The sequence below is a fragment of the Vibrio sp. 1078-1 genome (assembly GCF_033340475.1).
In genome coordinates this window covers 114,297-229,639 of the sequence record NZ_JAWOWM010000001.1, presented here as the reverse complement: position 1 = coordinate 229,639, position 115,343 = coordinate 114,297, and the positions used below count along the sequence as shown (strand labels likewise).

Annotated in this window: 95 protein-coding genes and 2 pseudogenes (2 of these 97 cut by a window edge); 58 read left to right on the top strand and 39 right to left on the bottom strand. The window is 46.5% G+C overall.

What is annotated here, in order from left to right; all coding sequences use genetic code 11:
* Positions 1-569: the 5' portion of an L-serine ammonia-lyase gene (locus tag R7190_RS01050; protein ID WP_186585593.1), read on the bottom strand. The gene continues 802 nt to the left of window position 1, outside the view; the window shows 569 of its 1,371 coding nt (coding positions 1-569); it begins with the start codon at positions 567-569; the stop codon falls past the left edge of the window.
* Positions 570-580: 11 nt separating this feature from the next.
* Entirely contained in the window at positions 581-2,122 is a 1,542-nt protein-coding gene (locus R7190_RS01045; RefSeq protein ID WP_017634478.1) for a sodium:solute symporter, read from the bottom strand.
* Between the two features lie 339 nt (positions 2,123-2,461).
* On the opposite strand from R7190_RS01045, the gene R7190_RS01040 reads away from it, so the two are divergent.
* The 3 genes from R7190_RS01040 (at position 2,462) to R7190_RS01030 (ending at position 6,138) form a co-directional block, all read left to right on the top strand.
* Complete coding sequence (locus R7190_RS01040; RefSeq protein ID WP_017634479.1) at positions 2,462-3,757, top strand: MFS transporter; 1,296 nt, start codon at positions 2,462-2,464, stop codon at positions 3,755-3,757.
* 101 nt (positions 3,758-3,858) lie between these two features.
* Positions 3,859-4,875: a nuclear transport factor 2 family protein gene (locus tag R7190_RS01035; RefSeq protein WP_005374772.1), complete on the top strand. Its 1,017-nt coding sequence runs from the start codon at positions 3,859-3,861 to the stop codon at positions 4,873-4,875.
* Between the two features lie 177 nt (positions 4,876-5,052).
* Positions 5,053-6,138, top strand: coding sequence for a porin (locus tag R7190_RS01030; RefSeq protein ID WP_017634480.1), 1,086 nt, complete (start codon positions 5,053-5,055; stop codon positions 6,136-6,138).
* A gap of 69 nt (positions 6,139-6,207) precedes the next feature.
* Here the strand turns inward: R7190_RS01030 and R7190_RS01025 are convergent, their stop codons facing one another.
* From R7190_RS01025 to hisD, 4 genes are read right to left on the bottom strand one after another with little or no spacing between them, the layout of a single operon-like run.
* A complete protein-coding gene (locus R7190_RS01025) occupies positions 6,208-6,921 on the bottom strand; it encodes an alpha/beta fold hydrolase (protein ID WP_186585591.1) in 714 nt (237 codons plus the stop codon).
* 1 nt (position 6,922) lies between these two features.
* On the bottom strand, positions 6,923-7,927 hold the full coding sequence (locus R7190_RS01020; RefSeq protein WP_186585589.1) for a cupin domain-containing protein: 1,005 nt from the start codon (positions 7,925-7,927) through the stop codon (positions 6,923-6,925).
* A gap of 47 nt (positions 7,928-7,974) precedes the next feature.
* Positions 7,975-8,709, bottom strand: a complete 735-nt coding sequence (locus R7190_RS01015; RefSeq protein ID WP_025768659.1) for an SDR family NAD(P)-dependent oxidoreductase — start codon at positions 8,707-8,709, stop codon at positions 7,975-7,977.
* Position 8,710: 1 nt separating this feature from the next.
* The gene (gene hisD, locus R7190_RS01010; protein ID WP_186585588.1) at positions 8,711-10,003 is read right to left on the bottom strand and encodes a histidinol dehydrogenase; all 1,293 of its coding nucleotides are present in this window, start codon (positions 10,001-10,003) and stop codon (positions 8,711-8,713) included.
* 289 nt (positions 10,004-10,292) lie between these two features.
* Between hisD and R7190_RS01005 the strand changes: the two genes are divergently transcribed.
* The 12 genes from R7190_RS01005 (at position 10,293) to R7190_RS00950 (ending at position 23,498) form a co-directional block, all read left to right on the top strand.
* The gene (locus tag R7190_RS01005) at positions 10,293-11,042 is read left to right on the top strand and encodes an HpcH/HpaI aldolase family protein (RefSeq protein ID WP_053307977.1); all 750 of its coding nucleotides are present in this window, start codon (positions 10,293-10,295) and stop codon (positions 11,040-11,042) included.
* A gap of 150 nt (positions 11,043-11,192) precedes the next feature.
* Complete coding sequence (locus R7190_RS01000) at positions 11,193-12,149, top strand: LacI family DNA-binding transcriptional regulator (RefSeq protein ID WP_104976388.1); 957 nt, start codon at positions 11,193-11,195, stop codon at positions 12,147-12,149.
* 267 nt (positions 12,150-12,416) lie between these two features.
* Positions 12,417-13,412 (top strand): TRAP transporter substrate-binding protein, encoded by a 996-nt coding sequence (locus R7190_RS00995; RefSeq protein ID WP_025768662.1) that lies wholly within the window; start codon positions 12,417-12,419, stop codon positions 13,410-13,412.
* A gap of 58 nt (positions 13,413-13,470) precedes the next feature.
* The gene (locus R7190_RS00990; RefSeq protein ID WP_025768663.1) at positions 13,471-14,034 is read left to right on the top strand and encodes a TRAP transporter small permease; all 564 of its coding nucleotides are present in this window, start codon (positions 13,471-13,473) and stop codon (positions 14,032-14,034) included.
* The gene (locus tag R7190_RS00985; RefSeq protein ID WP_005383432.1) at positions 14,031-15,311 is read left to right on the top strand and encodes a TRAP transporter large permease; all 1,281 of its coding nucleotides are present in this window, start codon (positions 14,031-14,033) and stop codon (positions 15,309-15,311) included. Before R7190_RS00990 ends, R7190_RS00985 begins: the two co-directional genes overlap by 4 nt.
* Positions 15,312-15,834: 523 nt before the next feature.
* Entirely contained in the window at positions 15,835-16,809 is a 975-nt protein-coding gene (locus R7190_RS00980) for an ester cyclase (protein ID WP_186585587.1), read from the top strand.
* A gap of 49 nt (positions 16,810-16,858) precedes the next feature.
* Positions 16,859-17,854 (top strand): ester cyclase, encoded by a 996-nt coding sequence (locus R7190_RS00975; protein WP_017634491.1) that lies wholly within the window; start codon positions 16,859-16,861, stop codon positions 17,852-17,854.
* Positions 17,847-19,580 carry a sodium:solute symporter family transporter gene (locus R7190_RS00970; RefSeq protein ID WP_064354985.1) on the top strand — a complete coding sequence of 578 codons (1,734 nt, stop codon included), beginning with the start codon at positions 17,847-17,849 and terminating at the stop codon, positions 19,578-19,580. Before R7190_RS00975 ends, R7190_RS00970 begins: the two co-directional genes overlap by 8 nt.
* A gap of 216 nt (positions 19,581-19,796) precedes the next feature.
* Positions 19,797-20,804 (top strand): LacI family DNA-binding transcriptional regulator, encoded by a 1,008-nt coding sequence (locus R7190_RS00965; protein WP_017820101.1) that lies wholly within the window; start codon positions 19,797-19,799, stop codon positions 20,802-20,804.
* Between the two features lie 146 nt (positions 20,805-20,950).
* Positions 20,951-21,595 carry a recombinase family protein gene (locus R7190_RS00960; protein ID WP_186585586.1) on the top strand — a complete coding sequence of 215 codons (645 nt, stop codon included), beginning with the start codon at positions 20,951-20,953 and terminating at the stop codon, positions 21,593-21,595.
* Positions 21,592-22,776, top strand: coding sequence for a multidrug effflux MFS transporter (locus R7190_RS00955; RefSeq protein WP_017820099.1), 1,185 nt, complete (start codon positions 21,592-21,594; stop codon positions 22,774-22,776). The genes R7190_RS00960 and R7190_RS00955 overlap by 4 nt, the downstream gene beginning before the upstream one ends.
* 77 nt (positions 22,777-22,853) lie before the next feature.
* Positions 22,854-23,498: an START domain-containing protein gene (locus R7190_RS00950; RefSeq protein WP_017820098.1), complete on the top strand. Its 645-nt coding sequence runs from the start codon at positions 22,854-22,856 to the stop codon at positions 23,496-23,498.
* Between the two features lie 81 nt (positions 23,499-23,579).
* Here R7190_RS00950 and R7190_RS00945 read toward each other — a convergent pair whose 3' ends face one another.
* Positions 23,580-25,334: a hypothetical protein gene (locus R7190_RS00945; protein ID WP_081248215.1), complete on the bottom strand. Its 1,755-nt coding sequence runs from the start codon at positions 25,332-25,334 to the stop codon at positions 23,580-23,582.
* 427 nt (positions 25,335-25,761) lie between these two features.
* Here R7190_RS00945 and R7190_RS00940 point away from each other — a divergent pair, with 427 nt between their 5' ends.
* Together R7190_RS00940 and R7190_RS00935 are read left to right on the top strand one after the other, a co-directional pair.
* The gene (locus R7190_RS00940) at positions 25,762-26,715 is read left to right on the top strand and encodes a M23 family metallopeptidase (protein ID WP_005374721.1); all 954 of its coding nucleotides are present in this window, start codon (positions 25,762-25,764) and stop codon (positions 26,713-26,715) included.
* Complete coding sequence (locus R7190_RS00935; RefSeq protein ID WP_080276973.1) at positions 26,619-27,071, top strand: bactofilin family protein; 453 nt, start codon at positions 26,619-26,621, stop codon at positions 27,069-27,071. The genes R7190_RS00940 and R7190_RS00935 overlap by 97 nt, the downstream gene beginning before the upstream one ends.
* An 87-nt stretch (positions 27,072-27,158) precedes the next feature.
* Here R7190_RS00935 and R7190_RS00930 read toward each other — a convergent pair whose 3' ends face one another.
* The gene (locus tag R7190_RS00930) at positions 27,159-29,909 is read right to left on the bottom strand and encodes a M16 family metallopeptidase (protein ID WP_033906636.1); all 2,751 of its coding nucleotides are present in this window, start codon (positions 29,907-29,909) and stop codon (positions 27,159-27,161) included.
* 364 nt (positions 29,910-30,273) lie between these two features.
* Here R7190_RS00930 and R7190_RS00925 point away from each other — a divergent pair, with 364 nt between their 5' ends.
* Positions 30,274-32,160, top strand: a complete 1,887-nt coding sequence (locus tag R7190_RS00925) for a methyl-accepting chemotaxis protein (protein WP_025768674.1) — start codon at positions 30,274-30,276, stop codon at positions 32,158-32,160.
* Between the two features lie 117 nt (positions 32,161-32,277).
* Here R7190_RS00925 and fecE read toward each other — a convergent pair whose 3' ends face one another.
* The 6 genes from fecE to R7190_RS00895 form a co-directional block, all read right to left on the bottom strand.
* Positions 32,278-33,042 (bottom strand): Fe(3+) dicitrate ABC transporter ATP-binding protein FecE, encoded by a 765-nt coding sequence (fecE, locus tag R7190_RS00920; RefSeq protein ID WP_017634499.1) that lies wholly within the window; start codon positions 33,040-33,042, stop codon positions 32,278-32,280.
* Between the two features lie 2 nt (positions 33,043-33,044).
* Complete coding sequence (locus tag R7190_RS00915) at positions 33,045-34,016, bottom strand: FecCD family ABC transporter permease (protein WP_047102431.1); 972 nt, start codon at positions 34,014-34,016, stop codon at positions 33,045-33,047.
* The gene (locus R7190_RS00910; RefSeq protein WP_250654690.1) at positions 34,013-34,972 is read right to left on the bottom strand and encodes a FecCD family ABC transporter permease; all 960 of its coding nucleotides are present in this window, start codon (positions 34,970-34,972) and stop codon (positions 34,013-34,015) included. Before R7190_RS00910 ends, R7190_RS00915 begins: the two co-directional genes overlap by 4 nt.
* 74 nt (positions 34,973-35,046) lie before the next feature.
* On the bottom strand, positions 35,047-35,970 hold the full coding sequence (locus R7190_RS00905) for a Fe(3+) dicitrate ABC transporter substrate-binding protein FecB (RefSeq protein ID WP_025768676.1): 924 nt from the start codon (positions 35,968-35,970) through the stop codon (positions 35,047-35,049).
* A gap of 101 nt (positions 35,971-36,071) precedes the next feature.
* Positions 36,072-38,210 carry a TonB-dependent siderophore vibrioferrin receptor PvuA gene (pvuA, locus tag R7190_RS00900; RefSeq protein WP_161440630.1) on the bottom strand — a complete coding sequence of 713 codons (2,139 nt, stop codon included), beginning with the start codon at positions 38,208-38,210 and terminating at the stop codon, positions 36,072-36,074.
* A 120-nt stretch (positions 38,211-38,330) separates the two neighbouring features.
* Positions 38,331-40,367: a TonB-dependent receptor gene (locus tag R7190_RS00895; RefSeq protein ID WP_005383467.1), complete on the bottom strand. Its 2,037-nt coding sequence runs from the start codon at positions 40,365-40,367 to the stop codon at positions 38,331-38,333.
* A 250-nt stretch (positions 40,368-40,617) separates the two neighbouring features.
* On the opposite strand from R7190_RS00895, the gene R7190_RS00890 reads away from it, so the two are divergent.
* From R7190_RS00890 to R7190_RS00870, 5 genes are read left to right on the top strand one after another with little or no spacing between them, the layout of a single operon-like run.
* Positions 40,618-41,829, top strand: coding sequence for an ATP-grasp domain-containing protein (locus R7190_RS00890; protein WP_053307985.1), 1,212 nt, complete (start codon positions 40,618-40,620; stop codon positions 41,827-41,829).
* Positions 41,826-43,658, top strand: coding sequence for an IucA/IucC family protein (locus R7190_RS00885; RefSeq protein ID WP_064369566.1), 1,833 nt, complete (start codon positions 41,826-41,828; stop codon positions 43,656-43,658). Before R7190_RS00890 ends, R7190_RS00885 begins: the two co-directional genes overlap by 4 nt.
* Positions 43,659-43,663: 5 nt before the next feature.
* Entirely contained in the window at positions 43,664-44,869 is a 1,206-nt protein-coding gene (locus tag R7190_RS00880; RefSeq protein WP_064369565.1) for an MFS transporter, read from the top strand.
* Entirely contained in the window at positions 44,841-46,670 is a 1,830-nt protein-coding gene (locus R7190_RS00875; protein ID WP_104976381.1) for an IucA/IucC family protein, read from the top strand. Before R7190_RS00880 ends, R7190_RS00875 begins: the two co-directional genes overlap by 29 nt.
* Complete coding sequence (locus R7190_RS00870; protein ID WP_104976380.1) at positions 46,663-47,865, top strand: type III PLP-dependent enzyme; 1,203 nt, start codon at positions 46,663-46,665, stop codon at positions 47,863-47,865. Before R7190_RS00875 ends, R7190_RS00870 begins: the two co-directional genes overlap by 8 nt.
* Positions 47,866-47,938: 73 nt before the next feature.
* Here the strand turns inward: R7190_RS00870 and R7190_RS00865 are convergent, their stop codons facing one another.
* Genes R7190_RS00865 through R7190_RS00855 form a run of 3 tightly spaced genes read right to left on the bottom strand, consistent with a single transcriptional unit; the run spans position 47,939 to position 51,313 of the window.
* Positions 47,939-49,183, bottom strand: coding sequence for an ABC transporter substrate-binding protein (locus R7190_RS00865; protein ID WP_176311369.1), 1,245 nt, complete (start codon positions 49,181-49,183; stop codon positions 47,939-47,941).
* A 2-nt stretch (positions 49,184-49,185) separates the two neighbouring features.
* A complete protein-coding gene (locus R7190_RS00860; RefSeq protein WP_176311370.1) occupies positions 49,186-50,616 on the bottom strand; it encodes an ATP-binding protein in 1,431 nt (476 codons plus the stop codon).
* Positions 50,606-51,313 (bottom strand): response regulator, encoded by a 708-nt coding sequence (locus R7190_RS00855; protein ID WP_005383484.1) that lies wholly within the window; start codon positions 51,311-51,313, stop codon positions 50,606-50,608. The genes R7190_RS00860 and R7190_RS00855 overlap by 11 nt, the downstream gene beginning before the upstream one ends.
* A gap of 265 nt (positions 51,314-51,578) precedes the next feature.
* On the opposite strand from R7190_RS00855, the gene ptsG reads away from it, so the two are divergent.
* Positions 51,579-53,021, top strand: coding sequence for a glucose-specific PTS transporter subunit IIBC (ptsG, locus tag R7190_RS00850; protein WP_140096864.1), 1,443 nt, complete (start codon positions 51,579-51,581; stop codon positions 53,019-53,021).
* Positions 53,022-53,116: 95 nt separating this feature from the next.
* Here ptsG and R7190_RS00845 read toward each other — a convergent pair whose 3' ends face one another.
* Positions 53,117-53,563 (bottom strand): DUF302 domain-containing protein, encoded by a 447-nt coding sequence (locus tag R7190_RS00845; RefSeq protein WP_025551121.1) that lies wholly within the window; start codon positions 53,561-53,563, stop codon positions 53,117-53,119.
* Positions 53,564-53,790: 227 nt separating this feature from the next.
* Between R7190_RS00845 and R7190_RS00840 the strand changes: the two genes are divergently transcribed.
* The 6 genes from R7190_RS00840 (at position 53,791) to R7190_RS00815 (ending at position 61,021) form a co-directional block, all read left to right on the top strand.
* Positions 53,791-55,782: a U32 family peptidase gene (locus tag R7190_RS00840; protein WP_186585585.1), complete on the top strand. Its 1,992-nt coding sequence runs from the start codon at positions 53,791-53,793 to the stop codon at positions 55,780-55,782.
* 104 nt (positions 55,783-55,886) lie between these two features.
* Positions 55,887-56,132, top strand: coding sequence for a DUF3297 family protein (locus R7190_RS00835; RefSeq protein ID WP_005374689.1), 246 nt, complete (start codon positions 55,887-55,889; stop codon positions 56,130-56,132).
* Positions 56,133-56,358: 226 nt separating this feature from the next.
* On the top strand, positions 56,359-57,069 hold the full coding sequence (locus R7190_RS00830) for an ABC transporter ATP-binding protein (RefSeq protein WP_158155559.1): 711 nt from the start codon (positions 56,359-56,361) through the stop codon (positions 57,067-57,069).
* On the top strand, positions 57,056-59,566 hold the full coding sequence (locus tag R7190_RS00825; protein WP_213986385.1) for an ABC transporter permease: 2,511 nt from the start codon (positions 57,056-57,058) through the stop codon (positions 59,564-59,566). The genes R7190_RS00830 and R7190_RS00825 overlap by 14 nt, the downstream gene beginning before the upstream one ends.
* Entirely contained in the window at positions 59,566-60,675 is a 1,110-nt protein-coding gene (locus R7190_RS00820; RefSeq protein WP_186585583.1) for a lipocalin-like domain-containing protein, read from the top strand. The genes R7190_RS00825 and R7190_RS00820 overlap by 1 nt, the downstream gene beginning before the upstream one ends.
* A 79-nt stretch (positions 60,676-60,754) precedes the next feature.
* The gene (locus tag R7190_RS00815; RefSeq protein WP_004746427.1) at positions 60,755-61,021 is read left to right on the top strand and encodes a DUF2999 family protein; all 267 of its coding nucleotides are present in this window, start codon (positions 60,755-60,757) and stop codon (positions 61,019-61,021) included.
* A 110-nt stretch (positions 61,022-61,131) separates the two neighbouring features.
* Here the strand turns inward: R7190_RS00815 and R7190_RS00810 are convergent, their stop codons facing one another.
* Both R7190_RS00810 and R7190_RS00805 read right to left on the bottom strand, forming a co-directional pair.
* Entirely contained in the window at positions 61,132-61,719 is a 588-nt protein-coding gene (locus R7190_RS00810; RefSeq protein WP_186585582.1) for a GNAT family N-acetyltransferase, read from the bottom strand.
* Positions 61,720-61,810: 91 nt separating this feature from the next.
* Entirely contained in the window at positions 61,811-62,671 is an 861-nt protein-coding gene (locus R7190_RS00805) for a helix-turn-helix domain-containing protein (RefSeq protein ID WP_186585581.1), read from the bottom strand.
* Between the two features lie 184 nt (positions 62,672-62,855).
* On the opposite strand from R7190_RS00805, the gene R7190_RS00800 reads away from it, so the two are divergent.
* Together R7190_RS00800 and R7190_RS00795 are read left to right on the top strand one after the other, a co-directional pair.
* The gene (locus tag R7190_RS00800; protein ID WP_042522251.1) at positions 62,856-63,755 is read left to right on the top strand and encodes an AraC family transcriptional regulator; all 900 of its coding nucleotides are present in this window, start codon (positions 62,856-62,858) and stop codon (positions 63,753-63,755) included.
* 298 nt (positions 63,756-64,053) lie between these two features.
* Positions 64,054-65,148, top strand: a pseudogene (locus tag R7190_RS00795) (ElyC/SanA/YdcF family protein); the annotation flags it as partial.
* Positions 65,149-65,228: 80 nt separating this feature from the next.
* On the opposite strand, the gene R7190_RS00790 reads toward R7190_RS00795, so the two are convergent.
* Positions 65,229-65,651, bottom strand: a complete 423-nt coding sequence (locus R7190_RS00790; protein ID WP_186585580.1) for an organic hydroperoxide resistance protein — start codon at positions 65,649-65,651, stop codon at positions 65,229-65,231.
* Between the two features lie 137 nt (positions 65,652-65,788).
* On the opposite strand from R7190_RS00790, the gene R7190_RS00785 reads away from it, so the two are divergent.
* From R7190_RS00785 to R7190_RS00770, 4 genes are all read left to right on the top strand, one after another.
* On the top strand, positions 65,789-66,247 hold the full coding sequence (locus tag R7190_RS00785) for a MarR family winged helix-turn-helix transcriptional regulator (protein ID WP_005383518.1): 459 nt from the start codon (positions 65,789-65,791) through the stop codon (positions 66,245-66,247).
* Between the two features lie 305 nt (positions 66,248-66,552).
* Complete coding sequence (gene ahpC, locus R7190_RS00780; RefSeq protein WP_005374632.1) at positions 66,553-67,110, top strand: alkyl hydroperoxide reductase subunit C; 558 nt, start codon at positions 66,553-66,555, stop codon at positions 67,108-67,110.
* A gap of 335 nt (positions 67,111-67,445) precedes the next feature.
* Complete coding sequence (ahpF, locus tag R7190_RS00775; RefSeq protein WP_186585578.1) at positions 67,446-69,014, top strand: alkyl hydroperoxide reductase subunit F; 1,569 nt, start codon at positions 67,446-67,448, stop codon at positions 69,012-69,014.
* 602 nt (positions 69,015-69,616) lie between these two features.
* Entirely contained in the window at positions 69,617-70,036 is a 420-nt protein-coding gene (locus R7190_RS00770; protein ID WP_186585576.1) for a VOC family protein, read from the top strand.
* Positions 70,037-70,113: 77 nt separating this feature from the next.
* On the opposite strand, the gene R7190_RS00765 is transcribed toward R7190_RS00770, so the two are convergent.
* Together R7190_RS00765 and R7190_RS00760 are read right to left on the bottom strand one after the other, a co-directional pair.
* A complete protein-coding gene (locus R7190_RS00765) occupies positions 70,114-70,653 on the bottom strand; it encodes a CAP domain-containing protein (protein ID WP_186585575.1) in 540 nt (179 codons plus the stop codon).
* Positions 70,654-70,780: 127 nt separating this feature from the next.
* Positions 70,781-71,737, bottom strand: a complete 957-nt coding sequence (locus R7190_RS00760) for a LysR family transcriptional regulator (protein WP_186585573.1) — start codon at positions 71,735-71,737, stop codon at positions 70,781-70,783.
* Between the two features lie 126 nt (positions 71,738-71,863).
* Between R7190_RS00760 and R7190_RS00755 the strand changes: the two genes are divergently transcribed.
* The 3 genes from R7190_RS00755 (at position 71,864) to R7190_RS00745 (ending at position 74,063) form a co-directional block, all read left to right on the top strand.
* Entirely contained in the window at positions 71,864-72,550 is a 687-nt protein-coding gene (locus R7190_RS00755; protein WP_005383525.1) for a DJ-1/PfpI family protein, read from the top strand.
* Positions 72,551-72,670: 120 nt separating this feature from the next.
* A complete protein-coding gene (locus R7190_RS00750; protein WP_255209459.1) occupies positions 72,671-73,201 on the top strand; it encodes a sigma-70 family RNA polymerase sigma factor in 531 nt (176 codons plus the stop codon).
* 166 nt (positions 73,202-73,367) lie between these two features.
* Entirely contained in the window at positions 73,368-74,063 is a 696-nt protein-coding gene (locus R7190_RS00745; protein WP_017820075.1) for a VC0807 family protein, read from the top strand.
* A 73-nt stretch (positions 74,064-74,136) separates the two neighbouring features.
* Here R7190_RS00745 and R7190_RS00740 read toward each other — a convergent pair whose 3' ends face one another.
* Both R7190_RS00740 and R7190_RS00735 read right to left on the bottom strand, forming a co-directional pair.
* Complete coding sequence (locus R7190_RS00740; protein WP_017820074.1) at positions 74,137-75,129, bottom strand: zinc-dependent alcohol dehydrogenase family protein; 993 nt, start codon at positions 75,127-75,129, stop codon at positions 74,137-74,139.
* An 88-nt stretch (positions 75,130-75,217) separates the two neighbouring features.
* The gene (locus R7190_RS00735) at positions 75,218-76,033 is read right to left on the bottom strand and encodes an AraC family transcriptional regulator (protein WP_033906852.1); all 816 of its coding nucleotides are present in this window, start codon (positions 76,031-76,033) and stop codon (positions 75,218-75,220) included.
* Positions 76,034-76,144: 111 nt separating this feature from the next.
* Between R7190_RS00735 and R7190_RS00730 the strand changes: the two genes are divergently transcribed.
* Positions 76,145-76,837, top strand: coding sequence for an MOSC domain-containing protein (locus R7190_RS00730; RefSeq protein ID WP_033906612.1), 693 nt, complete (start codon positions 76,145-76,147; stop codon positions 76,835-76,837).
* A gap of 66 nt (positions 76,838-76,903) precedes the next feature.
* Here the strand turns inward: R7190_RS00730 and R7190_RS00725 are convergent, their stop codons facing one another.
* On the bottom strand, positions 76,904-78,142 hold the full coding sequence (locus R7190_RS00725) for a DEAD/DEAH box helicase (protein WP_186585571.1): 1,239 nt from the start codon (positions 78,140-78,142) through the stop codon (positions 76,904-76,906).
* Positions 78,143-78,407: 265 nt separating this feature from the next.
* A complete protein-coding gene (locus tag R7190_RS00720; protein WP_053350139.1) occupies positions 78,408-79,409 on the bottom strand; it encodes an arginine deiminase-related protein in 1,002 nt (333 codons plus the stop codon).
* A 404-nt stretch (positions 79,410-79,813) separates the two neighbouring features.
* On the opposite strand from R7190_RS00720, the gene R7190_RS00715 reads away from it, so the two are divergent.
* Both R7190_RS00715 and R7190_RS00710 read left to right on the top strand, forming a co-directional pair.
* Positions 79,814-81,664, top strand: a complete 1,851-nt coding sequence (locus tag R7190_RS00715) for an ABC transporter ATP-binding protein (RefSeq protein ID WP_005374597.1) — start codon at positions 79,814-79,816, stop codon at positions 81,662-81,664.
* Positions 81,665-82,256: 592 nt separating this feature from the next.
* On the top strand, positions 82,257-82,964 hold the full coding sequence (locus tag R7190_RS00710; RefSeq protein WP_005374596.1) for a DUF445 domain-containing protein: 708 nt from the start codon (positions 82,257-82,259) through the stop codon (positions 82,962-82,964).
* A gap of 103 nt (positions 82,965-83,067) precedes the next feature.
* Here R7190_RS00710 and R7190_RS00705 read toward each other — a convergent pair whose 3' ends face one another.
* Positions 83,068-83,544 (bottom strand): Lrp/AsnC family transcriptional regulator, encoded by a 477-nt coding sequence (locus tag R7190_RS00705; protein ID WP_005374595.1) that lies wholly within the window; start codon positions 83,542-83,544, stop codon positions 83,068-83,070.
* Positions 83,545-83,836: 292 nt separating this feature from the next.
* Entirely contained in the window at positions 83,837-84,085 is a 249-nt protein-coding gene (locus R7190_RS00700; protein WP_005374593.1) for a hypothetical protein, read from the bottom strand.
* A gap of 358 nt (positions 84,086-84,443) precedes the next feature.
* On the opposite strand from R7190_RS00700, the gene R7190_RS00695 reads away from it, so the two are divergent.
* Both R7190_RS00695 and R7190_RS00690 read left to right on the top strand, forming a co-directional pair.
* Positions 84,444-84,977: a GNAT family N-acetyltransferase gene (locus tag R7190_RS00695; RefSeq protein WP_085569453.1), complete on the top strand. Its 534-nt coding sequence runs from the start codon at positions 84,444-84,446 to the stop codon at positions 84,975-84,977.
* Between the two features lie 18 nt (positions 84,978-84,995).
* Positions 84,996-85,430 carry a hypothetical protein gene (locus R7190_RS00690; RefSeq protein WP_186585570.1) on the top strand — a complete coding sequence of 145 codons (435 nt, stop codon included), beginning with the start codon at positions 84,996-84,998 and terminating at the stop codon, positions 85,428-85,430.
* Between the two features lie 91 nt (positions 85,431-85,521).
* Here R7190_RS00690 and R7190_RS00685 read toward each other — a convergent pair whose 3' ends face one another.
* Complete coding sequence (locus tag R7190_RS00685) at positions 85,522-85,761, bottom strand: RNA recognition motif domain-containing protein (protein WP_005374587.1); 240 nt, start codon at positions 85,759-85,761, stop codon at positions 85,522-85,524.
* Positions 85,762-85,909: 148 nt separating this feature from the next.
* On the opposite strand from R7190_RS00685, the pseudogene R7190_RS00680 reads away from it, so the two are divergent.
* Positions 85,910-86,444, top strand: a pseudogene (locus R7190_RS00680) (GNAT family N-acetyltransferase).
* A 124-nt stretch (positions 86,445-86,568) separates the two neighbouring features.
* Here the strand turns inward: R7190_RS00680 and putP are convergent.
* The 4 genes from putP to R7190_RS00660 form a co-directional block, all read right to left on the bottom strand.
* Positions 86,569-88,062 carry a sodium/proline symporter PutP gene (gene putP / locus R7190_RS00675; RefSeq protein WP_005374582.1) on the bottom strand — a complete coding sequence of 498 codons (1,494 nt, stop codon included), beginning with the start codon at positions 88,060-88,062 and terminating at the stop codon, positions 86,569-86,571.
* A gap of 136 nt (positions 88,063-88,198) precedes the next feature.
* Positions 88,199-88,906 (bottom strand): 1-pyrroline-5-carboxylate dehydrogenase, encoded by a 708-nt coding sequence (locus R7190_RS00670; protein ID WP_186585569.1) that lies wholly within the window; start codon positions 88,904-88,906, stop codon positions 88,199-88,201.
* Positions 88,907-88,917: 11 nt separating this feature from the next.
* Complete coding sequence (gene putA / locus R7190_RS00665) at positions 88,918-92,049, bottom strand: bifunctional proline dehydrogenase/L-glutamate gamma-semialdehyde dehydrogenase PutA (RefSeq protein ID WP_158173300.1); 3,132 nt, start codon at positions 92,047-92,049, stop codon at positions 88,918-88,920.
* A 406-nt stretch (positions 92,050-92,455) separates the two neighbouring features.
* Positions 92,456-93,268 (bottom strand): AraC family transcriptional regulator, encoded by an 813-nt coding sequence (locus tag R7190_RS00660; protein WP_025768702.1) that lies wholly within the window; start codon positions 93,266-93,268, stop codon positions 92,456-92,458.
* A 972-nt stretch (positions 93,269-94,240) separates the two neighbouring features.
* Between R7190_RS00660 and R7190_RS00655 the strand changes: the two genes are divergently transcribed.
* Positions 94,241-94,960, top strand: coding sequence for a PAS domain-containing protein (locus tag R7190_RS00655; protein WP_017820063.1), 720 nt, complete (start codon positions 94,241-94,243; stop codon positions 94,958-94,960).
* Positions 94,961-95,033: 73 nt separating this feature from the next.
* On the opposite strand, the gene pdxH is transcribed toward R7190_RS00655, so the two are convergent.
* Entirely contained in the window at positions 95,034-95,669 is a 636-nt protein-coding gene (gene pdxH / locus R7190_RS00650; protein WP_005374570.1) for a pyridoxamine 5'-phosphate oxidase, read from the bottom strand.
* A gap of 115 nt (positions 95,670-95,784) precedes the next feature.
* Here pdxH and R7190_RS00645 point away from each other — a divergent pair, with 115 nt between their 5' ends.
* From R7190_RS00645 to R7190_RS00615, 7 genes are all read left to right on the top strand, one after another.
* Entirely contained in the window at positions 95,785-97,659 is a 1,875-nt protein-coding gene (locus R7190_RS00645) for a sensor histidine kinase (RefSeq protein WP_017634535.1), read from the top strand.
* Entirely contained in the window at positions 97,652-98,875 is a 1,224-nt protein-coding gene (locus R7190_RS00640; protein ID WP_005383565.1) for a sigma-54-dependent transcriptional regulator, read from the top strand. The genes R7190_RS00645 and R7190_RS00640 overlap by 8 nt, the downstream gene beginning before the upstream one ends.
* Before the next feature lie 173 nt (positions 98,876-99,048).
* The gene (locus tag R7190_RS00635) at positions 99,049-100,440 is read left to right on the top strand and encodes an HlyD family type I secretion periplasmic adaptor subunit (RefSeq protein ID WP_005374562.1); all 1,392 of its coding nucleotides are present in this window, start codon (positions 99,049-99,051) and stop codon (positions 100,438-100,440) included.
* Positions 100,441-100,554: 114 nt separating this feature from the next.
* A complete protein-coding gene (locus R7190_RS00630) occupies positions 100,555-101,238 on the top strand; it encodes a transglutaminase-like cysteine peptidase (RefSeq protein WP_005374561.1) in 684 nt (227 codons plus the stop codon).
* A gap of 5 nt (positions 101,239-101,243) precedes the next feature.
* A complete protein-coding gene (locus tag R7190_RS00625; RefSeq protein ID WP_005374560.1) occupies positions 101,244-103,157 on the top strand; it encodes an EAL domain-containing protein in 1,914 nt (637 codons plus the stop codon).
* Positions 103,158-103,172: 15 nt separating this feature from the next.
* Entirely contained in the window at positions 103,173-105,287 is a 2,115-nt protein-coding gene (locus tag R7190_RS00620; RefSeq protein ID WP_005374556.1) for a type I secretion system permease/ATPase, read from the top strand.
* A 493-nt stretch (positions 105,288-105,780) separates the two neighbouring features.
* Positions 105,781-106,374 (top strand): mechanosensitive ion channel family protein, encoded by a 594-nt coding sequence (locus R7190_RS00615; RefSeq protein WP_017820061.1) that lies wholly within the window; start codon positions 105,781-105,783, stop codon positions 106,372-106,374.
* 300 nt (positions 106,375-106,674) lie between these two features.
* Here R7190_RS00615 and R7190_RS00610 read toward each other — a convergent pair whose 3' ends face one another.
* Positions 106,675-107,013: a hypothetical protein gene (locus tag R7190_RS00610; protein ID WP_025500824.1), complete on the bottom strand. Its 339-nt coding sequence runs from the start codon at positions 107,011-107,013 to the stop codon at positions 106,675-106,677.
* 231 nt (positions 107,014-107,244) lie between these two features.
* Between R7190_RS00610 and R7190_RS00605 the strand changes: the two genes are divergently transcribed.
* Positions 107,245-107,829, top strand: coding sequence for a flavodoxin family protein (locus R7190_RS00605; RefSeq protein ID WP_186585568.1), 585 nt, complete (start codon positions 107,245-107,247; stop codon positions 107,827-107,829).
* A gap of 63 nt (positions 107,830-107,892) precedes the next feature.
* Here R7190_RS00605 and R7190_RS00600 read toward each other — a convergent pair whose 3' ends face one another.
* On the bottom strand, positions 107,893-109,518 hold the full coding sequence (locus tag R7190_RS00600) for an ABC transporter substrate-binding protein (protein ID WP_186585567.1): 1,626 nt from the start codon (positions 109,516-109,518) through the stop codon (positions 107,893-107,895).
* A 141-nt stretch (positions 109,519-109,659) separates the two neighbouring features.
* Here R7190_RS00600 and mpaA point away from each other — a divergent pair, with 141 nt between their 5' ends.
* On the top strand, positions 109,660-110,370 hold the full coding sequence (mpaA, locus tag R7190_RS00595) for a murein tripeptide amidase MpaA (protein ID WP_186585566.1): 711 nt from the start codon (positions 109,660-109,662) through the stop codon (positions 110,368-110,370).
* A 19-nt stretch (positions 110,371-110,389) separates the two neighbouring features.
* Here the strand turns inward: mpaA and R7190_RS00590 are convergent, their stop codons facing one another.
* On the bottom strand, positions 110,390-111,241 hold the full coding sequence (locus tag R7190_RS00590; protein WP_033907250.1) for a MurR/RpiR family transcriptional regulator: 852 nt from the start codon (positions 111,239-111,241) through the stop codon (positions 110,390-110,392).
* A 242-nt stretch (positions 111,242-111,483) separates the two neighbouring features.
* Here R7190_RS00590 and murQ point away from each other — a divergent pair, with 242 nt between their 5' ends.
* The 3 genes from murQ to R7190_RS00575 all read left to right on the top strand — a co-directional run bounded on the left by murQ (position 111,484) and on the right by R7190_RS00575 (position 115,073).
* Positions 111,484-112,386, top strand: coding sequence for an N-acetylmuramic acid 6-phosphate etherase (gene murQ, locus R7190_RS00585; RefSeq protein WP_186585565.1), 903 nt, complete (start codon positions 111,484-111,486; stop codon positions 112,384-112,386).
* Between the two features lie 28 nt (positions 112,387-112,414).
* Entirely contained in the window at positions 112,415-113,869 is a 1,455-nt protein-coding gene (gene murP, locus R7190_RS00580; RefSeq protein WP_054578581.1) for a PTS N-acetylmuramic acid transporter subunit IIBC, read from the top strand.
* A 148-nt stretch (positions 113,870-114,017) separates the two neighbouring features.
* Positions 114,018-115,073 carry a porin gene (locus tag R7190_RS00575; protein ID WP_186585564.1) on the top strand — a complete coding sequence of 352 codons (1,056 nt, stop codon included), beginning with the start codon at positions 114,018-114,020 and terminating at the stop codon, positions 115,071-115,073.
* Positions 115,074-115,281: 208 nt separating this feature from the next.
* Here R7190_RS00575 and R7190_RS00570 read toward each other — a convergent pair whose 3' ends face one another.
* A protein-coding gene (locus R7190_RS00570; RefSeq protein ID WP_054700560.1) for a LysR family transcriptional regulator crosses the window boundary here: on the bottom strand, positions 115,282-115,343 show its 3' portion. Its footprint extends 850 nt past the window's final position; only the last 62 of its 912 coding nucleotides appear in the window; its start codon lies beyond the right edge, outside the window; the stop codon is at positions 115,282-115,284.

Here is a 115,343-nt window from a genome sequence, read left to right as displayed (position 1 = left end):
ATGCCGCCAAGGCTCATGCCATTCTTCTCTGCCTGTGCCAACATTTCGTCTGCACTGGAGAATGGAAGCTCAACTTCTACGGGAGCAGTCGCACTGCCATTTTGCAGTTCATCCGCCGTTGCGATGAAACCACCACCGATAGAGTAGTAAGTTTCAAACCCAACCTGATTGCCGTGCGCATCTAACGCAGTAATCGTCATTCCATTCTCATGCAGAGGAAGGTTCTCTTCATGGAACAACATGTCCGTTTTGTAGTTGAATTCGATTTCATGACGGCCATCGACAGACATCATGCCCTCTTCAATCGCCTTGCGCATCGCTTTGTTCGCAGAAGCGATTTTGATGGTATCTGGTTTGTTACCCAACAGACCCAAAATGGTCGCACGGTCTGTATGGTGACCAATCCCCGTTAACGAAAGTGAACCGTATAAATCAACTTGAATACGAACCACTTTTGCCAAGTTAGATTCAATCAAACGAGTGAAGTGGTAACCCGCGATCATTGGACCATTGGTGTGAGAGCTAGAAGGACCCACACCAATCTTGTAAATATCAAAGATGGACAGCATAAACTTACCTATTACGACAATGCAGCATAAAGCCAATCAGGGAGAACCATACAAGCAGCGATGGTCGCCACGGCGAACACCAACAGCCCGTAATGGCTTGCGGTTGGCTTTGCAAAAAGATGTTTTTGATTATTGATAAAAATTTGTTGCTCGGCAGTCACAGCGCCCCAACGACGGCTCACTAACACACCAAACAAAAGGAAGACAAACGTACCAATTGGCGCGAACCACGGCCAAGCCACGTCGAGATACATGGCAGTAAACACCGCAATCACACTCATGATACTGCCAACGATCACGCCTTTCTCATTGGCTTTTGCCCAGAATAAGCCAAGCACGAATGACCCAAGACGGATACCAACAAAGATGGAAGTCAGGCTAGCGATGGTTTTGAGTACCGATTCATTCGATACCGCCAGAAGAGCTGGCACTACCACCATAGCCGCAGCGAGCAAACTCATCTTTCTTGCGACTTTTTCGTAGTGCTCATCATCGGCACTCTTGCGAACGAAACGCTTGTAGATATCGAACGTTGCGACGGTCGCCATTGAGTTGTAGGTAGAATCCAAGGTCGACATTGCGGCCGCCGCCAATGCGGAAATGATCAAACCAACGACGATTGGGTTAGTGTGGTTGAAGACGAAATCCAAAATCACTTCGTTGCTGTTTTCAAACGATTGATCTTGATAGAAAACACTCAAAAGAACACCGAGTACCGCGAAGAATAAGTACACAAAAAATGCACCGTAACCACACAACAGCATCGACTTCTGCGCCGTCTTTTCACATCTCGTCGCTAACGTGCGTTGGATGATCAATTGGTTGGTGCCGTACACACTCAAATGCAAAAAGCTCACGGCAACCACGCCAGCCCAGAGTGTGGTATCTACGCCTAAATCAAAGTCTAAGTTGATGATATTCAGGTGATTACGAGAAAGGTAATCTGCCGCATTAATCTCTGTCATTAGAATGGCAAAGATAGCGATGCTGCCTGCTACCAATACTGCAGATTGCAACATATCGGTCCAGATAACCGTGGAAATTCCGCCCGCATAGGTATAGCAAGCGGTGAAAATACTAATGTAGATAATGGCTTCAGAAATACTGATAGGCAGAACTTGCACTAAGATCAGCGCCACGGCATACAAAATCACACCCGCAGAGATACATTGAACCACAATGAACACAATCGAGTTGATGGTTCTTGCATACACCCCAAAGCGGTGCTCAAGGTATTCATAAATCGAAGTCAAGCCCAGCTTATAGAAGACAGGCACAAAGAAAATGACGGTGAAAAAGATAACGATGGGATAGTTAAGGTGAATACTCATCGCTTCCATGCCAGAGCTATAAACCCAACCAGGCATCCCTACAAACGTCATCGCACTAATGTAAGTCGCAAGTATCGAAACACCCGCCGTAAACCAGCCAAATTGCTTTCCACCCGTAGAAAAGTCGCCACCATTGCTGTAGCGCTTGTTCACTAAATAGCTGATTAATATGGTGATTAACACGTATAACGCAATCACCACAAAACTTGAGTACGTAACCATTTCAGGGTTTCCATAATTCTGGGTGCTAATTATTTGTGCTTGGATATTACTTTAAAAAAGCATATCTAAACGATAATCCCGCCATAACTGTGACTATAATCACCAATATAGACGGTTATATATTCAAAAATGCCAAAAAGACCGATTTAATGAGACTCCCATCACTAAAAATCACAAATTGGGTACGCATTCATTTTAAAATTGATATTGATCACGGATCTAATGACCTTAAAAAAACTATGATTCACCACGACACGAAATCGAAGATGATCCCAATAAGATCGTGTTCTTTAAGTTTGAATAGCAACAAATCCTAAGTGAAATAGAGGTTTATCGGTCATGAATGCCAAAAGACACATGAGCGAAGTTCCTATGATTCAAAGGGTAGCTGCCTATCTAGCGATACTGGTTGGTTACTTTTTCTATTGTTATAACTTTGTAATTATTGACTACGTACGCCCATACATCGTTGAAGCGTATGATGGTATTAGCCTGTCAGACACTGCCCAGTTCTATACATGGCAGTCGGTTGGTGCACTTATCGGTGCATTGAGCTGTGCTTGGTTCGCAACAAAATTTGGTAAGAAATCCACTCTTATTACCATCACAGCCCTAAACGGTGGCGCAACGATCATCAATATGATGTTCACCGACTACACAACATGGGCAGCAATGCGTTTCATCATTGGTTTGTCACTGGGTGGTTACTTCACCGTGGCAGTAAGCTTGATGATCGGCCTATTTACGCCAACGGTACGTGGTAAGTTGACGGCATTCGCGTCTTCTATGTTCTCTGTAGCACTGATGGTAATGGGTGCGTATGCAGCATTTATTGCAAGCATCGATGCACCATGGGAAAGCCTAATGCTTGTTGGTGGTATCCCACCATTGGCAGCCGCTGTGGTCATGATCTTTGTACTACCTAGCGACAGCAAAGTGATCGCTTACGGTGAAGAAGAGCAAGCAAAAGCAGAAGAATCAAATGCACCAGCGAAAAAAGGCTCTTGGGGCGAAATGCTAAGCAAGCCTTACCGTAAGATCACACTAACGTGTCTATTACTGGCTGGCCTTAACTTCTACGGTTTCCAATTCTTTGGTGGCTTCGTAACCACATACCTACGTGATGTACGTATGTTCGACGGTGCAACCATCGGTCTCATCTTCTCTATCTCAGCGTTTGGTTCACTGTTTGGTGCGTGGTTCTGGGGTTGGGTAGCTGACAAATTCGGTCGTAAGGTGAACGCATTTGGCTTCATCCTAGCGGGCATCATGGTTTCAATCTTCTTTGTTGCACCTGGCGACATGGTGATTGGCGGCCTAAACATGCTGGCTCTACTTGGTCTGATTTACAACTTCGGCCTGTCTTCTTCAGCGGTATGGGGTGGTTACTTCTCAGAACTGTTCCCAGCACACCTACGTAGCTACGGCGCGGCGCTATTCCACGGTGGTCGTATCCTCGGTATGTGGGCACCAATGGTACTTATCTTCATCCAAGAGCGTACCGACCTACAAACCGCAATGTGGGGTTCACCAATCGTATGGATCCTTGCTGGTCTTCTATGGCTATCACTGCCAGAGACACTAAAAGGCGGCGTGTTCGATAAGAGCAAAAAAGCCGAAGCAGCAAAAGCGTAACTGAATTTCAAAAACTCCGGCTGGCTCCCCGGCCGGATGAAAAAACTTAATTTCGAGTCCTGTTCCCAAAGCCGACTCGACAGCAAATAAGAGAGTTTATTATGTCTAAATATCAAGAAGCGAAACGCGTTGTACGTGAATACTTCAGCGCAATGGAAAACGCAACTCACGAGAACGTGGCAGAAGTACTAAAAGCACACACTTCAGAAGATTACCTATGGCGTGGTGTTTACCCATTCCGTGAACAACAAGGCGCTCAAGCAGCGGCTGACGTTTTCTGGGCTCCTTTGATGAAATCAATGACTCGCATGCAGCGTCGTCAAGACATCTTCATCGGTGGTGAGAACGAAGTAACATCAGGTGAAATCTGGGTAATGAGCATGGGTCACTTCATGGGTCTATTCGACGCTGAATACCTAGGCATGCGCCCAACTGGCAAAATCATGAACATCCGCTACGCAGAATTTAACTGTGTTGAAAACGGCAAGATCACTAAGACTGGCCTATTCCTAGACCTTCTAGGCGCGATGGACCAAGCGGGTTGTTACCCACTACCACCATCAACAGGTAAGCACTTCGTATACCCTGGTCCTCGTAACCACGACGGTCTACTGTTCGAAGACGCAGCACCAGAAGAAGGCGTAGCAACACTAGCACTAGTGAACAAGATGGTTGATGACCTATCTGCACTAAACGACAGTGGCGCTATGGGTTGCCCACCAGAAGTTCTTGAGAAGAGCTGGTCTAAAGACATGATCTGGTACGGTCCATGTGGTATCGGTGCGTCTTACACAATCCCTCGTTACCAACAGCAGCACCAATTGCCGTTCCGTAACAACCTGAAAGACAAGAAGTTTAACGGCCACGTATGTCGTTTCGCAGAAGGTAACTTCTCTTGTTTCTTCGGCTGGCCAAACCTATCTAACACGCCAATCGGTGGTTTCCTAGGTATGACAGGCGGTGAAGTACGTGCAGACATGCAAGTGGTTGACGTTTACTACCGTGACGGCGACAAGCTATCTGAGAACTGGGTACTGATCGACCTTCCTTACTGGCTAAAACAGCAAGGTCTAGACGTGTTCGAGCGTACTCAACAGATCCTAAACCCTTCTCTATAAGAAGTCCTAGGGGCGGATTGTCAACCCGCCTTTATGTTGCCTGAATCCCCTCTCGGTTCAGGCGACATGCTCCCAACTCGTGCCTCAAGGATGGGGCACAACCTCAAGATAGAACCCTTATTCAAAACGGGCATGAACGCACGGTGGCTTTCTGCGCCCTGAATAATGAGATTGATGATGAAAAAGTCGACCCTTTCTGCAGTGATTTTAGCAGCGCTTACTTCTAGCTCAGCCTTTGCTGCACACACTTTTGTTAATGACGCTGGCGACAGCCTAACCATCGATGGCCGTTTCGATCTTCGCTACCAAGACCGTGGCGGTGATGACAACGGCGAATGGAACAGCGGCAGCTCACGTTTCGGTTTGAAAGGCCAAATGGGTCTGGATAACGGCTGGACTGGTTTCGGTCACGCGGAATGGGGCTACAACTCTGGCGCGAACGGCGACAACATTTACGACCGCTTGCTATACGCAGGTGTTGATCACGAAAAATACGGCAAGATTGCTGCGGGTACTAAGCAGTGGTCTACCTTCTACGACGTAGCATGGTACACCGATTTAGGTCGTGTATTCGGTACTCGTGGCTCAGGTGTTTACAACCTAGCTGACTGGGGTATCGCATCCGGTGCTGGTCGTGCGGAAAACTCAATTACGTACCGTAATTCAATTAATGAAAAAGTGAGCTACGGCTTTACTTACCAAACCACGCGTGAAGATGTTGCTCTAGCAAGCAATGCGACAGCCTCACTGAAAAACGGCATGGGTGCGTCTATCACTTACAAACCCGTTGATGGCGTAACACTTGGTGCGGCTTACCATCAAAATGAAGTTGCGGATCTAGACGCAAGCGTGGTTGGCGTAGAAAACGGCGACAACATGCGCATCATGCTATTGGGCGCAAACTACAGCAACGGTGGCTTCTACGCAGGTGCGACTTTCCACGTTGGTGAAAACTGGGAAGCAGTGAGCCAAGGCGGTACGGACGTAATGTTCGATACCCTAGGTGGCGAAATCTACACTTACTACCACTTCGATAACGGCCTACGCCCAACGTTGAACTACAACTACATGGAAGATCGCGGTGACGAGACACAAGGCTACGAGCGTAACTTGCTGATTCCTGGTCTTGAATACCACTTCCAGAAGAACAAATTCCTAGTTTGGACTGAATACCAGTTCGACCTAGGTAAAGATCAGTACGATGGCAGCAAATTCGAAAACCGTGATGATCAATTCGCGGCAGGTATTCGCTACTACTTCTGATAATACTCATCGCTCACCACCTATACCCAAGTAACCTTAAGGTGGTGAGTGATGAAGTTCTTATCAACACTAAGCAAAGTTATCTTGAAGCCAAGTAGTCATCACTTCACTAATAATTAAAGGCTGCTCAAGCGTAGATAGATGCCCACACTCAGGGATAACATGAAGCGTGACGTTTGGGATGCATCTCTCCATGAGCAGATGATTGTCTAGCGGACAAAGCTTATCTTCTTTACCTGTTATCACCAACGTAGGAGCTTGAATGTCCGCCAATAAAGGTCGAGCATCCGGGCGAGTTGCTAACGCTTTAGCATGTGCTTCAAATGCCTCCAAACCTACATTGACCGCCATGCCTTCTATACGCTCAGTTAACGCTTTGTCTTGCAAACGGCTTGGATGAATCAGCACAGGCATCAGAGTGTCAGGCGTAATGCGTTCAAACTCACCATTTAATGCCTGATTAACCAGTGCATCACGCTTTTGTGTCACCTCTGGCTTTTCATCTGCTGCATTGGTATCCATGAGGATCAAGCCTTTGACTCTGTTTGGCGCTTGACGGTACACCTCAAAGGCAAGAATCCCACCCATTGATAAGCCACCCAAGACAAACTCCTGCGGTGCGTCTTGCAACACTCTCTGCGCCAGCTGTTCCATTGACGGCAATGAAGCCAGCGTCGGGCATGAAGGCTCAACCCAACTTGGCAACGCTCGGTTGATATCCTCAAACAATGTGCCATCACAAAGTAGTCCGGGTAGCCAAACTAACGAGGTGGGTTGCGTCATTTTATTCTCCTGCAAGCGGCTTTGGTTGATCAGAGCCAAGAATGCAATACGTCAAACTATTACCACGCAAGTTCGTCAGTGAGTATGACGCACCTTCTGGAACATTCAGCACATCACCGCGCGTTAAAACAACACTCGCTTGTTCGCCTTGATGCGTGAGGACCACTTCAGTATCGCCATCAAAGTTGATAAGCACTTGTTTTTCTTCTCGCCAGTGTTGAGGAATCGAGCCACCTTCAGAAAGCTCATAAGCCATGATGCTCACTTCATCTTCACTCTTTACTTGGAAGTCATAACTCGCCAAAGGATGACCCGTTAAGGCGTATTGTTTCACGTTGCTTCCGCTGAAATCGCCTTTGATTTCACGATAATCTTTTTGCAGAGCGACAAATGGCATCATCTCTTCTGCGGTGTAGGTATCGAAGGTCGCGAGCTCTTCTTCGGTAAGCAGCGGCATCAATTCTGATTCTTGTGGCACCGGGTCGCCATTAATGGTGTCCACGAGTGTGCCATCGGCTTTGAGGTATAAACCATAACCTTGACTGTCTTTAATAACGTTTGGATGCCAAATAACGCCGCCACCTGAATCGTCGCCGCCAAGTACCGAGAACATAAAGCCGTAATCGCGGCCAACCACTTCAAATCCACGGAAGAGATTGGTTGGAATCGAGATGACGTCACCGTGAGACAACACCGCCTCATGCTCTCCATCGTTCCCCCAATAAAAACGGAACTGACCTTTGAACACCAAGAAAAGCTCGGCGGTACGATGAGAGTGCAACGAATTTTTGATGCCCGGCGGTTGGCCTGCGGCACCAATGTTAAAGCCCGCCGTATCGCGAATATGAACATGCTGACGACTGCTCTCTGCCACCCCTGCACCGATAATGCAAAAGTTATCTTTGAGATCACTGCCTGGCGTGCGCGCATCAATAAACGCACTCGTACCCGGAATCAGTTCCATGTAGCGGACCAGGTTATTATTCATTTTAGATTGTAGAGTCATTGTAAATCCTTGTTGTCCTTGTTTGGACCTAGCCTTTGAATTGTTAGTTACAGACCTAAAGGTCGCCCACCATCAACCGCGATGGTATTGCCTGTCGAGAAGGTAAGAAGATCTGCCGCGGCGTACACGGCTTGAGCGACTTCTTCATCATTGGCTAAACGCTTAAGCGGTGTGGATTGTTCTTGTTGATTACGCCATGCGTCATCCAAGCCTTTGACAAACTCAGTGTCGACAAGCCCTGGAGCAACAGCCAGAACTCGAACCTCGGGAGACAGAGCGCGAGCTAAAGAACGGGTCATGTTCTCCGCGGCAGATTTACTTGCACAGTAAGCAATGTTGCTCCCCATCGCAGTCTGTGCCGCGATAGAAGTAATGTTCACCACACAACCATTGGCTTGCTTAAGCCAAGGCTCAAACGCTCGAACCATGGCAAAAGGCGCACGGACGTTCACTTGGAAAATTTGGTCAAACAGCTGGTCATCTAAACTTTGCAAATCAGAGTGCGCGACGAATTTCGTCATCCCCGCACAGTTGACCAACAAATCCAGCTTGTCGCTTATTTCACTGACTTGATGTTTAAGCTGTTCAATCGCACTAGAATCTGCCACGTTCAATTTGAATGCTAGATGCTCGTTACGTGGCAGCGAGGAAAGCACATCCTCGGCCGCTTTCTGATTACTGTTGTAAGTCAGAATTACGCGATATCCCGATTCAGCTAGCTTGCGACAAATGGCGGCACCCAGTCCGCCACTGCCGCCTGTGACTAAGGCAAGTTTCGACATATTACGCCTCTTCCACTTTGCCTTTGTAACGGCGCACACGAATATCCGCTTGCTCTTTGTGGCCAGCAAAACCTTCGAGTGCACACAAGCGAGAGCAGTACTCGCCGACTTTTAAGGATGCCGCTTCCGTCACACGCTGGTAAGTACAAGTCTTGATGAACTTCCCTACCCAAAGACCACCGGTATATCGTGCCGCTTTCTTCGTTGGCAGTGTATGGTTGGTACCAATACATTTGTCGCCGTAAGAAACGTTGGTTTCACGACCTAGGAATAAGGCACCGTAGTTGGTCATGTTATCTAGGAAGTATTTAGGATCTTCCGTCATCACTTGAACGTGTTCAGAAGCGATATCGTCTGCCACTTCCACCATTTCTTCGTAGCTATCGCATACGATCACTTGTCCGTAATCTGCCCACGCTTTACCCGCAACTTCCGCCGTTGGAAGAATAGTTAGCTGACGTTCAATCTCTTTGATAGTTTCTTTTGCAAATGTCTCGCTGTTGGTCAACAAGACAGCTGGGGAGTTGTAACCGTGCTCGGCCTGACCAAGCAAGTCCGCCGCTGCCAATTCAGGGTCACAGCCTTTCTCATCAGCAATGACTAAGGTTTCAGTTGGGCCTGCAAACAAATCGATACCGACGCGACCAAACAACTGACGTTTTGCCTCTGCTACAAATGCGTTACCCGGCCCTACAATCATATCGACCGGTGCAATAGTCTCCGTCCCCAGAGCCATTGCACCTACCGCCTGAACACCACCGAAGCAATAGATTTCATCCGCACCCGCCATTGCCATCGCAGCGACAATCGCCACATTCGGCTGGCCATTAAACGGTGGCGCACAAGCAATAACACGTTTTACGCCCGCGACTTTCGCCGTCAGTACACTCATGTGAGCGGATGCAACCAATGGGTATTTACCGCCAGGGATGTAACAACCCACGCTGTTGACTGGAATATTTTTATGCCCCAGTACCACACCAGGCATGGTTTCTACTTCGACGTCTTTCATTGAGTCACGTTGAATTTGAGCAAAGTTTCGAACTTGTTGCTGAGCGAACTCGATATCATGACGAGTCGATTCATCAAGCGCATCCACACAGGCTTGGATTTGCTCTTCTGACAGGCGGAATTGCTCCGGCGACCAGTTATCAAACTTTTCAGACAACTCACGTACAGCGCTATCACCTTTCGATTCAATATCAGCAAGAATGTTTTCAACAATCTGACGCACTTTTGCGTCGTTTGATGCTGATACTTCTTCAGTGATTCCGTTTTTTAAAATGCGTGCCATTGGGTTTCTCCTTGAACATTGAGGCTGACGAACGGTTATTTTTATGCTTTTGGATACGAATGCAAAATAAGATTAAACACTTAATTAACATTTGACAAGTTAAGTCAACAAACCACAAAAACAATCCTTAAGCCTTTGCATTTATTAGTTTAAACAAATAAAAGCAAGTAATAAGGACCTTAATTGAGTTTAATTTTTAATCAAAAATGAGTTTTAGATCACATCATTTTTACTCATCATTTACATTTCTACATGTTAGTTTTTGCATACCTTTGCAAAGGAGAGAATCATGAGCAATTTTAAACAACGTCTGAATCAAGAAACGATATTAGGTACATTTGTTAAAACCCCTCACCCTCACATTATCGAAGTATTGGCACTGGCAGAGTTGCCTTTTGTGGTACTGGATGCAGAGCACGCACCTTTCGATCGCTCCTCGCTTGATCTGTGCATCATGGCGGCCAGAGCGAATGACCTCGCGTGCGTGGTACGAGTACAAGACAGCGCCCCTTCAACCATTTTGAACGCGCTTGACTGTGGCGCGGCGGGTGTACAAATTCCCCATGTTTGTACTGCTGAGCAAGCGACGCAACTGGCGAAAATCTGCCATTACGGAGAAGGTGGCCGAGGGTATGCTGGTTCCAGTCGAGCAGCGCAATACGCCACTAAGCCCATGGTTGAACACTTAAAAGACAGCCGTGCGAATACGATTGTCATTGCACAAATTGAAGACCCTCAAGGGGTTGAAAATGTTGAAGCGATTGCCAATGTTGAAGGAATTGATGCGCTCTTCATTGGCCAAGTTGATCTCACTGTCGCTTATGGTGCTGATAGCGTTCATGATGAGAAAGTCGCACAAGCAAGTATGCGAGTAATCGAAGCGGCCAGAGCCGCCAATAAACCTGTTGGCATGTTTGTCGCGACGGCTCAACAAGCTCGGGAATGGCGTGAACTCGGCGTTAGCTTCTTTTGTGTTGGGTCTGAACACAAAATGATCATTGATGGCTTCAAACAAGAGAGAAATGTGATGAATTCTTGAGTTTTCTCTGATATTTACGCCTTATCAATGTAATGCTCTAGACACAGAAATCCCCTAGCCCATACACTCAGCACGTATGAGAAGGTTCAATGGCCTTAAATAAGGAGTATCACCATTAAAGCGAAAGTAACTTCGATCGACGTCGCGAAGATGCTCGGCGTCTCTCAATCGACGGTATCTAGAGCATTCAGCCCGACTGCGAGTATTAGCGAGAAGAAACGCAAAATGGTGATGGATGCCGCAGCTAAGCTCGGATACACACCGAATGCCATCGCCCGAGGTCTGATTTCGAATCGTTCAGGCTTAGTGGCGATTGCGTTAGATAGCGAATCAAACCCAATGTATGACATGCAATCTCGTGCTTTGGCTGTCGAAATTCAAAAGCGAGGCGGACAAGTTGTGCTTTGCCCTATCGACAAGGACGACCTCGATCTCGCCATTTCACGCGCCATTGAATACCAAGTGGACGGACTCGTTATCGCCACCAGCCGTTTAACCTCACGCGCGTTTGCCCAATGCGAAAAGTTTGGCGTTCATTTAAGCTTGATTAACCGCTACGCCGAGGGTATTAATGCCAATAGCTCTGGTATTGATAACCGATTGGCGGGCCAACAAGCAGCCGAGTATTTAACGCAGAAAGGCGCAAAACAGTGTGCTTATATCAGTGGCGATGCTGGCTCCATGACCAGTGAAGAGCGTTGGCTGGGTTTCTCTTCAAAATTGCAAGAACTCGGCTCCCCGTCACCAACCTTTATCCAAGCCAAGTACAGCTTTGAAGCAGGCTTAGAAGCGGCGAAAGCGATCTTGTCGCACACTAGCAAACCCGATGCAATTTTTTGTGCAAACGACATCCTCGCCATGGGTGTGATGGATGGCTTGCGACAAGCCGGAGCAAAGATCCCCCAAGACTTCTCTGTGATGGGTGTAGATAACATTCCGATGTCTGCATGGCCGAGCTATGATTTGACCACCATTGCTCAACCAGTCGACAAAATTGTTAAACGAGCGGTTGAAGACTTGATGAATCGAATCAACGGCAACCTGGATGCAACTGGCGAATACCTTTTCGAGCAAGGCACCTTGATCGAACGTAGTAGCACCACTTAATAAATCCATTTTTATTCATTCTTCATAAACAAAATGTCTTGCTTTCGAGTAAGGCATTTTCTGTGATCACGATTAAATTTTCACCAATCGTTATTTAATTCCTCATCAATTCATCAATCTTGTTATTGACTTGTTACTTTAATGTTTTATTTTGGATTCGTATGCAAAATGGATATGAATTGCTCAACTAATTTATAAAAACATAAAAAGTTGTGTGACTTGCCGACGAATGCCCATGGCAGGTCATACCAGAAACAAGGAAGAACGATGAAGAAAGCAATCCTTACTTCACTTACCGCACTGGGACTTGCATTTAGCAGTATGAATACGTTTGCAACCAGTGTTATTCGTCTTGCTCATGACAGTCAAGAAACCTCTCCCGTACACAAAGCAATGCTCTATTTCGAACAAGAAGTGGAAGCTCGCTCAAACGGTGAGATAGAAGTTGAAATCTATCCGGCAAGACAACTAGGCGATGTGCGTGAGACGACTGAACTCGTGCAGCAAGGCAACTTACAAATGACGTTTGGTGCGTCAGTTTTACTCTCTCCCTACGTCCCTGAGTTTAACGTGCTCGACGTGTTCTACCTTTTTGATAGCGAAGAGCAAGCACACAAAGCGCTCGACAGTGAGAAGATCGGACAACCATTGTTGAATGCTATGGAATCAAAAGGCTTTCATGGACTTGGCTTTATGGAGGTCGGCTTTCGTAGCGTGACCAACAACAAACAGCCAATTGATAGTATTGAGGACCTGAAAGGGCTAAAGATTCGCTCGGCATCTAACCCCACTCAAATAAGCGCGTGGAAATCTATTGGTACTGCGCCAACACCTCTGTCTTGGGGAGAAATTTTCACCTCGTTACAACAAGGCCTGATTAACGCTCAAGAAAGTGCTATCTACTCTATTTATGCCGAACGTTTTTACGAGGCACAAAAGTACCTCTCTTTAACTAACCATATATACACCAACTACGTGTTGTTCATGAACAAATCGTTTTGGGATTCACTGCCGGCCGCACAACAAGCGCTGATCAGTGAAGTAAGCAAAGAAACCATCGCAAAACAGCGTGAGCTCGCCGCTAAGCAAAACCAAGAAGTAATCAAAGAGCTCGAAGCAAAAGGCATGACGGTTAACATCGTCCCAGACGAGGTACGCAGCATCATGAAAGAAAAAATGAATGCAGCCGTGTACCAAGATCTGCGTAGCAAGACAGGTGAAGACTTGTTTGACAACGTGATTGCCGAGATAGAACGCCTATAACTCCCACTCTTTTGCACGATCTGGCAACAGGTCGTGCTTTCTCGTTTTGGAGGTGAACATGAAGTGGTTTCGCTTACTAGACAAATACCTAGAACCTACCCTTATCGTTATCGCGATCTCGACGATGACAACTTTACTGTGCTTGCAAATCGCACTACGCCTATTTGACGCAACGATCGCGTGGGCTGAAGAGCTGGCACGTTATTTATTCGTATGGGCGATGTACCTGAGCATCAGCTATTGTATCCGAGATGATCGACACATCCGCATTCGTGTGTTCATCGATAAACTTCCGGGCAATTGGACGCAATTCAGTTTGATTGTTTCTGATCTTATCTACCTTGCCTTTAGTGCCACTGTCGCCTGGTTTGGATTTAAGGTGATCAATCGCAGCCTGCAACTCGGTCAGATTGCACCCGCAATGGAAATTCCTATTGCGTGTTTGTATGCCTCTGTTTTAGTTTGCGCACTATTAAGCTGCGCGCGCCTAGTGACAAGCATTTATCAACGTGTGAACGCGTGCTCCACCAGCAATGAACGAGTTCGCTTTTCACGCCAACGCTATCGCCATATCAAAGCAAAGTACCGTACTTCTAACCGACTATTGGAGTTTAACGCATGACGTCTGCACTTTTGTTTGGCAGCTTTGGTCTGCTTCTGCTCATTGGCGTTCCGGTCGGTATTGCTCTGGCGGCAGCCAGTATGGTCGCGATACTCAGTCTGCCGTTTCTTAACATTGAGTTTTTAGTCCAAGGAATGGTAACAGGGCTCGACTCTTTCCCTCTCCTCGCCGTCGTTCTATTTACCTTGGCAGGTAACCTTATGAGCCAAGGAGGGATCTCAAAACGATTATTACACGTGGCGGAGGTCTTCTTTGGCCACTTTACTGGTGGGCTTGGCATCGTCGCCATTGTGGCGTGCATGTTCTTCGCTTCCATCTCTGGTACAGGGTCTGCCACCGTTGCCGCTATCGGCCTGACGATGATTCCCTCTATGGTGAAGAAAGGCTACGACCGCAGCTTTGCCGGTGCCTTGATCGCCTCTTCCGGCGGGATTGGCGTCATTATTCCACCCTCTGTGGTGATGATCGTCTACGCGATCACAGCTGAAGTCTCGGTAACTAAAATGTTCATGGCAGGCATCATTCCTGGCTTGGTCGTCGGTATGGTATTGATCGGCTACTGTCTAATTGTCTCAAAAATGCGGGGCTACACAGGTAACGAGCGCAAAGCGACCTGGGCAGAGCGTCTTGATGCGCTAAAAGAAGCCAGTTGGGCAATGCTACTACCCGTGATCATTCTCGGCGGTATCTATTCCGGTATCTTCACGCCTACCGAATCCGCAGCGATTGGCGTGCTCTATGGCTTATTCTTTGGCATGTTTGTTTATAAAGAGCTCAAACCAGCGCAAGTTGTGAAAATCATTCTAGAGTCGTCACTGTTAGTTGGCGCAGTGCTCGTCATTGTGGGTGCGTCCGTGACGTTTGGCCGCATATTGACCCTAGAACGTCTACCGACCGAGATCGCTCAGTTCATTCTATCGATTACCGAAAACAAACTGCTGATACTGCTTTGCATCAATGTCCTGTTGTTGCTCGTCGGTACCTTTATGGAAACGCTGGCGGCCATTGTTATTCTCACGCCAATTCTGCTGCCCATAACGTCAGCACTCGGCATGGACCCCGTTCATTTTGGTATCGTGATGATCGTGAACTTGGCCATTGGCTTTGTTACGCCTCCTCTGGGTGCCAACCTGTTTATGGCAAGTCAGGTAGGCAAAGTACCGATAGAGTCGCTCTCTAAAGCCATCATGGGTTGGATTGGTGCAATGATAGTGGCCTTGATGTTGATTACCTTCATCCCTGCCATCTCGCTATCGTTACCTGCGCTTTTATCCTGATCGTTGCACTCATAGAGCGCTTATGACTGTTATAGCCACTAGATAAACACCTTTCTAGTGGCTTATTCGTTATCTACTTCCGATTTAATAAAAAAGCCTTTAAGCATTCGTATGCAAAAGGAAAATTTGAAAGATATAAGGATAATTGACACCAAAATAGCTGAATATTAGCGATAAAGTCTATTTGGGTGCCTTGATCGCATGATTATCAGTTTTGGCTTAATCATTTATTTCCATTCAAACAGATCAAAATAAATTAAGCGATTAAAAAACAATAAGATATTATGAAATTCATACAAAAAACTTTGACCTCCTTTCTTATTAACACGTCTCGATAAGAGATAGCTTCCATCTCTCCTGTACTTTTTTAGTTTATTTTCCGCTCAATTGTTAAAAACCTGATCACCAGCACGCTATTTAAACAATCGAAAAACAATCCGTTGACAAAATGGCAACATGATATATTTTGAATACGTAATCAAAACATAATTCAAACATAATTATTCAATTACGGAGGTGATTTATGGCCATGGTTGGCTTCGATGAAAAGTGGCGTGATTTTCCCGACTACATTCTTGGTATCACAAAAGAGATTTGGGAAGACCGAGGTTTAAACACCTTAGAACACTACTACTCTCCCTACATTGTTGTGCGTACTCCACTCTCTATCGTTCAAGGAAACGAAGGGGTGATCAGTGCAACAATGGCGACACTGGCCGAGTTTCCCGATCGCACGCTATATGGCGAAGACGTCATTTGGTCAGGCACCCCGGAACAAGGCATGCTTTCTTCTCATCGAATCATCTCTACTGCAACACACAGTGGCAACGGCTTCTACGGGCAAGCCTCGAACCGCAAAATTCGTTTCCGTATTATCGCAGATTGCCACGCTATCAATAACCAAATCAATGACGAATGGTTGGTTCGCGATCAAGCCGATATCGCGAAACAACTGGGTATGACGTCAGAAGAGTTTGCACGCCAACAAATCGAATTTGAAGGTGGCGTGGAATCAAGCCCATTTCCGTTCACACCTGAAGTCGACATTCCTGGACCTTATTTGGGCGTAGGCAACGACAACGAATATGGTCAGCGATACGAAGCAATTCTCAGAAGCCTTATGAATGCCGAGTTCTCAATAGTACCGAAAGAGTACGACCGCGCTTGCATCGGCGAATACACTGGCGGTCAAACTGCCCTATCACACTCGGAAGTCGATCATTTTTGGATGGCACTTCGTGCGTCTTTCCCAAATGCTCAATTTACCGTTCACCATCGTATTGGCCGAGATGACGACATGATGTCACCACGCGCGGCAATTCGATGGTCTTTGCACGGTAAGCATGAGGGATATGGGATGTTTGGTAAGCCTTCAGGAAAAGAGGTTTACATCATGGGGATCAGCCACGCTGAGTTTGGCCCTTGGGGTCTTCGTCGCGAATTCACTTTGTTTGACGAGACCGCAATCTGGAAGCAAATCCTGCTTCAGCAAGGCTAACGGCTGACTAAACACTATTTATTAAAATCACAGACAGTAAGGAAGCAACATGTCACTCAACATCATCGAACAGTTCTACCAGAACTACTTCAAAGCCGCAGACATCGAGCAAAAACAGGCCGCTCTGCAAACTTTGAACCCTGACGTAAAATGGTGCGTGGCGCACCCTGTGAACGATCTTAATGGCCCAGATGCAACCCACGAATCTTTCCTCTCACCACTTGTTAATGCTTTGCCTGACGCCGAGCGCCGACCAATAATTGTTATGCACGGCGAATACGAAGGCCGCACTTGGTACAACTCTACCGGCTACTTTATCGGTACATTTGAACAACCACTGTTTGGCATCCCAGCAACAGGGAAAACACTCTACTTGCGTTACACCGAAATGGTGTGTGTGGAGAACGACCAAATCACCGAATCTTACATGATCCCAGACTTCATCGACGCGATGAATCAAGCAGGCTGCAACCCTCTTCGTAAAAGCTTAGGTCACGATGGCTTGGTTCCTTCTCCTGCAACTTCTAACGGTATTCAACAATCTGTTGTGTCTTTGGAAGAAAGTGAAAAGAGCGCCCAGCTGGTTGAAGATATGCTGTCTTGCTTGGGTCGTTTTGATGGCAAAGATCTTTTCTCGATGGATTTAGAAAACTACTGGCACAATGACTTCATGTGGTACGGCCCTGCTGGTATTGGTACTACGCGCGGTATCAAAGGTTTCCGTAACCACCATCAAGCGCCATTTGTGTTTGCGTTCCCAGATCGAAGTGTCGATATTGAGGTCAATTTTTTGGCCAAAAATGACTACGTATCCACAGGTGGTTGGCCACATATGCATGGTACTCACACTGGTCACAGTGGCTGGCTCGGTCTCGCCCCGACAGGAAAACACATCGAACTTCGCGTTATGGACATTTGGCGACGCGAAGGCGATTTACTGAAGGAAAACTGGGTGGCGATCGACATCGTTCATATCCTGCTGCAGCTTGGCTATGACGTGTTTGCACAAATGAAAGAACAGTTAGAAGGACCTAATTATGCATGAGTTTGGCGCACTTAACTGGAGCATCCTTGGGGGATACATCGCCCTAACGCTAGTATTGGGTGCGGTGATTGGTAAGCGAGTAACTTCAGCTAGCCAATTCGCTTTGGGTGATAAGAGCATCCCTTGGTGGGCGATCGGTATTTCTGTCGTTTGTACTTACGTGAGTGCCATGTCGTTCCTTGGCGGGCCAGCTTGGTCTTACAAAGAAGGCCTGTCGGTTATCGCGATTCACCTCAATTATCCGCTGGTGATCTTCTTCATCGTGGCTGTGTTTATGCCGTTTTTCTACAACAGCGGTTTAACCTCCATCTACGAGTATCAAGAACGACGCTTCGGTAAGGCTTCACGACTGACTTTGTCGTTTATCTTCCTTATCAAACAAGCATTGAGCTCGGCAGCCGTACTCTACGCGACAGCAATGATTTTAGAGTTCATTACTGGTATCGACGTGATGTACTGCATCATGATCGTCACTGCAATTGCCCTTATCTACACCGTAATGGGCGGTATCGCGGCTGTCATTTGGACCGATGTGATTCAAGCAGTAATCTTATTTATTGGCGCATTCATCATCATTGAAGCCGTTTGGAATGGCATGCCTTCTCCAATGACGGAGGTCATGGCAGAGCTCAAAGCGAAAGGAATGACCGATGCCCTACAGACAAGTTTTGACCTAAGCCAAGTAACGACGGTATGGGCTGGCGTTATCGCAATGACGATGTTCCACACCACCGTGTATGGCGGTAACCAGATGATGGTACAACGTTGTATGGCCGCGAAAAACATGGGCGATGCGAAAAAGGCAATGTTGATGATGGGCTACGTGGCCTTCTTTATTTACTTTGTCTTTATCTTGCTTGGCGTCCTATTCAACGCTTATTACGACGGTAAAGAGTTTGAAAATGGCAACACCATCATTCTTCATTACGCGAGTGAATATGGAATGCCAGGCTTGATGGGCATCATTGCAGCTGCGATTCTGGCGGCAAGTATGTCGAGTCTCGATTCCGCCTTTAACTCAATGGCGACCGTTTCTGTGGCTGACTTTTACAAACGCTTCTACAAGCAAAACGAGTCGGAAGAGCATTACTTAAAGGTATCGCGTTTCTTCACGGTGGCGTGGGCGATTTTGGTCATCATTCCAGCGATCATGTTTGCCACCAGCACCGGCTCGGTACTGGAAGTGCTGAGTAAGGCAGGCTCTTACTTTGTCGGTGCGAGCTTCTGTATGTTTGTCCTTGGGTTCTACTCAAAACACATTACTGAAAAAGGCTTGTTGATTGGCGTTGCTGCTAGCTTCTTGGTGATTTGGTATGTAGCCGTTGCGACCGATATTGCGTGGCCTTGGTATTGCGTGATTGGCGTCCTTGTGAATGCCGTTGTTGCTTACATTGCTAGCCTTCTCCTGACGGGTAAACAAGATGAAATGCATCTTTACACAGTGAAAGGCCAGCAAGCGGAATATGCTCGTCTAAATAAACCAATCAAGGAAGATGGTTGGTATGTCGTTCCCGGCAAAATCGATGCTCCATGTTATGGCTTACTAGTGATGTTTGTGTTCTCTCTCGTGATGCTTTGGGGGATCAACGCGTTTACCGACAACGCTCCTATGCTGATTAACTTTATGTGTGGCTGCTCTATTCTTGTCGCAACCGCTTGCATCGGATACATGGGGTATTCACTCCTCTCCCCGAAACGTAAAGTTGCAGTCAAACAAGCAAATTAATGTTCTTTACGTAGATACTGTACGTCCAACAAACGGACAGTATCTACGCTCTAGCTCTAGTGCTAGCTCAAAGCAAATCGAATGGGTTAACCCACATTTTGCTTTTTAATACTCCAAAGCCATTATTCTACTTAGGATACCCGTTAGAACATTTATGAATACGTACCTATTTATGCTAGTCTTATGACCTCAATTACTGGCAACTAAGTTTTATTCATGAAATCAATTAAACACGTAGTCACATCAAAAGATGTGGCAAAGATGGCAGGCGTCTCTCAATCTACTGTATCGCGCGTGTTTGTTCCGGGTAGCTCAGTATCCGAAAAGACCAAGCAAAAAGTCTTTGAAGCGGCTAAAGCCCTTAACTACCGCCCTAACGCCTTTGCACGTAGCCTGACCACAAACGAATCGAAATTGATAGGTTTGGTGTTTCCTGATGCGGATTACCCTATCCATATGAAAACACTGCAATTAATTTCCAGTGAGTTACAGAAAAAAGGTTATTCTGCCGTATTGATTCCATGGCAAGTGGATGAAGAAGAGGGCCACTCAATCCCAAATATCTTCCAGTATCGCGTCGATGGTGTCATTGCTGCTTCCGCAACCTTCAATAAGTCCCTTTATGAAGAATGTGAAGAGTTTAATATCCCAATTGTTCAATACGCACGAGTTGTTGAAGGTACTAGGAGTAGCTACGTTATCAGTGACAACTACGAAGCAGGCCAACAAGCTGCGCAACTTCTGCACAAAAGTGGCGTGAAGAACGCGGTTTATTTGACGGGAGAAGTGCCAACCTTTACGAATGACGAACGCCAAAGCGGCTTCTGCTCTGAATTTGAAGACCTAACCGGCAAGACGCCACGCATCATTGAAGCCAGCTATGACTACGCGAGCTCACTTGATAAAGTCCGTGCCATACTGGCAGACAAAAATCGGCCTGAAGCAGTGTTCTGTGCAACCGATAACCTTGCGATGGCGGTCATGGATATCGCCCGTATAGAATGCGGGTTGAGGATTCCTCAGGACTTACAAGTCATTGGTTTTGATAATATTCCTCAGACAGAATGGTTAAGCTATCAATTAACCACGTTCCGCCAGGATTTCCGTCGCCTCGCTCGCGAGTGCGTGAAGATCATTGTTGATCAAATTAATACGAAAAACGGCAGCCTAGTAAAAATGATGGTGCCAGTGAAGTTAATCGAGCGCCAGACAACAAAAGCTTAAATAGCTATAGCCAGCCATTCGGTTGGCTTTTTTATTTGCCTCTGACTCCCAAACGGCTCATTTAGTGTTGTAAGCATTAATGAACCCATGTATATTTATGAGCTATTACACTATATGAACCAAACAAAAAAAGGCTCATAATCCTTATGACCACGTATCTTTACACTCGTTATTCGCCAAAAAATCGAGCTTACCAAGAGCACCTTAATACTCTAAAAGCTTTTGCTCCCGAAGCTCAGCATTTTGAGGATAAGGTTCGTGGTTGCATGCCTCCAACCGAGAGAGAGGCATTCTTACGACTGCTCGATTCCGTCAGAGCTGGGGATACGATTGTGCTCTGGTGGCTGACCGCATTTGGTCGCGACTTTAGTCAAGCATTGAACACGGTAAAAATGCTACTCGATAAAGGGGTAACATTGAAAACTGTATGTGAATCAATAACTTTTGAGCCAGGTTCTGTTCAGACTCAAACACTACTCACAGTGTTATCTGGATATGGGAAAGTGCAGACTGAACATCGCCTGTTTGCCGCAGAGCAAGGGCGACAGGCCATTAAAGAGCAGCCAGAATTATGGAAACAGAAGTTTCGCGGCCGCCCCGCAAACAAAACCAAACACCAACAGATCGCAACGTTACTGCTAGAAGGCTACACATTGCAAAACGTAGCAGAGCAATGCGAAGTCAGTCTATCGACTGTGAAGCGGGTCAAAGCAAAGCTAAATGAAGTGGATGACGAAGGCGGCTTAAGCTCACGACGCCAAAAAGGTTGTTTGAATGGAGACCAGTCATGAGTCGCCCAATCAACTTTCATACTATACTACTCGCCTGTCTTATTATTAGCGTTGGCCAGTTGAGCATGGGGCTAGTTATGCCCTCTTTGCCATGGATAGCAAAAGACTTTTCCATCTCCCTCGACCAAGCTCAACTGCTTGTGAGTATTTATTTGCTCGGCTTCGGCCCCTCTCAATTTATCTACGGGCCAGTGTCAGATGCTTTAGGACGAAAAAGAGTATTACTTACCGGTTTACTCATCGCGATGTCTGGTCTGCTGATAATTATTTTCTTCAGTGACACATTTACAGGGATGGTGATGGGGCGCTTTTTACAAGGGTTAGGTACAGGATGCTGCGCGGTACTCGCGAGGGCGTCGACTCGAGATAGATTTAGCGGGGATGAACTCCCAGTGGCAATGTCTTACATCGCCATGGCGGCTTCAATCACGCCACTTATTGCACCTGTGATTGGCGGCTTTATCAACTTCCACTTCGGTTGGAGTATGGTGTTTATTTCTCTGTTGGGCTATGTCTCGCTGGCTTGGGTAATCATCGCCTTTAAGTTCACAGAAACCATCACAAAACGTTCTGTCATTCCGTCACCCCGAAAAATGTTACTCCAATACAAGAGCTTACTTACGTCTCGTTACTTTATGAGTTTCGCCAGTATCAGTTGGTTAAACTTCAGCTTAATGATTACGACAGTCTCTGTGATGCCATTTATCATGCAAGATCAAATTGGCATGACCTCCGCTCAATACGCGATGTGGGCGCTCATTCCCGCTTTGGGTATGTTATGTGGTACCACGATTTGTAACCGAGTAAGGCCAATTATTGGCAATAAAAAAATGCTGCTCTGCACCCCATTTCTTCACCTCGCTGCCGCAATATGGTTATTTTTCTGTCCTGTTGAGCCTCTATTTCTGATGCTAGGACAGCTATTAATGATCTTGGGTAATGGTATTGCCCTACCTTGTGCACAAGCGATGGTAATGCAACCTTATAAAAAGCAAGCAGGTGCCGCAGCGGCAATGTCTGGTGGTGGACAAATGGTCGTCTCCTCATTGGTCAGCTTAACTCTGGTGCAGCTTGGATTGAGTCAAGCATGGCATCTAGCGATCGTTATCGTAATATTTGCATCGCTTACCTTCACCAACATTCAACGTGGCTTCAGTGCAGAGCAACCTTCAGAACGATAACAAAAAACATACTATTGTCCTTATAGTTACGACAAATCGTATAAACTTAAATTTAGGAAAAGTTGGCGGATACTAACATGATGTTGCATTTAAGAATGGGCGCCTTAACACTCGCCACATTGATATCCGCTGGCACTGATGCGAGCGCCAACGAGAACTGGCAGTTCGAGAGTGACAAGAATGGAATCACAATTTACTCCCGAGAACATAGTGACGGTTTAGTTGAGATCCGTGCCCGGATGTTCACACCCACCAGCTATGGTGCATTTTTAACGCTACTGGAAGACAGTGACAATATCCCGAACTGGATTGACAATGCCAGTCATAGCCGGGTTTTAAATCAGATATCGGCCACCGAGAACATCGTTTACACCCAGTTTAAAGCACCATGGCCTGCCAAAAATCGGGATATGGTCACCTACTCAAAGTACTGGGTCGATGAGCTGGGATTCACGATAGAAATCAAAAGCGCACCTGACTCATATCTTGCTGAACAAAATGGTTATGTTCGAATTCGCTCGGTTGATGCGACTTGGGAGTTACAAAAACTCACAAACGATACAACACTCGTGGAATACAAGGCGTTTGCTGACCCCGGAGGTCTATTGCCAAACTGGCTGATCAACAAACTCTCAAAAGAAAGTGCATGGGCGACATTTAGTAATTTAAGAAAAGAGTTACCTGAATATCAGCAATACTCTCATCCTCAAATAGATGAGTAAGCGTCGCTCTTCCCACTCGCTTTTTAATACGGTACATAATAACAAAAGGCGGCTTCAAGCCGCCTTTTTCTACGCAATGTGTTACTGCTGTGCAACCGTTACAGGTTTAGTTGCACCGCGGTAATCAAACTCAAAACCAATACCTTGGTCTGTCACGTCCATCGTCATACCACCAACAAGCTCGCCTTGTAAGCTTTTGACAACATCATCCGGAACCGGCTCCCCTGTGATTGACGACGCACTCTCTAACACTTCCAAAATACGCTCTGAATCAAAATCAAAGCTGAACAAGCCATTTGGAGAAAGTGATTGCGCCATCACTTCTTTGCTTGCTTCCGCAGCACTATCACCACTGTAAAGGGTGAAATGGTTTTCGTTTAGACGAGCAAACACGTCCACCTTCATGCCAGTATGCATTTCTAATAGGTCACTGACATTAACAGGTTGGTTATCCGGTTGAATTTGCAATTGAGCAAGTTCAGGAACGAACATTTGCGCAGTTTGAATAAGCATCATTGGATCATTGGCAGAAAGAGACAACATACCATCTAGCTGGCTAAATACTTCACCATGCTGAGCATTAGTATCTACTTTGATATCAAACATTTGCAGGCTTAACCCTTTAAGGCCATTAACCATGCCTGACCCCATGCTTACAGCGGCTGCTGGATTCTGGCCGCCCATCTCTTGCTGCATTTGTGTCAATAAAGAGCATTGATATTGAGGCTGGGTCAAGTCAGCCCAAATCTGACCAATCGATGGCGCTAGAGTATTAATGTCTAAACCAAGCGCCATACTAAAGAAACTCTTATCACTTTTAGACTCAGCCAATACACCACGAATCGACTTGAGCGCATCTAGAATCGCTTTATTGTTGGACTCAATAACAAAAGAACCTTTAATGAACGCCTGATCGCCTTTCATCTTGTATTCTGCAAACGCGACGGACTGAGGCCAGTTTTCTGCAACTTGAGTAAGCTCAGTATGGCAGGCTGGTGAACGCATTTCCTCAATAGTTGGTTCAGGATCTATTGCATCCAACGTGCTAATTTGACGAGCAAACATATTGCCATCTTTCGTCGTCAAACCTTTAATCACTTCGCGATGATCAAAGTAACCAAAAGAGTTGTTGTTTTCACCGTATTTGGCTTGCAACGCCTCAAGACGTCCACTCTCAGCAATATTTTGACTTGGTGCTTCAAGCCCTAATGCCATTTTAATCGGGTTTTGAACGCCCAGTTGCGGAACATCAACCGTTAACGTAAGCACGTTATCAACCACGGCTACAACCAAGCCAATACCGTCCTGCGGGTCAATTGAATCAGTCATCTCGTAACGACGATACTCGACTTCACCAAGCTTAACCAACTCATGCTTAGCGCCGCTCATCTGCTCTTCATGATCCAGTGTTTTCCATAACGCGGCAGGGTCTTCAATATCCACTTTGTACACCGGTACCATACCAATTGTGTACAACACAGGATTAATGTTTTCCCCGGTGCCCAAATAAGCTTTTAATGTTTCTGGCGACGCAGCACTCTCTAGGTATCCATCGAATAAGTTAACTGCAAACTGCTGTTGTGGAGACAGTGGTTCATCGGCAAAAAGTTCTGCAATCGAGCCTTGATTCGCCGTACCGAATGCGTTCATGTATTTATAATGGTTAAAAGGTTCTGTCTGATACGTCACCATAAGTGAATCTGCAGGAACTTGCGTTAACAGTGAGCCTGCATCACTCGCGGTAATATTGTTTTGGTACAGGTAGCCAGCGCCCCCTGCTGCTGCGACCACTGCTGTAGCCAATAGTAGTTTTTTCACGACCAACTCCGTTGTCATAGTTATGTGTTCCTAAACGAAATGTAACGCTTAGGTTTAAAGCCAATGAATAGTGCTTTATATCAACCGCTATCATAAACAAGTTATCGATGTAATGAATGTCGGTTTGATAAATTATCCAACATTTATAAGGCAAACCGTGAAGTAAGTTGAATTGCGTGCGGATGCTATTGGCAATATTCACAATCCAATTTCTCGGATAACCGCCTTAAAAATCATAATATTCAGTTAAATGAAACGATTTGGAGTAATTACGACCAAAATCAGCAGAATATTAAATCTTTATTGAGTCTTTTATCTAATATCTGAAAACGCCTCACGACCTGACACTTCTTTCCAATTTGCCTCTGGCAGTCCCTACTCGTTTTCCTTACATTCCTACTAACTCAGTGACGAGACGTATACCAAATACGAGCAATAGAAGACGATGAAAGACCAGTTGACGATCTCTATATCAACTATCAATGGCTCAAGACATTGGTACTTCAGTAAAAGGATGCAACGCAACATAAAAACGTTTTTCGTTTTTTTTGTTGTTGCTCTGGCCGCGACCGTAATCTTAATTCATCACTTGTACACTCGCGTTGATAATGCAGCGTTAAAACAAGCTGAATTGACAGAGCATTCACGCACCATGGGTGAAGAGCTCAGCACACTGAAAACACTTAAATCAGAGCTAGAAAATGACCTTTCAGAACGGGAAGAACGGGTACAACTTGTTTCGGAACGTTTGGGTGAACTAGAGAAAGTGCTTGGGGTTGGAGAACATACCTCGACAAACAACTTGGATGCTAGGCTCGATGCGGCGGCGATAACCTCAAACGTTCGCATGGTGTTATTAAACCAAATACCAAGTGGCTCTCCAGTCGGCAACGTACGGCTATCTTCCGGATTCGGTAAGCGTATCCATCCGGTGACAAAAGTTGCCAAGATGCATCGTGGGCTCGATTTTGCCGTAAATATCGGCACCAAAATTTATGCCCCTGCCGATGGGGTAGTGGAAGTCACCCGCCGCAGTAATAAAGGCTCTGGTAACTTCCTCAGGCTGCAACACTCTTTCGGTTTTTCGAGTTCTTATTCGCACTTGAAAGCGTTCAAAGTAAAAAGTGGTCAGTTCGTCAAAAAAGGGCAGCTGATTGCAATTTCCGGCAACAGTGGGCTCTCTTCTGGCCCTCACCTGCATTACGAGGTGCGATTTGTTGGGCGAGCACTGAATCCGAAACCATTTGTCGATTGGAGCCTTAATGATTTCGAAGACATTTTTACTAAGGAGCGAAGAATACGATGGGAATCTTTAATCAAAACAGTGGAACAACGAGTAGCTCAGCAGCTTCAACTCTCATCGCCAAAGGCTGTTCTCTTAGCGGAGAACTCAAAGTAGAAAACGATGTCCAGATTGATGGCATCGTCGATGGTCAAATTAACGTGGAAGGCACTCTCGTTGTCGCAGAAAGCGGGCGAGTAAACGGTGAAATCTACGCTAAACAGCTGATCATTAATGGCATGATGGACGGAAACTGTCACGCAGAACACATTCAAGTGCTTGCCAAGGGACGCGTAAGCGGTAGGATCTGGAGCAATAACCTCAGCATTGAACCTGGTGGCAAATTCTTTGGTGAAGCAGCCGAATTACCTGAAAAGGAAGTGGTAACGTTAAAGGGTAAGGCTCAAGACAGTGCGATCACAAAAGAAAATAACACCAACAATGAAAAGCGACTTTCGCGTAAATCAGCATAAAAGCTTTGATTAAAGTGCTTAAAAAAGACGGCTTTCACGCCGTCTTTTTTATTACTATTGCCACGATTTTCGTCAGAAACTACGTGATTATTCGGCCGGATTTAAAACCATTACCGAGCGTTTTGCTTGTGGACCAAAAGCTGATTTTGCATGCGCTTTCACTTCATCTAACGTCACACTCTTAGCCACTTTCTCAACGTCAAGCAACACATCGACGCCGTAATCATGCACCAAATAACGAGTATATGCCCATGATCTCTGTGCTGGGTTGTCATCCAATCCTTGCATCGCGACTGCCAGTTGTTTCGCGGCCGTATCCACTTCTTTTTGGGTAATATTTGACGCTAAACCATCAAACACTTTGCCCAGTTTACTCTCTAAAAGTGCCACGTCTTCGGGCTCAACTTGAGACTCCAAGAGCCAATCAGAGATGGGTTCGCGATCTTGTGTCATGGTGTAAATGCTCGGGCTGTAATCAAGGCTAGACTCTTCTCGCACAATATCCAAAACACGTGCATTACTAATACGTTGCAAAATATCTTCGATAACCGTGTCTCTTGCCGTACGTTGGTAATCGCTCGTATTAGTCAAACGCATTACATACAACGATGAAGGTTCATGCCCATCCGCAACCACAGTTCGCTCCGGCACTTCCGGGTTAAACGCAACGTGATAATCAATCGAACGACTCGGTTTCATTTCGATAGAGGCCACATACTTACGCAAAAGTGGTGTAATTTCTTCCGGCTCTACGTTTGCAACAATAACCATCTTAAAACCATCATTGGTTTTGAAAAGTTGCTCATGCACCGCTAGTATCTGCTCGGAAGTCACTTGTTCAACATCATCACTGGACACTATACGATGACGACTACCCGGCAAATAAGAATTGCCGTTTGCTTTTTGAATCAGTTTTCCCATCGGTGATTCAAAAAAAGCGCCGCTCTGCTGTTTAAACTCTTGCTTCGCTGCTTCCATCTGGCGCTCGTCGACTTTAATCTCCGTCGCTAGGTTGTATAGTCCATTCAAAGCATCAGTTAGGTGCGTATTTGGCGCCGTAATTTGAGCTCCGTGACTGGTCGCATCAAGCATCGCGCCAAGCGCAATGTTGTTTTTGCGTAAGTAGCTATCTAGCTCTGAACCAGAAAATGTCCCTAACCCACTGCGTATTGCCGTTGTTGCTGCGATTTCATAAGCGGCATACAACGTCGGATCAACAGCGGCTTTACCACCTTGGCTCGCATAGTAAATATACGCTCGACCACCCGCTTTAGTATCTTTTTGGAACCACACTTCGATACCGTTTGATAGCGTATAGACTTGAAAACCACCCGCTTCCTGACGCATGCTCGTGATGCTGCCTTCCTGGGTAGGCTTTAAGAATCCATCCACTTTGTCATACATCTCTAACGGTTTTTCGCCAGTTTGAAGATAGGCACTGTTTAGAGCGGCAAATACACCATTGAACTGTTCTGACGTTTCGCTTTTCCCCAAACCAATAAAAAAGCTTGGCTGCTGAGATAACAAAGCCGTCAATTGTGTGTTAATGCTCTCTAAATTCTCGTTGTTGATGAATTCTGCCAAACTCTGGGCATAATTCTCTTTTGATTGGCTGACACTGTCTTGTCCAATTTGAAAAACACGTGCTTCTGCGTAACTGTTTGGCTTACGCTGACTCCAATCTGAATCAATATTTGCAAGTTCACCTTGCCAATTTGACATAACGCTATCTAACTCGGATTGAGTCGCACCATAATCTCTTAACGACGCCAAGGTACGAATGAAAGTCTGGTGCATTTGTTCGCGGCGATCTGGTGCAAACGAAATCCCTGCCGACATCATACGCTGATAGTTAGAGTAATAGGGCTCTGCATAAGCGTATTGAAAAGGTTCAGCGGCATCACTGAGTACACGGATCAAACGCTGTTGAATGAGTTGTGTTGCGACTTCATCACGCCACACTTCATGTTGTTGCTCAATCGTCGCGCTGCCACTTAGACCACGCTCAATCACTAAATGAAGACTTGGTGATTCCATCGTGTTACTTGGCAAGATTCTGTTTTCGTTGTTCACTCGAATATCACGGCGCTTCTCTATTACCGTATCCGAGGTACTTTCCCAGTTCGAGAACTTGCTTTTGATAATCTTGGACAGTGAATCTACGTCGATATTACCAGTCACAATCAACTCGGCATTTTGTGGCTGGTACCACTTGTCGTAAAACGCCTTTAACTTACTTGAGGAAGCATTTTGAATCGCTTCGCGAGTACCAATTGGGTCATGCTCACCATACATAGTGCCTTCAATCGAGGCTTGGTAAGCATGCATAGAAAAGGACTTATCATCTGGATTAGCACGTCGCCATTCCCCGAGAATCACCCCTTTTTCTTTCTCTACTTGCTCAGGAGCAAACTCAAGTCCGTTACCGATATCTCTCATCCACTTCAGGGCATCTTCTAGCTTCGTATTATTCGCAAGGTCAAGTTGGTAAGACGTTTGCTGATAACTGGTAAAAGCGTTGATATCAGCGCCAAAGCTACCACCAGATTGCTCAAAAAGTTTGACAACGTCGTTACCGGTAAAATGCTCACTACCATTAAACGCCATATGCTCAACAAAGTGAGCGTAACCCTTTTGAGAAGATGTTTCTTGGAATGAGCCGATATTCATCACCAAACGGACCGAGACTTCTTGGTCTTCTGTTGGATAGAGATGGTATTTCATACCGTTCGATAACTGGTCCACGTGCCAGTTGGCGTCAGGTTGAATCGGCGTCGACTGTTGTATCAGAGCACACCCTGACACTAATAACGCGGGGACTAACAATATACTGCGCATAACGATTGCCCATAACAATGATTAAGCTAATCAATATATATCCGGTGCTATAACCTTCACATTTTTAATGGATTATCAGACACGCAAATGTGATAAAGATCACCATTTATTGAAATCAATTCTCATTTACAAAAATCGACAAATCCTTACTTTACAAATACATAAATAATATCGTTCCAAATCCTTTTGCTTATTTGGTGTAAAACTCAAATTCGCGACATGGAGTCAGTATTTATTTTGAGCAATAAAATATAATTATTGAACAGATTCGAATCTGACTTTCTGCTGCATATTCAACAGCGCAGAGAGCACTGATGAGAATAAAAACACAACAACTATTATTCAAAGATCTATTATTCGCTTTATGTTCAAAAATCTATCATTAAAAAACAAACTGGCAATCTCTGCCAGTGCCGCCATCATTCTAGGGGGAGTGCTGGTAGAGGGGCTGTCTTTTCGAGATTCATTAAATAGGCTCGATGTCGAAGTCGCACAGCGACTAGAAAGCACTAGCGCATCTTACAATCAATACGTAAAGGACTGGCTACTCTCTAAAGAGCGCGCACTGACTTCACTCTCTTCTGATTCAGAGAAACGTTCTCTGGTTACGCATTTGAAACAAGTCCGAGACTCTGGCGCGTTCGATAACGTTTTCCTCGCTTACCCGGACGGGTCACAAGACAACGCTAATGGGGTGGTTTTGCCACCAGGTAATAACGATCCTCGTAAGTGGGGCTGGTACACCAATGCAATCGCCAACCCATCGAAAGTCTTTATGGATAACCCGACCGTCGCAGCTGCCACGGGGGCTAACGTCGTGTCGCTCGGTAAAGCCCTGCAATTGCATGGTCAAACCGTCGTTCTGGGTGCTGACGTAGAGATCGGTGATATCCTGAACAGTCTCAACCAAGTGATCCTACCGGGTGAAGGTTATATGTTTATTGCCAATGAACAGGGCAATATTTTCACTCATAACAACGGTAAACTGCTGAATCAACCGGTTAGCAAGCTGGGCCTCAACAACAACGACATTACGTCTGCCGCACGTTCAGGTACAGAGCGTCGCGTCTCTATTAACGGCACCGAATATGTGATTTACGCGCGCCACATAGAGGGTACCAAACTCACAACGGTCACAGTGTTAGATCAAAACTCGTTGGTTGCCCCACTTTACGATGCAGTTTGGGATCAAATCATCGCAACCACTATCGTCGTCGTTATCTGTGTGGCTTTGTTTAACCTGCTATGTAACATCTTGTTCCGTCCGCTCTACAATGTTTCGAATGCGCTTGCGCAAATCGCCAACGGTAGCGGCGATCTGACTCAACGCATCAAAGTAGAAAACCGTGACGAAGTTGGTGAGCTGGCTGAAAACTTCAACCAGTTCGTTGAAAGTTTGCAGCAACTTATTGGTCACATTCGTCACCAAGCGGAAGAACTGAGCCAACAATCGGAGCTGAGCACGAATCGCGCGAATCAATCGGTTTCCGATCTGAACCATCAGCAACAAGAAATCACGATGGTGGCGACCGCTGTGACTGAAATGGCATCGGCAACGCAAGAGATTGCAGCACATGCAGAGCAGACGGCTAAAGCCGCTCAAGACTCTTCAGCGAGCACACAAAATGGTCATGAGTTAGTGATCAACTCCAAGTCATCCATCAACAATTTGTCTTCTGAAGTCAACCAAGCGAGCGTTGTCATCGGCGAGCTCAACCAGCACGCGCAAGACATCTCAACCGTACTATCAACGATTCGAGACATCGCAGAACAAACCAACTTACTGGCTCTGAATGCGGCGATTGAAGCTGCGCGTGCAGGTGAACAAGGTCGCGGTTTTGCCGTTGTTGCAGACGAGGTTCGCGTGCTATCACAACGCACACACACCTCAACCGAAGAGATTCGCTCGACGATCGAGACCTTGCAGCAAACCACACAACGCGCTGTGACCATCATGGATACAAGCTCTCAGCTCGCGCAAGGTTCGGTGGAAGATGCAGATCGCGCAGCACTGGCTCTGGATGAAATCAACGCGGCCGTTGCGCTGATCAGCGATATGGCAACGCAAATCGCGACCGCCGCCGAAGAGCAAACGCACGTAACCAATGAAATCACGCAAAATGTCACGTCCATTAAAGATGTGACCGATCACTTGGTAGTTGGTGCCGAAGAATCGATGAATCAATCTGCTGAGCTGAAATCGCAAGCTGAGGATCTCAACTCGAAAGTGGCGACGTTTAAACTGGCTTAAACGCCACATTAAGGACGCTCTTAAAAACAACAAACCCCGCTAGCAACTTTGTTACTAGCGGGGTTTGTTTTTATGGATCGACGTTTTTATTGCAGATAGCTTTCCAAAGACGTAAACCTACACCGCCACACACATCGGCGTGCCTGAGATTGGGTCATTAAATACTCTCGCTTGTAAATCAAACACCGATGACAACATGCCTTCTGTCATTACCTCTTGCGGTGTTCCCTGCGTGACTAACTGACCTTTTTCCAACACCACCAAATGATCGCAGTAACGGCACGCTTGGTTTAGATCGTGCAGCACTACGACCACTGTTTTGCCTTTGTCGTTCATCTGCCTCATGAGTTTCATCAGCTCAACTTGGTGAGAGAGATCCAAGTAAGTGGTTGGCTCATCAAGCATCACTACGTCGGTATCTTGCGCCATTACCATCGCAATCCACGCCCTTTGCCTTTGACCGCCAGACAGCGATTCAACTGGCTTGTCAGCAAACTCAATCACGCCAGTATCTTGCATTGCTTGCTCGACTAAGGTCTTGTCTTGTTGACTTAACCGGCCCCAATGAGAGAGATAAGGCGAGCGGCCATATTCGACCAGTTTTCTGACGGTAATACCTTCAGGACTGACAAGAATCTGCGGCAGCAAAGACAACGAACGCGCCAAGCGTTTATCACCGTAGCTGCTTAGTGGTTTGTCGTCATACAACACTTGGCCAGAAGCGGGTTTATTGATGCGTACCAAGGTTTTTAATAGTGTCGATTTACCGCAACCATTTGGACCAACTAGTGCGGTAATTTTACCTTGAGGAATCGACAAAGAGAGATCTGGAATGATGGTCTGTTTGCCGTACGCGACGGATAAGTTCTGCGTTCGTAACATGCTTACCAACCTCTATAACGATACAAAAGAAAAATGAAATATGGTGCGCCAATAACAGATGTCAGCACTCCCGCTGGTAGCTCAATTGGTGGCTGTAAGCCTCTCGCTAAACCATCGGCGCAAATCACCAACAAAGCGCCAAGGGTTGCAGCGGCTGGAATCAACAACTTGTGGTTGTGGCCAAACAGCAAACGCGCAAGATGCGGCGCAAGCAGGCCAACAAAGCTGATCGTGCCTGCCACAGACACACTGATACTCGCCAATAGCACGGCAGCAATCAACGCAATAATTTGGATCTGTCTTGGTTTCGTGCCAAGTGTAGTGGCGCTTTCTTCTCCCAGTCCCATAACATCTAGCCGCCAAGCCAGCCAAAACGCCAATGGTAGTAGCAGCAATAAAGCACTCCAAATAAACGGCACTTGTTGCCAGTTTCGTCCCCACAAACTGCCGGTTAGCCATACCATCGCCGTGTTGATTTCAATAGGGTGCACAATCAGAAGAAAATCGATACCGCTAGCTAAAAATGCGCTGACAGCAACACCAATCAGCGCCAAACGTGCTGGTGTTGGTTTCGACCAGTAAGCCAGCACAGCAATAAAGCCAGCAGCAAGCAAGCCTCCCGCCATGGCGACCATCGGCAACATTGCCACTGGCGCATTCGGATACAGCACCAAACAAGCGGTAGCCGCCAGTCCTGCTCCGGCGCTTATCCCCATTAAATCTGGTGAGGCAAGTGGATTACGGATGACGCCTTGAACTAAAACGCCTGACAGCCCCAACCCAGCGCCCACGCCAATGGCGAGCAACATTCTCGGTAATCGATATTGGTGAATCACAAAGTCCGAGTCAGAGAAAGAAAACAGTAATGCAAAAACCTGTTGAGCCGACATGTTCGCCGCACCAACAAACAGCGTGAGAGAAGACGCAATCAGCAACAATCCAACTAATGCAAACAGTTTGGTTTGATTCATCATGATGATTTCCTCATTGCAATCGCGATAAAGCAAGGTGTGCCCAACAGCGCGGTAATCACGCCCACTGGCGTTTCAGCCGGAAAAGCAATCGCTCGTGATAAAGCATCTGACCACGTCACCAATGCCGCGCCACACAAGGCGGAAACCGGAATGAGAATGTGATAGTTGTGACCAACAATCGGGCGTACCAAGTGCGGCACTAACAACCCGACAAAGCCAATTGGCCCAGCAATCGCTACGCTAGTTCCTGCCAACAGCACAACCGCTAAACCACTGATAAATCGCGTAAGACGAATGTTACCACCTAGCCCAACAGCAACTTCGTCCCCCAACGCGAGTAAATTTAAGTTTCGCGCTAAGCCCATGGCGAGCACCAAACCTAAAGTCGCAAAAGGCCACAGTTGCTGCCACTGTTCAGAATCTACCGCGGAGAGTGAACCCGTTAACCAATGCAACACGCTGTAAGCCATGTCATCCGCCAAAATTACCGACGCACGAGTTAACCCTATCAGCAGTGCACTGATGGCAATGCCCGCTAGCACTAAACGCAATGGGTGAGAACGCGCGGAAAAAAAACCGCCCAACAACATGACCGCACCACCACTTAGTAGCGCGCCGAGTACTGCGTTGATGATTGAGTTCAATTGACTAAAGAATGGTACGCCGATGGACGCCAAGGCCATAAAACAAGCCGCACCAGCATTAATGCCGAGAATGGATGGCGACGCCAAAGGGTTACGAGTTAATCCTTGCATCAGCACTCCGGATACCGCAAGCGAAGCGCCAATTAATAACCCAGCATAGGCACGAGGCGCACGCAGCGTCGCGAGGATTTGATGCAGCATATTGCCCTCATCAAACGCAAACCAATAGCTTGTCAGATCATTAACGCTCAAAGAAAAGTTGGACCAGCCAATCATTGAGGCTGCATAGCCTGAGAGCGTACACAACGCCATAGCACAGACAAACAAGCTCGCTTTCCAATGCGATTTGCTAACCGAAGACGCGCTTTCCGAGCTTATCGCCGCACTCATGAGCGCTCCAATAACGCTTCAAGATTGCGGGCAATTTCTTCCGCAGCCAACATGCCGCGATTTAACGACCACAGTTCAGGAGAAACCTCAACAAGTTGCTGTTTTTTCGCAGCAGTTAGCAACTTAAACAATGGATTTTTGCGCCACTCATCCACAATATTTGGTTGAGAGTAAAGTCCAACTAACAACCAATCAGGGTTGGTTTTTAGTAAAAGTTCGAAACTGGTTGGGATATACGCTTTTTGCTCAGATGGAGCCAGCGGGCTTTGGATGCCCAGCATACTCAAAACGCCCCCAGCGTAAGAAACCGGGCTATGCAACCACATCCCTTTGTCAGAAACCACACCAAACTGAATGGTTTCTTGTGTTGCAAAATGCTGTTTGAACTCCGCCATTGTCTGTTTGTGCTGCTCAATTCGTTGTGTCATTTTCGCTTGTTTGCCAATTGCCACGCCGATTTTGTGTGCGGATTCGAGATTTTCTTGATATGTCTCACCACGGCTTTTTAACAGCAAAGTTGGCGCAATTCGCTGCAAATCTTGATAAATCGCGCGATGACGTTCTGCATCAGCAATGATCAAATCCGGCTTGAGCACCGCAATCGCCTCTAAACTCGGTTGCGAGCGCATGCCGACCGATTGCCAAGGACCAACCTTGGCACGAACAGCAGGAATGACTCGTGTGGCATCGTTGTCATCGGCGACGCCTACAGGTGAGACATCGACTGCCGCTAATGCATCGACAAACGAAAATTCTAAAACCACAATACGTTGAGGTATCGCTTCTAGCTCAAAAGTGCCTTGCTCATCTTGCACGCTGCGCGCCTGAGAAAATGCGCTAAATGACATCAAAGCTGAGCTCAACAGCATCAGCAAAACTGTTGAAAAGTGTTTGATCGTAAATTGTTTTTTATTTTTCATCTTGCTTTTTTCCAGTGCTAAGAGTTTTCCATTACCTAAGATCGGCAAAGTCGCCAAGGTAAATTGGCGACTTTTCTTTTCAAACTCGGTGAACGAAACGCTTAAAACTGATAGTTCAGATCCAGTGTGTAAGAGCGTCCCGGAGCTGGGTACCGACCAACTGGGCTTGTATCAATCCCGCGGAAGTAATACTCCTCGTCAAACAAGTTGTTCACCGCAACATTCATGCGTAACTTGCCTTTGTCGTCTTTGTATAAATCCGTCCCCAAGTTGAAGTTCCACACCATGTAAGATGGTACTTTACCCGTTGCGCCAGTTGCATCTTCGGCACTGGTGTTGGCGTTATCGGTATACGAATCACTAAAGTAGAAGCCCGATAGCGTGGTGTCCATGCCGTAAAATGCGTAGGTTGCATCCCAACCAAGCTGATGCTTAGAGGTGTAAGGCAGTTGATTACCTTTATTCGCGCCTTCTTCTTCAAGCGTAGCGTCTAGATAGTTGTAGCTTGCGCCTAAACTCAGTGCAGGTAGTGCTTCAGGCACGTAACGAGCAGAAAGCTCTATGCCTTGGTGAAGTGTTTTTCCGATGTTATCGAAGGTCTGCGTTGAGCTTTGCCATTGCAATTGATCTTCAAAGTCGATGCGATAAAGTGCAGCGTTAAAGCTGGTCGCATCTTGGGTGTAACGCGCGCCGACTTCGTAGTTCCAAGCCAGTTCGCTACCTTCTTCACCCAAACCTCGGATGTAGGCAATTTGTGGCGCACGAAGTGATTTTTGCGCGTTCGCATACGTCACCCACTGGTCAGTTAAGTTGTATGCCACCGTCAAACCTGGCAACCATTCCGTCACGGTGTTGTCTGCCGTTTGTTTTTTACCACGATCGGTAAACGTCATTCGAACCGACTCAACACGCAACCCAGGCGTTACCTTCAATGTATCATTGAACAAACCAATTTCGTTGCTAACGTATCCAGCAAACGCGTCCGTATCTAGATGCCAATCACGCGGAACGCTGGTTGCACCACCGGCGATTGGAGTCTGAGTGAGTTTGTAGTCAATGTCTTCATTAACATAACGGGTACCCACGATCCAGTTTTGAGTAACGGATTTACCTTCGCCAAAGTACATCGCCATTTTTGGCTCTATACCATACACGGTAAATTCACGTGGAGAGGTACGAACGTCCGTCGCTGGCAGAGCCGGATCCGCCCAATGGCCACCCGCGCTGTTAAAGCCCCACTTGAAAAGACGCTCTGACTTATGGCCAAACGTTAGCACTTCTAGCTCGGCACTGTCGGCAAATGGCAAATCGTGGATGTACTTAACACTCCAGCGCGTCGACTTACCTTCATAATCATCGTAAGGACGTTTCGATTGGTGACGATCTTGCTCGTAATCTTGTGGCGAAAGTGCGCCCGGCATTTGCGTTTCAGCATCGTAACGTTGCAGGAATGCTTGAATCTCTTGAGTGTCACTCAGTAGCCACTGTGCTTTGGCTTGGAAGTTCTTCACGTCCGTATCGGAATGTTCACGGAAGCTTTCACCTTTTAGGAAGTTACCTTCCAACTGTAGTGCAAATGTGTCGCTTAACCAGCCGCCCGTGCGTAGGTAAAAATCATTCAGCGGCGCATCACCGCCATCAAACACGGTAAGGCGGTTACTGATTTCAGTTTGCCACGTGTGTGGAATCGGTTTGGTCACTAAGTTGATCACACCACCGACGTTGTTTGGGCCGTACTGTACTGCGGCACCACCGCGTACAATGTCAATACGATCAAGCATCGACAGTGTTGCTGGGAAGATAGACTGACCAGTGTGACCATATGGCGCAAGTGTTAGCGGTACACCATCCATCAAGAACTGAGCATGACCACTACGGCTTGCTTTCAAACCACGTACGGAAATGTTAGGCAATACGCCCGTTCCGCTTTCATCCTGAACTTTAATACCCGGCACGCGCTGTAGCGCGTTATCAATCGAGCCTGCGGCGGTTTTCTCGATTTGATCGCGGGTAATGACGGTACGAGCACCTGGGTACTCTTTGACGTCTTCAATTTCAGATTTACCAATCACGCTACCAGTGACAACGACGGTTTCCATCGTGGTAGTTTGTTCTTTTTTAGCAGGAGCAGCAACCGCGCTCATGGATGTGGCAAAAGCGATTGCAATCGCAAGCACACTGTAAGTGGTAGACAAACCAGCACGTACACGCACTTTACCATCCAAATTCTGGTAAGACATTAAGATCTCCTTTGCGAGAAATTGAGCCTCGGGCAGAATACATCCCGTAGGCTCTAGGGGCTAAACATCCTCAATATGAGGCAAAAATCGGCTAACAGGCGCTAACTACGCACAAAAAGCCTAGAACTGATATCCGTAGCTGAGCATGAACTCGGCTGGTGCGCCGTAGCCAATCTGGTTTAAGCCAGACGTGCCGTTTGTTGCGCCGAGAATGTATTTCTCATCCAAAATGTTGTAAGCGTTCGCTTGGATTTTGTGACGACCAGTGGTGTACGCCGCCATCAAATCCACCGTTGTGTAATCGCCAAGTGCGACGGCTTCGTCGTTACCTGCGTAACGGTCGCCCACGTACTTCACACCACCGCCTAAACGCCAGTTGTCATCCAATTGGTAAGTGCTCCAAAGAGAGAACAAGTGGTCTGATACATCGTTAGGCTTTTTGCCTGTGGCTTTGTCTTCCGCATCTAAGTAGCTGTAACCAACAGAGATGTCCCACTGTTTGGTGATTTGGCCGCGAGCCTCTAATTCAATGCCTTGGTGACGCACTTCAATTTTATCGATCACATCGCCGTCCACGTTAGTTTGTGGTTGCTCTTGATCAATTTGGAACAGTGCCGCATTCAACATTAATGCGTTATCCAAAAGGTACGCTTTCGCACCCACCTCTTTTAAGTCGGTGTGGAAGAATTCCGCCAATTTTGGATTGATGTAGATACCAGCGTACGGTAACTGCCAAGAGCGCGCTAAACTGGCGTATACGGATGTGTCGGAATTGATGCGGTATACCAAACCAGCACGGTAGCTGACTTTGTCATCATCCAACTTTTCCTTATCTGAGCCCGCTTTTTGTTGTTCGAGCTCCATCGAGTCGTAACGCACGTTACCGATCAAAGAAAGGTCGCCCCACGTATAGACGTCTTGCACATACAAACCTGTCGTGGTGGTGGTATTGTCACGAAATGGCTTAAAGCCCGGATCAGGCGTTGGACCAACGACTGGGTCGTATATATTTTGCGGAGGAAGCGTTTTGTCACTTGCCAACGTTAGGTCGATATCGATCTGGTTGAAATCTGCACCCACCATCAATTGATTGTCCCTGGTTTCCCAAACCAACTCAGATTGTAAAGTGGTCGTAGTACGTGGATCGTAACCAAAGTTGTTGACGGTTTGAGACACTTCATTACCCGTCACTTTGCCCTGACGCGTGCCTTTTTGCTCAAGTTCGATATGGTTGAACGCCGCTCGGTTGTTCCATACCCATTGATCATTCAGACGCCATTCGTAATCCACCGCAATACGGAGACTGTCTGACTCCTGATAGTCGTTTGTACCGCCAAAGTAAGTGCTTACTGGCAAATCAACTGGCTTGCCATTTTTTGATGGCACACCACGATACGGCACTAGTTCTTGATGGGCGTATTCCACGTCAATATCAATGGTGTGACCTTCCGCTGGTAACACACGAATGGTCGGTGCAATGAAGAAATCGTTTGAATCAACATGATCAACGTACGAGTCGGCTTGACGGTATTCCAAGTTAATACGCCCGTTGACCTTATCTGTAAACGCCATTGAGCTGTCGACCTGACCAACATATTGGTTGTTGCTGCCTACACTACCGTTTACGTGAGTAAAATTCTCACCGTTAGCGCGTTTCGTCACCAAGTTGATGATGCCCCCAGCCGAACCACGGCCATACAAAGCACCCGCAGGGCCTTTCACAATTTCAACGCGTTCAACGTTCGCTAAGCTGCGGTAAGACTGCAACGTACCGTCATCTCGCAAGCCATCACGGTACATATCGTTGAGTGAATCAAAACCACGGATCATGAACTGATCGCGGCTGCCTTCGCCCAAGGTGTTATTGACCCCGGCTACCCCATCTAGCGCATCCACTAAACGCACCGCGCCTCGGTCTTGCATTTCTGTTTTCGTTACTACGGATACCGCTTGTGGCACATCAAGCCATTCCACATCGGTTTTGGTGCCTGATTGAGGCATGTGTTCAGCATAACCTTCGTACTGATGACCGAAGACTTGAATCGTTTCAGTTGCTGATGGGGTTGAGTTCGTCTCTTCTGAAGCCACTGCGCTTGGTGCTACTAATGAAGAACCAATCGCGACCGCCAAGGGGGTCAGGGTCAATAATTTATTCATTCCATAATTCCGTTTAGTTGTTATAAAGCCAACGGATGGAAATAAGAACAAATATTATTTCTATTTGCAATATTAATTTTATGCTCTATATTTATTTACCCTAAAAACACAACTAACAACAAAAAAAACCAAATATCATAACAATAAATACTAAAACTTCTGCCCTCCGTCTCGAGAGAGGCACATTGGAAGACGACCGTGAGCGACTTTATCAACGTTAGAAGAAAATGTTAGAAAATTAGGAAAGCTCATGAAATCTACGATGATTATCGTAAGTCATGTCGTTAACGATGCAGTCACTCACGGCTTTGTGCCTGCAGCTAAAGCGATGGACCTTCACGTCGTTCTTATCACCGACCATAAGCTCAGCCATTTAGAGTTGGCGAGTCATGATAGTCACTTTAATCCGGATACCATTCTAGAATGTGATGTCTTCAACCCATTAGAACTCATCGAAACCATCACGGAGCATGAATTAAAGCCAGACGCTATTTTCAGCAATAGTGATCACTTACAAACTTCCACCGCCATCTGCGCGCAATTTTTTGGCCTCCCATCCAAAGATTGGTCTGTCACGTTAAAGGCCAAAAACAAACACTTAACTCGACAAGTGTTAAATGAAAAATCCTTACCCAACACACAAAGCTGTTTGCTGCATCGCCATTCGAATGTGGCATTAGGCATGGCCTTCCCTGTCGTAGCAAAACCCAAAGAAGGCGTGGCGAGTTTAGATGTACAGCGCTGTGACTCCCAAAGCGAGCTCGATGCTTACTCCGAGGCGTTTTGGCAAAAGCACCCAAACGCCGCCATTCTGGTGGAGCAGTTTCTTCAAGGACCGTTGGTTACGCTCGAAACTTTAGGAGACGGTAACCAACTTATCGCCGTGGGCGGTTTTGATGTGTCGCTCTCTGAGCCGCCTTACTTTATCGAAACCGCCGCAGACTGGAACGGACCAAACGGCATTGCTCACCGAGAAGCTTGCTTGGCTCAACTTAAAGCGTTCGGCGTTGGTTTTGGAGTTTGCCACAGCGAATTTATCATTACGGAAAATGGCCCGGTTCTGGTGGAAATTAACTACCGCAGTATTGGAGATGGCCGCGAATTCTTGCTCAACAATCTCGCTCACTTCGGTTGGTTTAGCACAATTTTGGGTCTGCATTTGGGCCGAAGATTGGCCGGCGATTACCAAATTCATGGGTCAGCGCACGTGCACTATGTGGTTGCGGAGCACAGTGGTGTGATTGACGGAGGTTCGACGTCGTTCATCCAACACGATGACGATATCATCACCCAGCAACAGGTACTAAAAACCGCTGGAGAACACTTCCAACAGAGTTATTCCAATAAGGATTATCTCGCCCGAATTTCGATTGTCTCACCATCAGGGCGAAACCTCGACCAAGCGCTGCAGAACGCGCTTAGCAATTTCGATCTAGCTCCGACTCGTGAGGTGGCAGCATGAACGACAACGCTTTGTATCTAACGCAACGATTGATCGACACTTGCTTACGCGAAGACATGTTTGGCATTTTGTCAAAAGCCAAGTTCAGTAGCGACGCGCCAAAAGAGGGAATTGTTCCTCAAGGCGAGCAAGTCTGGCTGATATTTGCCAACTCTGATTTCACGTTGTATTTACCCGTTGCGCCAACGTATTACATGCAGCACTGGCGCTACGGTCACGCCAATGACGAAACACCACAAGGTTGGTGGGTGGAGAAAAATGGCCAAGTCGAACATCAACAACATTACAAAGAGTGGATTGCACTACTAACGACACTGGCGCATGACAGCTCTCACGAATTGTTGGCGGGATACCTTCAAGAACTAGAATGTGCAGAGCAACACAAAGCGCTGTGTGACCAAGCGTTTCATCATCACGCAGACCACATTTCTCAACCAATATCCGAGCTTGGTTCTTGGCATCAAAAACTGCTGCTAGCCGACCAGATCGCTTCTTACCTTGACCATCCGTACTATCCAACTGCGCGGGCGAAGTTTGGTCTGAGCGATGAAGACCTTGCTAAGTACGCGCCCGAGTTTGCACCAAGCTTTGCTCTGCATTGGATTGCGATTGAAAAATCACTGGTGACATTAACCAGCGAACAACCTGATTGCTGGCCAACCATGGAGCAAGTTGGGCTTCCTGCTGATTTTGCACTGAGCCACGTACTGTTCCCTGCGCATCCGCTCACCCTGCGATCTTTAGAAGCCTTACCCGAAGGTATGATAGAAGCGCCTTTAACGTATCTAGACGTGACGCCGACGCTTTCCGTTCGTACGGTGGTCGTCAACGACGCACCGCACATTCACATCAAAGTTCCGCTGATCATGCGATCGCTAGGCACGAAAAACATTCGCTTAATCAAGCCTTCAACACTGTATGACGGCCACTGGTTTGAACGCCTACTCAGCCACCTTGAACAAACGGACGCAGACTTAAACAGTCGCTTGTTCCATTGCAACGAAAAACACGGTGGACACGTCGGCGAGGATAAAACCTTCGCGTACATCGTACGTGAGTACCCACTTATTCATTGCGAAGACAAAGCGCTAGTTCCGGTTGCCGCACTGGCAAGCCCAATGCCTGACGACCGCTTGTTCTTAGAACACTTGGCAGAGCAGTACTATCAACAAGATACGCTGGCGTGGTTCAAAGATTACGTCGACCTATTATGCCAAGTACACCTTACCTTGTGGCTTCGTTATGGCATTGCATTGGAGTCCAACCAGCAAAACGCCATCATTGCATTTGATCAACAGGGCAAAATGACGCTCGCGATGAAAGACAACGACGCAGCGCGAATTTGGCCAGAGCGCTTCCACTTTGCAACAGAGCATGCTGCCCAAAAACACGGCGCAAAACTACTTCCAGTGGATTGCGATGAACTGCTCGATCAACGCATCAAAGTCGACAATGAATTGGCGCTCGGTCAGATGTTTACCACCATCACATTACAACTGGATATCGCAGCGATTGTAGAAGCCATGGCAGCGAAGGGCATTGCCTCTTCAGCATCGCTTTACGCCATCGTGGCCAAAAGCATTTCAGAACAACTCAACCGATTAGAAGGCGAAGGGTTAGAGACGAAACTGGCACGCGAGTTACTGCAAGAGGCGCCTGATTTGTACGCCAAGTACTTGTTGAGCTCTGGCAGTTTGCTCTCGAAAGAAGCCTCCGGCGCGAGCGACATCAATAAGTTCTATGGTTTGTCGGCCCCGAACTTCTTACTGCTTTCTAGCGAAGAAGCGCAACGCGCCTACATAGAAGCCATCAAAAAAAGCGTACGTTAACGATTATGACCAAACTCATCTACAGTGTGTTGTTGTGCCACTTTATCGCTGCGTTTGCCGCGTTAGGTATGCCGCTATTTCTACCCGTCGTGTTGCCAACGTTAGGCGCAAGCATTGATGCGGACTGGGCAGGGGTATTGTTTATCCTACCTACGTTTTGTACTGCGTTGGCGGCGCGATTTTGGGGCAACTTTGCCGATCGCTACGGTCGCCGCCGCTCACTCTTGCGTGCGCAACTTGGCCTTGCAGCAGGGTTTGCGCTGTGCGGCTTGGCAGACAACCTCGCCATGTTTGTGTTTGGTCTTATTGTTCAAGGAACCTTTGGCGGCACCATGGCCGCCTCGAACAGCTACTTATCTAGTCAAATTAAAGAAGCCAAAACACTCGGCAAGTCACTCAATAAAACCCAACTATCTGCTCGCTTGGCGCTGATCGTTGCGCCTATTGGGCTCGGCTGGAGCTTGTCAGAGACCAACCCGCTCAACGCGTACCTTTGGTTATGCGTTTTGCCTTTGATTGCGATGGGCATCACGCTAACACTGCCTGCGGATAAACCTGCCGAACGAAACCTCGAAAAGCCAAACTCAGAACCTCAGCAAGAAAAACCGGTTGCACAGAAAAACGCAATGCATGCCATTCGTTGGATCTTCTTTGCTCAATTCGGGTTTGCGTTTTCTATGGTGGTGACCTTTCCTTATTTCTCGCCGTTTGTGCAGCAATATGGCATCACTAACCACGCATGGATCGGTTTTTTGTACGCACTGCCGCATGGCGTCTATCTGTTGCTGGCAGGAAAAATTCACGTGTTGTCAGATGGGTTGAATCGCCATCAACCGCTGCGCACGTTGTGGCTTGGGTTTGCATTGCTTGCCGTGAGCTCTGCCTTGCATTTGATTGCGTCCGAAACCGCACTCATTGCTGCGAGAATTATCTTCGGCATCGCGATGGTGTGTTGTTATCACGGATTGCATCAGCATCTTGCGAGCAATCTGGATCGCAAACTCAGTGGCAAAGTATTTTCTCGCTTTGATGCCATGTCCAAATGGGGTGGCGTGGCAGCGGGATTTTGCGCTTCTTTCATTTCTAGCTTGGGGCTACTTGAGGTTCCTTTCCTACTTTCTGCGATAGTCAGCGTAATCACCTTGATCGCGCTGGTTCTCCACTCAAAATTTGGAAATCAACATGTTACAAACTCAATACTCTCAGACTAGCGAGTTACGCGCGCATGAGGTGCAGCTCAATCGTGAGAAAGCCCAACTCAACACGATAATGGGTGTTCTTAATTGTTACTTACGAGAATTTGCGCTACCGAATCAACAAGTAGAATGGCACTACCAATCGACATCGCTACCCCAAACGTTAAAACGCAACTATTCCGCAAAACAACGGGTAGCCGTTCATCTGTCTCAACAAAATGGCGTATTGGTTTTGCCGATTCACTACGCGAGCAAACTGGGCAAAATCAAATTGGCAGAACTGCCTTGGGCGAAAATGCCGGGATCTAGTTGGGCGAAATTGGATGCCACGCAAACTCTTACGCTTTTGCTTAACTATCTCAAGCAGGTGTTGGCGATCCCATTTAACCATGAGCTGATCGAACAACTGGAAAATAGCGTGCTGGTTACCGAGCAGTTTCTCAACGTCGCGCCCAAATCGCATCACAACGAGTTTATCGCTTCGGAACAGTCTCTGATTTGGGGGCATACTTTCCATCCGACCCCAAAAAGTCGTTCGGGCGTCACCATGGATGATCTCTTGGCGTTTTCTCCAGAAGTCGGCGCGCAAGTCCCGTTGTACTGGTTTGAAGTGGATACGTCCTTACTTGATGTGCTGAGTTCCGACGGAGAAGCTAACCCTGCGCAACGCATGCTACAACAGCTCGCGCCACAACACGCCACCAGCGATGGGAAGACCCTCTACCCTTGTCATCCTTGGGAAAGCTACACCATTTTGAGTAACCCAAGCGTGAAGCGTGCCATTGAACAAGGCAAGATCACGCCACTGGGTTTAGGTGGTGAAAAGATGCAGCCGACCTCTTCAGTTCGTACTCTCTACCACCCTGACATGGACTGGTTTGCGAAATTCTCCATCAACGTACGATTAACCAATTGCGTGCGCAAAAACGCGTGGTACGAACTCGACAGCGCCGTGCAACTCACGTCGATTCTCAAACCAATTAGAGAAAACGAACAGCTGCACAACCCCGTATTTAAAGTGATGACAGAGCCTTACGCCACCACGTTGAATCTAGAAAGTGTCGCTGAGCACAACTGGGACGACAACACCAAAGCACGCGAATCGTTTGGGATTTTGTATCGCGAAAATTTCTCGCTGAGCGAAGTCGACATCTTGAAACCAACCCTCGCTGGCGCTCTGTTTGCTTACGACAATAACGGCAACAGTTGCATTGCTCAACGCCTTAAAAACAAAGCGCGTCCTACGCAAAATCGCTATTCCGACATCGCGACACTTTGGTTTGAACGCTATTTGCATTGCCTGATCCCGGGCGTATTTAATTACTACTTCAAACACGGGGTGGCGTTTGAGCCGCATTTGCAAAACACCCTGATTGGCTTTGAGCAAGAGATGCCGTGTTGTGTTTGGATTCGTGATTTGGAAGGCACTAAATTACTGCCGGAGTTCTGGCCAGCAGAAACATTAACTGACTTGTCTGAACGCGCACGACAATCGGTTTACTACAGTCGCGAACAAGGCTGGAATCGCATCGGATACTGCACCTTTATCAACAACATCAGCGAAGCGATTTTCTTCATCGCAGAAGGTGATGAGCCACTAGAGCAAACGCTGTGGAATGCGGTGCAAAGTGCCATTGTGCATTGGCAATCAGTGAATGGAAAACAACCGGAACTAGAAACGTTGCTAAATGGCGGTCACTTCCCAAGCAAAAATAATTTCACCACGCGTTTGATGCAAAAAGCCGATAAGGAGTCGGGCTATACCCAAGTCGCCGCGCCTTGGCAGCAACACGAAAAAGGATCGCAACATGTCTAATTCACTCTCTCTACCGACACGCGTTTGCCAACAAGTTCACACGCTCGCACAGCAGCAAAGTCAACCCTTGTGCGCGTACGTGTATGACCTAAGCGCCTTAGAAGAACACATCAAACAACTGCGTCACGTTTTGCCGAAAAATGTCGAGCTATTTTACGCAGCTAAAGCCAATCCATCGGGCCCGATTCTCAAAACGCTCGCGCCGTATGTCGATGGTTTTGAAGCGGCATCTGGCGGGGAGTTGGCACACCTCCACCAGCAACAACTCGATAAACCATTGATCTTCGGTGGCCCAGGAAAAATGCCAAGTGAATTGCAACAAGCGATTGAACTTGATGTCGATGCGATTCACGTCGAAAGCCTCACTGAGCTGCAACGCATTGGTGCGCTAACCGAGCGCCTCAACCGCCCTGCTTCGATCTTTTTGCGTATGAACATCGATATTGGCGACATCACGCTCAGCAAGTTGGCAATGGGCGGCAAGCCGACTCCGTTTGGCTTGGACGAGTCCGAACTGAGCAATGCTTTGATGTTGCTGCGCGATTTCCCGCAAGTGTCACTCAAAGGCTTCCATTTTCACTTGATGTCGCATCAGCTTGATGTTGAACGCCACTTAGCGTTAATGCAGCGCTATTTCCAAGTCGTGAAGGCGTGGCAGCAGGAGTTCGAACTCGGTGAGCTGATGATCAACTTGGGCGGCGGCATGGGCATCAACTACCAAAACCCTGAGCAACACTTTCCGTGGATGGAGTTTTGCGACAAGTTGGAATTCCTCATCGCTAAAGAGCAAGTGCAAGATTGGACACTGCGTTTTGAATGCGGACGTTTCATCACGGCGGCATGCGGTTATTACGTGATGGAAGTACTGGATATTAAGCAAAATCTTGGCGAAAACTTTGTCATCGCACGCGGGGGAACTCACCACTTCCGCACGCCAGCGGCGCAGAGCCATGATCATCCATTCGTCATCCTGAAAAGCGAGCAACACCACGAGATTTCTCACCCAATTCAGCATGCACAAGCAACTTTTGTCGGCCAGCTTTGTACGCCCAAAGATGTGCTGGCACGCAATCAACACGTCGCCCACGTCGATATTGGTGATTATGTTGTGTTTACCTTAGCGGGCGCCTATGCGTGGAACATCTCCCATCAAAACTTCTTGATGCATGAACCGCCGATCTTCCACTATTTCTAAACGGCATACTTCGCTTTACTCAAGCCCCAATCATTGGGGCTTTTTTATTCCACTCGGCACAAATTCATTGCCATTAACCGCTTTGCGAAATAGCAATAATGCGTTTTATCAGCTCGTCGGGTTCCATTTTGGGATTGCGGTAAAAACGGAAGATTTCCGAGTTTATCGCCTGCTGAGCAACCGGATTGACCGCCATCGAATCAATCATACTCGGCACAGCGAGGTTGTGCTTAACGCCGTAGTGAAAGTCTTGATATGACTGGACCTGACACGGATTAAAATCGCTGATGTCGATATCGGTGCGTACCGGAATCGAGCCTTTTATCTTATTGAACTTAGCTTGAAACTCGACGTCTGCTAGCGCGCTTGCGGTTTGCTGAGCCGCCTCGGCAGAAAACGACTTGCTCGACATAAACACCAAACTGTCCATGTTGTAGAGGAATACACCATCGCTGTCAGGCGTTGGGTAACAGCCGACCTCTTGCGGAACCGAGACTTGATTGGCGAGCAGCTCACCCAAAATCCAATCACCGCCGATTTGAAACAGCGCTTGACCGTCGGCTAACGCTTGGGTAGCGGTATCCCACTTACTGTCGGGTAATTGGTTGTCGATCAACAAACTGAGGCGACGAAATTGCGTCAACGCTTGGCGCAGGGTGTCGCTGTCGATGCTGTCGCGTTCTAGTTTGACCATCGCATTGGTGTAGAACTCAACGCCGCCAGTGGAGATCACTAAGTTCTCGAAAAGTTGGGCGACTTGCCACGGCTGCTCACCGACCGCGATCGGTACAATGCCATTTTGCTTCGCAAGCTCCATGGCGGCGAACATCTCTTGCCAGTTTTTCGGCGCGGATAGATTCAGTTGTTTAAGCAGCTTGTGGTTGACCCACAGCCAGTTCAAACGGTGCAGCGTAAGTGGCAGGGCGATGTAGCCGTTTTGTGTTTTGTTGATTTCAATAGATAGCGGGTAGAGCACCTCGTCCCAGCGCTGCTCATCGGCAACTGCGTTGACGTTGTGCAAAATACCGATGGCATCCCATGCTTTAATACTTGGCCCTTCGATTTGCGCGAAGCTTGGTGGATTGCCCGCCAGCGCGCGAGCTTGCAGTACCGTCATCGCACTGTCTCCACCACCGCCTAACACCGGGCTTTGCAGCAGCTCTATATCGTGCTGTTTTAGCTGAGCTTTAAGTGTTTGCAGCGCTTGCTGCTCGCCGTCAGAAGTCCACCAATGTAAAAACTCTACCCCTTGTGGCGACTCAGCGTGAGCGACGCAAGGGGCGAGCAACAGTGGGAACAAGAATGCCAGTTTGTTCATAGTCAGTCTCTCGGGAAAGTCAGCGTGGCGCAGAGGCCGCCAAACTGAGAATGGCTCAGCAACAAGTTGCCGCCATGAGCCTTTGCAATACTCTGTGAAATGGTTAATCCTAGCCCACTGCCTTCTTTATCGTTGCTAGCGCGGAAGTATGGCTGGCAGAGCTTTTCAAGTAATGAATCGTCAACACCGCCACCGTGATCTTCAATTTCAATCTGGATCGACTCTGGGCTTTCAATCAGCGTAATGTCCGCTTGATGGCCGTATTTGAGCGCGTTATCGACCAGATTCTGAATGCAGCGCTTAATCGCTAACGGTTTACCAGCAAAGTGGGTGCGGATTTCGCCGTGGATGCGAATCGTGTCCGGCGCATCGGCGACATTGGCGGAAATGTGCTGAATCAGTTGGGTGAAATTGATCGGCTCGATTTCCTCGTGGATATCGGTCTCTTTAATGCATTGCAATGCGCCTTTGACCATCAAGTCTAGGTCGTTACTCAGGCGGATAAAGCGTTCTCGGTCGGCGTCGTCATCCAGCATTTCCGCTCGTAGTTTTAGGCAGGCAATTGGTGTTTTCAGATCGTGGGAGATGGCGCTGAACAGCATCTCGCGGTCTTTAATGTGGCTGTCGATGCGTCGGTTCATTTTGTTAAACGCACGGACCGCCGCTTTCAGTTCGTTGCTGCCGCGCTCAGAGACTTCGGGCACGTCTAATCGGCTCGACATCAGGGTTGCGGCTTTTGCCAGCTCTCGAATGGGTTGAATTTCTTTGCGAACGATAAACCAGGTACACAGCAACAGCATTAGCGCGGACACCAATAGCGTCAGCCATTGGCGCAGCTCAAAATAGTTAGTCTCTAGGTTGATGTAAGGCGCGGGTAGCACCGCCGCGAGATAAAACCATTCGTTCTGTGCGACTTCGACCTGCATCACCAGAATCGGTGGATTGAGGTCACCAAACGAAAGCGAATAATGCGCCCACAATAGTGGCAGTTCATCGATAGGTAGCTCGTTGTTGAACACTTTGAGTTTGTCGCGCTGGGTGAACTCCACCTCGATATTAGGAATGCCGCTCAGCTCGCTTTCTAATACCTCGCGAACTTGGTTGATGACCAACGTTTTGCGTTCGCTCTCTGGCAGTGGGTCGACCTCAATCTGGTGATTATTGAGTGAGACGAAAAAGCGCGTGCCGCCCATATTGCGTAGTTGATTGAGCACCAAGTGGCGGTATTCCGAAGGGAGGGTTTGAAAGAAAGCGATGGTGGAAGAAGCGCTCAGTGCTAAGCTTTTGACCGTGGTGGTCAGGCCTTCTTTATCGCGTTCGCTGGCGTGTTGATACCAGATAATCCCGGATAATACCTGCGCCAGAATGATCACCAGTAACAAGAACACACTGGTGCGAACGACCAGTGATCCCGTCCAGCGTTTAATTCTCATAATGCACGTCCGTGGTCAGCATGTAGCCTTTGTTGCGCACCGTTAGGATCAGCGAGCGGTCTTTATCTTCAAGGTGATGACGCAAGCGGCTGATCTGCACGTCAATGCCGCGTTCAAACGGGTCGGCATCACGTCCCCAGATCTCGCGCGCAATGTCATCGCGAGACAATATTGATTGCGCGTGGTTGACGAACAAACCGAGCAGCGACAAATCCGCGCCACTCAGTTGCTTAACTTCGCGGCTAGCGACGTGGGTCAGTTGCCGGGTTACGGTATCTAACAACCAATCGTCAAAACGCACTTTACGCGTCAGTTTGCTATTGGCGGTCGATTGGCTGCGTCTCAGAATCGTTTTGATGCGCGCGAGCAGTTCTCGCGGGCTGAATGATTTGGTGATGTAGTCGTCAGCGCCCATTTCTAGTCCTGCGACTCGGTCGGCTTCTTCTGTGACGGCGGTCAGCATGATGATCGGGATATCGGAATTTTTGCGCAGTTTCTGGCACAAGGTAAAGCCGTCTTCACCGGGCATCATAATATCGAGGATGATTAAATCAGGATGGTGATCGTTGAGCAGTTGCCACATCACGCCGCCGTTTTCCGCGCAAAGCACTTCAAACCCTGCGCGGCCAAGGTAATCCGACAACGCTTCGCGAAGGTCGAGGTTGTCATCGACGACCAGTATCTGCTTGTTTTCCATCCTACTTTCCCTGTGTCCGTCCCTGTGCCTGCCCCTGAGTTTGGCGCTGGCCAATATGATGCATTCTTAAACGCCCATGCACAATCGAGCCGATTGCAATTTTCACTTCTCGGTGTAAGAGATTTGTAAGCGGCCACTTACAAACTGATTGCCTTTTGTAACCTTAGGCGCCGCCTTGCTCGCTATGATCATCCTGACCTTACGTGAAACAACATGACCTGAAGGAATCAGGTCCTACAACACTGGCATTCGTCAGGAGGAAACCATGTTTGCAAGTATATTTGGACAACTACAAAAAATAGGGCGGTCGTTGATGCTGCCTGTGGCGGTGTTACCGGTGGCTGGCTTGATGCTGGGTATTGGTAACGCGGGTTTTGCGTTTATTCCAGACGCGGTCAACAAAGTGATGCTCGCCGCCGGTGAAGGCGTGTTCGGCAACATGCAGTTGATGTTTGCGGTCGGTGTGGCGCTCGGGTTATCAAAAGGCAATGACGGTGCGGCTGCGCTCGCAGGCTTAGTTGGCCTAATTATTATGAACGCATCGCTCGGTATCGTGACTGGCCTGCGCGGCCTAGAAACTGACGCCACGATCATGGGCGTTGAGACGCTGCAAACCGGGGTGTTTGGCGGCATCTTTATCGGTGCGGTGGCGGCAATCATGTACAACCGCTTCTACAACATCAAACTGCCGGAATATTTGGGCTTCTTCGCGGGTAAGCGATTTGTGCCCATTGTCACCGGTCTATCGGCGATCGTCGTTGGTGCGATTCTCGCGTTTGCATGGCCACCTGTCGGACAACTTCTTGATGCATTCTCTCATTGGGCAGCGTACCAAAACCCTGTACTCGCGTGGGCGGTTTACGGCGCGGGCGAACGTTCACTACTCCCGGTTGGTTTGCACCACATCTGGAATGCGCCGTTCTTCTTTGAAGTCGGCAGCTATGTAGACCCAGAAACCGGCAAAGAGTTTACCGGTGAGCTCACTCGCTTCTTCGCGGGCGATAAAACCGCAGGTTATCTGTCTGGTGGCTTTATGTACTCCATGTGGGCGCTACCAGCAGCGGCATTGGCGATTTACCACTGCGCGTCTCCTGAGCGTAAGAAAATCGTCGGCGGTTTGATGATGTCTGCGGCGTTGACCTCTTGGTTAACTGGTATCACAGAGCCAATCGAATTTACCTTCCTATTCGTCGCGCCAGTGCTGTACGTGATCCATATTTTCCTAACTGGTATTGCGTTTGCGATCACCGCATTTTTGGAAATCAAACACAGTACTGACTTTGCGCACGGCGCGATCCAGTTCTTCCTTTACTACCCAATGTCGAGCAACGCGTGGATGTTCATCATCATCGGTCCAATCTGGGCGACGCTCTACTACGGCTTGTTCCGCTTCCTAATTGTGAAGTTGGATCTGAAAACGCCGGGTCGTGAAACCGACATTGCAGAAGTGAAGATTACCGGAGAGCCTGATGAAATTGCGGTGGATGTAGTAGCTGCATTGGGCGGCAAAGCCAATATTAAGTCAGTCGATGCGTGTATCACTCGTCTGCGTGTCTCGGTGAAAGACATCGCTAACGTTGATGTTGCTAAGCTAAAAGCACTTGGCGCGCGAGATGTTTTAGTGATTGGCGACAGTTTACAAGCGATTTTTGGTACGCAGTCTGACTCAATTAAGTCAGAAGTGCACAGCGTACTCGCCACCTCCTGATCTTACCTCCCCCAATCTAGGTAAGATTTGCCAACCTCCTTGTGAGGTTGGCTTTTTCGTTTTCGGAGTAAAAAAAGCGAAGCCAATAACCAGCCCTACTTCGCCGCCGCGTTGGTTAAATTGCCCAGCACGCCGCTGATTTTGTTCAATGCCTCGTCACAGCCTTCAATATGATGGCGCTGCTTTAAATACATAGGATCGTTATAAGCTAACCACGTTTTGCCTTCATCATCTTCATACACCAACACTTTTTGGGGTAAATCGAGCGCCACTTCCTGCGCACAGATCATCAGTGGCGTGCCTACTTTAGGGTTTCCAAACACGATAACTTCGGTTGGTCGCAACGTCATATCGACTTTCGTGGCATTCTCTTGATGGTTAATGCGCGCAAAGACGTTCAACCCTTTTTCTTGCGCGATAGCGACAAATTTATCCGCCGTATTTTTTGCTGAATGCGTGCTCGCAACGGTTACCACACCCTCCCCAGCCAATGCACTCAATGACGTCAACGCCACGACCAACCCAATGATTACTTTTTTCATTTGTCGTCCCTTCCTCTCTCTGAGTCGAAAACTAGATATAGAAAAACCAAGTGTAGGAAAACTATAGAAGTCAGATTCCGCTATCGCGAATTGCACTCTACCCACTCAAGAGTCGACCGTGTAACACGGATAAATTGATTCAGATTAATAAAGCATTAACTAGCCGAGCATCAAAAGCGTGAAATACGTAACATTTGCAGCCTATTTTAGTAAGAAAGAGAAAAGTAGTGACACGCGATCAATTTGAGTTATTAGCACCCGGTGGTGATTTAGATTCCATCAAAGCCGCCATTGCCGCTGGCGCCGATGCAATTTACTGTGGGCTCGACCGCTTCAATGCTCGTAACCGAGCGACCAACCTCACCTTAGATAACTTAAATGGCGTGTTAACGTTGGCCCATCAGCACAGCTGTAAGATTTTCCTAACATTGAATGTGCTGATTTTAGAAAGTGAAATTCCAGCGATTGTTCGCTTGCTCAGCCAACTGAACACCACCAAAATCGATGGCGTGATCGTACAAGATCTCGGTCTGGCCTACATTCTCAAACATCACTTTCCCGATTTGGATGTGCACGCTTCAACGCAACTGAACACGCATAACGAAGGCCAAATCCTCTTTCTCAACCAGCTCACCGCAAGCCGAGTAAACTTATCTCGCGAACTTAACATCAGTGAGATAAAACATCTGGCGCAATTTGGTCGCGAGAACAACGTAATGATGGAAGTGTTTGTCCACGGCTCATACTGCATCGGATTCTCCGGAATTTGCTACATCAGTTCCGCTCGCAATGGCGCATCAGGTAACCGTGGACGCTGTAGCCAACCTTGTCGCGAACAGTACGAAACGACCAAAACAGGCAACAACTACCCACTCAATATGAAAGACAACTCCGCCTTTGGGGACTTGGAAGCGCTTGCCGATGCTGGCGTGTATTCATTAAAAGTGGAAGGGCGAATCAAGAAATCGCACTACGTCTATACCGTGGTCGACAATTGGCGCCAGCAAATCGATCGCTTGTGCGAGGGTTTGGAACTCTCTGAAGACACCACAGAGTTATACACGGTGTTCAACCGTGATTTCTCCAACGCATTTTTGCAAGGTGATTTCGGCAAGGCGATGTACATCGACAACCCGCGCGACCATGCTGTAAAGCATTTTTCGAAGGTTTACCAATGCCAGTCTGCTGATGATGTACAAGCGGTGAAAAAGAAACTCTACGATGACAAAACCGCGATCATTGAGAAAGTGGCAGAGCAAACTAAGTCGTTCGATGTCACTTCAACACAAGTATCCGGCAGCAGCTTGAAAGGGTCGATTGATGTACCAACTCTGCCAACGTTACCTCAACCAGAACCTCGCCAAGGTGCGCCAAAACTATCGGTTCTGATCTCGTCAGCACAAGAAGCCATGCTGTGCGAATACCACGACATTGATGTTTACTATCAATTGCCAATGGGATTGTCTGGTGAACTGAGCGCGATGATTGAATTGTTCCAAGCCAACCCAATGCTCAAACCTTGGTTCCCTGCCATTTTGATTGGCGAAGACTACCACGCCGCTCGTGTATTTTTGGAAACCATCCAACCTGAATTGTTGATCACCAACAACTCAGGCGTCGGCATGCTCGCAAAAGAGCTCGGCTTAGGCTGGGTGGCAGGCCCACAAATGAACACGGTGAACTCATACGCGTTTAAATGCCTTCAAGACGAGTTCGCGGCAAGTGGCGCGTTTGTTTCTAACGAGCTGAATATGAAGCAGATGCGTCACATAAAGCGCCCGAAAAACATGCGCTGCTTCTACAGCATTTATCATCCAAATACCCTACTCACGAGCCGCCAATGTTTGTTCCAACAAACCGAAGGATGCCGCAAGATTAAGGTCAACAAAGGTTGTTTGAAACGCTGTGATAAACGTACGTCTATCATCAACTTAAAAGACAATCCGTATGTGGTGCAAAAACAAAAAGGCAGTCACAATTCAATCTACAGCGAGTACAACGTCTTAAACCTGCAAGTGCTGCACGATCTGCCGCAATTGTGTACTGATGTGTTGATCGATCTGCGTGATATCCAGACCGAAACGAAAGTCTCAGCAAGCAAACCTGAGTTGATTGACGCGTTCTTAGCTCTACTTGAAGATCACAGTGAACAAGCCGTCCAAACGCTGAATGACATGATTCAACCAACAGCCAACGCGCAGTATTTGAAGGGGTTGTAGGCGGTACTTGAAAGTTAAACAACGCATCGACTCTCAACATATCTTGAACACACACAGTGCACTGACTACAATAGCGCACTTTTTACGGAATTTAGGTCACAAACATGACAGATACAGCTAAACCAGCTCTACCAGATCGCCTAGCGGGTAACCCACGTAGCCCATTCTTCATCAAAGAATGCTTCGAGCACCAAATCGGTATTCGTATCAACGGCCAAGAGCGTACTGACGTAGAAGAATACTGCATCAGCGAAGGTTGGGTAAAAATTGCTTCTCCTAAAGCAAAAGACCGTTTCGGTAACCCAATGCTAATCAAGCTTAAAGGCGAAGTTGAAGCTTACTACGTGTAAGCTGACTACGCTGAATGTATTTGAAAGCTCGAGTCTGACTCGGGCTTTTTTAATGCCTGTCATATCCCTTCCTCATTTAATCTCTTCCCTCTTCTTTTCAGTACAAGTTATTAAGAAATCGATGTAAATCGCTGTTTTTATCTGATTGTTGTCTAAAGTTTCTAGAGAACTAACTGCAATAGCGATTGCCAAAAGAAACGACACCTTTTGAATACAGGGAGAGGAAATGGAAAGCCCACTTGTCACACTCAAACACGCCAGCAAAAGCTTTGTTGATGGTAAAGAGACACATCGCGTGTTGGAAGGCGTCGACTTCACGTTGAACACAGGAGCGAGTGTTGCGCTGACGGGCGAAAGTGGCAGCGGCAAAAGTACTTTGCTCAATGTCATCGCTGGCTTTGAGCCGCTTTCCGATGGTGAGTTGTGGTTAGATGGCGATAACACGGCGGCTTGGAAAGACCCACAATGGAGCCGATTTCGACATCAAAAACTCGGTGTTATCTTCCAGCAATTCAATCTATTAACGCCGCTCAACGTGCAGCAAAACATCGCCTTCCCTCTGCATTTGAATCAACAGAAATGGAACGACTGGTGCGATTATTTGGTCGAGACTCTAGGTATCAGCCAACTTCTCGACAGGCATGTTTCTACCCTTTCCGGTGGTCAACAACAACGAGTCGCTATTGCGCGCGCCTTAGCACACAAACCTAAACTGCTACTTGCTGATGAACCCACAGGTAACCTTGACCAAAAAGCAGGGTTAGAAGTGATGAAACTGCTGAGTGAAATCACCACCCAAGGCAATACCGCCGTGCTCTTGGTGACCCACAGCCATGAATGCGCTGAATTTATGAAAGCACGGCTGCGATTGGATAACAGTCAGCTACAGAACAGCCATCAAGTAAACAAACATGAGCTTCACCATGAAGCAAACTAAGCCATCAAACAACAGATTCACTCATACTCGACTCGCCCTGAATCTGTTTGAAGCGCACTATCGGCAGGCGCCACTGCAAGCCGCCGCAATTCTGATCGGTATCGTGCTGGCCGTGACCTTGTTTGTTGCGGTGCAAGCCATCAACCTCAATGCCAAGCGCAGTTATGCTGAGTCTACCGAGCAGCTCAGCGCACAAGCTCAGAACTTAATTATTCCACCAGCAGGGCAAAACTATCTGCCTGAATCGCTCTACTTCGCCCTTAGACAAAACGGACTCAGTGCAGCACTATCGGTAATCGAAGGGCGAGTGAGAGATGAACAAGGGCGTCGCTGGTCAGTGCAAGGTAGCGAGTTGATTGCCGCCATCTCATCACGTTCGCGCTATTCTTCAGAAAACCAACCGAACGTCTCTTTGTTCGACAGTGCTTTGCCTTTGCCTGAGCTTTTAGCCGGCAAGCCAATCGTGATGATGAGCCAATCTCAACATCAAAACTTAGGGGAAGTAGAAACCCTAACTCTGGATGACATTCCAACCCAAGTGGTGGTGCTACCAGACGAATGGCAGTTAGGTAGCCGGATGTTGATGGACATTGGCTTTGCCCAGCAACTGCTCAATAAACAAGGTCAGCTCAGTTACATTGCAGTTTTCCATTCGGGTGATAAAGGGAATAAAGGCACGCAAGCAAATTGGCAGAAGCTGATTGGCGATCAAGGGCAATGGATTTCCAACAATCAAAGCACAGACCTTGGCTCACTGACCGACAGCTTTCATCTCAATCTCACCGCAATGAGCTTACTCGCCTTTTTAGTCGGGCTGTTCATTGCCTACAACGGCGTAAAATACAGCTTGCTGAAACGCAATCGGCTGTTGGTGCAGATTCAACAGGCGGGTGTTGCGCCGAGCATTGTGTTCTCTGCGCTGTTAGTTGAACTCACTCTTCTCGTTACCATCGGCGCTTCCCTCGGTTTTGTATTGGGCATGCAGCTTAGCCATTGGTTGCATCCGACCGTGGCACTGACTTTAGAACAACTTTATGGCGCGACACTGCTGCCCGGCACTTGGCAGTGGCAATGGTGGGCGCAAGCCCTGCTGCTCACGTTAGCCGCCACCCTATTGGCATGTTGGCAGCACTTTAAACAACGAGTGCGCCAACCGCTCTCCTCTCATGGCGGATTTTATCAAGCACCGGAAGCCTCTAACGAAAACCAATTGTTCGTGATAGGTGCTGCGTTGACGGCTTTCGCACTTGCAGGGTTATGGCTGAGTGAGCATCATCGCTTTACCATGGCGTGGCTCGGCGTACTTGTGGTGTCGATACCTTTGTATCTACCCAAAACACTCAGCGTGTTAGCCAATTGGTGTGAGAAGCGCACCACTTCCGGTTTGATGCAGTATCTGTTTGCTGAGCTGCGTGAGCTGATTTCTCCGCTTTCTCTCGCCATGATGGCGCTGTTACTCGCCGTTACAGCCAATATGGGGATGAACACCTTAGTGGGCAGCTTTGAATCCACCCTAAAACAGTGGTTAGAACAAAGGTTGCACGCCGATATTTACGTCAGCCCTGCCCAAGGGGAAATCGCAGATGTAGAGCGCGCATTAGGGCAGTTCGACAAGGTTGAGACCGTCTACAAGCAATACTACGTCGACGATAACCTGAAAGGCTTACCGATTTTGCTTGGCACCAAAGACAAAGACACCTTAGAGCAAACCATGGTGTTCAAATCGCATTTGGAGAACTTCTGGCCACGCTTTTACCAAGGTGAGTTAGTCGCTATCAGTGAGCCAACCGCGGTCAAACTGGGTTTATCACTGGGTAGCGAGCTCACGCTTGATGCCGTTCCAAATAAGAACCTACTTGTGGGTGCGATATTCCACGATTACGGCTCACCCAATGGTGAAGTGTTATTAGCACCAAAGTTATGGAAAGAGAGCGGATTTACCGACCTGCCGACAAGCCTTGGCATAAAAGTCTCGGGGGACCCACAAATCGTCTACGAGCAACTGCGCGATCAATTGAATCTACATCCAAGTCAGCTCTACGATCAGGCGCAAATCAAATCCATCGCTTTGGATATATTCTCGCAGACCTTCGCCATTACGCGCGCGCTCAACGGCGTGACGTTGATGGTCGCGGTGATTGGTTTGTTCAGTGCTTGCTTCATGTTGCTCGACGCACGCAAAGCCGCCATTGCAAGGCTGTACGCACTTGGTGTTAGTCGTCGTAAATTAATGACCATGGTGGTCGGACAGATCGTCGCTTTGGTCAGTTTTACTCTGGTTATCGCCCTGCCCCTCGGAGCAATGGTGGGTTATGTGCTGACAGACATCGTCACCTTACGCGCTTTTGGTTGGAGCTTAAATTATCTGTGGAATTGGAGTGACGCCCTCAGTATTGCGGCGATCACCATCTTGGTGGCGGTGATTGCAACCTTGATTCCGCTGTGGCGATTGGTCAGCAAGCCTGTCGTATCCAGTTTGCAAAGCGAGGTGTTGTGATGGTTCGATTAGCAAGCACACTTACTCTATTCATGAGCAGTCTGTTCCTGTTCGGTTGTGAAGATCCCCAACAACAAAATATGGGCACTTTGCTGGGCAGTGGAGATATGCAAAGCGAGAGCAACCTATTCACACCCGTAGAAAAAGGGGTTGAACTCACCTTTCCTACCGATCATCAAGCACACCCGGATTTTCGTCATGAATGGTGGTACTTAACCGCTAACTTAATTGATGAAGACGGCAATCCACTTGGCGTTCAATGGACACAATTTCGCTTTGCTGCTGCGCAGCCAACAGGCGAAGATGACGTAAAGAAAACCGAATGGCAAGCTCAACAAATCTACATGGCGCACAGCGCAGTCACGACCGCGGACAAACACTACGCCGATGAAAAATGGTCACGTGACCAAGCCTCTCTAGCTGGCGTCGACACTTCACCATTTCGAGTTTATCTCGATGATTGGCAGTGGACTTCTTCAACCACCGATCTCTTCCCTGCCACATTGAATGCAAACTCCGAACAATTTGGCTATTCGCTGACGCTTAACAGCCACGTGCCTTATCAAAAGCAAGGCGAACAAGGTTACAGCACCAAAAGTGCCGATGGCCGTGTGGCTTCCTATTACTACAGCCAACCGTTTATTGATGTCTCCGGTGAAGTCACGATCGATGGCAAAACCCATCAAGTATCCGGCAAAGGTTGGATAGACCGAGAGTGGAGCTCGCAATTCTTACTCGACTCACAACAAGGCTGGGACTGGTTTGCCCTAAGGTTGAGTGATGACACCAGCTTGGTAGTGTTCCAATTGCGGGATTCCAAAACCGGAGCAGCCAGTTACTCCAGTGCAAGGCTGATGCAGCAAGATGGTTCTGGCATCGCTATTTCTCAAAAAGACATTCAGTTAAAGGCGACTAAGCAAACAGAAATCCAAGGGCGAAAGTATCCAACCGAGTGGCAAGTATCGATTCCAAATCAGCAAATTGAGCTTACCGTTTCCGCTCTCAACCCGAACGCGAAAATGCCGCTTTCTGTGCCTTATTGGGAAGGCCCAGTGCGTATTGAGGGCTCTCATTCTGGGACAGGTTATATGGAACTAACGGGGTATTGAAATATTGCGCGGGAGCCCCAATTATTCTGCTAGAACAAATACTGGCAACCAAGTCATACACTGATTGAAAGGAAATATGATGAACCCAATTATCGCCTTGCTGAAAGAGAACAACATCAGCGATGAACAGATCAACGAAATCTTCCAGACTCTGACGCAAAACCCTCTAGCGGCAATGGCAACAATCAGCCAACTAGGTTTGCCACAAGACAAGCTACAAATGCTGATGGCACAAGTGATGCAAAACCCTGCGCTAATCAAAGAAGCCGTAGACGAGTTGGGATTGGATTTCTCAAAGGTTGAAGAAGCAAAAGAGAAGCTTCAAAGCCAAAACCAAGGCAACTAAGTCTTAGCCATTTAGCGCTGAATATAGAAAAGGCCGTTAACCCGAGCATATGGGTTAACGGCCTTTTTTGTTGGCTACGTTGTTGTTAGCTAATTTTTGTCGGTTAATGATCAGCGATTTAAAGACGCGAATTGCTCTGCTGTCATGCCGTAGTAAAGTTTATCGTCAAAGCCTTGCTCTCGTTTGTAGTAGTCTTTCTGACGGCCTTCTTGAGTAAAACCGTTTTTCTCTAACGTCTTGTAAGAACCTGCATTAGAAGCGTAGCAATCGGCACTGACTTTATGGGCGTTTAGCTCAGTAAAGCCAATCTCGGTCATCATTTGACAAGCGCGAGTCGCAACGCCTTTCCCCCATGCGCAAGTAGGTAACTGATAACCCACTTCGTAGTTGCCAGTTAAGAACATCACTGCGGTCACCGCACACATTCCCATGTACTGACCTTGCTGGTCACGAATCACGAACGTTGGGCTATCTGGCCAAACACCGTCTTTAATCGCTTGTGCTGTATTTTCAATAATAGGGTCAAAGAAGCCTTCATATAGGTTGTTGTCAGCAGGTGCGAAGAACAGATATTGATTGACCTTATCGTCGTTCAACATCTCGATAATATCTTGTAGATCAGAGCCTTGAATCAGTTGGATAGTCAACGATTCGTTAAATGGGATGGCTTCGCCTTGTTTTAGTTTTTGATATGACATGTGTTACCTCGTTATCTGCTGAAAATAGTAGCCCAGCGGATAAGAGAAAAATTGGATTTTTGCGACAACTTTCGGGCTGATTAGCAATGTATTACGACTCAAAATCGCCAGAGATATCGATGGTTAAGTCGCGCTTTTTCAAGTATTTGCTTGGCGTTTTTCTTAGCTGCTGTTTGAGGGTACGAATCAAATGCGATTGGTCACTGAAACCAAATTGTTGTGAGAAACTCGCCCAATCAATCGCTTCTTGTTTGTAGAGGGTCAAAATCATCTGCTCCAGACGTGCCATTTGTTGATACTGCTTAACGCTCAGCCCCACCACTTGCTTGAAACTGCGCTCAAGCGTTCTGCGAGAACAGGCGCATTGTTTGGCTATCTCATCAATATCCATCGCTAGCTCAGGTGAGCGTAGCGCTTGAGCGTCCATCACGGATACCGCTTTTTGCGATGCCAAAAACGGTTTGGTGCAACAAGGTTCGATATCTAACGCATCTAGATGTTGTTTGATGTAGTTCAGCAAACATTGCGGTGAATCTTGCAACTCTAGCTGCCATAACCCTTGTTGAAAGCACACATCAAACGCCGCGTTGAGCCAATCAAACCAATCGCATTGGTTAATTGCTGCTACTTGGGATGCATCACTAAACCGTGATTCAATGGCATACAGACCCTCTGGACGAAAGGTGATACCAATACGCTTGATGGGAGCCGTATCTTCCAACAACAGCAAATGCTCGTTAGCCGTTAATAAATGGCAGCCTTTGCCAGCAAGCTTTGTGTCTCCCGTGTCGTAGCTGTAGCCTTGCACTGGTGGCGTAAAGAGTAAATGAGCACGCGGGTTTGGAATAAGGTGCGGCTTGGGGTCAATGACTTCACCCTCTGGCACTTCCAAGTACCAAATTTGATGAATGAGCCATTCGTACTCTGGCAGAGACTGTTTCCAAGCTATCATGATTGTCCTAGCGGTTAGTAAAGATAATAAGCGCAACGTTTTTGCTTAAACATCTGCTCGTTGAGTGTGACTGATTGACGCTCATCTCGCCACGCATTTCTCACCCTGCTCCCTTGCAAGCTTGTTGGATTGCAGTAGGCTTTGAGCAGAGAATACAAGCTGAACAGAACAAGGAAATACCCCGATGCGCGTCGACTACCACCAACGACTGGTTCCTGTGATTCGCTTTTTAGAACAACACTTTAATGAACCACTCAACCTGCCAGAAGTGGCCGCGCTGGCGAACCTTTCTCCTTATCACTTTCATCGCACCTTCAAAGCCGTGCAAGGCGAGACATTGGCTGATTTCATTCGACGTTTGCGTCTAGAAGCCGCCGCCGATGACTTATTCAAATCCAAGCAACCAGTATTGAACATTGCCCTAGAGTACGGATTTTCTAGCTCACAGAGCTTAGCCAAAGCCTTCAAGCAACATTATGGCGTTACACCCACGGCCTTTCGTGACTGCGAAAACTATCAGCAGTTTTCTGAATTAGCACGAAACAGCAAGATTGGACACACGTTGCGCAAGAATGGAAACGAAGTGACACCAAGCGATTCATATACTGGCTCTGAACTCACCAAATGGAGCACGACAATGGAAACGCAAAACTTTGAAAAAGCAAAACTGGCTTACATTCGCGTAAACGGCCCTTACGGCCAAGGCTATGAAGAGCCATCAGGTCGCTTGTATCAATGGGCAGGAATGAAAGGTTTGGCAGGCAATACCTGCATCTTCATCTACCATGATAATCCTGAAATCACGCCAGACGAGAAGTGTCGCACTGATATCTGCTTGATGGTGCCAGAAGATACCGAAGTTCCGAAAGGCATTGAGCTGCAAGACTTCCCCGGCGGTCAATACGCGGTGATGCGCCAGCACATTACTGACCCGAGCCAATACTCAAAAGCGTGGGATGATGTCATGAGCAAAGTGATTGAATCCGGTATTGAGAACGACGACCGTCCTTGCTTTGAGCTTTACCACAGCTTCGACCCACAAACGCACCATGCAGACGTTAGCTTCTGCACTGCGATCAAATAAACCAAAAGCCTGCATCGTTGCAGGCTTTTTCATTTCTTATTCTGGTTGCTTAAATTCGTTCTTCCAAACGCTGTTTATCTTTTAATCCAATTACTTAGAACACGAACGAATACCTCAATATTTTCGTGATCCTACTTCGCGTTTTGACCACGCGCGTTCATTCGCTCGGCTGAGTTGGGATTCATTTCACAGATTATTCATGAAGCGAACCTAGACTGAAAAAATCCCATCGACCCCGTTCGACCTACAACGCTAGGCACAATAAAAACTAGGTACTACAGCACCTCTAGGACATTCCATGAAGAAGAACTTACTTGCCATTGCTCTTGGTAGCGTAATTGCGCTGACTGCTGCCCCATACTCTATTGCGGCTAACGATGCTGCCGTTCAATCTTCCGCCGATTACTCACAGATCGTCACTAAACGTCAAGTTGTCGACCAACTTCTCAACGACGCAGTACAAGCATTCAAATCCCCTGCGCGTATCTCGCATGCAGGTTTTACCGCCAAAATGCCGAGCAACATGGAGATTGTTACCGACCGCTTACTAGAAGCCTACAAACTTGAGCCGTACCGCACTGACCTACTGATTTCTGCAGCAAACGCGCAGATCTACAACAAGAATGCAGACCGCGCGATTGAACTGTTTGAACAAGCCCTTTCTGTTGCTCCAGACGATGTGGATTTACACGCTTACTTAGCGGTATGGCAACGCTTTGAGGGCAACCAAGCAGAATCAGCGAAACACATGGCGACGCTCACTAAGCTCAATGCAGGTAAAGCGGCAGACATCCAACGCATCTTCGACACCGTAGACCGCGTACTCGCTACGCCACTAAAAGAGAAAGCCGACAAAGGCAAATTGGATGACAAAGGCGCAATCGTCACATTGGGATACGCGCTGAACCCAGATGGTTCGATGCACCAGATCTTAGTTGAGCGTTTGGAAACGACGTTAGCAATGGCGAAAGCAAATCCAGACGCGTTGATCGTATTGACGGGTGGTGTACCGAAGAACCACAAAACCGAAGGCAAGTTAATGGCGGATTGGCTGATTGAAAAAGGCATCAGCAAAGATCGCATCATTGAAGAAAACTACGCCACCAGCACGGTAGGTAACGCCCTATTCAGCAGCTACGCATTGGCGCGTCATAACATCAAGCACGCAACCATCATCAGCTCAGCGAGCCACGTGCGCCGTGGTCAAACCTTGTTTGAAATCGCAAGCTGGCAAACTGGCCCACAAGGCATCACTTTCGACACAGTGAGCTACCCAGACAAGCCATTGAAAGACTTAACCAAAGCCAGCGATGGCGAATTGCTTGGTATCTACCGCGATGCACTGCGTACTTACGGCATGTGGAGCTACCGCTCTTACCCGCTAGAGTCGCGTTACGTATTCTCGACTCATACCAATCAAAAAAGCCTGCGCACTTGCAGGCTTTCTTGTCTTTGTGCCGTGGTAAGAGCCGCTTAAATTGCTTCGCCGTTTACCGTTACTGCCACATCAATGTTGCCACGAACTGCGTTTGAGTATGGGCAAACTTGGTGTGCAATGCGCGTTAGTTCTAGCGCTTGTTCTCGTGGCATGTCTAGCTCTACCGCTAGGCTCACTGTCAATGCAAAGCCGCCGTTGTCGTTCGGACCAATGCCCACTTGCGCTGTTACGGGTGCACTTTTCAGATTTACTTTACCTTCACGCGCTACGTGCAAAATCGCGTTAGAAAAACACGCAGAATAACCCGCTGCGAACAGTTGCTCTGGGTTAGTTGCTGCGCCTGTGCCGCCCATTTCCTTCGGGTATGACAGCTCTAGATCGAGAAGACCGTCATCTGTTTTTACTTGACCATTACGACCAGCCAAAGCGGTAGCTTGAGTTTTGTATAGAGTAGTCATGCGAGTGTCCTTCTTAATTTAAGTTGTGTGCAATTTAATTGCTTACAATCTTATATCGAAGTAAAGATCGTTTGCAACTATATTGTGCACAATTTATTTTATAACTCTCTTTCTCTGTGAGCAGGTAGGCAACGCCAATGAGCCAGTGTTACACCGACAACACCATGACCGACGACGATAAACTCTTACTCGAAAACCAAGTTTGCTTCCCGCTCTACAGCGCAGCAAACGCAGTGATCCGAGCTTACCGCCCGTTGCTGGACGAGCTTGATCTGACTTATTCGCAGTACTTAGTGATGATGGTGCTGTGGGAGAAAGACGGTGCCAGTGTGAAAGAGTTGGGGTCACAACTGCATTTGGACTCAGGCACACTCACGCCGCTGCTTAAACGCTTAGAAGCAAAAGGCTATGTAGAGCGTGGTCGCAGTGAAACCGATGAGCGTGTTCGCGTACTCAACCTAACAGAACAAGGTCGTGATCTTAAGGAACAAGCCAAGTCAGTGCCAAACGCCATGATGTGTAAAATCACCTTAGAGCTAGATGAAATGATCATGCTGAAGAAGCTGTGTGGCAAAGTGCTCGACAATCTGAGCTAACAAAATAGAAGCATCCGCTTCCTCACTTCCTATTAGAAGGAGCCTGCCGAGATGCAGGCTCTTTCGATCTTAGCGAGAAGATCTACTCAAAGTAATCATCGGTATTCTCTATTGCTAATCCGCCTTCATCTTCAATAAAACCTATCAAAGCAAACTCACTTACATCGGATTTCCCTATCAAGTGAAATAGGAAATGACTATCAATAGGATAGTTACAAGCGATTTTCCTTAAACACACTCCGATGAGAATATACTTTCCGAAAGCAACAACAGCTCAGCTTAAAACATTCAAAGGAAAGTAAATTATGATTAATACTCAAATCAAACCATTTGCAGCTACAGCGTACAAAAACGGCGAATTCGTTGAAGTAACAGAACAAGACGTTCTAGGTAAATGGGCAGTATTCTTCTTCTACCCAGCAGACTTTACGTTTGTATGTCCAACAGAACTGGGCGACCTAGCAGACCACTACGAAGAGCTACAAAAACGTGGCGTAGAAGTTTACTCAGTATCAACTGACACACACTTCACTCACAAAGCATGGCACGATAGCTCAGACACAATCGGTAAGATTCAGTACTACATGCTTGGCGACCAAACAGGCAACATCACAAACAACTTCGGTGTGATGCGTGAAGGTCAAGGTCTTGCAGACCGTGCAACGTTCCTAATCGACCCAGAAGGTACTATCCAAGCAATGGAAATCACTGCTGAAGGTATCGGTCGTGACGCAGAAGACCTACTACGCAAAGTGAAAGCAGCTCAATACGTAGCAGCACACCCAGGCGAAGTTTGCCCAGCTAAATGGAAAGAAGGTGAAGAGACTCTAGCTCCATCACTAGACCTAGTTGGCAAAATCTAAGCCACTGAAATTTAAGTTCTAATCAGTTCCCGATTTCCTTTTTCTGATTAGAACTGAATTAGAGAGCACTTCAGGTTAGATACCTTGACGACCTTCTGCCTGATTTGCTCTCTCCCCCTCAGGTTTTATCTACAGTAACCACTTTTTATTACCTATCTGAATAAGTAGGTGTGCAGTAATTGCGTAGAAAAAATCGTTTAGAACCAGGCATAGATTTTCGATAGCTAGTTACTCTAACTACAAAATCTATAACGCAGTTATCAACGATTTTAGCTAGCAAGAATGAACAAATACTTGTTTTGATTGGTAACTATTTAATTAAGGTAGTAACAACTATGTTAGACCAAGCGATCCAACAACAACTCAAACAATATCTGGCTAATGTAAAAGAAGAAGTTCGTTTAGTGGTTAGTCTAGATGAAAGCAAAGCATCGAATGACATTTTGTCTCTAGCGAACCAAATCGCAGAGATGAGCGACCTAATCACCGTTGAACGTGACGACAACGCAAGCGCACGTAAACCAGTGATGGCGGTAACTAACCCAGCAAAAGGCACAGCACTACGCTTTGCAGGCTTGCCAATGGGTCACGAATTTACCTCTCTAGTCTTGGCACTGCTTCATTCTGGCGGTCACCCAATCAAACTAGAACCAGAAGTGATTGAGCAAATCGCAGCACTAGACAAAGATCTAGACGTAGAAATCTTCATTTCACTGTCGTGTCAAAACTGTCCGGACGTGGTTCAAGCGTTCAACATGATGGCGGCGATCAACCCGAAAGTAAAAGCAACCATGATCGATGGTGGTTTATTCCAAGATGAAGTGAAACAGCGCGACATCATGGCAGTACCAAGCGTATTCGTAAACGGTGAGCTATTCGGTCAAGGCCGTATGTCTCTGACTGAAATCCTAAACAAAGTGGATGACGGCGCGAGCGAGAAAGCCGCGAAAGCACTGAGCGAAAAAGCCCCATACGACGTGCTTGTAGTCGGCGGTGGTCCTGGTGGTAGCGCAGCTGCTCTGTACGCCGCTCGTAAAGGTATTCGTACTGGCGTTGTTGCTAAGCGTTTTGGTGGTCAGGTTATGGACACCATGGCAATTGAGAACTTCATTTCGGTAAAACGTACTGAAGGTCCAAAACTGGCGACTGATCTTGCAGAACACCTAAAAGAATACGACGTAGATGTCGTGACTGAGCAACAAGCTGAGAAGCTAATGGGCGCAGCACACACAGAAGATGGTTTGATTCACATCCAACTTGAAAGCGGCGCAACGCTGAAGAGTAAGAGTGTCATCCTTAGCCCTGGTGCACGCTGGCGTGAAATGAACGTTCCGGGTGAGCAAGAGTACCGCAACAAAGGCGTCGCGTACTGCCCACACTGTGACGGCCCACTGTTCAAAGGCAAGAAAACCGCAGTTATTGGTGGTGGTAACTCAGGCATCGAAGCGGCTATCGACCTTGCTGGTATCGTAGAACACGTAACGGTTCTTGAATTCGCAGACGTACTTCGCGCAGACCAAGTGCTTATCGACAAAGCGAACTCACTACCAAACGTAGACATCATCACGATGGCGCAAACAACAGAAGTAGTAGGCGACGGTACTCGCGTAACAAGCTTGAAGTACAAAGACCGCAACACAGACGAAATCAAAGAGATTGAACTGTCAGGTATCTTTGTTCAAATCGGTCTAGTACCGAACACAGAATGGCTAAAAGATTCAGAAGTAGCGCTATCTGAGCGCGGTGAGATTGAAGTCGGTAGCCGTGGCGATACTAGCCTAGAAGGTGTGTTCGCAGCAGGTGACGCAACAACCGTTCCTTACAAACAGATCATCATTGCGATGGGTGAAGGTGCAAAAGCAAGCTTAGGCGCATTTGACTACCTAATCCGTAAGCAAGGTTAATCTCCAATTTCTTGAACACAAAGCGCACGGTGCTGTGTTTTCTTCCCCGGAAAACCAATCGGGGCACCGTGACAGCGATGAGTAACAAGAAATAAAATCAAAAAACCTAGAAGCCCAAAGACTTTGCCAGCAGATATTAACTGCTGGCTTTTTTTGGTTTGGGGAGAGGTGTAAGCAAATCTCTCAGCGCTCCGAGTTCAAACTGGAGGGAATGGCTCTACAATCACGGATAATTCAGTTCACTCCACCAGCATCACAACGCGCTGCGAATAGATTCTGAATACTCGCTTAGGCTCCTTCAGAATGACGCTGTTCGTTTAGCGTTCTCTCCCCGTCATTCCCGCGAACCTAGGTGAGACTCGGAATCTACTCACCGTAAACTCGATCGAAAATGAGTAGCACGAACAAACAAAAGGTGAAACAAGGTTGCAAGCCCCTAACCCAACTCTCAGATTCAAAGCACCAAACCCACCGAATCTCTCAATGTATCCAGATCCAAAGATATCAACCCTAAAAAATTTTAAAAAAGCCCTTTACCTAAACTTAACTTGAGGTTTTAGCATATTCATCGTTGGCTAGAAAATGACAAAAAGGAGCACCTCATGATCCAACTAGAACATATTAACTTAGTCGTGAAAGATATCCCTGAAATGCTGAAGTTTTACCAAACTGCATTTCCACATTGGTACGTGCGTGATGAAGGTAAAGGCGAATGGAGTGGCAAACCAAGAAACTGGCTACATTTTGGCGACGAGTATCAATACATAGCCATGAGTGACCACGGCGAAGGAGAAAACCGCGAGTTGAGCGGGCACCAAGTTGGGCTAGCGCATTTTGCTTATGTGACCAACAACGTCGATGCAATCATCAAAAGACTAACCGATGCAGGTTATCCGATTGCCCAACCTGGCGCTGATGAACCATACCGCAAAAATGTGTATTTTATTGACCCTGCAGGTTTTGAGATTGAATTTGTTGAATACCTGGTGGATGACCCAAAACTTCGTAACCTGACAAGCTAAAAGAGATGTAAATAATAAAACGCCAGCAGATAGTGACTGCTGGCGTTTTATTTTATCTATCAGGCTTCTTTATCGCATTAGCGCTGTTTGGCGAAAACCTGAGTCCAGTAATACCCGTAACGTGCAGAGTGATTTTCGACAAGCGACGCGCCCATCTGTTCAAAATCCGCACTCATGATATTAAGGCAGTGACCTTCACTCGATAACCACGCGTTAACGACGGCGTTAATGGTGCTTTGCCCTACGGCGACATTCTCACCAATGGCGCTCCAAGCATAACCCGTTGCGTTAACTCGATCTGACATTTTGCTGCCATCAGAGCCTGTGTGGCTCATGAAATCGCTGTTCGCCATATCGCTTGAATGTCGATAAGCGGCGCTTTCCAAATCGTAGCTCCAAGTCAGGGCCCCAACAGGTGGCATGGTGGTTGCGCCACACTGTTGTGTAGTAGAGCGGGCGCTGTTGACCGCTGCAAGCATCTGCTCGGCAAATGTGCCTTGTGACGATGTGGAACCTGTGTTTTGTGAGCCGCTTTCTGCTGGGGCTGACGACTCCCCATCGCCGCCACATGCGCTGAGAAGTAGGGCCAAAGCAGGCACTAAGATCTTAGTTGGCATTGTCTTTCCTTTATGAGTGACGAAGAGCAAACTGCGCTTTTCGATAATAACGCCCAATAAACTAACAAAAACCAATAAAAGCGCCATATAGCTTAGGGGGTTTTAACCAAAGACTCACATGAAGTTTTCAATCGCCTTGGTTCGGTCGATAAATCGGCAACGTTTCAGCCCAAGTATGGAATGGCGTTTCATCCATATCTTGTATTGCTTGAGTGATAAAATCGATGAACACCCTCACTCGGGCAGGCACATATTCCCGGTTGGCATAGAGAAGATACACGCCATTTCCTGCTTGGCGCATGCTCGGAAATATCGGCACTAAACGCCCCGCTTTAAGCCAGTCTCTCGCGATAAAATGAGGGATCTGAGTTAATCCTAAGCCTTCAGCGCAAAGCTCTGCCATGGATTCACCGTCATTTACAATATAGTTGCTTTCGGGGTCATATTCACTCGCACCGTCTGGTTCTGGCATCCGAATCGGCAACAGTTTCCCCGTTTGTTTAAAACGAAAACGAACCCAAGAATGGTCATTGAATACATCCGGGCCACTCGGAACACCATGGCGCGCTAAGTAATCCTGACTGGCACAAATGATAAAATCGATAGGGCTCAGCTGACGCACAATCAATTGACTATCGTGAACGACACCAGAGCGAATCGACACATCAATACCTTGCTCAATAATATCAACGTAGGCGTCATCGTAATGAATATCGATAGTGATGTTAGGGTAGCGGCGGCAAAACTCTTTTAATAAAGGACGAATATAGAGGCGACCGTACGAGACTGGCACATTAATCTTAAGCTGCCCTGAAAGCGCATCATTGTGACTTTTTAATGAATCCTCACATGCCGCCAGCTCCTCCAGTACAAACCTAGCAGTATTTGCGTACCTACGACCAGCTTCTGTCAGGCGGCTCTGTCGCGTAGAACGTTGAAAAAGCTGTATACCCAAATCGCTTTCAAGACGATGTATGGCTTTACTCACGGTCGAAGGGTCAGTGCCATACACTTTGGCAGCCGCAGCAAAACTACCGCCATCTAAAGTGGCAATAAAAAATCGTAGGGACCGTATCTTATCCATATAACCAATGAACTCTATTCATGAATTTTATTCACTTTAGTAAAGACCAAGTGGCTCTTCAATCACTAATTAGCCTAAATATAATGAACCTCAATAACTTGATGCTCTGTTAACGAGGAAAAAACCATGGGTAAAAACGGATTGAAGAATGCACTACAACTATTGATAGCGACACTAGTCCTATTCTTTGGGATGCTTCAAACAGCACATGCCGCAGATAAACGAATTGGTATTCTGGTTTACGATGGCGTACTGACCTCTGATGTTACTGCGCCTTTAGAGGTTTTTGGCGTCGCAAGTCGTCTCACTTGGTTTAGTGATTATGACGTGCTCACCATTTCCGTCTCAGATCAGAAAACCATCACCACTGAAGAAGGATTAAAAATTGGTGTGGATGCTTGGATTGGTGATCTGCCGGAACTCGACGTATTGGTTTTAACATCCAGCTATGACATGGATGCACTAATCGAAAATAAAGATCTCATTCACTTTATTAAAACTACCTCAAAGGCGGCAGATTGGATGGCAAGTAATTGCTCTGGCGCGTATTTGTTAGCCGAAGCTGGCCTTTTAAACGGCAAAAAAGCAACAACTTGGGCCGGAGGTGAAAACGGCTTTCAAAGAGATTACCCAGCAGTCAAAGTACAAGTCGACCAGAATTTTGTCATTGATGATGGCGTTATCACTTCGAACGGTAGCCTAGTTAGCTATCAAGCTGCTCTTAAGCTACTTCACCTTATGACTTCAGAGTCTAAAGCTCAGGAAGTCGCAGATGCCATCCAGTACTCACGCTTTTCCAACCAACCATTTTAAGCGTGTAAGAAAGAAATCAGAGTCACCCTTCGATATTTGGAAGGTTAACTCTTCGAATTTGTCTTCCTAATCGAACAACCCTTTTTATCACTGTAAAAGCGATAAAAAGGGTTGTCGTTCATCTGGCAGACACAACGTGCTCTCCAAACTTTTTATCTTAATGCTATGGAAAAACATAAACGTTACGAAGCACTGACGAAAGATCGATACCAAGAGATTTACCGTCTCGCGTATTGGTTATGCAAAGATCACCACCTTGCTCAAGATTTAGCGCAAGAAACCTTTCTGAAAGCGTGGCGATTCTTTGATAAATTAAATGACCCCAACGCCGCGAAGTCTTGGCTCATTACTATTTTGCGTCGTGAGAATGCTCGGCGCTTTGATAGAAAACAGTACGATTTTGTCGACATTGATGAGTGTGCAATACAGACAAAAACCTACCCTGGCAGTGACTACGACATGGCCCAAGATTGGCTTCAAAAACAAATGATGATTCTCGAACCCAAATACCGAGAGCCGTTGCTCTTGAGCTTAGTGGCTGGGTTGAATCATGATGAAATTGCCCAAGCCTTGAGGCTCAACCACAACACAGTGGCGACTCGATTATTCAGAGCGCGTAATCAGATCATCGCACAGAAGGAGAGTCATTAAGACACAAAAAGTAGTCAATCATGTAAACTAACTGGCTATGCTCCGGTCTATTTCATAAGTCGTTACACAACTCGACGCTTTAACGCTTTACATCAAGCGCGACTAGATGAACACTTCTTGTCAAAGTACAATAACAGCCGACATAGAGTAGAGTCAGTAAAACATTATGAGTAACACGACGGCGAAAAAGCCGAATCCCTTATTTGAAATCCTTTTCAACGTATTTATCCCTTCCTTCATTTTGATGAAGTTTAGTGGCGATGAGCATCTAGGGACAGCAATGGCGCTGGTTGTCGCTTTGCTATTTCCTATCATTTATGGCGGTATGGACCTTGTCCGTAACAAGAAATTTAACTTTATTTCTGCTCTGGGCTTTATCAGTGTTCTACTAACTGGTGGCATCGGCTTGTTAGAGCTTGATACACGCTGGTTAGCACTAAAAGAAGCCCTGATTCCTGGCCTGATCGGTTTAGCGGTTTTGGGTTCAACGTTTACCCGCTACCCACTGATGCAGAAGTTAGTACTGAATAACACAGTGTTGAATCTCGCGTTGATTAACCAACGTTTAAAAGAAAATGGTAAAACCGATGCGTTCGAACGTTGCCTTATGTCTTCTAACTACCTGTTTGCAAGTACTTTTGCGTTCTCATCTGCAATGAACTACTTCCTTGCGACTTGGATTGTGACTAGCCCTTCTGGTACTGCTGCCTTTAACGAAGAGTTAGGAAAAATGACGCTGTACAGTTACCCAATGATTGCCATCCCAAGTATGTTGATGATGTTCGGTATTTTTTATTACATTTGGCGTCAAGTACGTGCGATGACATCGCTCGAAACAGAGCAAATCTTCCATCTAAAATAGCCCAATCATTACAAGTAAACCCATAAAAAAGGGAGGATTTTATCCTCCCTTTTCTCAACAGGCTCACTGTAATTCACAGCGTCAAAATGATTTTTCCTGACACTGCTGACGAGCGTCGCTCAACCATTTCAATCGCTGTTTGAAAGTCCTCTAACGGCAGATCATATGCAACGTTTAACTTTATGTCGCTGCTAATAAAGTGTTCTAACATTTCAGCGAACACCGTCTTTCTCCCGCCTTTACCTACCGATTCTTCCCAATACCGCAAAAAGAATGTACTAAAGTCGATGTTGTTGGCCTTCATCGATTCAAAAAACTCAGGCGTATAAGGCGTTAACGACAATGTTCCGTAGTTGATGTATTGGCCATTTTCTTTCAAGGTACGAATGAGATCCGTGCCAGCCTCACCACCTATCGCGTCCAGAGCGACCGTTGGTTGTGGCAGTTGGCGCGTTTGCAGCTGCGCTTGTAAGTCTTTCTTCGCGTCCAACACTGGAATAGTATCGTACGGATACTCGTCTGGCTTTGAGGTCACAGCAATCAGTGTAAAACCCAGTGAATGGGCGAGCTGGGCAAATATCTTACCGATCGCTGACCCTGCTGCATTGATGATCACCACATAGTCTTTGTTCAACTTAGCTACTTTAGTGGTGATCACCCACGCGGTTAACGCGTTGATGTACAACTGACAGGCATAGCCGTTCTCCAAACTCTCAGGTAGCGGAAAAAGATTCTCAGGCGAGGCATCTATGTAGTATTGCCAAGTACCACTCATCGCCACCAACACCTTTTGCCCAACTTGAAGGTCAGTTTGACCAACTGCACTGACTTCCACCACACGCCCAACCGCTTCAAATCCCGGCACGCGAGGTGGTATGTGAACGCGGCGGTATTGCCCAACACCATGAATGGAAAGCAAGTCACTTGGGTTAATATTGGTGGCTTCCAGTCGCACCCGAACCTTGCCCTGAGCAAGCGGTTTGAGGGGCTCTTTTTCCAACGACAGCGACGTTTGGGGCTGACCAAAACAGAATTGATTCACTCGAGTATTTATCGTTGGTGCCATTGTTATTCATACCATGTAATTGAAATTCAAAAAGGAAGTTTCGCGACTTCTACTCAAAAGCATTAAGTGAAGTCGAAGCTCTGTATTTCTACCTGCGCGATGCGCCGTTCACTCTAAACTGTTGTGGCGTCATATCAAAATAGGCTTTAAATGCTTTGATGTAGGATGAGTCATTTTGATAACCCACTAGGTCTGCAATGGCTTGGATTGGCAACGATTCATCTAACAAAGAAAGCGAGTAAATTAGCCGAATTTGTTGCCGCCAAAGCAGAAATGAAGTGTTGAATTCCTTGGCGAACAGCCGTGATAAAGTACGCTCAGACGCCCCAATTTTCTCCCCCCACTCTTTTAGCGAACAGCTTAACGCGGGCTCGTCTGTCAATTGCTCGAAAATCAGTTTTAGTCGTCTGTCTTGTGGCAGCAATAACTGAAATGTCTGCACGTTGCTTTTCAAAATTTGATCATGCAACACCGCCAGCAAATGCAGCACTTCTTCGTGGCTTGTCTCACCTTCACACTGTCTGCGGATCTCTTGTAAAAGCTCATTTAAAAACGGCGTTAAAGCAATGGTTCTCACTTGTTGCTCGTACGTTGCGCCAAACTCAGGGTTGAGGTAAATGCCAACAAATATCGTGTTGCTTAGAGCAATCGACTCGTGTTGAACACCCGCAGGAACAAATAACGCAGAGGTGTGCGGAACCAAGTGCTGATAATGCTCAGTTTGTGTTTGCAATAACCCTTTGATAGGAAAGATGATTTGATGCCAAGTGTGTTGATGCAGCGCATCAATGTAACCTTTTGGCATGTCGATGGTTTTCACCAAAACAGGAGAATGGGGATTCGCGTCCATCATCTTATTGGAGGTGACGACGCCTGACTTCGAATCAATTTGGCGAGTTAGCATTGTTAGTTGTCTTTTCATCCCTACTCCGACACACGTTTACTAGGCTATCATGCTCCGCATCGCGAATGAAGGTAAACACTTTATCTCTCATTCAAATAATAAGGAGGTTATATGAAGAAAATCGGCGTCGTAAAAGCTGTGCTAGCAGGGAAAACCGTCCCTTATGCTCATGGAGCGCAAAGCGCAATCAACAAACAAGTGCTGCCTGAGCGCCAGCATGCAACAGAGCTTGGTTTTATCAGTGATGAGCAAGGTGATCCGCGCTTTCATGGTGGCATTCAAAAAGCGCTTCATATTTACCCAAGCGAACACTACCCAATCTGGCAACAAGAATTAGGCGAAAGACCAATTTTCCAATCCGCCGGCGGCTTTGGCGAAAACATCAGCTCCGAAGGCGTCACCGAATCCACGATTTGCTTGAAAGATAAAATTCGCATCGGCTCAACACTACTGGAAGTGTCGCAAGGTCGCATGCCTTGTTGGAAACTTAACGTACGTTTTGACCAACACGACATGGCGAGAAGACTGCAAGATACGCTTCGAACAGGCTGGTATTTCCGAGTGTTGGAAGAAGGCGATATCGGTGCAGGTGACGAGATTATTCTGTGCGAAAGACCTTATCCAGAATGGCCATTGGCTCGCATCATGGGTGCGGTTTTCACTGGCTGTTTAGATAGAGAAGAACTCACTAAGCTGTCTGAACTGCCGTTAGTCGAGTCTTGGGGCAAGTTAGTCGAGCGCCGCCTAGAAACCGGCGAAGTTGAAGATTGGGAAATGCGCTTGGTTGGCCCAACTGTGAGTTAACACCCCAAAGTAAAATTTTAAGCCACGCTCTGAACCGACTATGCCGCCAGAGCGTGTTTTTTTGGTTTACTTCGCACTCGGGGCTGGGCGTTTCGACTTACCTTGGAACTGCTTAATGCTCTTCTTAGCATGAGTTCGGCGGTTGGCTTTTTTATCGCGTGGCGCGCGTTTGCTCTCGCCAGTTGATGGCTTATCCGTTACTGGAAAACCAACCAGATCTTGTACTGGCAATGCACGTTGAGTCAGGTGACGAATCGCGTTTAGTGCGTCCATTTCACCATGACAAACCAATGACACCGCCACACCTTGTTCGCCTGCGCGAGCGGTACGTCCTACTCGGTGAACGTAAGTTTCTGCATGCATTGGCAGTTCAAAGTTGATCACTACAGGTAATTGCTCAATGTGAATGCCACGCGCTAGTAGATCGGTGGCAATCAACACCTGAATTTGCCCAGATTTAAACTGCGCCAGTGCTTCTTCTCGCTCATCTTGACTCTTATTGCCATGCAGCGCATTGGTCAGAATACCCGCTTTATTCAGCTTCTTCGCTAAGCCATCGGCGTTCTCTTTCGCACCAATAAAGACTAATGTCTGAGTCCACGCGTTTTTTTGAATCAGTTCAATCAATGCCTTGGTTTTACTGCCTTTGTTGACGAGGTACAGCGTTTCAGCAATATCTTGGTTGGTGCTGTTTTCTTGATGCGCTGCAACTTGCTTTGGTGCCTGCATAAGCAGCTTCGCTTTACCCTTCAACTCATCTGAAAACGTTGCCGAGAACATCGCGGTTTGACGCTGATTGAAGGTTTGCATCGAAATCTTTTGTACGTCAGGCCAAAAGCCCATATCCAACAGACGATCCGCTTCATCCAATACTAGATAATGAACATTGCTCAAATCCAAGCCATTATTTGCTAGGTCAACCAAACGACCAGTCGTCGCGACAAGGATATGAGGATTTGTCGCTAGCGCCTGCTGTTGTTGCTCTTTATCAACGCCGCCACACAAACACACTGCGTTGAGTTCAAGAACTTGACCAACTTGGTTAATTGCTTCACTCACTTGCATTGCCAGCTCACGAGTTGGCACAAGAATCAGCGCTTTTTGCTCTGGATTGACACTCAGCTTTTCCAACAAAGGCAAACCATAAGCAAGGGTTTTGCCGCTGCCTGTATTTGCCAAAGCCAATAGATCTTGACCAGCCAACAGCTCAGGAATGGCCAACGCTTGAATATCGGTCGGTTTCTTGAAATCTTTTGGCAGTGCGTGAATCAGCTCAGAACTCAATGAGAGAGTAGAAAATGGCATTAACGAAAACCTTGTGCTTTGGGTTGAAGAAGCAATAAAAATAATGAAGATGCGGTAAAACGCAGGCGCGGACTTTACCACAATCTGCTAGGTGAACCATCCTATTTTAGGCGCTTAAACCAAGCGGCGCCTATGCAAATCGTCAGAAAACTAAAAAGCGCAAAAAAGCCGTTAGTCTGTACTGCCACAGAGCTAACGGCTAAAAACCCTTGAAGAGAACGCTTCGTCAGCCTTTCACTGCGGCTGAAAAGAAATGTGCAGTTTATTAAAGTACAGCTTTACGATTCGGTAAGAACACTTCACCCAACATACAACGAACCGAGCCACCACCAATAGATTCTATGGTAGAAACGTCGAATGGCAGCAATTTACCGTGCGTTGCCAATTGGTTTCTTTGTGCTGGTGAGAATGCATCGTACGCCGATTGCGACATCGCAATCACCTTGTCGCCGTTGATCGTTTCCAGTTGCAGAATGTTACCGCAGAACTGGTTCATCTGCTCCAGCGAAATTGAGATGACTTGCTTGTCTTTGGCGAGTGACTTCATTACAAAACGACGCTCAAATTCTGGGATCACTTCGTCACAAATCACGCAAAACTGTTCGCCAACCGCCATCATCACATTGGTGTGATAAATCGGCGCACCAGACGGCAAACGAGTTTGGAAAGAAATCACTCGTTCATAGCCAATACGATCGGCGTAATCTTCTAAAACCAGACGATCACAACGTTGTGAGAGTGCGGCATAGACCGTTTTATTTAGGTGGTCAAACACCATCACACCCGTGCTTTCTAAATACGCTTTCTCGTCAAGATATTCAGTTAGACTGCTGCGTCGATGAACCTCTCGCCCTGCTTGCGCTAGTGCTGCCACAAGCGCATCGGGACGTACTTCTTTTTGACGGTTTTCACAGGCCATTGGAAAAGTGTACAACGTGCCATCTGGCGTAGTGCTAAACCAATTGTTTGGAAATACCGCGTCTGGCGTCGCAACATCTGAAGTTGGATAATCAAACTCAACAACTTGAACGCCCTCTTGACGTAGCGTTGCAACCATACTCGCGAACTCGGCCATTACTCGACGTGAGACTTCTTCTTGGCTGAGTGACACTTTATGTTGGAACTCATTATCTTGTGCGGTTTCTTCATTAAAACGAAACTCTTTCGGTGGCACCATCACTACGCAGTTTGCGGTTTGGCGCTGAGCACTTTGCGTGCTTTCTTCTTTCCCATTAGCAAATTGGGTCACTGATTCGTGTAATAGCATCCAATACATTCCTTATCACTAGAATGATGAGATTGTAAATTTATTGTTAACTTCAGTTTTGCTGTTTTGACAATTAATTTAATTGCCCAAAAGTAATTTTTGCTGCATTAAGTTCATTTTTCCCTAAATTTTATTGTCACTTTGCAGGTTTAAGCTTTTATTGCACCGTGATGAACATGATAAGAATTCATCATAAGAATCAGAACCATAGACAATCACACGCATAACCAACTAGTTACATTTAAGAAACAATCGGTTAGACTATTTTTTCGCCCCTCTCGTCAATCGGTCTGCTTTATCGAGGAGCAGGCAAAAAACTCTCATACACGCGGTTTCGTCCAAAGCAGCGTGAATCGATGGATTTAGCCACCCCAAATGGCACTGTTTTAACTTTAGGATGAGTTATGTTTAAACGATTTGAAGGCTTTACAGAGCCGTTCCCCAAATCTACACCGGATCAGCCTCCTTCAGGGATGTTCGCTTTTCTGCGTTATTACACTCGTGGTTATGAAAAGCCTTTGATCATCATGTCTTTGATGGCCACAATTGTGGCTGTTGTTGAGGTAATGTTGTTTGGCGCCATGGGACAATTGGTTGATTGGTTGTCTACCAGCAATCCAGAAACGTTCTTACAAGACAATAAATCGGATTTGATTTTCTACGGAGCCTTATTGCTGGTTGTCATGCCTATATTGGTGATCTTGTACTCGTTGCTCGTTCATCAAACGTTATTGGGCAACTACCCAATGTCTATCCGCTGGCTTGCACACCGGTATTTGCTCAATCAAAGCTTGAACTTCTATCAAGATGATTTTGCAGGTCGAGTCGCAACGAAAGTCATGCAAACCTCATTAGCTGTGCGCGAAACCGTAATGAAAGCTATGGATGTGTTTGTTTACGTTACGGTTTACTTCACCAGCATGATCATTATGTTAGCGACGGCAGACTGGCGTTTGATGATCCCAATGATCGTCTGGCTGCTCGCTTACATCGCTATCCAAATCTATTTTGTCCCTAAGCTCAAAGACGTCGCTTCAGCGCAGGCCGATGCACGTTCGACAATGACAGGGCGTATCGTCGACAGTTATACCAATATTCAAACCGTCAAACTGTTTTCTCATAGCCAGCGCGAAACCCAATATGCCGAGCAAGGCATGAAAGGATTTTTGAATACGGTCTATCGTCAAATGCGCCTAGTGACCGGCTTCGACGTCGCTGTAGAGATCTCAAACTATATTCTGGTCTTTTCCGTTGCTGCTTTATCGATTTACCTGTGGTTGGATAGTGCCATTAGCGTTGGCGCGATTGCGATTGCTGTTAGTCTTGCATTGCGCGTAAACGGTATGTCGATGTGGATTATGTGGGAAGTTGGCGCCCTATTTGAAAACATGGGAACCGTTGTCGATGGAATGAAAACGCTTTCTAAGCCTATTGATATTAAAGATAAACCAGGCGCAAAAGACTTGGTTGTCACTGAAGGAGGCATTCACTTTGATAACGTCAGCTTCCATTACGGTGAGAACAAAGGCGTGATTAGCCATCTCGATCTCAACATCAAACCAGGAGAGAAAGTAGGCTTGGTTGGGCGCTCCGGCGCCGGAAAATCGACTTTGGTGAACTTGTTACTTCGTTTCCACGATGTCGAAGACGGCAGCATTAAGATCGATGGACAGAACATCTCAGAAGTCACACAAGACTCTTTGCGTTCAAAGATCGGTATGGTGACCCAAGATACTTCTCTGCTACACCGTTCAATTCGAGACAATATTTTGTATGGCAATCCAGATGCGACAGAAGAAGATTTGCTGAAAGCCACTAAGCAAGCGCATGCCCATGAGTTTATCGAAACTCTGACCGACCCATTTGGTAATGTCGGATACGATGCGCAAGTTGGTGAACGTGGTGTGAAACTGTCTGGCGGCCAACGTCAGCGTATCGCAATATCTCGTGTGCTACTCAAAGATGCACCATTGCTGGTATTGGATGAAGCAACATCGGCTCTGGATTCAGAAGTCGAAGCAGCGATTCAGGAAAGCTTGAATGAATTAATGCAAGGGAAAACGGTTATTGCTATCGCTCACCGATTATCGACCATCGCACAAATGGATCGCCTCATCGTGCTAGATAAAGGCAGCATCGTTGAACAAGGTTCTCATCAAGAACTCATTGCGAATAACGGCATTTACGCCCAGCTTTGGGCGCATCAAACTGGCGGATTTATCGCTGAAGAACTAGACAATCAACACGCTTCTTAACTAGTGATAAGCTCAATAAAAACGGCGCTTTAAGCGCCGTTTTTTATTTTAATCCATGGCTAGACGCTCATATAGCCATTGTGGTTTCTCATATATGAAACACTCTCCATGATAAAGCTCACACTTTTTCTGCTAATATACCGCCTCGTTGCGTATCCATTGCAATGAACACAATACAGAGTATTGAGCCGTCTTCATTTGTCATTTCACTTTTTGAGAAACAGCTATACTCAATAGATGGCTTAGTTATTATATTAACAATAAGGTAATTAGCTTATGTGTAAATGTGGTTCAATGCAGATCGTACAACTCAAACCAAGTTGGGCTGACAAGCTATTTGGCTACTCAGAAAGATGGAAATGCCAACTTTGTTGTAAGATCTACCGCATCTAAAATTAAAAATAGAATCTTAGTTTTTCTAAGAAAAAGCAGTGGCCCGACAATGATTGTCGGGTTTTGTTTTTCTGAACATTCATTTTTTGTCCCTTCTCTACAAGACTACTCATCACGGCAAAACCTAGCATCTTAATGTGACTTAGGTATAGAATCAGGCCCACTTATTCTTTCCGATATTCATATATAACTGGTCACTATGAACAAAAGTTTGCTAACGAATGTCCTCGCTATCGCTTTGATGGCTGGAGGTCATCAATTACAAAACGACTATCTTTGGTATGCAGGGCTGTTTGCGTTCTCAGGCGCCATCACCAACTGGCTTGCCATCCATATGCTGTTTGAGAAAGTGCCTGGATTATACGGTTCTGGCGTGATCCCCGCGCGATTTGAAGAGTTTAAACTGGCTATCAAAAACTTAATGATGGAACAGTTTTTTACTGAAGCGAACATTGACCGATTCTTGAATAAAGAAATGGCGGGCGGTGTGAACATCGATCTTCAACCAGTAATTGAGAAAGTAGATTTAAATCCAGCATTTGATTCCCTAGTGGAAGTAATTGAAGGCTCTCAGTTTGGTGGCATGCTAGCGATGTTTGGCGGCTCGGAAGCGCTACAACCCATGCGCCAACCTTTCGTCGAAAAGATGCAAGAATCCATCATTGAGTTGAGCAAGAGCGATAACATCAAAGAAGCACTGAAAGAGCAATTCGAATCTCCTGCAATGATGGATGAGATAAAGCAGAACATTGAAGGTATCATCGATCAACGTTTAAGCGAATTAACACCGGCATTAGTTAAAGAAATGGTGCAAAAGATGATCAAAGAACACCTTGGCTGGCTAGTCGTTTGGGGCGGTGTTTTTGGTGGTTTAATTGGCGTTATCAGTACCTTTATCGGGGCATAATCGCTCACCGATTTATTAAAAAAGGAGCTTCGGCTCCTTTTTTAATCGAGAAAAAGTAATATACCAAGCCACGCTAAATAAGGAGGCTCAACACATGCCTCGCCTAACCAAGGAGCTCGGGATTAACACCAAATCCCGTTTTATGTTCTTCTATGACCACTTCACTACGAGTTTGAATCACGCCCGGAAGCGTGCCTAACTTACTCGACATAAACTCCTGATACGCTTTCATGCTCTTAACACGAACTTTTATCATGGTATCGAAATCTCCAGAGAGCGAGTAGCACTCTTCAATTTCAGGCATCAATTCCACCGCTTTCGCAAACTTTTCAAAAATAGAAAAACTGGTTTGGTCTAAACGAATATGGATGAATACTTGCACATCCAGCCCCAACTTTTCCGCATTCAACTCTGCATGGTAACCATTGATATACCCTTCTTTTTCTAGCCGCTTTACACGGTCAGAACATGGAGAAGTCGTTAAGTTAATCAGCTTTGCTAGTTCTACAACCGGAATTCTGCCTCTCGAATGAAGCACTCTCAAAATATGTAAATCAATCCGGTCCAATTGATAACTCATTAACCCGCTTCCTTGTAACCACTTAGAAAGCATCACATTAATCGTTGCTCAAACAATTGCAAACCATCAAATGCACAGCATGTGAAATTCAGCAGAGAATAACCAGAAAACAACGAAGGAGGGAAAGAGCTATGATTATTGCCGCTCACTTAGTAACCGTGATATGAAGAGAAAAAGCAACCTAGCGGCTCCCGCGGAGTCGCAAATTTGAAAGCGCATGACACGCCTGTATAGATATGTCGTTCGGGCAACACTGCCCTATTTAGCCATTAATCATGGCTATCACTCAGAATTAGAGTGCGGCCGATGTATGCCGTGTAGGATGTGGAACAACCTCTCCAATTGCACGATGATTACAACAACGGCAGTAGTATTGAGGCTCCATCTCGTAATAATGTTCACCTGATACAAATTTCGCCATCAGCTGTGTAAAACTCACCATTTTGCCTGTTAACGAGTCAACAGACTGAGGCTCGCAACGCTTCATAATCACTTTATGTTGCGTTGATTTTCTACAAGCTGCGCAATATATATCCGGCATTTCTCTTCTCCCTACTTTTTCGTCCTACTGACAATTGACATATTTTGTTCAAAATAATTCCACAATTAAAAAGCTCCTTTAATTTTTTGTGCCCTATCTTCAAAAAATTGAACGAAAGTATCAAAAAACTGAGACATTGGTCAGACCTCAACTTTTGTACCATCAATATGAGCAAACGTGCTTATGTGTGTAATAATACGACACATTACACATAAGCAATTGTTCGGGCTTATTATTTAGTAAGGCGCATGACAACTACACGCCTGGCTAGATCGAGCTTTCGAGACGCCTTGTTATCTCGATTTACCCCGCAAACCAGTTGCTAGCAGCTATAGCCGTCTCATCAAGGAAGAAATGCATGACGATACAACCGATTCTCACTACCGAAAGACTCGTCCTCCGGCCATTCAATATCGATGACTGCCAACAAGTGGCTTTACTCGCTGGAGATAAGCGAATTGCCGACATGACAGCAAACATCCCTCATCCTTATGAGCGACCGATGGCGCAAGCATGGATAGATAGGCACGATCCGATGTATCAGCAGCATCAAGGCGTGGCGTACGCTATTACCTTGCGAAACACTGGGGAGTTACTTGGTGCAGTGAGTTTACCGCGTATCGAAGAGGGCTACGGTACATTAGGCTACTGGGTTGGCGTGCCACATTGGGGGAAAGGCTATGCATTCGAGGCCTCCAAAGCCTTACTCGAATTTGCTCGAATGCACTTTGAGTTAAACGGAATAACCGTGATGCATTTGGTGGACAATCAGCGTTCTAAATCGGTGATCCAAAAACTAAATATCCCTTACATCGGTGACAAAACATTGCGCATGCAAGGCAAAGAACGAAAGGTTTGTGTCTACCAACTCACGTTCGTCGCTTCTGAATAAAGTCGAGGAATATGTCGGATGATCATCCATGAAACTTCACAAAATCTGTCCAAGAACAACCCTTTCTTGCTAGGAACTGTATTGTTGTCGCTGTTCTATTTTTCCTACCTAGCAGACAAGATCGTCGAGTTTGGACTCGTAGCACTCACAATAATAGGATTGAAACTGCTCTCAACGTACTTCACGCGCCGCGCGTTCAATCCTAAAACGCTAGATATCGATGCAAGCACCAACACCTTGAAGTACCGCCAGGGCTCAACGGTTTACTTCCGTCTACCTCTTGATGACATTGTCAAAGTCCAAATACAGAAAGAGCTCCTCTCTAGCAAAAGTTTGATGCTCTACACAGTCAACGACGCTTACCAAGTGCCGAATTCAGACAATTTCGATTCTCTACAGTTAAAGGATTTAATGAAACAACTTGAAGAGAGAATTGATGATCAATCTCGCTAAAACGAAAAGAGAAGACATTCTAGAATGTTGCCAATTTGGTCTCTAAATAGAAAGACAAAAAAGCCAGCAATAACGCTGGCTTTTCTCTGTATTAGTCTTGTGCGACTTTCACGCGAATTTTGCTTTTTTCTACGTTCGTCAAATTCAGTGCTTCAAGAGCAGAAATGGCTTCTGCTTCGTCCGGCATGATGACAAAACCGAAGCCTTTCGACAAACCCGTGTCTTGATCAAGCACTAGCGAACACAGTTCTACTTTGCCGTACGCTGAGAATAATTTGCGGATATCTTGCTCGGTCATGTGACGAGCCAAGTTTCTTACTAAAAGTTTCATAATGAACCTAGTTGGTTTGATAACGGTTCGATTCTCTCAGTTTCTCTCTGGCAAACCAAGTGAATAATATGACGGCGTTGACTAGATCATTCTAAGTACATCTGTTTAAATGATTTTCCGTTCATTTTTCACCCATAGGAGAGTCGGCATGGAAACGAAACGTCTCAAACTCATCCCTGCTTGTTTAGAACGAGCCGAAGAGGCGCATCAAGCTGTCGTTCGCAGCCAAAAGACTCTCGAAGTCTATCTGCCGTGGGTGCCTCATGTGCTGACATTAGAAGCGATGATAGAAGGGACAGAGAAAGCCATCGCAAACTTTGAAAACTTCGAAGAAGAGCTGCGTTACTACATCATTGAAAAAGGAAAGCGATCGCTTACTGGGTGCGGTCGGCTTGATGATTCGAGATCCCGACGTACCATCCTTTGAGATAGGTTATTGGTTAGATGATGCTGCCGTTGGCAATGGTTATGTTGCCGAGGCTGTGCTCGAAGTTGAGCGCTATGCGTTTGATGACTTGGGTGCCAAGAGAATCGCAATTCATGCTGATAGCACCAACCAAAAGAGCCGGGCTGTAGCCGAGCGCTGTGGTTATGAGTTCGAAGGAGAGCTCAGAAACGAACGTCTTACCACATCGGGAGAGCTGAGTAACACCGTTATTTACGCCAAAATTCGTCGCGACTAACACTCCAATCTAACCGAGCAATGCTAAGCTTTGATCTCAAGCTACCACCATTAACGTTAATTAAGTTTCAGATAAAACAAAGCCCGCTAAAATAGCGGGCTTTGTGTTCATATACGGGAAGTTACTAGTCTAGTTCAACCAGTTTTTTCTCGAACGACTGGTGTTGGTCTAACACGTCTTGCGCAGCACCACCCGTTGCTTTACTTACCACAATGATGGCAAGCGTAGAGAAGATGATGCCCGGTACGATTTCGTACACATCAAACCAACCGCCAGTTAGCTGCTTCCAAACTACGATAGTGATACCACCAACAAGAATACCTGCTAACGCGCCGTTACGGTTCATACCGCTCCAGTAAAGGCTAAGTACAACCGCAGGACCAAATGCCGCACCAAAACCAGCCCAAGCGTAAGATACAAGACCAAGTACTGAGCTATCAGGCGTCATCGCTAGGAATAGCGCAACAAGCGAAATAACGATAACACCGATACGACCAATCATTACGATTTCTTCAGAAGACGCTTCTGGCTTGAATACTTGCTTGTAGAAATCTTCTGCAAGCGCTGAAGATGAAACAAGGAGCTGTGAGTCAGCGGTACTCATTACCGCCGCTAGGATTGCTGCTAATAACATACCCGCAACGACAGGGTGGAATACTGCGTTAACCAATAGCATGAAGATCTTCTCGCCGTCTTCTAGTTGAGTACCCGGATGACCCGTAACCCAAACCAGACCAACAAGACCAACAAGCATTGCACCAACCATAGATAGTGCCGTCCAAATCACTGCGATACGACGTGCAGTCGTTAGATCTTTGTTTGAACGAGACGCTTTAAAACGCGCTAGGATGTGTGGCTGACCAAAGTAACCAAGGCCCCACGCCGCTAGAGAGATAATGGCAATCGCAGACAATGGTTCGCCTTTCGCGTCATTCCATAGCGTTGCAAGTTCTGGGTTGATGTCATGTAGATCAGAACTTAGCTGACCTAAACCACCGTCCATTACCGCTATAGGAACAATCATTAGCGCAGCCGCCATTAGAAGACCTTGCACTAAGTCAGTCCAAGATACCGCTAGGAAACCACCGAATAGTGTGTAAGAAACGACACACACCGTGCCGATGATAACAGCGTAGGTATAATCTAGACCGAATACCGTCTCAAACAGTTTGCCCCCTGCGACCAAACCTGAGCTGGTGTAGAAAAGGAAAAATAGAAGAATGAAAAACGCAGAGATTGTCTGAATCAGTTTCGACTTATCGTTGAAGCGACGTGACAGGAACTCTGGCAACGTTAGCGCGTCAGTTTGGATACTGTAGGTACGAAGGCGTTTTGCACTGATGAGCCAGTTTGCCCATGTACCAAGAAGTAGACCGCCGGCTAACCAGAAGGCCTCGATACCCGCAGCGTACGCATAGCCAGGCAAGCCTAGCAGCAGCCAACCACTCATGTCTGAAGCACCTGCAGATAATGCAGCAGGCCACGGACCTAGGCTACGGCCACCTAGGAAGTAGTCAGATGAATTGGAAGTCCTCTTATACGCGTAAACGCCAATAGCAACCATAATCAGTAAATACGCCACAAAAGTGGACGTGATAGCAAAGCTATTTTCTATCATTAGATAGTCCTCGTTATAATTATTTCCTTCCTTGCCTGCCCTGATATTTTACCGTCTCAGCAATACATCAGAGTATAAAAAACCAATCTGGACCGGCTCTCAGTCCAGTTACTCCAGATTGGCATTACAAGTCAGGTTAGTGAGTTTCGTTCCCCAACTCGAGTAGAGTTGCGTTACCACCCACCGCGGTAATATTTATCGTTCGAGTGCGCTCAGTAATGAAGCGCAACGAGAGATGAGGATCATGAGCCAATTTCGGTGACTCTAAATCCGTTTCAGAAACTAAGCCGACGATTGCACCGTCACGCTTAGCTAGTTGAAGATTGAGCGCATGCTCAATCTGTGAACGCCCAACATAACCCACACTACGTACATCGCTCTCAAGCAACGGGGCAGACGCATCGTACGCAACAACCTGGACTAAGTTAGATGGGAAGTTTGCCAACGCTACAGCTTGCTTAACCAATTGGTTTAGCTCTGCATTGTCACTGCAAACGACCACACTGTTGCCTGCAATTAAGGCACAGGTGATCATCGCAAAAGCACTGTATAACGCATTATCAGCAGGCTCGATGTTGTTTTCACAAATCACCAAAGCCACACCGCGTCCTGCGGCATACAGTTCGTTAGTTTCCCCTGTAGGGCCAACTAACTGGTGAGTTTTTGCAAGAAGAGCTGATGCTTGTTGCAAGTGGTAAGAAACCACCTTGGCAACGGTAGACTGCTGCCCTTCTAGTGCAGATTTAAATGCCAGAACATGCTCGCATTTGTAATCAAAATCAGTCAGATTCCACTGCTCCCACGCAGAGAATGCATCTTTAAAATAGGTGATCTGATGAACCATAATGCGACTCCTTATGCGTTTTCTGCTTGAGCAAGAAGATGTTGAGTAAAGCGGAATAGGTAGTGTGGACCACCAGCTTTCGGGCCAGTACCCGACAAGCCTTGACCACCAAACGGCTGTACACCAACCACAGCGCCAACTTGGTCTCGGTTGATGTAGCAGTTACCTACTCGAGCATGTTTCTCAATCCAACGGTACGTGGTTTCGTTACGGCTATGGATACCCATCGTCAATCCAAAACCCGTTTTGTTGATCTGCGCAACCACGTTCGGTAATTCAGACGCTTTAAAGCGAACAATGTGCAAGATTGGACCAAATTGTTCTTCTTTCAGCACATCGATGCCCGAGATTTCAAACGCACTTGGTGAGACAAAGTCACCATGCTGGCACGATTCATCCAGCTGTAGCTGAGCGACTTTAGTCTGTGTTTTGCTCATTTGCTCAAGGTGAGCGAGGAGTTTTTGTTTTGCATTGCTGTCGATAACCGGACCAACATCTGTTTTGTGTAGGTAAGGTAAACCAACATGCAGTTCATTCATCGCACCCTGAATCAGGTTGATCATACGGTCTGCTACATCTTCTTGTACAAATAGAACACGAAGGGCAGAACAACGCTGACCAGCAGATGCAAACGCCGAACGAATCACATCACGCACCACTTGCTCTGGCAATGCAGTACTGTCCACAATCATTGCGTTTTGGCCACCTGTTTCCGCAATAAACGGAACTGGTTTCGCGCTGCGCTCCGCGAGCGTAACGTTAATGCGTTGCGCCGTTGCCGTTGAGCCAGTGAATGCCACACCAGCAATAGCATCATGAGAAGTCAGTGCATGACCGATCTCAGCGCCGCGACCAGTAAGTAACTGAATCACACCTGCAGGGAAGCCAGCATCAAGCATTAGTTCAATAGCGCGAGCGGCAATTAAGCTTGTTTGCTCAGCAGGTTTTGCAACCACTGTGTTACCCGCAATCAGTGCTGCCGTCACCTGACCAAGGAAGATAGCCAACGGGAAGTTCCAAGGGCTAATACACACAAACACACCAAGACCTTCACGGCTAGAAATGCGTTTCACACCATCAAAGCCTTCTAGCTCAAATGGCTGTAGGTTTTGCGCTTGTTTCGCGTAATAACGACAGAAATCCACCGCTTCACGAACTTCATCAATGCTATCGTGAATCGTTTTACCCGCTTCTTTGTGACAAATCGCCACCAGCTCAGCCAGGTTTTCTTCCATTAAGTCAGCAAGCTTTTCTAAACAAGCCGCTTTTTGCTCAACAGGAACGGTTTTCCAATCAGAGAAAGCAGTTTGCGCCGCATCAATTGCAGCGGAAACGTGATCAAGAGTTGCAAATGCCACTTTGCCGACTTCAATTCGGCGATCGTATGGTGCGGTGATGATCTCAGCCGCATTTTCCTTGATCATGCTTTCGGCAAAGCGTTCACCATTGATCATCGGGCCTGCAACCCACTGGTTGTCCATGAAGCTTTCGACCTGAGCTTCAAATGGCTTCGCTTCACTGTCGATGTCGATGTTGACGCCATATGAGTTCTTACGCTCAGGGAAAATGTCGGCAGGTAATGGGATCTTGTCGTTGTGTAGCGTGTCAAAACCCGTCAACACATCCACAGGGTGATGGGTCAACTCGTAAATTGGACAACGCGCATCAACTAGACGGTGTACAAACGAGCTGTTCGCACCATTTTCAAGCAGACGACGAACCAAGTACGGAAGAAGATCAGCATGACTACCGACAGGTGCATAAATACGTACTGGCTGACCGTACATTTTCATAACATGGTTATACAGTGAATCACCCATACCATGCAGGCGCTGGAACTCGTATTCTTTGTGCTCCGCCATGACAGCAATTGCCGTCACCGTGTGAGCATTGTGGCTTGCAAATTGTGGGTAGATATTACCGCGAACACCTTCGCTAAGTAGGAAACGAGCACAAGCTAGGTATGCAACGTCCGTCGCTTCTTTGCGAGTGTATACTGGGTAATTTGCATAACCCGCTTGTTGAGACCACTTGATTTCGCTGTCCCAGTACGCGCCTTTAACCAAACGCAGAGGAATAACGTCACCTTGTTCTTTTGCGAGTGCATTTAGCCACACCAAGACTGGTAGCGCACGTTTTGAGTAGGCTTGAATAACCAAACCAAACTTGCCCCAACCCTTCACAAGATCGCTACGGTATACTTTCTCAAATAGCTTCAGGGAAAGCTCAAGGCGATCCGCTTCTTCTGCATCGATTGTGATTGCAACGTCGACTTCAATAGCACGTTTTAGTAGTTGCATTAGTGAGTCATACAACTCTGTCATTACACGTTCTTCATTTGCGACTTCGTAGCGCGGGTGTAATGCAGAAAGCTTGATGGAAATCGAAGGCGCAGGGCTGGTGTCGTTACCGTAAGTCTCGCGACCCACCGCTTCGATCGCCATTAGGTAATCTTTGAAGTACTTGTTCGCGTCCGCTGTCGTTAACGCCGCCTCACCCAACATATCAAACGAGTAGGTGAAACCTTTGTCGCGCATTGGGCGACCGTTCTTCTGCGCTTCTTCTATCGTACGACCACGAACAAACTGGTGACCCATGATCTTCATTGCCTGATACATGGCTTTACGAATCACAGGCTCAGAGAATTTATTTACCAGACGGTTTACAGCCTGACCTGGGCTCTGGGTGCCTTGCTCACCAAGACCAACCACTTTACCTGTTAGCATGAGGCCCCATGTTGATGCGTTAACAAACACAGAGTCAGAGTTCTTCAGGTGAGATTTCCAGTCTGCGACACTCAACTTATCTTTAATCAAAGAATCTGCTGTCGCGGCATCTGGGATGCGCATTAATGCTTCTGCAAGACACATCAGCAAGATACCTTCTTGAGTATCTAAGCTGTATTCCAGCAATAAAGCATCAATCATCTGGATTGACTTCTTATCGGCACGAATGGCTTCGATAAGGTGGGTCGTTTGGGTAGTGATCGCCGATTTTTCATCCTCTGTCGGCGTCGCTAGTGGCAATAGTTGCTCTAGCCATTGAGACTCGTCCACCATATATAATGGCGAGATCAGTGACCACAACTTATCAAGCGGCTGCCCGATAAATTCCGGTGTCAACACGTTCGTAGCTGTAAACATGTGTGTTCCTCAATCTCACTCCTCGAAAACCGCTTCGAGGATTATCAATGGCTGGCAGTGTATTTTGAGGCCGATAAGAATACTTGTCAAAAACTACGACATTTTTGCCAAAAACTCGCTTTTATAACAAAACATCCACATAGTCACATTCAAATAGGTAATATTTTGTGTTGTAAATTTTAATTTTTTCATTGCATTCACAACAAAATATCAAGAATATCAATAAGATTTTTGTGAAGAGCTCGTTCTAAGAGAAAATGTAGGATCAAGTGGCATATCAACCACTGCAAAGAACAGAGAATTTAAAAAAACGAGAGATAGGTCACGTGAATAAAACATAAAAAAACCATGCATAGTGCATGGCTTCATTCTGATTGATGATTATTTGACCTAAAAAAACGCGTTGTTATCCAACTTGTTTTTTATAACGGGAAGGTGATATTCCCTGTAAGCGAGTAAAAGTATGAGTAAAAGTACTCTGGCTTGAGAAGCCAGTAAACTCGGCAATTTGCCCTAAAGAAAGGTGCCCTTGCTCGATTAATTCACGAGCCATGTCGATTCGCTTTCCGAGAACATATTGATGAGGTGTAATCCCCATCTGCTCTTTAAACAAGCAATGGAACTGACTTTCCCCAAGAAACACTCGCCCGGCCAATTGAGCCACACTAATCTTATGACTCAGGTGCTGCTCAATGTAACGATCAATCGCCTCCAAATCAAAGCGCGACTCTTTTCGACTGGTCTCAAATGCCGAGATATGGCGCTGCATTAACGCAATCACAGTGTCGTTACACGCACGACTTAACAGCAGGTCATCCGGATGGTTTCGCATTTCCTGAACCAACATCTGTATCAGCTTCTGAATTTGACTATCTAACTGGAAGTAGACATGGTCTCTCTCCAGGTTATTGATTTTTTGAAGCATTTCGGGATCATCATTTGTCGGTTTGGGCATATTCAGCACCAAAATATCCGATTGATTGATGACGCCACCGAAAGCATGATCAGAGCATGCGGTAACCACACAACCTTGACCAGGGCCGACAAGATTACCTCGCCCGCGCACTTCAAATTCGGCTTGCCCTTTTAAACCAATCACGATCTGCGTATAAGAATGATCGTGGCAATCCATATAAGACGGAAGTGTGATCAGCTCCGCCGGCTTTGGCAGCATAATCTCTTGATATGAAAGGATTTTTTGGTTATCTGAATCACTCATTTTAAACAGTCGTCTTTACACGGTCAGCTTACGTCTTCGCATCATATACCTTCTTTGTTGGGTTGCAACTTTTACCCAACTCAATCGACAAGATCAAATCAGCATGATCAATTTCATTTACATGATCATAGTTCCGGAACGATGATCATGCGAGGTTAATTTACGGTCAGTGAGCAACCAATTTTATTAACAAAAACGGATAGATAGGCAACACCTTACGTATACATAATCAATCAATGTAAAGATCCTTATTACCGAACAATCTGTTATTTTGTAAAACACCGTGCTCCATATTAGATAACTCGTCCCTGAAACGGATCGAAACCCACTCTTAAACTCAACATAGAGGGATTTCCCCCCTTACTAATATGCTTCTGATTCAATACATTAGTTATCGAGCTTTAAGATGCATACGATCTAAAGCTCTCGGTATCTCATTGATACCTCTAACTTACTTAGCAGACCCTCGCTAGGTAATTTAGAACCTCTTCTACACGTCGACAAGATTATATCTTGTGTTGCCAGCCCGTCTTCAGGCTGGCTTTTTTTTTCGCTTCTCAACAATGAAAACAATGGCATAAGCTGATATCATAGCGTTTGTCTCACTGTCCCTCTCATATGCTTAGGTGCTGCTCTTTCGCTCACAAGTGATATGAACGTCAACCACATTACAACTGAGTTGTAGGAAGCATGATCAAGGACGATACGAGTTGTAAGCCGAACATTGGCGGACATCCGTGAGCGCACATATCTGTAATGAAACAGACCATTTTCCCAATTAAACTCTTCGTTCCATTTCGTCGTTGTCTATGACTACCTGACGAAAACATCGAACACCACGAATTTAATTGGATTGAGCGCCAATCAACGAACGTGTTCTAGCAACGTAACTGCCTACTTGGCAACATCAATACGAGCCATGTAACACGGACGTCTCTGTATTGGTAAAAGCAGTATGTAGTGAGTCCTTTTGTGAATATTTCAGTCGATACCATAGAACAATCCCTCCTTAAACAGCTACCAGGTTGTTGGGGATGCAAAGATAAAGATTCGGTATTCCTATACGTAAACCAGGAATACGCAGAACTGTTAGGGCACACGTCGCCCGAGGAGTGCTTGGGTAAAACTGATTTTGATATGGCCAGCCCAACCACTGAATGCGCGCAAGAATTTCAACGCCAAGATAAACACGTTCTCGAAACTGGCGAGTCACTAAAAATTCTGGATATCCACCCTTATCCAGATGGCCGCTGGCGAGCACATATATTTACTAAAACACCGTGGCGAGATGACAAAGGCGACATCGTAGGCACCATTTTCTACGGAAGGGAACTCACCGACACCGCCGTGATTGAAGTCGGGTATTGGGTTTGTCGTGCAATCAGTACCAACCCAAATCAACAATCCATCTTTCGTTTTTCTGACTTACAACCAAAACCAGAGAAGCTCACATGCCGCGAGCAAGAAACGCTTTTCCTCTTGCTCTATGGCAAAAAGCCTCAATTTATCTCTCAGGTCATGGGCATATCAACAAAAACCGTTGAAGGTCACGTCGCACGCTTACGTAATAAGTTTGCAGCGAACAGCAAGAACGAACTAATAGATAAAGCAATGGAAGCAGGCTACGGCTCTGTTGTACCCAAAACGCTGCTTAAGCATCAATTATCGGTTGTGTTGAATGGAGAGCGATAATTCGCATCGCTTCTACCTACAAAAACACCGCCCCAATTCGGCGGTGTTTGTTTATTCATGAGGGACCATAAGCCTATGGCGCTAAACGATCAATGTCCCAACTTCCATCATGCTGGGAGAAAAGAAAACGATCGTGAAGGCGATGTTCGCCACCTTGCCAAAATTCGATGCTCTTTGGTTTTACGCGAAAGCCACCCCAAAAGGTTGGTACTGGTATTTCACCCTTAGCAAACTTTTGTTTTAGCTCTAAAAACTTACCTTCCAACACACCTCTGGCAGAAATACGGCTACTTTGTTTGCTCGCGATTGCGGCCAACTGGCTCTCTTTAGGACGAGAAGTAAAGTATTTCATATTCTCTACGGCGGTAAGCTTTTCAGCCACACCAGTAATATGAACTTGGCGCTCTAACGGATGCCAAGGGAAGTGCAAACTAATATTGCTGTTATGCTCTAGCTGCTGGGCCTTGCGACTGCCTAGGTTGGTGTAAAACACAAAACCATCTTTGTCGACGTTTTTCAATAGAACAATGCGTTGAAACGGCATGCCATTTTCATCAACCGTTGCAACTGTCATCGCAGTCGGGTCCGTTAAACCCGCTTCAACTGCTTGCTCTAGCCACAGATTAAATTGATCAATAGGATCAGCTTTCAAATCTTTACGACGCAGCCCACCTTTGGTGTACTCACGACGAATATCAGCAAGTTCCATCTTTACTCCTTCACTCGTTTTTGTCGATTGTGCTCCCGATACTGAGGAAATACAAGGACATCATTGTGCTTGTTATCGTTGCCGCTCACAGCATCACAGTGCGTCATTTGATACCATGACACAAAAAACCAGTGAGCCGATCGTGAACTTACTCAACCCCAAAGCCCTACGTCATTTTTTACTGCTACTGTGTGCCGTTGGCATTTCAGGGCTTGCGCTTACTCATCATTACGCAACTCAATACCAACATGATCAATGGCAACAAAAGCTAGAGAGACAAGCCGCGCAAGTATCACAAGAAGTGGACTACGAACTGGCAAAGTTTGAACAGATACCAAACCTATTAAGTCACGACCCAAGACTACTCAAAGCAGTCGAGCGCGGAACGCCCTCTCAAGAGCTCAACCTACTGTTATCAGATTGGTTGAAGCAAAGTTTGGCCGATACGATTTACGTTCATGACCGTACCGGGTTAGTCATAGCCTCAAGTAACTTTCAGCAAGAAGATACGTTTGTTGGCTCTAGCTTTAGCTATCGCCCCTATTTTAAAAATGCGCGACGCGGTGAGCCCGCTCAATACGTTGGATTAGGCGTACGCTCGAATAAACGTGGGTACTTCTTCTCATCTCCGCTGTGGGTAAATGAGGAAGTCGTTGGCGTGATCACAGTAAAAGTGAATTTGGAGCAATTAGAACAGCGCCTTTCGCAAACCACGACTGACGTACTCATTACAGATAAACACAATGTCGTGTTTATGAGCAATTTACCAGACTGGCGCTATCGTGCACTTTTCCCACTGTCATCGAGTGCAATAAATGAACTTACCGAAACGCGTCAATATGGCGATACCTTACCCGAATATTTTGGTGAGTTAACGGCACACAGTGGTGTCACAGAGTTTGATGACAATCAATTGCTTCTATCACCGAATTACCTCGCATACGCAACACACTTATTGGATAAAGGGTTTCGCGTCGTTGCCTTAATTAACCACAACAGCGTTCTTGCCGCCGTTTTACAGGCCGATATCGTCTTCCTGATCTTATATGCGCTCATTGCTCTAATTGCGTTAGCGTGGTTCCAAACCCTAGTTAACAAAGCACGCCTTGCCCATCTCAATGTGAGCCTAGAAGAAAAAGTAGTGCAACGGACACTAGTTCTGAGTGAAGCCAACCAAAAACTACAACAGACCATCCGCCAATATGAGCAAAGCCAACAAGAGCTTAAACAAACACAACAAGAACTGACACAAGCCGCGAAATTGGCACTGTTGGGCGAGCTATCAGCCAGTATTAACCATGAGATAAATCAGCCACTTTCCGCACTAAGAACCTATACCGAAAACTCGCAGCGTTTGTTGGCAATGGAAAAATACCCAATGGTCGCCGACAATTTGGGCAAAATGCTGACACTCAATGACACCATTTCGGAAGTCATTGCCCGCTTAAAAGTCTTTACTCGGAAAGCCACGCACGATTCACACAATGAAATCTCAGTACTGCACGACGCGGTACATACTGCCACCAGCATTTTGAGCAACAAGCTTATTAAGCAAGGAGTAACACTAAAAGTTCCGGCCATCGACTATGATGTGAAGCTGGCCATTCACAGCGTTGAATTAGAACAAGTGCTGATAAACCTCTTCCACAACGCCGCACAAGCGATGGAAAACCACTGTATCGATCCGCAAATATCCATTGCTGTTCAGTGTCATGATGACAGTTGCGACATTCTTGTTTCCGATAACGGACCAGGGATGTCAGACGAAGCCCTAGCAAAAGTGTTCGACCCATTTTTTACGACTAAGCCGGAGGGTCTTGGATTAGGTTTGACCATCTCCAAGCGGATTATAGAGAGCTATCACGGCTCCCTCTGTGCCTATAAACATCAGAACACAGAACAACAAGCAGGAGGGATGACCTTTATCGTGACGCTACCAATAGTCAATCAGAATAAACGTACCCCAGAAGTGGAAAACGACCATGAATAACCCAGTTTTCTTTGTTGATGACGAACCACACATTCGTGATGCCGTGTCTCAAGCCCTGCTGATTGAAGGGATAGACGTCACCTGCTTACCAAACGCAGTAGAAGCCTTACGCGTAATCGACTCAAATACGCCTGCGATTATCATTACCGATATCCATATGCCCGTGATGGATGGCTTGGAGTTTATGCGAACTTTGCGAAGCAAAAACGATCACTTTCAATTCATCGTACTTACTGGACATGGAGATGTGAAAACCGCGGTAGATGCGATGAAAAGCGGCGCGTACGACTTTCTAGAAAAACCGTTTTCAACGGAACAGCTCATGAAATCGCTCAACAATGCCAGCGATAAACTGAACTTGTTGCAAGAAAACATCTGGCTTAAGAAAGAGCTCGACATGCAAACTCATGTTGGTCCGAAAATGATTGGTCACAGTAAGGCCATGGTGAGCATTCGTCGCGCCTTGATCAGTGCGCCTACAAGCCAGCCGCTCATTTTTGTAGGTCAAGATGGTACAGGTCGCCGTCTCGCCGCACAATTTGCCCACGACATACATGCAACACCGGATAGTGAGCTAATCGCCGCTTCTGGTGAAGACCTCTATGAGCTTTCATTAGAAGCGCTCGACAAAGCCATACACCGCTTAAGTGAAGGAAAACGCCACTGCAGTTTGTACTTACATAGCGCAGAGCATGTATCATTTGAGCAATGGGAATACTTGTTCAAGCACCCAAAACTTGAACGTGTTTTTGGCGCGACCACCCAAGCCGAGCCGCCTCTAAAATCCCTGGCGACTCTAATTCACTTACCAACGCTCGATGAAAGAAAGGAAGATATAGGGCCTTTATACAAGCACTTTGTGCGCCACACCGCGAGCCGATATCAGTTACAGCCACCACATATCAGCCTAGAAGAAGTCAAACACCTCACCAGTCTCGAATGGCCAGAAAACGTTAAGCAGCTACGCCAATTTGCTGAACTTCGTGCCCTCAAGCCAGATACTTTTAGAATGGAAGATTGGAATAGTGAGAAAAGTCTTGAAATTCAGAGTATGACTCAGCGCACAGAATACTTTGAATATTGCTTGTTATTCGATGCATTGCAAAGACATCGCGGCAGACTCAAAGAGGTTCAACTAGAATTACAGGTATCACGCAAAACCTTGTACGACAAACTAAAAAAACATCAGTTGGATAAAGCCAAGTTCAAGGCGTAATAGCTATACTCCGGCGCTAATTATGCTTTTGTTTGATTTAGAAAGTGTAAGAAAGCTCATTTGAAGAGAGAATAACCCTCTTCTCATATTTTATTAGCCGAGCATGCTGACATGATCGGTTAATAATAATAAGATCAAAAAGATAATCCGTAATTATATAAGCAGGGACTGTGATGAGCCGAGATAACTACAACAAACTCAACGATGAAGAGTTGGATTTTGTTGATGACAAAACTGCAGCATTGCTCCTCAATACCCCCAACAGCGCGCGTTTTATGCTCTGGGTTATGGTGCTATTTTTCATTGCAGCAATAGGTTGGGCATCTTGGGCTGAAATCGACAAAGTCACGGTTGGTCAAGGCAAAGTGATTCCCTCCTCACAGATACAAGTAGTCCAAAACTTAGAAGGTGGCTTAGTCAAAGAAATCTTAGTCAAAGAAGGTCAGTTGGTTGAAAAAGGCCAACAGTTACTGCTTATCGATGACACCCGCTTTCGCTCAGATTTTCGTGAACGTGAGCAACAAGTTGCCAACCTTACCGCATCTGTGCTGCAACTATCCGCTTCTATTAACAGTGTTGCCGTTAATCGTGATTTTGAAACGGAAAACTGGCGTCAAAGTGTACTACTTGATTACGGTAAACTGACCTTCCCACCAACCTTGGAAGAGACTCGACCTCAACTCACACAGCGTCAAAAAGCAGAATATCGCGAAGATCTAGATAATTTACGCAACCAACTTTCTGTTATTGACCAACAAGTGCAGCAAAAGCAGCAGGACTTGGTAGAGATCCAAGCACGAGTAAGGAACTTGCGTCAAAGCTACCAATACGCGAAAAAAGAACTCGATATCACCAAACCTTTGGCAGACGAGGGCGTTGTTCCTCGTATTGAACTGCTCAAATTACAGCGCCAAGTCAACGATACCCGTCGTGAAATGACGTCCAGTGAGCTCAAAATTCCCGTATTGCAATCAGCGATTCGAGAATCCATGCTCAACCGTATTGATGTTGCACTCAAATTCCGCTCTGAACAGCAAGAGAAACTCAACAGCGCCCAAGACCAGTTATCTGCTTTGGTTGAATCAGCGGTGGGCTTGGAAGATAGAGTAAACCGAACGGTTGTGAATTCGCCAGTAACAGGCAAAATCAAAACACTGAACATCAATACTGTCGGTGGTGTTATCCAACCTGGTATGGATATCGTCGAGATCGTACCAACAGAAGACACACTATTGGTAGAGGCGAAAATTGCGCCAAAAGACATCGCATTTTTACGCCCAGATCTTCATGCTATCGTGAAGTTTACAGCTTACGACTTCACAAAGTACGGCGGTTTAGAGGGAGAGTTGGAACATATCAGCGCGGATACCACTCAAGATGAAGAAGGCAACAGCTTCTACATTGTTCGTGTACGCACCGAAAAAACAAACTTTGGTCAAGATGCAGATTTACCAATCATTCCAGGAATGACAGCATCGGTCGATATCATCACAGGGAAGCGAACCGTTTTGGAATATCTACTTAAACCGATTTTAAGTGCCAAAACGAACGCCTTGAAGGAGTAAACCACATTAAGATACTCGCGATAGGGAGTATTGAGCGATAAGCGATTAAATAAAAAGCACTTATTTCTCACTGACGAACTCTCTAGAAGAGTATACTTGTGATACGAGTCGAATATGCGATCCAATTTGCAGCGTAAAGTTACATTATTAATCAGCTTAAGTTGTTTGTCGTTCCAACTTGGTGCGCTGAACAGTAAAGAACAACGATGGGTCAATACGGTCACAGCGGTGTACGGCGAACGTGCGGGATTGCGCGTAAATACATGGCGAAAGAACCTCGACTTATTTAAACAATTAGAGACTCATGAACAGCTCGCTGGCGTTAACGACTTTTTTAATCAGCTGTATTTCGTTGACGACATAAAACTGTGGGGAAAGACAGATTATTGGGCTACGCCACTCGAATTTTTAGGGAGTAACGCAGGAGACTGTGAAGATTTCACTATTGCTAAGTACTTCTCTTTACTCGAGCTAGGAATACCAGATTCAAAGATGCGGTTAATATACGTAAAAGCCATCGAACTGAATCAGTTTCACATGGTATTAGCTTACTACCCTACCCCAAGTTCTGAGCCGCTCATTCTCGATAATATCAATCCTGACATTGTCCGAGCCTCTAAGCGTAGCGACTTGCTACCGATATACAGTTTTAATGGTACAAACCTGTGGTTGATGAAGTCATCTGCTAGCACTGGAGAGCTGGCAGGGAAAGCATCACGGTTGAGCCTTTGGAATGACTTACGCTCGCGCGAACGTAAGTTGCAGTTAAATAAACCTAAAATTAACTATGACGAGTGAGAAACATGACCCTATATAAGAAGCTTGTGGTGGGGATGGTTACGGTCTTTATACTCTTGTTGGCATCAGTATTCGTAATCCAATTCAACACGACTCGAGACAGCTTGGAGCAACAGCAACGTTCAGAGGTCAACAACACTATTAACACCGTAGGTTTGGCATTGGCTCCTTACCTAAAGGACAAAGATAAAGTCGCGGTTGAGTCCGTGATTAATGCTCTGTTTGACGGCAGCACCTACTCCGTTGTTCGTCTTACAGCATTAGATTCTGACTACCAGATCGTGCGTACTTACCCAGTTAAACCAAGTACGGTGCCACAATGGTTTATCGACATGAATCTATTTAAAGCGATTCACGATAAGCGTGTTGTGACCAGTGGTTGGATGCAGCTCGCCGAAGTAGAAATCATTAGCCACCCAGGCGCAGCTTACGAGCAGCTCTGGCAAGGTTTTATTGGCTTGCTGTCTGTATTCAGTGTCATTTTTCTAGCTGGTTTAGTGGCAATTTCATACATCCTACGTCGCTCGCTAAAACCATTAACGGCCATCGTGAATAAAATGCATGAAATCGCGAATAACCAATTTGGTGAACCGCTTGCTCGTCCAAGAACCAAAGATCTTATCGCGGTGGTAGATGGCATTAACATGATGTCTGCTCAAATCGAGCTATCATTCAAAGAGCAAGCCAAAGAGGCGCAACGTCTGCGTGCTCAAGCTTACCTCGATCCTATATCTAAATTGGGTAACCGCTCATTCTACATCAACCAAATTGACCAATGGCTTGCAGAGCAAACGCAAGGGGGTATCGCGCTACTCCATGCTGAATACATTGGGGACATTTACGAGACCAAAGATTACCAACGCGCAGATGCCCACGTTAAAGAACTGTCTCAACGTTTGAAAAACACCATTGATGTACCGGGTGCCACTATTGCTCGCTTGTCTAGTGATGAGTTCGGCTTGCTTTTCCCTCATATGGATGAGAGCGAGTTACGCATTTTATCGGACAGCATCGTCAATTGTGTGAACGGCCTAAATACTGACCCAACAGGCTTAGCAAAACCTAAAGCGTCACTAGGGGTTGCACACAGCAAAGATCAGAAAACGCGCTCTGAAATCCTCTCGATGGTGGACAACGCACTATCGAAAGCCAAAGCGCAACCAGACAAGCCATACGGCTTCATTGGCAGTGATACACCTTCTAGTTTGATGGGTAAACAGCAATGGAAAGCGTTGGTTGAAGAAGCCATTCATAGTGATTGGGTTAAATTCCGTTTCCAAGCTGCGAAAAACACATGGGGTAAAGTATTCCACAACGAAGTATTTTCAAGCATCGAAAAAGATGGTGAAACGTATCGTGCGAATCAATACCTATTCGCACTAGAACAGTTAGACGCCACCAACATCTTTGACCAGTATGTCATTGAATCAATGATTAAGATGCTAGAAAATGGTGAACTTAATGACCCAGTCGCGATTAACATCGCGCAAAGCAGCTTGTCTCAACCATCGTTTATTCGCTGGACAACGAGCATGCTAGAGAAACACGCCAAAGTGGCCTCTAAGCTACATTTTGAAATTCCAGAGGAATGCTTTATCGATCAGCCTCACCACACAGCACTGTTATGTAATGCCATTCGCCAATCAGGTGCTGAGTTCGGCGTAGATAACTACGGACGTAACTTCCAATCTTTGGAATACATCCAAGAGTTCCGCCCGAACTATGTGAAGCTCGATTACCTATTCACACACAACTTGCACGACGAAAAACAGAAATTCACGCTAACGTCGATCTCTCGTACTGCCCACAACCTTGGTATTACGACTATCGCATCGCGTATCGAAACTCAAATCCAGTTGGATTTCCTCACTGAACATTTTGTTGAGGTATTCCAAGGATTCATCGTCGACAAGGAATAAAAAGGTTTATCAACGATGAAAGACCCTTTACTGAATTCGCTCATCTACGTTAGCCGTTACTATGGGTTAGCTAACTCGCCAGAAGCGCTAGTCAACGGACTACCGCTATCTGACGGTAAACTGACCCCATTTTTGCTACCAAGAGCAGCGGAAAGGGCCGGATTGGTTGCCAAGGAAAACCGCGCAGAGCTGGAGAGCATCTCCAGCCTAATTCTGCCGGCAATCTTAGTTCTTAAAGGCGGTGACTCTTGCGTTCTCAACAGCATCAATATGGAGAAACGCGAGGCCGAAGTCACCACCCTAGAAAGTGGAATGGTGCCGATCTCTATTCCATTAGAAGACCTACTTGAGCAATACACTGGTCGGTACTTTTTAGTTAAAAAGCAATTCCGTTTCGATGAGCGCTCTCCCGAAGTGCTCAAAACCAACGAAGGCCACTGGTTCTGGTCCACCTTGTGGCAGTCAAAACGCATCTACCGTGATGTTTTAATCGCATCACTTCTCATCAACCTCTTTGCGGTTGCCGCTCCGCTATTCACTCGCTTGGTGTACGACAAAGTGGTTCCGAATCTTGCGTTTGAAACCCTATGGGTACTAGCAAGCGGCATCTTTGTCGTGTTCCTGTTCGACTTCATTCTCAAGTCGCTGAGAAATTACTTCATTGATGTGGCGGGCAAGAAGTCTGACATTCTGATTTCATCCAAACTGTTCAGCAAAGTGATGGGGATTAGAATGGAATCAAAGCCGCCTTCGGTCGGTGCCTTCGCTCGCCATTTACAAGAATTCGAATCTATTCGAGAGTTTTTTACTTCAGCGACCGTCAGTGCTCTCATTGATTTGCCTTTTGCCATTTTGTTCTTAGTGATTATATGGCTAATGGCTGGCGATCTTGTGTATGTACCGATGGTGGGCGTGGTCATTTTGATTATTCACTCGCTACTGATACAAGGGCCGCTGCGCCGCTCCATTGAGGAGGGTTCACGCCTAGCATCGCAAAAATATGCCAATTTGATAGAGAGCTTGGCTGGGTTAGAAACCGTAAAAATGCTCAGTGCGCAAAGCCAATTCCAATACCGCTGGGAAGAGGCAGTTGCGCACATGGCGAACTGGAATATAAAAAGCCGCCGAATTACGGATAGCATTCAAAACGCGGCAGGTTTTGTCCAGCAAAGTAGTAACGTAGGGATGATCATCCTAGGCGTTTACTTAATTGCAGAAGGCGACTTAACCATGGGTGGTTTGATTGCCGCAACCATGCTTAGCGGCCGCGCGATTGGTCCTTTGGTTCAGTTATCCTTACTCTCTACGCGCTACAACCAAGCGAAGTCTTCTATGACAATTATCAATCAAGTCATGGAAATGCCGGATGAACAAGAAGAAGGTAAACGTTACATTCACCGCCCAATAGTACAAGGCAAAATTGAACTTGAACGCGTGACCTTCCACTACCCAGATTCACCGGTGGCGTCGATTCGAGATTTGAGCTTGACCATTAACCCAGGCGAAAAAGTAGCGATCATAGGCCGTATCGGTTCGGGTAAAACCACGTTAGAACGTCTCATCATGGGCTTGTATCAGCCGACGGAAGGTCATGTTCGCATTGATGATACCGACATCGCACAGCTGCATCATGTCGACATTCGCCGTAATATTGGTTGTGTGCCGCAAGATTCGAATCTGTTCTTTGGTTCTATCCGCGACAACATTACGCTAGGTCGCCCATTAACCGATGACCGTGACGTACTAGACGCAGCGAATCGTGCCGGTGTTACTGCGTTTACGCAATCTGACCCTGCGGGCTTAGAACGCCAAGTTGGTGAAGGTGGTGCAATGCTTTCGGGTGGTCAACGTCAAGCAGTCACGATCGCTCGTGCATTTTTGGGTCGTCCTCCTGTTCTACTCATGGATGAACCAACCAGTGCAATGGATAACCGCTCAGAGATGCACATTAAGCATCAATTAGCACAGTTGAAACCTAGTGAAACGCTGATTCTGATTACGCATAAAACGTCTATGCTCGACATCGTTGATCGCGTAATTGTGATGGAGAAAGGCAGCATCATCGCAGATGGCCCTAAAGCGCAAGTGCTGAACGATTTGAAACAAGGCAAAGTGCGTGCGGTTAGCTAGCCTGAATTCACATTGATAAAAGACAAAGGCCCCGTTTAACTTGTGTTTAACGGGGCTTATTTTATTGGGAGTCCGAGATAATTAAGTTCTTCAAGCGCGACCCAAACGAGTACAAGGCCAACAATCACGAATAAAATCATAATCGCCTTTTCATCTTCTTCCATTTTTCAACGCCCTAAAAGCTATTTCAATTAATACATCTTAGGTTATCAGGACAAAAGTCATATTCAGCTCGTTTATACGGAACTAGCGTCATAGAATGTCGGATATGGGATACAGCTCAAAGATTGCTCTCTTCAAAATCACGTCAGCTTTGATTGAATATAAGTAATGAAGCCAAAGAGTTCGTAATACTCACTAAGTCTTTGATTAACTTATATAGTACTCTGTGGAACCTCAACACAGAGACAAATGGTGTAAAGAAAAATTGTGATTACTTACAGCAAAAAATCAGCTATAAAAGCCGCTTTCTAGATATCGTCGAGATGAAGAAATGAATGATTGGATCCAATTAGAGCAAGTGAGCCAGTATTTCACTACGGGCTCCCTCGGTTACAAACTATTGATGGGCATTTTTGTCCTGATCGCGTATCGCATCCTGAAGAGGATTGTAAATAGAGCCATCCTAAATTTGGCAACAACGAAAGGTGTAAAAAAGGCTCGTTTGAGTTTTATTCAGCGCTGTTTCAATGTCGCGCTGCTATTTTTGACCGCCTCTATTTTTGCCATTATCACAGGTATTGGCTATGGCGATGTGTCTTTGTTCCTATCGTCCATTTTTGCCGTATTAGGTGTGGCGTTTATTGCGCAGTGGTCAATTCTGAGCAACATCACTGCCAGCTTTTTGATCTTTTTTGTCTTCCCGTACCGAGTGGGTGACCGAATTAAAGTCGTAGACAAAGATGAAGACATCTGCGGTGAGATTCAAGAAATCAGCATGTTTCACGTGTTAATTAAGCACGACAACGGTAACTTAATCACTTACCCAAACAACCAGATTTTGCAAAAAGCAGTGCTAAAGCTGGCAAAAAACAAGCCAGAGCCAAGTAAAGCCAAATCTCGGATTTATACTCGCAGAAAGAAATAACCCACTAAAAAGCCGATGTATCTACATCGGCTTTTTAGTATCACTTGGTGGTCACAAATAACCCAAAGTTAATGGCGAAAAACAGTGAAGAGACAAAACGTATAAGCTGAAGGTCACCACTGTATTCTTTCATGATAAAAGCATGACACATCGCCGAAACCAAAAGCGCCACTTCAACCAAAGGAAGCTTCTTATTTACGAACCTTAAATAAATACAAAAAATAGAGATGGTGCAAGCAAAGAAAAAATCGTCACTAGTTCCATCTTCCTTAAAATACAAGGACATGGTTTTAGTTAAGCTTATATTTTTAGCTTCATTATGAGCCACCCACTAATATTTAGCGAGATAAGGGCATAAAAGAGGTAAAAAACAAGACTGACCGAAACAAAAAGTAGTGCATGCACTTTTTCTTCTAAGCTCTCTGGATGAACATTCATATCCACATCAAACACACCCGCTATAAAGTGTGCAAATACCGTGGAAGAGGCTGTAGAAAGGCCTCCTACCATAATGATAATAATCCCTCGCCTTAAGAAACGATGAAATGTACTTTTCCCGCCTTGGATCAGGTCTGAGTTTACATATTTTAATCTATTTTTCCGCCTATTACTCATCACTAGTATCGGTACCTTTATCATTGTTTCCAAGAGAGTTTTCTACATCTTTAAGATCTTCCTTTAACGCTTTTATACACGATATTCATCGTCGTTGCATTCACTGTAGTTATGCCGTCGACTTACCCTATAAGAAAGCTCTTTAGATACCAATTCGTACTTTATCTATCTCAAATCTCTTCTTGACCTCAACTTAGCTTGAGGTTTTAGCCTTAGTCGCACGATTAAAAATCAACAATGAAAAAAGGAACCATTGTGTCCAAAATTGCGATTATTTATTTCTCTAAAACCGACGTTACTGGTCAGCTTGCTCGCGCGATTGCCGCAGGCCTTGAACAACAAGGCATTAAGCAGCAAGATGAATGTGAAATCCTCTCTCACCGAATTGAAGGCAGTGAGATTATTGAGGGACGTTTTGTGAACTCTAAACTAATGGATGAACTTGCTGAGTGTGATGCGATTATCTTTGGCTCACCGACCTATATGGGCGGTGTAGCAGCGCAGTTTAAAGCATTTGCAGATGCAAGCAGTGAATCTTGGTATTACCAAAAATGGGCGGGCAAAATCGCGGCTGGCTTTACCAGTGGTGGGGCAATGAATGGCGACCAATCTTGCTCACTGCAATACCTTCAAACCTTCGCTTACCAGCACGGTATGATGTGGGTCGGATTGGATAAGATCAGCAATTCTGGGGAGCAAAACCTGAATCGTTATGGTGTACAAGGTGGTATTGTTGCACAAGGTGGTGAAGATGGTCAGTTGCATGCTTCTGATGTTGCAACAGCAGAGTATCTTGGCAAACGAGTCGCTATGCTCGTGAACAAGCTCTCCACTCGCTAACAATAAAAAGAAGCCCCGTAAGATACATCTTCGGGGCTTCATATTTATCGCTTGTTTTGAGCGCTACTTCTTGATGTAGAGGTCTTTCGAGTAGATACGACCTTCTACGTTGCTCTTGGCAAAACCGCCAACCGTAGGACGAACCAAACGCGCTTGCATGTAGTAGTAAATCGGTGCGATTGGCATATCCGCCGCCAACAATTGCTCGGCTTGCTCATAGAAACCTTGGCGCGCTTTCTCATCGGTTGCGGCCAATGCACTGTTCATCGCGTTGTCGTACGCTTCATTGCTGTAACGTGCAAAGTTACCCGAAGAACCTGAGCGAAGTAAGCTCAGGAAAGTAGACGCTTCATTGTAATCACCACACCAGGAAGCGCGCATCACATCGAAATTGCCTTGTTTACGCGCCACTAAGTACGACTTCCACTCTTGGTTTTCTAACTCCACGTTTGCACCGAGATTTTTTTGTAGCATCGACGCTATCGCAACCGCGATCGATTTGTTTGCCTCACTGGTGTTGTACAACAATTTAAAATCGAGCGGCTTGTCTTGGCTGTAACCCGCTTCTTTTAACAACTGACGCGCTTTCTCGTCACGTTGTTGCTGACTCCACTTACTGTATTCAGGCGGCGTCGCATCAAACCCTGCGGTGTACTGATGCGCAAAAGTATAAGCAGGAAGGTTGCCCACTTGCGTGACACCATTCGTAATCACATCGCGCATGATGGAGTACGACACCGCTTGACGCACTCGCACATCATCAAATGGCGGACGAGTGGTATTGAACGCGTAGTAATACGTGCACAATAATGGCACCACCGTGTAAGCCTGCTTGTAATCTTGTTTAAGTTTCTGCGCCATATGAGTCGGCACATCTGACGTGATATCCAGCTCTCCTGCCGCATAACGATTGATCGACGCGTTTTGGTTTTCAAACGGAATGTAAGTCACTCTGTTTAGATGCGTATCTGCGCTGTCCCAGTAACTTGGACTCTTAACCAGTTCAATGCGCTCATTCACGGCCCACTTATCCAATGTGAATGCACCGTTACTAACAAATTGGTCTGGTTCGCTCCACGGCTTGTCGCGGTTTTCCACTGTCGCTTGATGCACTGGCATCATGGACGTGTGCCCAGTCATAGCAACAAAGTACGGCACTTGACTGTCCAACTCAAAACGTAGGGTGTATTTATCCACTGCCTTGATACCGAGATCGTCCAAAGGCTTTTTGCCCTCTGCTACATCGGTGATGTTTTTGATCTTGGTGAGTTTGAGATACCAAACATTTGGAGAAGCGGTTTTCGGATCTACCGCTCGGCGCAGTGAATAGACAAAATCATCCGCTGTCACAGGCTCGCCATTCGACCATTTCGCGTCTTTGCGCAAGTGAAAAGTAAAGGTTTGGTTGTCGTTGGTTTCCCATGATTCTGCCACACCGGGAATAATGTTTCCGTCACGATCTTGAATCACAAGCCCTTCAAATAAGTCACGAATCACATGCATTTCTGGCAGACCTTCGGCTTTCGCTGGGTCAAGCGTCGCCGCCTCTGCGTCATTCGCACGTACTACATGCTGTTCTGCGGCAAGTTGAATGCCTTTAGGTAAGGTCTCCGCAGCAACTGATGTAGCAAGAAAAGGGGTGAATAAAGAGGAAATCAGCAACGCCGTTGAATGTTTTTTAAAATCCATATCGTTTTTCGTTCTCCTAACGCGTCTTGTGAAGCAAGTGCCACAATTAACATTTCAACCGTTGACGAGTTTAAACGGTTCAGTTTAGCTAGGTGTAATTAGCTTAGATATTGATACTACTTCATCAATCAGGAGATTACGGTGAGTCTAATTCCAAGAACGGAAAGAGCGGCATTTTTAATTCGGCCAACATCATACGGTCAATCCGTGCTTGGTGCGCCATTACTGTATTTTCCGGCTCAAGTCGAAAGTGCTTCGCGAGGTTTGATTTTGGCAGGCACTCACGGGGACGAGACGGCCTCGATTGCAGGTTTGTCCTGCGCGCTAAGAAGCTTGCCTGCTGAAAACTTACGACATGATGTGATTCTGTCAATGAATCCTGACGGCAACCAACTAGGCACACGCGCAAATGCAAACCAAGTGGATCTCAATCGCGCGTTTCCAACCCAAAATTGGACTGAGCATGGCACAGTGTATCGATGGAGCTCTCACACACCCGTTCGAGACGTACAGGTGAAAACTGGCACTAAAAACCAACTAGAGCCTGAAGTTAGCGCATTAATTAACTTGATTGAACTGCGCAAGCCAAAGTTTGTGGTGTCGTTTCATGAACCGCTTGCGTTTGTGGATGATCCCAAACATTCCAACCTCGCCAAATGGCTCGGCGAGCAGTTTCAACTGCCAATCGTTGACGATGTCGACTACGAAACTCCCGGCTCATTCGGCACTTGGTGTAGTGAACGTGATTTACCTTGCATCACGTTGGAATTACCCGCGATTTCTGCCGATCTCACCATTGAAAAACATCTCTCTGATTTTATTGCTTTGCTGAGGCACGATCCGGATCTCTAGTCCGCTGTTAAACAAGCGATCATGTGAGGATCTGTTTGATGTCGGTACTAATATCGCTGATCAACTGACGGGCACTGTCGTCTCTTTGCTGAACCAAGATGATAAACAGCAAATCGGTGATCACGTTTTGCGCGGTACGCGAAGCAATGGATGAGCTGCGATGTTCCGTTTCATTGGCAATCGTATCAAACGTAATATCGGCAATACCGCGCAAGCGACTTCTTCCAGGCGCAGATAACGCAATCACCTTCGCGCCCTGCTCTTTTGCCGCTTCTGCCGCGACGAGAATTTCTTTGCGCTCACCCGAAAACGAGATTGCGATCTGAACATCTTCTGGAGAGAGCGTGCGGGCAACAGCAATCTGCACGTGGCTGTCTTGTTCAGAAAGCGCCGTAATACCAAGTTTAAGCAGTTTAAAGCTTAAATCCTTCGCGGTCAGTGCAGAGCCCCCAATCCCGACCACTTGCACTCGACGCGCTTCACTCAACCATTTCACCGCTTGGTGACACGCTTCGTAAGACAGCGTATTGGTGGTTTGAAACATAGCGTCGGTTTTCGCTTTCACCAGTTTCTGTGAAATAACCGCAATGGGGTCGTCAGCCAAAATATCACTGTGCAGCGGTGTCGACTGCATCGCATGCTTACGGCCAATCTCTTCATTCAGAGCTAACTTAAACTCGCTGTAACCTTTAAAGCCGATACGCTGAGTAAATTTCACAATGCTCGATTGACTCACTTTTACTTGCGCCGCAAGTTCTTGGCTGGTGAGCAGCGCCGCCTTTTCTGCGTTTTCAACAATCCAATCGCCAACCAAACGACCACTTTGCGAAAGCTGAGTACGCCTCGCGACTATCTTATTGATAACTGACACAACAAAAACCTCAAAAATTTTAAATAAATTATTCCAAATCAGAAATAATAGGCGTTTGATTTAACCCCCTGATTATTCTAACCAAGACAGTTAATCCCGGACGTAATAGACGTATATTTTCTCTCATTATTCCAAATTTCTCCTGCATAAAGAATAACCTCAAGTGTGATTTTTATCACCAAACCTGAATATTTTATTCCATAAAATCGCCCTCAGATTGAACATTACGAAGAGTGCAAAACATGAAAATTGATTTAAGCAGATTGGTGACAGAAAGCCGTAACCCAGCCAGTGCCGAGATCGATACGCTTTCGACTATCGAGATGCTGCAAGTCATTAATGAAGAGGATCAAAAAGTCCCGCTCGCGGTAAAAGCGGTGCTACCACAAATTGCAGAGACAGTTGACGCAATTACCCAAGCTTTTGCAAATGGTGGCCGTTTAATTTACATGGGAGCTGGTACGTCAGGTCGCTTAGGCATTCTTGATGCAAGCGAGTGTCCTCCTACCTACGGCACGCATCCAGATATGGTGATTGGCTTAATTGCTGGTGGACATCAAGCAATTTTAAAAGCGGTAGAAAACGCAGAAGACAACGCGAAAATGGGTCAAGACGACTTAAAAGCACTTCACCTCACCAAGCATGACGTGGTTGTAGGCATTGCAGCGAGTGGCCGTACACCTTATGTACTAGGTGGTTTGGACTACGCTAAATCCATCGGAGCCACGACCGCATCTATCGCCTGTAATCCAGAATGTGCCATGGCAGAAGCGGCCGACATCGCGATTCTGCCGATAGTTGGCGCAGAGGTTGTCACTGGATCTTCTCGCATGAAAGCCGGCACCGCACAAAAACTGGTGCTAAACATGCTCACGACAGGCGCAATGATTCGTAGTGGTAAGGTATTTGGCAACTTAATGGTGGATGTAGAAGCCACTAACGCCAAGCTCATACAACGCCAAACCAACATTGTTGTGGAAGCAACCGACGCATCAAAAGAAGAAGCAGAGCGAGCATTAAATGCCTGCGGTCGCCACTGCAAAACCGCCATCTTAATGATTTTGGCCGAATTGGATGCCGAACAAGCCAAATCACGCCTCGCCGCGCACAACGGCTTTATTCGCGCAGCACTAAATAATAACTAAATAATCCGAGTTCTGAAGGATAGACCCTATGGCAAAAATAACTTCAAACACAGTATCGCAGTTGCTGTCCGCAGTGGGTGGCAGTAGCAACGTAAGCAAATGTGGTAACTGTATGACGCGTTTGCGTTTATCGCTCGCCAACAATGGCTTGGCTGATCAATCAGTTATCAAGCAAATTCCCGGCGTAATGGGTGTGGTGGAAAGCGATGAGCAGTTTCAGATCATTCTCGGTCCCGGAAAAGCTCAACAAGCGGCTGAGATGATGAATCAACTGATCGACAGCTTAACCTCTGGTGACAGTGAAGAAGCAGATATGCCGCAACAAGATCTTTCTGCCGTCGCAGCCGAGCAGAAAAAGCAGATGAAGAGCAAACAAACCAGTGCAGTTCAGCGTTTTTTAAGCAAGTTTGCCACTATCTTTACGCCGTTGATCCCTGGTTTTATTGCCGCTGGTTTGTTGCTAGGTTTTGCGACGTTATTGGAACAAATGTTTGTTCTCGACCAGACACCAAGCCAGTTTATGTTGGATTTGATCGCCTACATGAAAGTCTTTGGTAAGGGTCTGTTTGCTTTCCTAAGTATTCTGATTGGTTACAACGCGCAGCAAGCGTTTGGCGGCTCTGGTGTTAATGGTGCCATTCTCGCCTCTTTGTTTGTGCTGGGTTACAACCCAGAGGCGACATCCGGCATTTACTCTGGCATGAACGAGTTTTTCGGCTTTGCGATTGATCCGCGCGGCAACATTATCGGCGTACTTTTGGCAGCGATCATCGGTGCACAAGTCGAGCGTAAGGTTCGTCAATACATGCCTGATGATCTGGACATGATCTTAACGTCCGTTATCACTCTATTGATCATGGGTGCGGTAACCTTCTTGCTCATCATGCCGATCGGCGGCGAGTTATTTAAAGGGATGTCTTGGTTGTTCCTCAACTTAAACGATAACCCATTAGGCGCTGCAATCTTGGCAGGTTTGTTCTTAATTTCGGTGGTATTTGGCATCCACCAGGGTTTTGTTCCAGTGTACTTCGCATTGATGGAAGCACAGGGCTTTAACTCGCTATTCCCTATCCTGGCAATGGCTGGTGGCGGTCAGGTTGGCGCGTCAATGGCGCTGTATTTCAAAGCCAAAAAAGACGCTCTACTGCGCACTCAAGTTAAAGGCGCTATTATTCCGGGTCTTCTAGGCATTGGCGAACCATTGATTTACGGCGTGACATTACCACGCGTAAAACCATTCGTTACCGCTTGTATTGGTGGTGCTGCGGGCGGCTTCTTTATCGGTTTAGTTTCTTACCTTGGCTTACCAGTTGGTCTTAATACGGTGTTTGGCCCGTCCGGCATCGTGGCGATTCCTCTCATGACATCTGAAAATGGCATCTTCCCGGGCATGATGGTGTTTGTTGCCGGCCTGCTTATCTCTTACATCGTCGGCTTCCTCGCGACTTACTTCTTTGGCTGCAAAGACGTCGATTTAAGCTAAATCATTCTTCCCCTATAGGAATGGACTAGCTCGCGCCCTTGGCAAACAAGGGCGCACCCTCTCTCTACTTCACGACAATTTTTCTTATTCCGTTACTCGGAAGGGGCTTTGTCGTACCTAAAACAATAGAAATGAAAGGTCGTTAATCATGAAAAAGCACATTTTGGCTCTACTTCTCCCAACATTGATGGTATCAAACGCAATGGCAGCGCAGCTGTATCAAGCGGAAGATGGGTCAGTTTTAAATATTTACTCTCGTCTTGGTTTCAATGTCACCAGTAAAAATGATGAGCACGGCGATGCAAATGGCGAGTTTGATGGCCGTATTGGTTTAAACGGTTCACAAACCATCAACGAGTACGCGTCGATCATCGGCCAAGCGCAATACCAAGTGGGTGCCGCTGAATACGCAAACCAAGTAAACGACAAACCGTCTCTGACCGCACGTTATGTATGGGCGGGTATTGATGCGAAAGATTATGGTCGCATTACTGGTGGTCGCGTGGCATCTGGGTTGATTATGTTTACCGACATTGGTGATGTGTTCGCCTCTTCCGATGTTTCTATGGCGCGCCAAGCGAATAAAGTCGACAAAACCGCGACGCAAGTTTTCCGTCAAGATGGCACGCTGCAATACCAAAACAACCTAGGTAATTTCGATTTTTCTGTCGCGTACATTTTAGGAAACAACACTTCTGAGCTCGACTACGGTTACAACACTGCACTGCGTTATACGCTAGACATGGGAAATTTGGGTACCTTGGCACCAGTGGTGGCGATGCAGAAGAATAAAGGTGATGCACGTGAAAGCAACGACACCGATTACACATTCTGGGGCGCAGGTACGCGTTACTACCTAGGTGATTTGATGTTGGGTGCGTTGTACTCGGAAGATGAACTAGAGGGCTATTACTCACAAACCAGTACCGACAAAGTGATGGAATTAACGGCGGTTTACAGTGTAAATGACAAATGGGTACTGCGTGCTGGTTATCGTTCTTTAGAAAACAGTGATGGTGACGAGCTAGAGCTGAAAGATACAACGCTAGAAGTGCAATACAAACTGACGCCTCGTTCTTCTATCTACACAAACTACGTTGATCGTAACGGCTCGCGTGGCTACAGCAATGGACAAGAAGTCTCGTTTGGCGGTGCGCACGCAGACGAAAGCTACTACCACTTAGGTCTACGTTACGAGCTGTAAGCACGATACTTAATGTAAGTTAGCTGAATCCATGAGCTTCTTCTGTGTCCGATCAGTAGTTATTGCCTTTAATGCTGATTTGAAGAAGCTCACCCTCGCCATATGTTTTCTTCGTTACCTGTTTTAACAAACACGCCTGCATCAGGGAAGCTGGTGACAGTGTTTTCGCATTCCTTTGCTTCCACAATTGTTGCTGAGTTTGTTGTCGCTATTCGCCGACAGAATATATGTTCCTAAAGTGATCAATGAACGCTCGCGTTCTTCTTGGTA

Coding starts and splice junctions, on each gene's coding strand:
- R7190_RS01045 (WP_017634478.1), bottom strand. CDS start 2,122: ATGGTTACGTACTCAAGTTTTGTGGTGATTGCGTTATACGTGTTAATC.
- R7190_RS00810 (WP_186585582.1), bottom strand. CDS start 61,719: ATGTCATATCAAAAACTAAAACAAGGCGAAGCCATCCCATTTAACGAA.
- R7190_RS00805 (WP_186585581.1), bottom strand. CDS start 62,671: ATGATAGCTTGGAAACAGTCTCTGCCAGAGTACGAATGGCTCATTCAT.
- R7190_RS00630 (WP_005374561.1), top strand. CDS start 100,555: ATGCGATCCAATTTGCAGCGTAAAGTTACATTATTAATCAGCTTAAGT.
- R7190_RS01025 (WP_186585591.1), bottom strand. CDS start 6,921: ATGACGCAACCCACCTCGTTAGTTTGGCTACCCGGACTACTTTGTGAT.
- R7190_RS00865 (WP_176311369.1), bottom strand. CDS start 49,183: ATGAACAAACTGGCATTCTTGTTCCCACTGTTGCTCGCCCCTTGCGTC.
- R7190_RS01020 (WP_186585589.1), bottom strand. CDS start 7,927: ATGACTCTACAATCTAAAATGAATAATAACCTGGTCCGCTACATGGAA.
- R7190_RS00710 (WP_005374596.1), top strand. CDS start 82,257: ATGAACAAAAGTTTGCTAACGAATGTCCTCGCTATCGCTTTGATGGCT.
- pvuA (WP_161440630.1), bottom strand. CDS start 38,210: ATGTCTTACCAGAATTTGGATGGTAAAGTGCGTGTACGTGCTGGTTTG.
- R7190_RS00640 (WP_005383565.1), top strand. CDS start 97,652: ATGAATAACCCAGTTTTCTTTGTTGATGACGAACCACACATTCGTGAT.
- R7190_RS00770 (WP_186585576.1), top strand. CDS start 69,617: ATGATCCAACTAGAACATATTAACTTAGTCGTGAAAGATATCCCTGAA.
- R7190_RS00940 (WP_005374721.1), top strand. CDS start 25,762: ATGAAAGACCAGTTGACGATCTCTATATCAACTATCAATGGCTCAAGA.
- R7190_RS00600 (WP_186585567.1), bottom strand. CDS start 109,518: ATGGATTTTAAAAAACATTCAACGGCGTTGCTGATTTCCTCTTTATTC.
- R7190_RS00575 (WP_186585564.1), top strand. CDS start 114,018: ATGAAAAAGCACATTTTGGCTCTACTTCTCCCAACATTGATGGTATCA.
- R7190_RS00725 (WP_186585571.1), bottom strand. CDS start 78,142: ATGCCATTTTCTACTCTCTCATTGAGTTCTGAGCTGATTCACGCACTG.
- R7190_RS00985 (WP_005383432.1), top strand. CDS start 14,031: ATGACGTCTGCACTTTTGTTTGGCAGCTTTGGTCTGCTTCTGCTCATT.
- R7190_RS00690 (WP_186585570.1), top strand. CDS start 84,996: ATGATCATCCATGAAACTTCACAAAATCTGTCCAAGAACAACCCTTTC.
- R7190_RS00975 (WP_017634491.1), top strand. CDS start 16,859: ATGTCACTCAACATCATCGAACAGTTCTACCAGAACTACTTCAAAGCC.
- R7190_RS00670 (WP_186585569.1), bottom strand. CDS start 88,906: ATGGTTCATCAGATCACCTATTTTAAAGATGCATTCTCTGCGTGGGAG.
- hisD (WP_186585588.1), bottom strand. CDS start 10,003: ATGGCACGCATTTTAAAAAACGGAATCACTGAAGAAGTATCAGCATCA.
- R7190_RS00870 (WP_104976380.1), top strand. CDS start 46,663: ATGTCTAATTCACTCTCTCTACCGACACGCGTTTGCCAACAAGTTCAC.
- R7190_RS00950 (WP_017820098.1), top strand. CDS start 22,854: ATGATGTTGCATTTAAGAATGGGCGCCTTAACACTCGCCACATTGATA.
- R7190_RS00955 (WP_017820099.1), top strand. CDS start 21,592: ATGAGTCGCCCAATCAACTTTCATACTATACTACTCGCCTGTCTTATT.
- R7190_RS00835 (WP_005374689.1), top strand. CDS start 55,887: ATGACAGATACAGCTAAACCAGCTCTACCAGATCGCCTAGCGGGTAAC.
- R7190_RS00620 (WP_005374556.1), top strand. CDS start 103,173: ATGAAAGACCCTTTACTGAATTCGCTCATCTACGTTAGCCGTTACTAT.
- R7190_RS00995 (WP_025768662.1), top strand. CDS start 12,417: ATGAAGAAAGCAATCCTTACTTCACTTACCGCACTGGGACTTGCATTT.
- R7190_RS01040 (WP_017634479.1), top strand. CDS start 2,462: ATGAATGCCAAAAGACACATGAGCGAAGTTCCTATGATTCAAAGGGTA.
- ahpC (WP_005374632.1), top strand. CDS start 66,553: ATGATTAATACTCAAATCAAACCATTTGCAGCTACAGCGTACAAAAAC.
- R7190_RS00800 (WP_042522251.1), top strand. CDS start 62,856: ATGCGCGTCGACTACCACCAACGACTGGTTCCTGTGATTCGCTTTTTA.
- R7190_RS00615 (WP_017820061.1), top strand. CDS start 105,781: ATGAATGATTGGATCCAATTAGAGCAAGTGAGCCAGTATTTCACTACG.
- pdxH (WP_005374570.1), bottom strand. CDS start 95,669: ATGGAACTTGCTGATATTCGTCGTGAGTACACCAAAGGTGGGCTGCGT.
- R7190_RS00935 (WP_080276973.1), top strand. CDS start 26,619: ATGGGAATCTTTAATCAAAACAGTGGAACAACGAGTAGCTCAGCAGCT.
- R7190_RS00745 (WP_017820075.1), top strand. CDS start 73,368: ATGAGTAACACGACGGCGAAAAAGCCGAATCCCTTATTTGAAATCCTT.
- R7190_RS01015 (WP_025768659.1), bottom strand. CDS start 8,709: ATGTCGAAACTTGCCTTAGTCACAGGCGGCAGTGGCGGACTGGGTGCC.
- R7190_RS01000 (WP_104976388.1), top strand. CDS start 11,193: ATGCTCGGCGTCTCTCAATCGACGGTATCTAGAGCATTCAGCCCGACT.
- R7190_RS00965 (WP_017820101.1), top strand. CDS start 19,797: ATGAAATCAATTAAACACGTAGTCACATCAAAAGATGTGGCAAAGATG.
- R7190_RS00660 (WP_025768702.1), bottom strand. CDS start 93,268: ATGAGTGATTCAGATAACCAAAAAATCCTTTCATATCAAGAGATTATG.
- R7190_RS00845 (WP_025551121.1), bottom strand. CDS start 53,563: ATGAAAAAAGTAATCATTGGGTTGGTCGTGGCGTTGACGTCATTGAGT.
- R7190_RS00910 (WP_250654690.1), bottom strand. CDS start 34,972: ATGGCGTTGTGTACGCTCTCAGGCTATGCAGCCTCAATGATTGGCTGG.
- R7190_RS00930 (WP_033906636.1), bottom strand. CDS start 29,909: ATGCGCAGTATATTGTTAGTCCCCGCGTTATTAGTGTCAGGGTGTGCT.
- R7190_RS00820 (WP_186585583.1), top strand. CDS start 59,566: ATGGTTCGATTAGCAAGCACACTTACTCTATTCATGAGCAGTCTGTTC.
- R7190_RS00815 (WP_004746427.1), top strand. CDS start 60,755: ATGAACCCAATTATCGCCTTGCTGAAAGAGAACAACATCAGCGATGAA.
- R7190_RS00980 (WP_186585587.1), top strand. CDS start 15,835: ATGGCCATGGTTGGCTTCGATGAAAAGTGGCGTGATTTTCCCGACTAC.
- R7190_RS00700 (WP_005374593.1), bottom strand. CDS start 84,085: ATGCCGGATATATATTGCGCAGCTTGTAGAAAATCAACGCAACATAAA.
- R7190_RS00915 (WP_047102431.1), bottom strand. CDS start 34,016: ATGATGAATCAAACCAAACTGTTTGCATTAGTTGGATTGTTGCTGATT.
- R7190_RS00925 (WP_025768674.1), top strand. CDS start 30,274: ATGTTCAAAAATCTATCATTAAAAAACAAACTGGCAATCTCTGCCAGT.
- R7190_RS00970 (WP_064354985.1), top strand. CDS start 17,847: ATGCATGAGTTTGGCGCACTTAACTGGAGCATCCTTGGGGGATACATC.
- R7190_RS00730 (WP_033906612.1), top strand. CDS start 76,145: ATGAAGAAAATCGGCGTCGTAAAAGCTGTGCTAGCAGGGAAAACCGTC.
- ptsG (WP_140096864.1), top strand. CDS start 51,579: ATGTTTGCAAGTATATTTGGACAACTACAAAAAATAGGGCGGTCGTTG.
- fecE (WP_017634499.1), bottom strand. CDS start 33,042: ATGTTACGAACGCAGAACTTATCCGTCGCGTACGGCAAACAGACCATC.
- R7190_RS00960 (WP_186585586.1), top strand. CDS start 20,951: ATGACCACGTATCTTTACACTCGTTATTCGCCAAAAAATCGAGCTTAC.
- R7190_RS00695 (WP_085569453.1), top strand. CDS start 84,444: ATGACGATACAACCGATTCTCACTACCGAAAGACTCGTCCTCCGGCCA.
- R7190_RS00740 (WP_017820074.1), bottom strand. CDS start 75,129: ATGGCACCAACGATAAATACTCGAGTGAATCAATTCTGTTTTGGTCAG.
- R7190_RS01035 (WP_005374772.1), top strand. CDS start 3,859: ATGTCTAAATATCAAGAAGCGAAACGCGTTGTACGTGAATACTTCAGC.
- R7190_RS00635 (WP_005374562.1), top strand. CDS start 99,049: ATGAGCCGAGATAACTACAACAAACTCAACGATGAAGAGTTGGATTTT.
- R7190_RS00855 (WP_005383484.1), bottom strand. CDS start 51,313: ATGGAAAACAAGCAGATACTGGTCGTCGATGACAACCTCGACCTTCGC.
- R7190_RS00610 (WP_025500824.1), bottom strand. CDS start 107,013: ATGATAAAGGTACCGATACTAGTGATGAGTAATAGGCGGAAAAATAGA.
- R7190_RS00990 (WP_025768663.1), top strand. CDS start 13,471: ATGAAGTGGTTTCGCTTACTAGACAAATACCTAGAACCTACCCTTATC.
- ahpF (WP_186585578.1), top strand. CDS start 67,446: ATGTTAGACCAAGCGATCCAACAACAACTCAAACAATATCTGGCTAAT.
- R7190_RS00715 (WP_005374597.1), top strand. CDS start 79,814: ATGTTTAAACGATTTGAAGGCTTTACAGAGCCGTTCCCCAAATCTACA.
- R7190_RS00625 (WP_005374560.1), top strand. CDS start 101,244: ATGACCCTATATAAGAAGCTTGTGGTGGGGATGGTTACGGTCTTTATA.
- R7190_RS00860 (WP_176311370.1), bottom strand. CDS start 50,616: ATGAGAATTAAACGCTGGACGGGATCACTGGTCGTTCGCACCAGTGTG.
- R7190_RS00735 (WP_033906852.1), bottom strand. CDS start 76,033: ATGCTAACTCGCCAAATTGATTCGAAGTCAGGCGTCGTCACCTCCAAT.
- R7190_RS00790 (WP_186585580.1), bottom strand. CDS start 65,651: ATGACTACTCTATACAAAACTCAAGCTACCGCTTTGGCTGGTCGTAAT.
- R7190_RS00895 (WP_005383467.1), bottom strand. CDS start 40,367: ATGAATAAATTATTGACCCTGACCCCCTTGGCGGTCGCGATTGGTTCT.
- murP (WP_054578581.1), top strand. CDS start 112,415: ATGGCAAAAATAACTTCAAACACAGTATCGCAGTTGCTGTCCGCAGTG.
- murQ (WP_186585565.1), top strand. CDS start 111,484: ATGAAAATTGATTTAAGCAGATTGGTGACAGAAAGCCGTAACCCAGCC.
- R7190_RS00885 (WP_064369566.1), top strand. CDS start 41,826: ATGAACGACAACGCTTTGTATCTAACGCAACGATTGATCGACACTTGC.
- R7190_RS01005 (WP_053307977.1), top strand. CDS start 10,293: ATGAGCAATTTTAAACAACGTCTGAATCAAGAAACGATATTAGGTACA.
- R7190_RS00830 (WP_158155559.1), top strand. CDS start 56,359: ATGGAAAGCCCACTTGTCACACTCAAACACGCCAGCAAAAGCTTTGTT.
- R7190_RS00875 (WP_104976381.1), top strand. CDS start 44,841: ATGTTACAAACTCAATACTCTCAGACTAGCGAGTTACGCGCGCATGAG.
- R7190_RS00720 (WP_053350139.1), bottom strand. CDS start 79,409: ATGCTATTACACGAATCAGTGACCCAATTTGCTAATGGGAAAGAAGAA.
- R7190_RS00905 (WP_025768676.1), bottom strand. CDS start 35,970: ATGAAAAATAAAAAACAATTTACGATCAAACACTTTTCAACAGTTTTG.
- R7190_RS00880 (WP_064369565.1), top strand. CDS start 43,664: ATGACCAAACTCATCTACAGTGTGTTGTTGTGCCACTTTATCGCTGCG.
- R7190_RS00685 (WP_005374587.1), bottom strand. CDS start 85,761: ATGAAACTTTTAGTAAGAAACTTGGCTCGTCACATGACCGAGCAAGAT.
- R7190_RS00645 (WP_017634535.1), top strand. CDS start 95,785: ATGACACAAAAAACCAGTGAGCCGATCGTGAACTTACTCAACCCCAAA.
- R7190_RS00705 (WP_005374595.1), bottom strand. CDS start 83,544: ATGAGTTATCAATTGGACCGGATTGATTTACATATTTTGAGAGTGCTT.
- R7190_RS00755 (WP_005383525.1), top strand. CDS start 71,864: ATGGGTAAAAACGGATTGAAGAATGCACTACAACTATTGATAGCGACA.
- R7190_RS00785 (WP_005383518.1), top strand. CDS start 65,789: ATGAGCCAGTGTTACACCGACAACACCATGACCGACGACGATAAACTC.
- R7190_RS00945 (WP_081248215.1), bottom strand. CDS start 25,334: ATGACAACGGAGTTGGTCGTGAAAAAACTACTATTGGCTACAGCAGTG.
- R7190_RS01030 (WP_017634480.1), top strand. CDS start 5,053: ATGAAAAAGTCGACCCTTTCTGCAGTGATTTTAGCAGCGCTTACTTCT.
- R7190_RS00765 (WP_186585575.1), bottom strand. CDS start 70,653: ATGCCAACTAAGATCTTAGTGCCTGCTTTGGCCCTACTTCTCAGCGCA.
- putA (WP_158173300.1), bottom strand. CDS start 92,049: ATGTTTACAGCTACGAACGTGTTGACACCGGAATTTATCGGGCAGCCG.
- R7190_RS00890 (WP_053307985.1), top strand. CDS start 40,618: ATGAAATCTACGATGATTATCGTAAGTCATGTCGTTAACGATGCAGTC.
- R7190_RS00760 (WP_186585573.1), bottom strand. CDS start 71,737: ATGGATAAGATACGGTCCCTACGATTTTTTATTGCCACTTTAGATGGC.
- putP (WP_005374582.1), bottom strand. CDS start 88,062: ATGATAGAAAATAGCTTTGCTATCACGTCCACTTTTGTGGCGTATTTA.
- R7190_RS00825 (WP_213986385.1), top strand. CDS start 57,056: ATGAAGCAAACTAAGCCATCAAACAACAGATTCACTCATACTCGACTC.